At 71.9% G+C, this 113,676-nt stretch carries 101 protein-coding genes and 1 tRNA gene; 44 read left to right on the top strand and 58 right to left on the bottom strand.

Annotation, left to right across the window (positions count from 1 at the left end):
- Window positions 1-75 precede the first annotated feature (75 nt).
- Window positions 76-2,700 carry an ATP-dependent helicase HrpB gene (gene hrpB / locus ACF08N_RS29970; RefSeq protein WP_392327849.1) on the top strand — a complete coding sequence of 875 codons (2,625 nt, stop codon included), beginning with the start codon at window positions 76-78 and terminating at the stop codon, window positions 2,698-2,700.
- 205 nt (window positions 2,701-2,905) lie between these two features.
- Here hrpB and ACF08N_RS29965 read toward each other — a convergent pair whose 3' ends face one another.
- From ACF08N_RS29965 to ACF08N_RS29955, 3 genes are all read right to left on the bottom strand, one after another.
- The gene (locus ACF08N_RS29965) at window positions 2,906-3,904 is read right to left on the bottom strand and encodes a DUF3068 domain-containing protein (protein WP_392327848.1); all 999 of its coding nucleotides are present in this window, start codon (window positions 3,902-3,904) and stop codon (window positions 2,906-2,908) included.
- A 10-nt stretch (window positions 3,905-3,914) separates the two neighbouring features.
- On the bottom strand, window positions 3,915-4,052 hold the full coding sequence (locus ACF08N_RS29960; protein WP_392327847.1) for an SPW_0924 family protein: 138 nt from the start codon (window positions 4,050-4,052) through the stop codon (window positions 3,915-3,917).
- Between the two features lie 222 nt (window positions 4,053-4,274).
- Window positions 4,275-5,975 (bottom strand): lytic murein transglycosylase, encoded by a 1,701-nt coding sequence (locus tag ACF08N_RS29955; RefSeq protein ID WP_392327846.1) that lies wholly within the window; start codon window positions 5,973-5,975, stop codon window positions 4,275-4,277.
- A gap of 227 nt (window positions 5,976-6,202) precedes the next feature.
- Here ACF08N_RS29955 and ACF08N_RS29950 point away from each other — a divergent pair, with 227 nt between their 5' ends.
- Window positions 6,203-7,009, top strand: a complete 807-nt coding sequence (locus tag ACF08N_RS29950; protein ID WP_392327845.1) for a DUF4184 family protein — start codon at window positions 6,203-6,205, stop codon at window positions 7,007-7,009.
- Between the two features lie 55 nt (window positions 7,010-7,064).
- Here the strand turns inward: ACF08N_RS29950 and polA are convergent, their stop codons facing one another.
- Window positions 7,065-9,773, bottom strand: a complete 2,709-nt coding sequence (gene polA, locus ACF08N_RS29945) for a DNA polymerase I (RefSeq protein WP_392327844.1) — start codon at window positions 9,771-9,773, stop codon at window positions 7,065-7,067.
- Window positions 9,774-9,951: 178 nt separating this feature from the next.
- On the opposite strand from polA, the gene ACF08N_RS29940 reads away from it, so the two are divergent.
- The 8 genes from ACF08N_RS29940 (at window position 9,952) to ACF08N_RS29905 (ending at window position 19,812) form a co-directional block, all read left to right on the top strand.
- Entirely contained in the window at window positions 9,952-12,231 is a 2,280-nt protein-coding gene (locus tag ACF08N_RS29940) for an FdhF/YdeP family oxidoreductase (RefSeq protein WP_392327843.1), read from the top strand.
- A gap of 51 nt (window positions 12,232-12,282) precedes the next feature.
- Complete coding sequence (locus ACF08N_RS29935) at window positions 12,283-12,741, top strand: PaaI family thioesterase (RefSeq protein WP_392327842.1); 459 nt, start codon at window positions 12,283-12,285, stop codon at window positions 12,739-12,741.
- A 271-nt stretch (window positions 12,742-13,012) separates the two neighbouring features.
- Complete coding sequence (locus tag ACF08N_RS29930) at window positions 13,013-13,432, top strand: hypothetical protein (RefSeq protein WP_392327841.1); 420 nt, start codon at window positions 13,013-13,015, stop codon at window positions 13,430-13,432.
- A gap of 509 nt (window positions 13,433-13,941) precedes the next feature.
- A complete protein-coding gene (locus ACF08N_RS29925; protein WP_392327840.1) occupies window positions 13,942-15,177 on the top strand; it encodes a branched-chain amino acid ABC transporter substrate-binding protein in 1,236 nt (411 codons plus the stop codon).
- Between the two features lie 123 nt (window positions 15,178-15,300).
- Window positions 15,301-16,233, top strand: coding sequence for a branched-chain amino acid ABC transporter permease (locus tag ACF08N_RS29920; protein ID WP_392327839.1), 933 nt, complete (start codon window positions 15,301-15,303; stop codon window positions 16,231-16,233).
- Between the two features lie 5 nt (window positions 16,234-16,238).
- Window positions 16,239-17,969, top strand: a complete 1,731-nt coding sequence (locus tag ACF08N_RS29915) for a branched-chain amino acid ABC transporter permease (RefSeq protein ID WP_392327900.1) — start codon at window positions 16,239-16,241, stop codon at window positions 17,967-17,969.
- A gap of 5 nt (window positions 17,970-17,974) precedes the next feature.
- A complete protein-coding gene (locus tag ACF08N_RS29910) occupies window positions 17,975-19,099 on the top strand; it encodes an ABC transporter ATP-binding protein (RefSeq protein ID WP_392327838.1) in 1,125 nt (374 codons plus the stop codon).
- A complete protein-coding gene (locus ACF08N_RS29905) occupies window positions 19,096-19,812 on the top strand; it encodes an ABC transporter ATP-binding protein (protein ID WP_392327837.1) in 717 nt (238 codons plus the stop codon). Before ACF08N_RS29910 ends, ACF08N_RS29905 begins: the two co-directional genes overlap by 4 nt.
- Before the next feature lie 66 nt (window positions 19,813-19,878).
- Here ACF08N_RS29905 and ACF08N_RS29900 read toward each other — a convergent pair whose 3' ends face one another.
- Entirely contained in the window at window positions 19,879-20,535 is a 657-nt protein-coding gene (locus ACF08N_RS29900; RefSeq protein ID WP_392327836.1) for an ANTAR domain-containing response regulator, read from the bottom strand.
- Between the two features lie 99 nt (window positions 20,536-20,634).
- Here ACF08N_RS29900 and ACF08N_RS29895 point away from each other — a divergent pair.
- Window positions 20,635-20,707: transfer RNA gene (locus ACF08N_RS29895), tRNA-Leu, on the top strand.
- A 59-nt stretch (window positions 20,708-20,766) separates the two neighbouring features.
- Here ACF08N_RS29895 and pyk read toward each other — a convergent pair.
- Window positions 20,767-22,203: a pyruvate kinase gene (gene pyk, locus ACF08N_RS29890; protein WP_392327835.1), complete on the bottom strand. Its 1,437-nt coding sequence runs from the start codon at window positions 22,201-22,203 to the stop codon at window positions 20,767-20,769.
- A gap of 146 nt (window positions 22,204-22,349) precedes the next feature.
- Entirely contained in the window at window positions 22,350-23,051 is a 702-nt protein-coding gene (locus ACF08N_RS29885) for an SIMPL domain-containing protein (protein ID WP_392327834.1), read from the bottom strand.
- A 137-nt stretch (window positions 23,052-23,188) separates the two neighbouring features.
- Here ACF08N_RS29885 and ACF08N_RS29880 point away from each other — a divergent pair, with 137 nt between their 5' ends.
- Entirely contained in the window at window positions 23,189-25,000 is a 1,812-nt protein-coding gene (locus ACF08N_RS29880) for a bifunctional metallophosphatase/5'-nucleotidase (RefSeq protein ID WP_392327833.1), read from the top strand.
- A 28-nt stretch (window positions 25,001-25,028) separates the two neighbouring features.
- Here ACF08N_RS29880 and ACF08N_RS29875 read toward each other — a convergent pair whose 3' ends face one another.
- The 7 genes from ACF08N_RS29875 to ACF08N_RS29845 form a co-directional block, all read right to left on the bottom strand.
- Window positions 25,029-26,462 (bottom strand): lysine N(6)-hydroxylase/L-ornithine N(5)-oxygenase family protein, encoded by a 1,434-nt coding sequence (locus ACF08N_RS29875; RefSeq protein ID WP_392327832.1) that lies wholly within the window; start codon window positions 26,460-26,462, stop codon window positions 25,029-25,031.
- A complete protein-coding gene (locus tag ACF08N_RS29870) occupies window positions 26,459-27,832 on the bottom strand; it encodes a pyridoxal phosphate-dependent decarboxylase family protein (RefSeq protein ID WP_392327831.1) in 1,374 nt (457 codons plus the stop codon). Before ACF08N_RS29870 ends, ACF08N_RS29875 begins: the two co-directional genes overlap by 4 nt.
- Window positions 27,833-27,970: 138 nt before the next feature.
- Window positions 27,971-30,166: a hypothetical protein gene (locus ACF08N_RS29865; RefSeq protein ID WP_392327830.1), complete on the bottom strand. Its 2,196-nt coding sequence runs from the start codon at window positions 30,164-30,166 to the stop codon at window positions 27,971-27,973.
- Window positions 30,167-30,362: 196 nt separating this feature from the next.
- Entirely contained in the window at window positions 30,363-31,025 is a 663-nt protein-coding gene (locus tag ACF08N_RS29860) for a DUF3800 domain-containing protein (RefSeq protein ID WP_392327829.1), read from the bottom strand.
- Window positions 31,026-31,497: 472 nt separating this feature from the next.
- Entirely contained in the window at window positions 31,498-33,987 is a 2,490-nt protein-coding gene (pepN, locus tag ACF08N_RS29855) for an aminopeptidase N (protein WP_392327828.1), read from the bottom strand.
- A gap of 115 nt (window positions 33,988-34,102) precedes the next feature.
- A complete protein-coding gene (locus tag ACF08N_RS29850) occupies window positions 34,103-34,429 on the bottom strand; it encodes a chorismate mutase (RefSeq protein WP_392327827.1) in 327 nt (108 codons plus the stop codon).
- An 11-nt stretch (window positions 34,430-34,440) separates the two neighbouring features.
- On the bottom strand, window positions 34,441-35,328 hold the full coding sequence (locus ACF08N_RS29845) for a helix-turn-helix domain-containing protein (protein WP_392327826.1): 888 nt from the start codon (window positions 35,326-35,328) through the stop codon (window positions 34,441-34,443).
- A 169-nt stretch (window positions 35,329-35,497) separates the two neighbouring features.
- On the opposite strand from ACF08N_RS29845, the gene ACF08N_RS29840 reads away from it, so the two are divergent.
- Window positions 35,498-37,252: a beta-galactosidase family protein gene (locus ACF08N_RS29840; protein WP_392327899.1), complete on the top strand. Its 1,755-nt coding sequence runs from the start codon at window positions 35,498-35,500 to the stop codon at window positions 37,250-37,252.
- A 179-nt stretch (window positions 37,253-37,431) separates the two neighbouring features.
- Here the strand turns inward: ACF08N_RS29840 and ACF08N_RS29835 are convergent, their stop codons facing one another.
- A complete protein-coding gene (locus ACF08N_RS29835) occupies window positions 37,432-38,151 on the bottom strand; it encodes a S1 family peptidase (protein WP_392327898.1) in 720 nt (239 codons plus the stop codon).
- A 260-nt stretch (window positions 38,152-38,411) separates the two neighbouring features.
- Between ACF08N_RS29835 and ACF08N_RS29830 the strand changes: the two genes are divergently transcribed.
- Both ACF08N_RS29830 and ACF08N_RS29825 read left to right on the top strand, forming a co-directional pair.
- Window positions 38,412-39,332, top strand: a complete 921-nt coding sequence (locus ACF08N_RS29830) for a hypothetical protein (RefSeq protein WP_392327825.1) — start codon at window positions 38,412-38,414, stop codon at window positions 39,330-39,332.
- 23 nt (window positions 39,333-39,355) lie between these two features.
- Window positions 39,356-40,984, top strand: a complete 1,629-nt coding sequence (locus tag ACF08N_RS29825) for an ankyrin repeat domain-containing protein (RefSeq protein ID WP_392327824.1) — start codon at window positions 39,356-39,358, stop codon at window positions 40,982-40,984.
- A 36-nt stretch (window positions 40,985-41,020) separates the two neighbouring features.
- On the opposite strand, the gene ACF08N_RS29820 is transcribed toward ACF08N_RS29825, so the two are convergent.
- The 4 genes from ACF08N_RS29820 to ACF08N_RS29805 all read right to left on the bottom strand — a co-directional run bounded on the left by ACF08N_RS29820 (window position 41,021) and on the right by ACF08N_RS29805 (window position 43,655).
- On the bottom strand, window positions 41,021-41,407 hold the full coding sequence (locus ACF08N_RS29820; RefSeq protein WP_392327823.1) for a barstar family protein: 387 nt from the start codon (window positions 41,405-41,407) through the stop codon (window positions 41,021-41,023).
- A 39-nt stretch (window positions 41,408-41,446) separates the two neighbouring features.
- Complete coding sequence (locus ACF08N_RS29815; RefSeq protein ID WP_392327822.1) at window positions 41,447-41,839, bottom strand: ribonuclease domain-containing protein; 393 nt, start codon at window positions 41,837-41,839, stop codon at window positions 41,447-41,449.
- A 125-nt stretch (window positions 41,840-41,964) separates the two neighbouring features.
- Window positions 41,965-42,876 carry an SDR family oxidoreductase gene (locus ACF08N_RS29810; RefSeq protein WP_392327821.1) on the bottom strand — a complete coding sequence of 304 codons (912 nt, stop codon included), beginning with the start codon at window positions 42,874-42,876 and terminating at the stop codon, window positions 41,965-41,967.
- Entirely contained in the window at window positions 42,873-43,655 is a 783-nt protein-coding gene (locus tag ACF08N_RS29805; protein ID WP_392327820.1) for an SDR family oxidoreductase, read from the bottom strand. Before ACF08N_RS29805 ends, ACF08N_RS29810 begins: the two co-directional genes overlap by 4 nt.
- Before the next feature lie 55 nt (window positions 43,656-43,710).
- Between ACF08N_RS29805 and ACF08N_RS29800 the strand changes: the two genes are divergently transcribed.
- Genes ACF08N_RS29800 through ACF08N_RS29785 form a run of 4 tightly spaced genes read left to right on the top strand, consistent with a single transcriptional unit; the run spans window position 43,711 to window position 47,097 of the window.
- A complete protein-coding gene (locus ACF08N_RS29800; RefSeq protein ID WP_392327819.1) occupies window positions 43,711-44,493 on the top strand; it encodes an enoyl-CoA hydratase family protein in 783 nt (260 codons plus the stop codon).
- Window positions 44,490-45,338 carry a CoA transferase subunit A gene (locus ACF08N_RS29795; RefSeq protein WP_392327818.1) on the top strand — a complete coding sequence of 283 codons (849 nt, stop codon included), beginning with the start codon at window positions 44,490-44,492 and terminating at the stop codon, window positions 45,336-45,338. The genes ACF08N_RS29800 and ACF08N_RS29795 overlap by 4 nt, the downstream gene beginning before the upstream one ends.
- Entirely contained in the window at window positions 45,335-46,051 is a 717-nt protein-coding gene (locus tag ACF08N_RS29790) for a CoA-transferase subunit beta (RefSeq protein WP_392327817.1), read from the top strand. The genes ACF08N_RS29795 and ACF08N_RS29790 overlap by 4 nt, the downstream gene beginning before the upstream one ends.
- On the top strand, window positions 46,051-47,097 hold the full coding sequence (locus tag ACF08N_RS29785; protein WP_392327816.1) for an NAD(P)H-dependent flavin oxidoreductase: 1,047 nt from the start codon (window positions 46,051-46,053) through the stop codon (window positions 47,095-47,097). Before ACF08N_RS29790 ends, ACF08N_RS29785 begins: the two co-directional genes overlap by 1 nt.
- A gap of 203 nt (window positions 47,098-47,300) precedes the next feature.
- Here ACF08N_RS29785 and ACF08N_RS29780 read toward each other — a convergent pair whose 3' ends face one another.
- Together ACF08N_RS29780 and ACF08N_RS29775 are read right to left on the bottom strand one after the other, a co-directional pair.
- On the bottom strand, window positions 47,301-48,881 hold the full coding sequence (locus ACF08N_RS29780) for a DEAD/DEAH box helicase (protein ID WP_392327815.1): 1,581 nt from the start codon (window positions 48,879-48,881) through the stop codon (window positions 47,301-47,303).
- Between the two features lie 86 nt (window positions 48,882-48,967).
- Window positions 48,968-49,171 (bottom strand): cold-shock protein, encoded by a 204-nt coding sequence (locus tag ACF08N_RS29775; protein ID WP_020871138.1) that lies wholly within the window; start codon window positions 49,169-49,171, stop codon window positions 48,968-48,970.
- Between the two features lie 216 nt (window positions 49,172-49,387).
- Between ACF08N_RS29775 and ACF08N_RS29770 the strand changes: the two genes are divergently transcribed.
- Window positions 49,388-49,624, top strand: coding sequence for a hypothetical protein (locus tag ACF08N_RS29770; protein WP_392327814.1), 237 nt, complete (start codon window positions 49,388-49,390; stop codon window positions 49,622-49,624).
- A 76-nt stretch (window positions 49,625-49,700) separates the two neighbouring features.
- Here the strand turns inward: ACF08N_RS29770 and ACF08N_RS29765 are convergent, their stop codons facing one another.
- From ACF08N_RS29765 to ACF08N_RS29755, 3 genes are read right to left on the bottom strand one after another with little or no spacing between them, the layout of a single operon-like run.
- The gene (locus ACF08N_RS29765) at window positions 49,701-50,858 is read right to left on the bottom strand and encodes an acetyl-CoA C-acetyltransferase (protein WP_392327813.1); all 1,158 of its coding nucleotides are present in this window, start codon (window positions 50,856-50,858) and stop codon (window positions 49,701-49,703) included.
- A gap of 20 nt (window positions 50,859-50,878) precedes the next feature.
- The gene (locus tag ACF08N_RS29760) at window positions 50,879-51,493 is read right to left on the bottom strand and encodes a TetR/AcrR family transcriptional regulator (protein ID WP_392327812.1); all 615 of its coding nucleotides are present in this window, start codon (window positions 51,491-51,493) and stop codon (window positions 50,879-50,881) included.
- A gap of 31 nt (window positions 51,494-51,524) precedes the next feature.
- Window positions 51,525-52,340: an SDR family oxidoreductase gene (locus ACF08N_RS29755; protein ID WP_392327811.1), complete on the bottom strand. Its 816-nt coding sequence runs from the start codon at window positions 52,338-52,340 to the stop codon at window positions 51,525-51,527.
- Window positions 52,341-52,384: 44 nt separating this feature from the next.
- On the opposite strand from ACF08N_RS29755, the gene ACF08N_RS29750 reads away from it, so the two are divergent.
- Together ACF08N_RS29750 and ACF08N_RS29745 are read left to right on the top strand one after the other, a co-directional pair.
- The gene (locus ACF08N_RS29750) at window positions 52,385-53,530 is read left to right on the top strand and encodes an acyl-CoA dehydrogenase family protein (RefSeq protein ID WP_392327810.1); all 1,146 of its coding nucleotides are present in this window, start codon (window positions 52,385-52,387) and stop codon (window positions 53,528-53,530) included.
- Window positions 53,530-54,513 (top strand): acyl-CoA dehydrogenase family protein, encoded by a 984-nt coding sequence (locus ACF08N_RS29745; protein ID WP_392327809.1) that lies wholly within the window; start codon window positions 53,530-53,532, stop codon window positions 54,511-54,513. The genes ACF08N_RS29750 and ACF08N_RS29745 overlap by 1 nt, the downstream gene beginning before the upstream one ends.
- Window positions 54,514-54,521: 8 nt before the next feature.
- Here the strand turns inward: ACF08N_RS29745 and ACF08N_RS29740 are convergent, their stop codons facing one another.
- The 3 genes from ACF08N_RS29740 to ACF08N_RS29730 all read right to left on the bottom strand — a co-directional run bounded on the left by ACF08N_RS29740 (window position 54,522) and on the right by ACF08N_RS29730 (window position 56,461).
- A complete protein-coding gene (locus tag ACF08N_RS29740; protein ID WP_392327808.1) occupies window positions 54,522-54,995 on the bottom strand; it encodes a pyridoxamine 5'-phosphate oxidase family protein in 474 nt (157 codons plus the stop codon).
- A 108-nt stretch (window positions 54,996-55,103) separates the two neighbouring features.
- Complete coding sequence (locus ACF08N_RS29735) at window positions 55,104-55,721, bottom strand: HutD family protein (RefSeq protein WP_392327807.1); 618 nt, start codon at window positions 55,719-55,721, stop codon at window positions 55,104-55,106.
- Window positions 55,718-56,461 (bottom strand): vWA domain-containing protein, encoded by a 744-nt coding sequence (locus ACF08N_RS29730; RefSeq protein ID WP_392327806.1) that lies wholly within the window; start codon window positions 56,459-56,461, stop codon window positions 55,718-55,720. The genes ACF08N_RS29735 and ACF08N_RS29730 overlap by 4 nt, the downstream gene beginning before the upstream one ends.
- Window positions 56,462-56,583: 122 nt before the next feature.
- Between ACF08N_RS29730 and ACF08N_RS29725 the strand changes: the two genes are divergently transcribed.
- A complete protein-coding gene (locus ACF08N_RS29725) occupies window positions 56,584-56,961 on the top strand; it encodes an MFS transporter (protein WP_392327805.1) in 378 nt (125 codons plus the stop codon).
- A gap of 226 nt (window positions 56,962-57,187) precedes the next feature.
- Here ACF08N_RS29725 and ACF08N_RS29720 read toward each other — a convergent pair whose 3' ends face one another.
- From ACF08N_RS29720 to ACF08N_RS29710, 3 genes are all read right to left on the bottom strand, one after another.
- Window positions 57,188-58,648, bottom strand: a complete 1,461-nt coding sequence (locus ACF08N_RS29720; RefSeq protein ID WP_392327804.1) for a glutamate synthase subunit beta — start codon at window positions 58,646-58,648, stop codon at window positions 57,188-57,190.
- On the bottom strand, window positions 58,641-63,200 hold the full coding sequence (gltB, locus tag ACF08N_RS29715; protein ID WP_392327803.1) for a glutamate synthase large subunit: 4,560 nt from the start codon (window positions 63,198-63,200) through the stop codon (window positions 58,641-58,643). The genes ACF08N_RS29720 and gltB overlap by 8 nt, the downstream gene beginning before the upstream one ends.
- 418 nt (window positions 63,201-63,618) lie before the next feature.
- Complete coding sequence (locus ACF08N_RS29710; RefSeq protein WP_392327802.1) at window positions 63,619-64,347, bottom strand: VIT1/CCC1 transporter family protein; 729 nt, start codon at window positions 64,345-64,347, stop codon at window positions 63,619-63,621.
- Window positions 64,348-64,565: 218 nt separating this feature from the next.
- Here ACF08N_RS29710 and ACF08N_RS29705 point away from each other — a divergent pair, with 218 nt between their 5' ends.
- From ACF08N_RS29705 to ACF08N_RS29675, 7 genes are all read left to right on the top strand, one after another.
- The gene (locus ACF08N_RS29705) at window positions 64,566-65,621 is read left to right on the top strand and encodes an ADP-ribosylglycohydrolase family protein (RefSeq protein WP_392327801.1); all 1,056 of its coding nucleotides are present in this window, start codon (window positions 64,566-64,568) and stop codon (window positions 65,619-65,621) included.
- Between the two features lie 422 nt (window positions 65,622-66,043).
- Entirely contained in the window at window positions 66,044-67,261 is a 1,218-nt protein-coding gene (locus ACF08N_RS29700) for an ADP-ribosylglycohydrolase family protein (protein WP_392327800.1), read from the top strand.
- Between the two features lie 75 nt (window positions 67,262-67,336).
- Window positions 67,337-68,554 carry an ADP-ribosylglycohydrolase family protein gene (locus tag ACF08N_RS29695; RefSeq protein WP_392327799.1) on the top strand — a complete coding sequence of 406 codons (1,218 nt, stop codon included), beginning with the start codon at window positions 67,337-67,339 and terminating at the stop codon, window positions 68,552-68,554.
- A complete protein-coding gene (locus ACF08N_RS29690; RefSeq protein WP_392327798.1) occupies window positions 68,551-70,164 on the top strand; it encodes an ADP-ribosylglycohydrolase family protein in 1,614 nt (537 codons plus the stop codon). Before ACF08N_RS29695 ends, ACF08N_RS29690 begins: the two co-directional genes overlap by 4 nt.
- Window positions 70,161-71,048 (top strand): ribokinase, encoded by an 888-nt coding sequence (gene rbsK, locus ACF08N_RS29685; protein WP_392327797.1) that lies wholly within the window; start codon window positions 70,161-70,163, stop codon window positions 71,046-71,048. The genes ACF08N_RS29690 and rbsK overlap by 4 nt, the downstream gene beginning before the upstream one ends.
- Window positions 71,045-72,271 (top strand): CaiB/BaiF CoA transferase family protein, encoded by a 1,227-nt coding sequence (locus ACF08N_RS29680; RefSeq protein ID WP_392327796.1) that lies wholly within the window; start codon window positions 71,045-71,047, stop codon window positions 72,269-72,271. The genes rbsK and ACF08N_RS29680 overlap by 4 nt, the downstream gene beginning before the upstream one ends.
- A complete protein-coding gene (locus ACF08N_RS29675) occupies window positions 72,268-73,071 on the top strand; it encodes an HpcH/HpaI aldolase/citrate lyase family protein (protein WP_392327795.1) in 804 nt (267 codons plus the stop codon). Before ACF08N_RS29680 ends, ACF08N_RS29675 begins: the two co-directional genes overlap by 4 nt.
- Window positions 73,072-73,277: 206 nt before the next feature.
- On the opposite strand, the gene lgt is transcribed toward ACF08N_RS29675, so the two are convergent.
- The 11 genes from lgt to hisI form a co-directional block, all read right to left on the bottom strand.
- Window positions 73,278-74,276 (bottom strand): prolipoprotein diacylglyceryl transferase, encoded by a 999-nt coding sequence (gene lgt, locus ACF08N_RS29670; protein WP_392327794.1) that lies wholly within the window; start codon window positions 74,274-74,276, stop codon window positions 73,278-73,280.
- Window positions 74,277-74,402: 126 nt separating this feature from the next.
- Entirely contained in the window at window positions 74,403-75,251 is an 849-nt protein-coding gene (locus tag ACF08N_RS29665; RefSeq protein ID WP_392327793.1) for a DsbA family protein, read from the bottom strand.
- Window positions 75,252-75,314: 63 nt separating this feature from the next.
- A complete protein-coding gene (gene trpA / locus ACF08N_RS29660) occupies window positions 75,315-76,130 on the bottom strand; it encodes a tryptophan synthase subunit alpha (RefSeq protein WP_392327792.1) in 816 nt (271 codons plus the stop codon).
- On the bottom strand, window positions 76,127-77,419 hold the full coding sequence (trpB, locus tag ACF08N_RS29655; protein ID WP_392327791.1) for a tryptophan synthase subunit beta: 1,293 nt from the start codon (window positions 77,417-77,419) through the stop codon (window positions 76,127-76,129). The genes trpA and trpB overlap by 4 nt, the downstream gene beginning before the upstream one ends.
- 211 nt (window positions 77,420-77,630) lie before the next feature.
- Complete coding sequence (trpM, locus tag ACF08N_RS29650) at window positions 77,631-77,870, bottom strand: tryptophan biosynthesis modulator TrpM (RefSeq protein WP_392327790.1); 240 nt, start codon at window positions 77,868-77,870, stop codon at window positions 77,631-77,633.
- Window positions 77,871-77,877: 7 nt separating this feature from the next.
- Window positions 77,878-78,687, bottom strand: coding sequence for an indole-3-glycerol phosphate synthase TrpC (gene trpC / locus ACF08N_RS29645; protein ID WP_392327789.1), 810 nt, complete (start codon window positions 78,685-78,687; stop codon window positions 77,878-77,880).
- Between the two features lie 112 nt (window positions 78,688-78,799).
- Window positions 78,800-79,432 (bottom strand): DUF2752 domain-containing protein, encoded by a 633-nt coding sequence (locus tag ACF08N_RS29640; protein ID WP_392327788.1) that lies wholly within the window; start codon window positions 79,430-79,432, stop codon window positions 78,800-78,802.
- 86 nt (window positions 79,433-79,518) lie between these two features.
- Window positions 79,519-79,773, bottom strand: a complete 255-nt coding sequence (locus ACF08N_RS29635; RefSeq protein WP_392327787.1) for an HGxxPAAW family protein — start codon at window positions 79,771-79,773, stop codon at window positions 79,519-79,521.
- 103 nt (window positions 79,774-79,876) lie between these two features.
- The gene (locus ACF08N_RS29630) at window positions 79,877-80,515 is read right to left on the bottom strand and encodes a TIGR02234 family membrane protein (RefSeq protein WP_392327786.1); all 639 of its coding nucleotides are present in this window, start codon (window positions 80,513-80,515) and stop codon (window positions 79,877-79,879) included.
- 14 nt (window positions 80,516-80,529) lie between these two features.
- Window positions 80,530-82,026: an anthranilate synthase component I gene (locus ACF08N_RS29625; protein WP_392327785.1), complete on the bottom strand. Its 1,497-nt coding sequence runs from the start codon at window positions 82,024-82,026 to the stop codon at window positions 80,530-80,532.
- Between the two features lie 11 nt (window positions 82,027-82,037).
- Window positions 82,038-82,403, bottom strand: a complete 366-nt coding sequence (hisI, locus tag ACF08N_RS29620; RefSeq protein ID WP_392327784.1) for a phosphoribosyl-AMP cyclohydrolase — start codon at window positions 82,401-82,403, stop codon at window positions 82,038-82,040.
- A gap of 83 nt (window positions 82,404-82,486) precedes the next feature.
- Between hisI and ACF08N_RS29615 the strand changes: the two genes are divergently transcribed.
- Both ACF08N_RS29615 and ACF08N_RS29610 read left to right on the top strand, forming a co-directional pair.
- Window positions 82,487-83,119, top strand: coding sequence for a TIGR03085 family metal-binding protein (locus ACF08N_RS29615; RefSeq protein WP_392327783.1), 633 nt, complete (start codon window positions 82,487-82,489; stop codon window positions 83,117-83,119).
- 155 nt (window positions 83,120-83,274) lie between these two features.
- Complete coding sequence (locus ACF08N_RS29610; RefSeq protein ID WP_392327782.1) at window positions 83,275-83,412, top strand: hypothetical protein; 138 nt, start codon at window positions 83,275-83,277, stop codon at window positions 83,410-83,412.
- Window positions 83,413-83,634: 222 nt separating this feature from the next.
- Here ACF08N_RS29610 and hisF read toward each other — a convergent pair whose 3' ends face one another.
- The 8 genes from hisF to hisD are packed head-to-tail and all read right to left on the bottom strand — an operon-like array spanning window position 83,635 to window position 89,392.
- Window positions 83,635-84,390, bottom strand: a complete 756-nt coding sequence (gene hisF, locus ACF08N_RS29605; RefSeq protein WP_392327781.1) for an imidazole glycerol phosphate synthase subunit HisF — start codon at window positions 84,388-84,390, stop codon at window positions 83,635-83,637.
- A complete protein-coding gene (locus ACF08N_RS29600) occupies window positions 84,387-84,800 on the bottom strand; it encodes a RidA family protein (RefSeq protein ID WP_392327780.1) in 414 nt (137 codons plus the stop codon). The genes hisF and ACF08N_RS29600 overlap by 4 nt, the downstream gene beginning before the upstream one ends.
- On the bottom strand, window positions 84,797-85,531 hold the full coding sequence (priA, locus tag ACF08N_RS29595) for a bifunctional 1-(5-phosphoribosyl)-5-((5-phosphoribosylamino)methylideneamino)imidazole-4-carboxamide isomerase/phosphoribosylanthranilate isomerase PriA (protein ID WP_392327779.1): 735 nt from the start codon (window positions 85,529-85,531) through the stop codon (window positions 84,797-84,799). The genes ACF08N_RS29600 and priA overlap by 4 nt, the downstream gene beginning before the upstream one ends.
- Entirely contained in the window at window positions 85,531-86,172 is a 642-nt protein-coding gene (gene hisH, locus ACF08N_RS29590) for an imidazole glycerol phosphate synthase subunit HisH (RefSeq protein ID WP_392327778.1), read from the bottom strand. The genes priA and hisH overlap by 1 nt, the downstream gene beginning before the upstream one ends.
- A complete protein-coding gene (locus ACF08N_RS29585; RefSeq protein ID WP_392327777.1) occupies window positions 86,169-86,336 on the bottom strand; it encodes a hypothetical protein in 168 nt (55 codons plus the stop codon). The genes hisH and ACF08N_RS29585 overlap by 4 nt, the downstream gene beginning before the upstream one ends.
- Window positions 86,337-86,340: 4 nt before the next feature.
- Window positions 86,341-86,934, bottom strand: coding sequence for an imidazoleglycerol-phosphate dehydratase HisB (gene hisB / locus ACF08N_RS29580; protein WP_392327776.1), 594 nt, complete (start codon window positions 86,932-86,934; stop codon window positions 86,341-86,343).
- On the bottom strand, window positions 86,931-88,073 hold the full coding sequence (locus ACF08N_RS29575) for a histidinol-phosphate transaminase (protein ID WP_392327775.1): 1,143 nt from the start codon (window positions 88,071-88,073) through the stop codon (window positions 86,931-86,933). The genes hisB and ACF08N_RS29575 overlap by 4 nt, the downstream gene beginning before the upstream one ends.
- On the bottom strand, window positions 88,070-89,392 hold the full coding sequence (hisD, locus tag ACF08N_RS29570; RefSeq protein WP_392327774.1) for a histidinol dehydrogenase: 1,323 nt from the start codon (window positions 89,390-89,392) through the stop codon (window positions 88,070-88,072). The genes ACF08N_RS29575 and hisD overlap by 4 nt, the downstream gene beginning before the upstream one ends.
- Window positions 89,393-89,594: 202 nt before the next feature.
- On the opposite strand from hisD, the gene ACF08N_RS29565 reads away from it, so the two are divergent.
- The 4 genes from ACF08N_RS29565 to ybaK all read left to right on the top strand — a co-directional run bounded on the left by ACF08N_RS29565 (window position 89,595) and on the right by ybaK (window position 93,594).
- Window positions 89,595-91,196 (top strand): oxidoreductase, encoded by a 1,602-nt coding sequence (locus ACF08N_RS29565; RefSeq protein ID WP_392327773.1) that lies wholly within the window; start codon window positions 89,595-89,597, stop codon window positions 91,194-91,196.
- A 111-nt stretch (window positions 91,197-91,307) separates the two neighbouring features.
- Window positions 91,308-92,333, top strand: a complete 1,026-nt coding sequence (locus ACF08N_RS29560; protein WP_392327772.1) for a hypothetical protein — start codon at window positions 91,308-91,310, stop codon at window positions 92,331-92,333.
- A gap of 5 nt (window positions 92,334-92,338) precedes the next feature.
- Window positions 92,339-93,079 (top strand): LON peptidase substrate-binding domain-containing protein, encoded by a 741-nt coding sequence (locus ACF08N_RS29555; protein ID WP_392327771.1) that lies wholly within the window; start codon window positions 92,339-92,341, stop codon window positions 93,077-93,079.
- A gap of 17 nt (window positions 93,080-93,096) precedes the next feature.
- Entirely contained in the window at window positions 93,097-93,594 is a 498-nt protein-coding gene (gene ybaK, locus ACF08N_RS29550; RefSeq protein WP_392327770.1) for a Cys-tRNA(Pro) deacylase, read from the top strand.
- Between the two features lie 304 nt (window positions 93,595-93,898).
- Here the strand turns inward: ybaK and ACF08N_RS29545 are convergent, their stop codons facing one another.
- The 4 genes from ACF08N_RS29545 to ACF08N_RS29530 are packed head-to-tail and all read right to left on the bottom strand — an operon-like array spanning window position 93,899 to window position 97,695.
- The gene (locus ACF08N_RS29545) at window positions 93,899-94,567 is read right to left on the bottom strand and encodes an ABC transporter permease (protein ID WP_392327769.1); all 669 of its coding nucleotides are present in this window, start codon (window positions 94,565-94,567) and stop codon (window positions 93,899-93,901) included.
- A gap of 34 nt (window positions 94,568-94,601) precedes the next feature.
- Window positions 94,602-95,414: an ABC transporter permease gene (locus ACF08N_RS29540; protein ID WP_392327897.1), complete on the bottom strand. Its 813-nt coding sequence runs from the start codon at window positions 95,412-95,414 to the stop codon at window positions 94,602-94,604.
- A gap of 2 nt (window positions 95,415-95,416) precedes the next feature.
- Entirely contained in the window at window positions 95,417-96,391 is a 975-nt protein-coding gene (locus ACF08N_RS29535; RefSeq protein WP_392327896.1) for an ABC transporter ATP-binding protein, read from the bottom strand.
- 20 nt (window positions 96,392-96,411) lie between these two features.
- Window positions 96,412-97,695 (bottom strand): NYN domain-containing protein, encoded by a 1,284-nt coding sequence (locus ACF08N_RS29530; RefSeq protein ID WP_392327768.1) that lies wholly within the window; start codon window positions 97,693-97,695, stop codon window positions 96,412-96,414.
- 304 nt (window positions 97,696-97,999) lie between these two features.
- On the opposite strand from ACF08N_RS29530, the gene ACF08N_RS29525 reads away from it, so the two are divergent.
- Complete coding sequence (locus ACF08N_RS29525; RefSeq protein WP_392327767.1) at window positions 98,000-98,170, top strand: hypothetical protein; 171 nt, start codon at window positions 98,000-98,002, stop codon at window positions 98,168-98,170.
- 99 nt (window positions 98,171-98,269) lie between these two features.
- Here ACF08N_RS29525 and dnaE read toward each other — a convergent pair whose 3' ends face one another.
- Complete coding sequence (dnaE, locus tag ACF08N_RS29520; protein ID WP_392327766.1) at window positions 98,270-101,809, bottom strand: DNA polymerase III subunit alpha; 3,540 nt, start codon at window positions 101,807-101,809, stop codon at window positions 98,270-98,272.
- 235 nt (window positions 101,810-102,044) lie between these two features.
- Here dnaE and ACF08N_RS29515 point away from each other — a divergent pair, with 235 nt between their 5' ends.
- The 5 genes from ACF08N_RS29515 (at window position 102,045) to ACF08N_RS29495 (ending at window position 108,063) form a co-directional block, all read left to right on the top strand.
- Window positions 102,045-103,391 (top strand): DUF2252 domain-containing protein, encoded by a 1,347-nt coding sequence (locus tag ACF08N_RS29515; RefSeq protein WP_392327765.1) that lies wholly within the window; start codon window positions 102,045-102,047, stop codon window positions 103,389-103,391.
- A gap of 37 nt (window positions 103,392-103,428) precedes the next feature.
- A complete protein-coding gene (locus ACF08N_RS29510) occupies window positions 103,429-104,121 on the top strand; it encodes a hypothetical protein (protein ID WP_392327895.1) in 693 nt (230 codons plus the stop codon).
- A 68-nt stretch (window positions 104,122-104,189) separates the two neighbouring features.
- Window positions 104,190-105,005 carry a DsbA family protein gene (locus ACF08N_RS29505; protein ID WP_392327764.1) on the top strand — a complete coding sequence of 272 codons (816 nt, stop codon included), beginning with the start codon at window positions 104,190-104,192 and terminating at the stop codon, window positions 105,003-105,005.
- Between the two features lie 102 nt (window positions 105,006-105,107).
- Entirely contained in the window at window positions 105,108-106,751 is a 1,644-nt protein-coding gene (locus ACF08N_RS29500) for an alkaline phosphatase D family protein (RefSeq protein WP_392327763.1), read from the top strand.
- 295 nt (window positions 106,752-107,046) lie between these two features.
- Window positions 107,047-108,063, top strand: coding sequence for a zinc metalloprotease (locus tag ACF08N_RS29495; protein WP_392327762.1), 1,017 nt, complete (start codon window positions 107,047-107,049; stop codon window positions 108,061-108,063).
- 60 nt (window positions 108,064-108,123) lie between these two features.
- Here the strand turns inward: ACF08N_RS29495 and ACF08N_RS29490 are convergent, their stop codons facing one another.
- Window positions 108,124-108,693 carry a dienelactone hydrolase family protein gene (locus ACF08N_RS29490; RefSeq protein WP_392327761.1) on the bottom strand — a complete coding sequence of 190 codons (570 nt, stop codon included), beginning with the start codon at window positions 108,691-108,693 and terminating at the stop codon, window positions 108,124-108,126.
- Between the two features lie 44 nt (window positions 108,694-108,737).
- Between ACF08N_RS29490 and ACF08N_RS29485 the strand changes: the two genes are divergently transcribed.
- Both ACF08N_RS29485 and ACF08N_RS29480 read left to right on the top strand, forming a co-directional pair.
- Window positions 108,738-109,868 (top strand): mechanosensitive ion channel family protein, encoded by a 1,131-nt coding sequence (locus ACF08N_RS29485; protein WP_392327760.1) that lies wholly within the window; start codon window positions 108,738-108,740, stop codon window positions 109,866-109,868.
- A gap of 68 nt (window positions 109,869-109,936) precedes the next feature.
- Window positions 109,937-110,455 carry an SAM-dependent methyltransferase gene (locus tag ACF08N_RS29480; RefSeq protein ID WP_392327759.1) on the top strand — a complete coding sequence of 173 codons (519 nt, stop codon included), beginning with the start codon at window positions 109,937-109,939 and terminating at the stop codon, window positions 110,453-110,455.
- 13 nt (window positions 110,456-110,468) lie between these two features.
- Here ACF08N_RS29480 and ACF08N_RS29475 read toward each other — a convergent pair whose 3' ends face one another.
- From ACF08N_RS29475 to ACF08N_RS29465, 3 genes are all read right to left on the bottom strand, one after another.
- Window positions 110,469-112,055 carry a Na+/H+ antiporter gene (locus ACF08N_RS29475; protein WP_392327758.1) on the bottom strand — a complete coding sequence of 529 codons (1,587 nt, stop codon included), beginning with the start codon at window positions 112,053-112,055 and terminating at the stop codon, window positions 110,469-110,471.
- Between the two features lie 97 nt (window positions 112,056-112,152).
- Window positions 112,153-112,632, bottom strand: a complete 480-nt coding sequence (locus ACF08N_RS29470; protein ID WP_392327757.1) for a GNAT family N-acetyltransferase — start codon at window positions 112,630-112,632, stop codon at window positions 112,153-112,155.
- Complete coding sequence (locus tag ACF08N_RS29465; protein ID WP_392327756.1) at window positions 112,629-113,570, bottom strand: RluA family pseudouridine synthase; 942 nt, start codon at window positions 113,568-113,570, stop codon at window positions 112,629-112,631. Before ACF08N_RS29465 ends, ACF08N_RS29470 begins: the two co-directional genes overlap by 4 nt.
- Between the last annotated feature and the right edge of the window lie 106 nt (window positions 113,571-113,676).

Here is a 113,676-nt window from a genome sequence, read left to right as displayed (position 1 = left end):
GTATGAACGCACGAGTGCCGCTGCTCTGTGGACAACCCGGAACGGCAGATCGGCGGTCCGTACGAGACTGATGGCGTGATCCGAACCGAAGCAATCGACCGCCTTCCCGTCCGCCATGCCGTGCCCGACCTGCTGGCCGCGCTCGACGAGCGCGGCACGGCCGTCCTGCACGCCCCGCCTGGCACCGGCAAGACCACGCTGGTGCCGCTGGCGCTCGCCGGCTTCATAGGGGACGGCCCGCGGCGCCGGGTGCTGGTGGCCGAGCCGCGCAGGATGGCGGTGCGGGCCGCCGCGCGCCGGATGGCGTGGCTTCTGGGTCAGGAAGTGGGCGACGGCGTCGGGTTCTCTGTGCGCGGTGAGCGGAGGACCGGATCCCGGACGCGCGTCGAGGTGGTCACAACGGGCGTGCTGCTCCAGCGCTTGCAGCGCGATCCAGAGCTGACCGGTGTGGACGTGGTCCTGCTCGACGAATGCCATGAGCGGCATCTGGACGCGGACAGCGCGCTCGCCTTCCTGGTCGACGTACGGGCGACGCTGCGCCCCGAGCTGCGGCTGATCGCGGCGTCGGCGACGAGCGACGCGGAAGCGTGGTCCAAGCTGCTGACCCGGCTCGACGGCTCGGGGCCCGCGCCTGTCGTCCGCAGCGAGGGCCAGGGGTACGGGGCGGAGGTCCGTTTCGCGCCGCCACCCGCCGGTGTCCGCCCGGCGCATGGCACCTGGGTCGATCCGCAGATGCTCCGCCACGTGGCGGCGACCGTGCGCCTGGCGCTCGACCGCGACGAGGGCGACATCCTGTGCTTCCTGCCGGGCACGGGCGAGATCGCGCGTACGGCCGGGATGCTCGACGGAGTGGACGCCGAGGTCCTTCAGCTGCACGGACGGGCACCGGCGGCCGTGCAGGAGGCGGTGTTGCGCGGGGGTGACCGGCGGCGGGTGGTGCTGGCGACCTCGGTCGCCGAGTCCGGTCTGACCGTGCCCGGCGTGCGGATCGTCGTCGACTCGGGCCTGGCCCGGGAGCCGCGTGTCGACCACGCACGGGGGCTGGGCTCGCTGGCGACGGTGCCCGTGTCCGCGGCCAGTGCGACGCAGCGGACGGGCCGAGCGGGCCGGGAGGCGTTCGGCACGGTGTACCGCTGCTGGTCGGAAGCGGACGACGTCCGGCGGCCGCGCCATCCCTCCCCCGAGATCAAGATCGCCGATCTCGCGTCCTTCGCACTGCGGACGGCCTGCTGGGGAGACCCGGATGCGAGCGGTCTCGCCCTCCTGGACGCGCCGCCGGCAGGCGCCATGGCCGCGGCACGGTCCGTGCTGAGCGCCATCGGCGCCGTGTACGACAGCGGCCGGGCGACCGCGCGCGGGATACGCATGGCGCGGCTCGGGGTCCATCCACGGCTGGCGCGGGCCCTGCTCGACGGCGCACCGGAAGTGGGTGCGCGGCGCGCGGCGGAGATCGTGGCGGTGCTGAGCGAGGAGCCGCCGCGCGAGTACGGCGACGACCTCGCGGCCGCGTGGCGCACGGCGCGTCGAGGCGGCGACGCCTACGGTGCACGGTGGCGGGCCGAGGCCGACCGGCTGATGTCGTCGTTGGCGGCGGCGGACCGCCCGGAGCCGGGGAGGTCGACTCAAGACGCCGGCACCGGTGCGGGCCAAGGAACAGTCGGGCGGTCCGATGACCGCACCGGCACTCCCGGAGGCGAGTCCGGGGCGGCGGCCATGGGGCAGGACGCCTCGGCGGGGCTCGTCGCGGCGCTCGCCTTCCCGGAGCGGGTGGCCCGGGCGCGCGGAGAGCAGTCGTTTCTCATGGTCTCCGGCACCGGGGCCGAGGTCGGCGAGGGCTCGCGCCTGCGGCGGGCTCCATGGCTCGCCGTCGCGGTCGCCGACCGGCCCGCGCACGCGGCCTCCGCGCGGGTCCGGCTGGCGGCGGTCGTCGACGAGGGGGCGGCGCGCGCGGCCGCCTCTCATCTGCTGTCGGAACGGGAGGAGGTGCACTGGGAGGACGGGGACGTGGTCGCCCGGCGGGTGGAGCGCCTGGGTGCGGTGGAGCTGTCCGTACGGCCCTTGGTCGACGCCGATCCGGCTCTCGTGCGACAGGCTTTGCTGGACGGGCTGAGCCAGGAGGGGCCGGCGCTGCTGCACTGGACCCGTGAGGCGCAGGGGTTGCGGGAGCGGCTCGCGTTTCTGCACCGGGTGTTGGGTGCGCCGTGGCCGGATGTCTCGGATGCCGCGCTGCTGGAGCGGGCCGGGGACTGGCTGGAGCCCGAGTTGTCCCGGGCCGCCCGGCGGGTGGATCTGGGCCGCATCCGGGCGGGCGAGGCGTTGCAGCGTCTGCTGCCATGGGCGACGGGGGACGCGGCACGGCTGGAGGAGCTGGCGCCGGAGCGGATCGAGGTGCCGAGCGGGTCTCGGATACGGGTGGAGTACGGCGGCGAGCAGCCGGTCCTGGCCGTGAAGCTCCAGGAGGTCTTCGGTCTGCGGGAGACGCCGAAGGTCGCGGGGGTGTCCGTGCTGGTGCACCTGCTCTCCCCGGCAGGGCGGCCCGCCGCGGTCACGGCGGACCTGGCCTCGTTCTGGCGGGAGGGGTACCGCTCGGTGCGGGCGGAGCTGCGTGGTCGCTACCCGAAGCATCCGTGGCCCGAGGACCCGGGGACGGCCGAGCCCACCCGCCACACGAAGGCCCGCGCCGCGCGCTCGTCGTCTTAGGTACGGATGCCGGCCGGCGGGTGCGGGCGGGAGGACGGGCCGGTCTGCCCCCGGTGAGCTTCCGATTGCCGGGCGGCCCCGGGAACGCAGGGGCGCCACGAGCCTGGCCGCCCGTCTGACGGCGCCCCAGGGATGACGGAGCCCCGTGGCTGACGGAGCCTCACGGCTGACGGAGTCCGGGGCCGGGCGGCTGACATCGGCCGGGTCAGGTGCGGGCAGGCTCCGTGTCCGCTGTCGTCGTCACTGGAGCGGGGCCCTGTGGCCGGCGGCCCCGGCTCTCCAGAACGAGGGCCAGGATCAGCAGGCCACCGCCCAGGGTGACAAAACCCCACGGAAGGAAGGAGGTCATCAGGAGCACGAGCCGTCGCTGGGAGCTCACGAGGTCGACCGTGTGGTCGATGTAGTCCTCGCGCATCTTCACATGGCCGGCGAAGGCCGTGACCCGGTCGCGGCCGCCGAGGAGGGTGCCGCCGCGGAGTTCTTCCTTGTGGATCTCCTCTCCGTTGACGGGCGCGCCCGTGACCGGCTCCACCCAGAACATGCGCTTGGTGGTGTACCAGCGGGTGGTGCCTGTCTGCTTCTCGAGGGTGGTGGCGTCCACACCGGGGATGGGCATCTTCTTGGGGTAGGGCACCTTGGTCCACGGGATGGTCTGCTCGAAGTAGTAGACCTCGAGGTCGCGGAAGGTGCGGGTCCCCTTGTAGTGGATGGGGGCGGAGGTCCGGGCCTGGGCGTCGAAGTACGTGTAGTCGCGCTTCTCGGTGAGGAAGGGCCACTTGAATTCGATGCCCTCGCGTCGCACGGCGTCGCCGTCGACGGACTCGCCGGTGGCGTGGACGGGTTCCTGGCTGTGGGCGTCGAAGATGTAGCGCTCGGGGATCTGGGAGACCATCTTGCCGTCGGGCCCCTGGACGTAGGAGAGCGTGTCCCAGACGATCACATCGCGGCCCGCGCTGCCTTCGATCCGCTCGGACTCCTCCACGTTGCCCTTGAGAGTCTGGACGATGGTGACCTTCTCGACCTCCTTGGCCGTGAGAGTGCCGTAATCGAGGAGGGTCGCCGGCTTCGCCTCGAGCACCATCTCCTGGTACTGCCCGGCGGGGATCTTGGCGAGCCGGGGAAAGGCGTACCAGCGCAGCAGGGGCGCGAGGGCGGCGAAGAAGACGGCGAGGGCGACGAGGACGAGTCCGGCTCTGCGGCGCATGGCCGTCTCCCTACTTCTTGGGGCCGGGGACGGTGGTCAGCAGCGGCTTCGGCGAGGTCTCACCGGCGGGTGAGCCGATCGCCGTCATGGTGAGGACCAGGGCGAACGCAGCGGCCAGTCCGACGGCAGCGGCGGCGAGGGCTCGCATGCTCGGCCTCCCGGTTCTGATCTGATGCAGCGTCAGGGAGGGGGCACCGTAGCAATGCCGCCGTGAGATGAGAACAGCCGACGACACAAGAACAGGACAACAGGAGAACGGAACAACGTGAGAACGCGAGAACGGGAGAAAAGGAGGAACGCATGCGACCGCCCCTCGGCCCGGGGCGGAGGGGCGGTGCGGTGACGGTGTCCGGATCAGCCGGTGTCGGGATCAGCCGGTGGGCGTCGGGGACGGGGACGCGGACTCGGCCGGGGCCATGACTTGCAGGTCGATGTCGAGGGATCCGCCGCCGGGTGCGGTGAGACGCAGGCGGAAGGTGCCCGTGTTGGTGTCCGCGTAGATCTTCGGGAGCGTCAGCAGGCCGTTGGCGTCGGTCTTCAGGCCGGTGAGGGTGCGGATGGTGCGGCCCTGGGCGTCCTTGAAGTAGGGGCCCATGTCGTTCACACTCGGGTCCTCGCCGGACTTGATCATGGTGGCCGTCATCTCGACACCGGAGGCAGCCACGCCTCGGCAGGTGGCCTTGACCTGGATGGCGTCGGCGAACTCGCCGCCGGCCTCGGCCGTCTGCGCCTCGCTGCCGGTCCTCACGATCGTGTCCGCGACCCGCTGCGTCACGGTGGCGATGAAGTCGGCGGGCGCCAGGCTCCGTCCCTCGACAGTGGCGCGGACGGTGAAGGTGCCGGTCTTCTCGCCCGCGCGCAGGGCGGGAGCCGTGGCCGTGCCGTCTGCCCCGGTGAGCAGGACCACGCTCTCCTTGCCGTCCGGGAAGCGGGTGTCGGTGTCCCCGATGACGGTGAACCGCACGGCTTCCCGGGCCACGCCGTTGCCTGCGGAGTTCTCCACCCGGACCTTGGCGCGCTCGGTGAAGACCTGACCGGCCGTCGCCGTCATGCGCCCGGTGCCGGCGTCCTCGATGCGCGAGACGGGCGCGGGGGTGGGGGGCGGCGTCGGCGCGGGCGCGCCGCCGGGGTTCTCACCGGGCTGGGCGGGTCCGGTACCCGGCGTCGACGGCTTGGACGGGCCGGGCGTGGGCGTCGGTTTGGGGGTGGGAGTCGGGTTCGGGGTCGGAGTGGGCAGGGGCCCGGCGCTGTCGGGTCCGTCGCCCACGGGCAGCACACCGGTGCCGTCCGGGACCACGTGGGTGCCGCGCTTGTAGTACTCGAACCACGACATCACCGTGCGCAGGTACTCGCGCGAGTGGTTGTAGCCGAGGATCGCCCTGTCCAGGTCGTCCTGGACCGTCAGATCCCGGCCGCCGTGGCAGAGGTAGCGGCCGGCGGCGAGGGCGGCGTCGTAGATGTTGTTGGGGTCCTTGCGGCCGTCGCCGTTGGCGTCCTGCCCCCAGGTGGCCCAGGTGGATGGGATGAACTGCATGGGACCGACGGCCCGGTCGTGCACGGTGTCGCCGTCGTAGGCGCCGTTGTCGGTGTCGGAGATGTTCGCGAATCCGACGCCGTTCAGCACCGGGCCCAGGATCGGCGACAGCGTCGTGCCGTTCGCGTCCACCCGCCCGCCGCGCGCCTGACCCGACTCCACCTTGCCGATGGCCGCGAGCAGCTGCCACGGGAGACGGCACGCGGGATCGGTCTCGGCGAGGGTCCTCTCCGCCTGCTTGTACGCCGCGAGGACGGTCGCGGGTATGCCCGCCTCCCCGGGGCCGGTCACCGGCACATCACCCGAAGTGCCCGGATTGTCAGGGGTATTCAGTGGGGGGAGGTCCGTGTAGTACGGGGAGTTGCCGGTGACCGGCGTACCGGGCGGAGGAGTCGCATCGGTCGCTTCCTGACTTCCACCCGAGGTGGCGGGCGCGACGCCCGGCGCCTGGGAGGCGGAGAGTGCGGCCACGGCGGCCGCGGCAACGGCGGTCGTCGTGGCTCCCCTGCGCAGCCGGCGGCCGAATTGCGCTGCCATACGTCTGGTCCCTCCCCGTGGGCGGCTGGTCGCGCTCCCCTGCGCGAAGTCTCTCGTGACCCTAGTGCACCTGCGGGCCCCAGAACACCGGGCCCTGACCGGTATTCACCACTTCGCCACCTACCGGTACCGCGGATTCCGGATCCGCTGCGCACGGAGGGGGCACCGGGGAATCGCGCATACTGGGTCGCGTTGATCAACAGCGGTCTCCACAGGGGGATGACACCATGCCGTTCACCGTGAGCCACGCCGCGGCGGTGCTGCCGGGTATCCGGAGGGACGGGACGGCACGCGGACCTCTGCTCGCCTCGGCACTCGTCCTTGGTTCGTTCGCGCCCGACATGACCTATTTCGCGGCGAGTTTCGTACCGGGCGCGATGGAGTTCGGGGGCGTGACACACGGGCCCGTGGGAGTGCTCACGGTGGACGTCGCCGTCACCGCGGTGCTGCTCGCGCTCTGGCTGATGGTGCGTGATCCGCTGGTGGCACTCCTTCCGGACACCTGGCGGCCCCGGGTGCACACGGTCCTGCGGGGGCGCGACTGGCGGGACCGGCCGCCGCTGGTCGCCGCGTTCTGGTTCTACGTCTCGGCGGTGATCGGGGCGACGACGCATGTGGTGTGGGACGCGTTCACCCATGTCGACCGGTGGGGGGTGCGGTTGGTGCCCGTGCTGGGTGAGGTGGTCGCGGGGTTCCCGCTCTACACGTATACGCAGTACGGGAGTTCGGCCCTGGGGCTGGTCGCGCTGACCTGGTTCCTCGCTTCGGCGCTGCGCCGTGCGGAGCCGGCGACGCCGCAGCCCGGGCCCGGCCTGCCGCCGCTCGGCCGTAGTGAGCGCCGCGCGGCCGGGGCGGTGCTGGCGCTGTGCGTGCTCGCGGGGATCGTGCACCGCTGTGTGCGCTGGTACGCGTACTGGGGTCGCGTCGAGACTCCGCTCGACCTGATCCCGACCGTGTGCTTCGGCGCGGGGGCGGGGCTGGCGGCGGGTCTGCTGCTCTACGGGGCAGCGGCCCGGGTCCGCGCCCGCGGGTGACACCGGCGCCCCGGGGCACAAGGCCCCCGGGGCGCCGGTGTCCATGGAGAACTACTCAGTGGGCGGCGGACTCCCAGTCCGGGCCGACCCCCACCGAGACGTCCAGCGGCGCCCGCAGGGACACTGCCGAGGACATCTCCCGGCGGACGAGCGCCTCGACCTCCTCGCGCTCGCCCGGGGACACCTCCAGCACGATTTCGTCGTGGACCTGGAGCAGGAGGCGGGAGGTGAGCTTCGCCTCCGTCAGCGCGCGGTCCACGTTGAGCATGGCCACCTTGACGATGTCCGCCGCCGTGCCCTGGATCGGCGCGTTCAGCGCCATCCGCTCGGCCGCCTCCCGGCGCTGCCTGTTGTCGCTGTTCAGGTCGGGGAGATAGCGGCGGCGGCCCAGCATCGTCGCCGTGTAGCCCGTCGCCCGGGCCTCGTCGACGACGCGGCGCAGATAGTCGCGGACCCCGCCGAACCGCTCGAAGTAGGTGTCCATCAGGACGCGCGCCTCGGCCGGTTCGATGTTCAGCTGCTGGGAGAGGCCGAACGCCGAGAGCCCGTAGGCGAGTCCGTACGACATGGCCTTGATCTTGCGGCGCATCTCCGCGTCGACGGCGGACCGCTCCACCGAGAACACCTGGGAGGCGACCGTGGTGTGCAGGTCCTCGCCGGAGGTGAACGCCTCGATGAGGCCCTCGTCCTCCGACAGGTGCGCCATCACGCGCAGCTCGATCTGGCTGTAGTCGGCGGTCATCAGCGACTCGAAGCCCTCGCCCACCACGAACCCGCGGCGGATCGCGCGGCCCTCGTCCGTCCGCACCGGCACGTTCTGCAGGTTCGGGTCGGTGGACGAGAGGCGGCCCGTCGCGGCGACGGTCTGACTGAAGGTGGTGTGGATACGCCCGTCCGCCGCGATGGTCTTGATCAGGCCCTCGACCGTGGACCGCAGCCGGGCCTGCTCGCGGTGGCGCAGCATGATGACCGGCAGCTCGTGGTCGGTCTGGGCGGCGAGCCAGGCCAGCGCGTCCGCGTCCGTGGTGTAACCGGTCTTGGTCTTCTTGGTCTTCGGCAGGTTCAGCTCGCCGAAGAAGACCTCCTGGAGCTGCTTGGGCGAGCCGAGGTTGAACTCGTGGCCGACCGCGGCGTGCGCCTCCTTCACCGCCTGCTGCACGGCGCCGGCGAACTGCTGCTCCATCGCCTCCAGGTGGGCGCGGTCGGCGGCGATGCCGTGCCGCTCCATCCGTGCGAGCAGCAGGGATGTGGGCAGCTCCACGTCGTGGAGCAGGTCGGCCGCTCCGACCTCCGTCAGCCTCTCGCCGAATGCCTCACCCAGATCGAGGACCGCACGGGCCTGCGCCATCAGCGCGTCGGCCTCGGCCTGCTCGTCGGCGCCGAAGGCCAGCTGCCCGTCGGCCGCGGCGGGCGCGAGCTCACGGTGCAGGTACTCGACCGACAGGGCGTCCAGCGCGAAGGACCGGCGTCCGGGCTTGACGAGATACGCGGCGAGCGCGGTGTCCATCGTGACGCCCGCGATCTCCCAGCCGTGCTCCGGGAAGACCCGCAGGGCGTCCTTCGCGTTGTGCATGATCTTGGGGCGGGACGCGTCGGCGAGCCAGGCGGCGAACGCCTTCTCGTCCGACTCGTCCAGCTGCGTGGTGTCGATCCAGGCCGCCTTCCCGTCGGCGGCTGCAAGGGCTACCTCGCTGACATTGCCGACGCCCAGCGCCCAGCTGTGGACGGTGGCCACGCCCAGCGGCTGCGCGGCGTGCTGCTCCAGCCAGTACGCCAGCTCGCCGGAGCCCAGCACGCTGCCGTCGAGCTCGACGCCGGCGGCAGGGGCCGGGGCCTCCTCCGCCTCGGCGCCGGGGTCCACAGCGAGCAGCCGCTCGCGCAGGCTCGGATTGCGGATCTCCAGGACCTCCAGGAAACCCTTGAGCGCGGTGCGGTCGTAGGGAGCGCGCTCCAGGTCGGCGACGGACTTCGGCAGCTCCACGTCGCGCACCAGCTCGGTGAGGTGGCGGTTGAGCTTGACGGACTCCAGGTGGTCGCGCAGCGCCTGCCCGACCTTGCCCTTGACCTCGTCGGCGCGCTCGACCAGCTCGGCGAACGAGCCGAACTGGTTGATCCACTTCGTGGCCGTCTTCTCGCCGACCCCGGGGATGCCCGGCAGGTTGTCCGACGGGTCGCCGCGCAGGGCGGCGAAGTCCGGGTACTGCTGGGGGGTCAGGCCGTACTTCTCCTCGACCTTGGCCGGGGTGAAGCGGGTCAGCTCGGAGACGCCCTTGGTCGGGTACAGCACCGTGGTGTGCTCGCTGACCAGCTGGAACGAGTCCCGGTCGCCGGTGACGATCAGCACCTCGAAACCGGCGGCCTCCGCCTGCGTGGCCAGGGTGGCGATGACGTCGTCGGCCTCGAAGCCCTCGACGGCGAAGCGCACCGCGTTCATCGTGTCGAGCAGCTCGCCGATCAGCTCGACCTGCCCCTTGAACTCGTCCGGGGTCGTCGAGCGGTTCGCCTTGTACTCGGGGAAGTCCGCCGATCGCCAGGTCTTGCGGGACACGTCGAAGGCCACGGCGAAATGCGTGGGCGACTCGTCGCGCAGCGTGTTCGCCAGCATCGACGCGAAGCCGTAGATCGCGTTCGTCGTCTGGCCGCTCGCGGTCGTGAAATTCTCCGCGGGCAGCGCGAAGAACGCCCGGTACGCCAGGGAGTGCCCGTCCATGAGGAGCAGGCGCGGTCGGTTGTCTGCCGTCTTCTTCGATGCTGTCTCAGCCACGGACCCGATCCTGCCACGGACCACTGACATTCCCGACCGCCGTCCGCGGCGCCGGGCCCCTGCCCCCGGCGCCGGGCCCGTCCGGGGCGCCGGGTCACGTCGCGGCCTGGGCCGCTGTCGGTGGTACGTGAAAGGATCGGAGTCGTACCAGTGCACACGACGCTCGAAGGAGAGCGCGATGGCCAGCAAGCCGCCCGCAGGTGACCCGGTCCAGGACGCGCCCCAGGTCGCGGAGCCGCAGCATGCCGCGGCCGGCCTGCCCGCCATCGGGCACACCCTGCGCATCGCCCGGCAGCAGATGGGTGTGCGCCGCACGGCGCAGACACTGCTGCAGGTCAACCAGAAGGACGGCTTCGACTGTCCCGGCTGCGCCTGGCCCGAGGACGACAAGCGCCACGTCGCCGAGTTCTGCGAGAACGGGGCGAAGGCCGTCGCCGAGGAGGCGACGCTGCGCCGGGTGACGCCGGACTTCTTCGCCGCGCACCCGCTCGCCGACCTCGCGAACCGCAGTGGTTACTGGCTGGGCCAGCAGGGCCGTATCACCCAGCCCATGTACCTCCCGGAGGGCGCCGAGCGGTACGAGGCGGTGACCTGGGAGCGGGCGTTCGCGATCATCGCCGAGGAGCTGGGCGCGCTGTCGTCGCCGGACGAGGCGCTGTTCTACACATCGGGCCGCACGAGCAACGAGGCAGCGTTCCTGCTGCAGCTGTTCGCCCGCGAATTCGGGACGAACAATCTGCCCGACTGCTCCAACATGTGCCACGAGTCGTCCGGCTCCGCGCTGACCGAGACGATCGGCATCGGCAAGGGCAGCGTCTCGCTGGAGGACCTGCACCGGGCCGATCTGATCATCGTGGCCGGGCAGAACCCCGGGACGAACCACCCCCGGATGCTCTCGGCCCTGGAGAAGGCCAAGGGCGCGGGCGCGAGGATCATCTCCGTGAATCCGCTGCCCGAGGCGGGCCTGGAGCGGTTCAAGAACCCGCAGACCCCGCGCGGCATGGTCAAGGGCGTGTCCCTGACCGATCTGTTCCTGCAGATCCGCATCGGTGGTGACCAGGCGCTCTTCCGGCTGCTGAACAAGCTGGTCCTGGAGACGAAGCGCGCGGTCGACGAGGAGTTCGTCCGCGAACACACCCATGGGTACGAGGAGTTCGCTGCCGCCGCGCGGGCGGCGGACTGGGAGGACACCCTCGCCGCGACCGGCCTGCGGCGCGAGGAGATCGAGCGCGCACTCGCCATGGTGCTGGAGTCCGAGCGCGTCATCGTGTGCTGGGCGATGGGCCTGACCCAGCACAAGCACTCCGTGGCCACTATCCGCGAAGTGGTCAACTTCCTTCTGCTGCGGGGCAACATCGGCCGTCCGGGCGCGGGCGTGTGCCCGGTGCGCGGTCATTCGAATGTGCAGGGCGACCGCACGATGGGCATCTTCGAGCGTCCCTCGGAGGCGTTTCTGGACGCGTTGGAGAGGGAGTTCGGCTTCGCGCCGCCGCGCCACCACGGGCTGGACGTCGTCCGCTCGATCGAGGCGCTGCGCGACGGCCGGGCCAAGGTGTTCTTCGCCATGGGCGGCAACTTCGTGGGCGCGACCCCCGACACGGAGGTCACCGAGGCGGCGATGCGCCGGGCGCGCCTGACCGTGCACGTGTCGACGAAGCTGAACCGCTCCCACGCCGTCACCGGCCGGCGCGCGCTGATCCTGCCGACCCTGGGCCGCACCGACAAGGACGTCCAGGCGGGCGGCCGTCAGGTAGTCACCGTCGAGGACTCGATGGGCATGGTCCACGCCTCCCGGGGAAATCTGCCGCCCGCGAGCCCGCATCTGCTCTCCGAGCCGGCCATCGTCGCGCGGATGGCGCGCGCGGTGCTGGGGCCGGCGTCGACGACGCCCTGGGAGGAGTTCGAGAAGGACTACGGGACGATCCGCGACCGGATCGCCCGGGTGGTTCCCGGCTTCGAGGACTTCAACGAGAAGATCGCCCGGCCGGGCGGTTTCACCCTGCCCCACGCGCCGCGCGACGAGCGCCGCTTCCCGACCGCGACGGGGAAGGCGAACTTCACGGCGGCCCCCGTCGAGTACCCCGAGGTGCCCGAGGGCCGGCTGCTGCTGCAGACCCTGCGTTCGCACGACCAGTACAACACCACGATCTACGGTCTCGACGACCGTTACCGCGGCATCAAGGGCGGCCGCCGCGTGGTGCTCGTCCACCCCGAGGACGCGCGCGAGCTGGGACTGGCGGACGGTTCGTACGCCGATCTGGTCGGCGAGTGGAAGGACGGCGTCGAGCGCCGCGCGCCCGGTTTCCGGGTGGTCCACTACCCCACGGCGCGCGGCTGCGCCGCGGCCTACTACCCGGAGACGAACGTGCTGGTGCCGCTGGACTCCACGGCGGACACGAGCAACACCCCCGCCAGCAAGTCCGTGATCGTGCGTCTGGAACAATCTCCGTCCGCCTAAGCGTTTGCTCAGGCAGTCAGGGACAGCCGTACGACGATCGGAGCCGGCCCCATGGGCGAGCAGACCACCGTGAAGTTCCCGCAAGAGGTCATCGACGAGTACGCGGAGCTCGGCATCGACCTGCCCGCACTCTTCTCCGCCGGGAGCCTGGGCAACCGCATGGGCGTGCAGATCGTCGAGGCATCGGCAGACCGGGTCGTCGGCACGATGCCCGTGGAGGGCAACACCCAGCCGTACGGCCTCCTGCACGGCGGCGCCTCCGCGGTGCTGGCGGAGACGCTGGGATCGGTGGGCTCGATGCTCCACGGCGGCTCCTCCAAGATCGCGGTGGGCGTCGATCTCAACTGCACGCACCACCGCGGGGTGCGCTCGGGTCAGGTCACCGGCGTGGCCACGCCGGTGCACCGGGGGCGCTCGACGGCCACGTACGAGATCGTGATCACGGACGAGCAGGACAAGCGGGTCTGCACGGCGCGGCTGACGTGCCTGCTGCGCGACGCCCAGGGCTGAGTCGCCGACCGGCGGCCCGCCGCCCCGGGCCGCCGCCTCCGCCTCCGCCCGGCCGACGAGACCTCAGGTCTCGGCCCGCCACCCCGGCCGCCGCCTCCGCCCGGGCCCGCCCGCCAGGGGGCCCGTGGTCCCGCCCGCCCCAGGGGTCCGGCGCCTCTCCGGCCGGCCGGCAGCGCCGCCTGAGGCGCTTTGCGGGGCAAGGTCACGCTTTGCGGATGCATCGCCGTTCCGGACCGTTGTGTCACCGATGGTGACGGCCTAGCGTCTCCTCATGGCCACCAAGCCGCACAGTCAGGCCAGGTACGCCGTCGGCGCACTCCTGCTCTCCCTCACCGCGGCCGCCTGCTCGACCGCCCCCATCGCCGGTCATCCGGGGCCGTCAACTCCCGCACCGCAGACCACTTCTCCGGCCCAGATTTGCACAAGTCTCGTCTCGTACTGGGCCAAAGAGACCCTCAAGGGCAGCAAATGGTCGGGAATCGACTGGGAACAAAAAGGGCTTTCCAATGATCAGTACGCCCTCCATGAGAGCATCGTCGCCGCAGCCCGCGCCGAGGAAAAGCGCCAAGGGCGGCGGAAAGCGCTGGAACTGATCGACCACCAGGCGAAACGGGAGTGCGAGAAGCGGAACGGAGCGACCGGCAGTTCCGAGAACTGGCGCCCACCGCACGGAGTCCACTCCCCGCAATGACTGACGAGGTGTCCGGAATTCGGACAGTGGCCGATTACTCAGCGCGGCAGAGTCCGACCGATTCACCTCCCCGACATGACGCCGCAACATGATCCACATCTGCGCCTCCGTCACTCTGGGTAACGAAGATCGTGTCCGGAATTCGGTTTCGGCCTCGCGGTTGCCTGTGGCTCCTATGTCCCAGTAACCCGAGCAAACTCCTGGCAGGTGTCAGGACCAAGAACTATCCAAGCCCCTTAGCGGAACTGCAGATTCTCACCATGTGGGCATTCCGCACCCTGGCCAAAAGCCCGATCTGTCCATACTCCCCCCACACATCTTTGGCCTTGGCATAACAAGAGCGTCACATCCTGACTTCCCGACTCCCAGGCTCCCCCGCCTCCGCCTAGAGTCACGGCCAGTCACCGCGCCGAAGGGCGCGCCTTCAGCAGGCCGTGTATCTCCGCAGTACGGCCCGGCGAAGAAACGGCACCTCAGCAGAGGGGGCCGCGCCAGGGAAAGGATTAATCGTGCGACACCGTTCCTTGCTCATCCTCACCACCATGGTCACCACAGGAGCGCTCACCCTCTCCGCCTGCGGCTCGCGCGACGACAACAAGGGTGGCAGCAATGAGGGTGGCGGCAAGACCACCGTTGTCATCGGTGTCGATGCGCCGCTCACCGGCTCCCTCTCCGCGCTCGGCCAGGGCATCAAGAACTCCGTGGACCTGGCGGTCAAGACCGCCAACAAGAACAACGAGGTCCCCGGCGTCGAGTTCAAGATCGAAGCCCTCGACGACCAGGCCGTTCCCGCCTCCGGTCAGGCCAACGCCACCAAACTGGTCGGCAACAAGGACGTCCTCGGCGTCGTCGGACCGCTGAACTCCGGCGTGTCCCAGTCGATGCAGGGTGTCTTCAACACGGCCAACCTCACCCAGGTCTCCCCGGCCAACACCAACCCGGCGCTCAGCCAGGGCGACAACTGGGCCAAGGGCGAGAAGAAGCGGCCGTTCGCCACCTACTTCCGTACCGCCACGACGGACGTCATCCAGGGCAAGTTCGCCGCCCAGTACCTGTACAACGACGCCAAGAAGCGCAAGGTCTTCGTCGTCGACGACAAGCAGACCTACGGCGCCGGCCTCGCGGCGATCTTCGCCGAGGAGTTCAAGCGCCTCGGCGGCACCATCGCCGGCACCGACCACGTGACCGTGAAGGAGACCGACTTCTCCTCCACCGCCGACAAGGTCAAGGCCACCGGCGCGGACTCCGTCTACTTCGGTGGTCAGTACCCCGAGGGCGGCCTGCTCTCCGACCAGGTCAAGAAGGCCGGAGCGAAGATCCCCACCATGGGTGGCGACGGCATCTACGACCCGGCGTTCATCAAGGCCTCGGGTGTGGCCAACGACGGCGACCTCGCGACCTCCGTCGGCTACCCGGTCGAGAAGCTCCCGACCGCCAAGAAGTTCATCGAGGACTACAAGGCCGGCGGCTACAAGGACCCGTACGCGGCGTACGGCGGCTACTCCTACGACGCAGCCTGGAGCATCATCCAGGCCGTCAAGGCGGTCGTCGCGGCCAACGACGGCAAGGTGCCGGCCGACGCCCGCAAGAAGGTCACCGACGCGATGTCCAAGGTCTCCTTCGACGGTGTGACCGGCAAGGTCTCGTTCGACGAGTTCGGCGACACCACCAACAAGCAGCTCACCGTGTACGCGGTGAAGGGTGCCGACTGGACCGACGTCAAGTCCGCGACCTTCGAGGACTGATCCCGGACGGACCGCTCCGCGGTTCCATCCCCCGGACCCCACCGAACTGAACACAGCCGCGCGAGGGCGCAAACAGCGCCCTCGCGCGGACTCATATCCGACACGCTCATCGGAGGCCCTGCGGTGAACGAACTGCCGCAACAGCTGGCCAACGGCCTTGCCCTCGGCGCCCTTTATGGTCTGATCGCCATCGGGTACACCATGGTCTACGGCATCGTCCAGCTCATCAACTTCGCCCACGGCGAGATCTTCATGATCGGGGGCTTCGGCGCCCTCACCACCTATATATGGCTCCCCAGCGGAACCAGTCTCCTGGTGGCGATACCACTCATGATCATCGGCGGCGCCATTGCCTCCGTCGCCGTCGCCACGGCCGCGGAGCGCTTCGCCTACCGGCCACTGCGCTCCGCACCACGGCTCGCCCCGCTCATCACGGCGATCGGTCTGTCCATCGCCCTGCAGCAGCTCGTCTGGGGGTTCTACCCCGACGCCAAGGCGGCGAAGAGCTTCCCCGAGTTCACCGGGGACTCCTTCAAGATCTTTGACAACCTCGCCATCCAGCGCGCCGACGCCTTCGTGCTCGTCCTCGCCCCGCTGTGCATGCTCGCCCTCGGTCTCTTCGTCTCCAAGAGCCGCAGCGGCCGCGCCATGCAGGCCACCGCGCAGGACCCCGACACCGCGAAGCTGATGGGCATCAACACCGACCGCATCATCGTGATGGCGTTCGCCATCGGTGCCGCCTTCGCAGCGGTCGCCGCGGTCGCCTACGGCCTCGACAAGGGCCAGATCAACTTCGAGATGGGCTTCATCCTCGGCCTGAAGGCGTTCACCGCCGCCGTGCTCGGCGGCATCGGCAACATCTACGGCGCCATGGTGGGCGGCGTGGTGCTCGGCCTCGCCGAGGCGCTGTCGATCGCCTACATCGAGGAAATCCCCGGCATGCAGCAGCTCGGCGGTGGCGCCTGGTCCAACGTCTGGGCTTTCGTACTCCTCATCGTCGTGCTCCTCGTCAGGCCGCAGGGTCTGCTCGGTGAGCGCGTCGCGGATCGGGCGTGAGAACGATGACCACCGACACCACCAAGACGGCCGGTACCGCTCAGGAGACGTCCCGCGCCACCGCACTGCGCTGGGTGACCGCCCTCGGCGGCGCCGCCACCGTCGCCAGCACCTTCCTGGCATGGACCTGGACCGACGCGTTCCCCGGCGACCTCACCGTCACCGGCTACCCCGGCGGCCTGCAGGTCCTCACCCTCACGGCCGGCCTGCTCGTCGCTCTGTACGCGCTCGCGTCCCTCGGCATCAAGGGGCTCGGCTGGCTGGCTCCGACGGGCACCACCAAGGCCCTCAAGCTCTTCGCGCTGGGCGCCTTCGCCACCACGTGGTTCACCGTCGTCGCCATCACCGTCGAACTCGGCGGCGTCGTGAACCTGGAGCCCGGCGGCTACGTCGCCGCGGTGACCTCCGCGATACCCCTCGCCGCGGCGTTCATGCTCCCGGACGACAGCCGCAAGGCCGTCAAGCCCAAGGAGCTTCCCTCCTGGGCCGAGATCCTGATCATCGTGGCCACGTTCGCCGTCGGGCTCTTCGTGATCACCTACGGCATCGACACCGAGTACGCCGAGCTGTTCACCGGCTACCTGATCACCGTCGGCTTCGCCGTCGCGGCGCTCTTCAAGGCCGGTCTGATCGCACGGCTCTCGGCCGTCACCGCCAAGTACCGCCAGGTCACGGTGATCGCCGCCTTCGTCGCCGCCGCGGCCTTCCCCTTCACCCAGAGCACCGACCAGTACACGCTCGTCGCGGTCAACATCCTCATCTTCGCGACCGTGGCTCTCGGTCTGAACGTCGTCGTCGGCCTCGCCGGCCTGCTCGACCTCGGATACGTCGCCTTCCTCGGCGTCGGCGCCTACACCGCCGCCCTCGTCTCCGGATCGACGGCCTCCGCCTTCGACCTGCACTTCCCCTTCTGGGCCGCGGTGCTCACCGGCGCCGTCGTGTCACTGATCTTCGGTGTCGTCATCGGTGCCCCCACGCTGCGACTTCGCGGCGACTACCTCGCCATCGTCACCCTGGGCTTCGGAGAGATCTTCCGCATCGCCATGGGCAACCTCGACGGCGTATCCGGCCCGCAGATCACCAACGGCCCCAACGGCATTCCGAACATCCCCGACCTCGAGTTCTTCGGGTTCAACTTCGGGCAGCCCCACACCGTGCTCGGCATCGAGCTCGGCGCCTACGCCAACTACTACCTGCTCATGCTGCTCGCGACGATCCTCGTCGTCCTGGTCTTCAGCCGCGCCGGCAGCTCCCGCATCGGCCGCGCCTGGGTCGCGATCCGCGAGGACGAGACCGCCGCCACCGCCATGGGCATCAACGGCTTCCGCGTCAAGCTCATCGCCTTCGCCCTCGGCGCCACGCTCGCCGGCCTCGCCGGCACCGTGCAGGCACACGTCCAGCACACGGTGGTCCCCGAGATGTACCAGTTCGCCGGTCCCGTACCGCCCAACTCGGCCTTCCTCCTGGCGGCCGTCATCCTCGGCGGCATGGGCACCATCAGCGGACCGCTCCTCGGCGCCACGCTCCTCTACATGATCCCGGCCAAGCTGCAGTTCCTTCAGGACTACCAGCTCCTCGGCTTCGGTATCGCCCTCATCCTGCTGATGCGCTTCCGCCCCGAGGGACTCATCGCCAACCGGCGCGCCCAGCTCGAATACCACGAGACCGATCAACTCGACGTCCCGGACAAGGGACTCCCCGACTCCGGCGTCGGCGTCGCCAAGGCGGGGGCGTGAAGGACATGACGACCACGACCAGCACCACGACCCAGACCGTCCTCGAGGCCAGCGGCGTCACGATGCGATTCGGCGGCCTCACCGCCGTGCGCTCCGTCGACCTGACGGTCAACGCCGGGGAGATCGTCGGCCTCATCGGCCCCAACGGCGCCGGCAAGACGACGTTCTTCAACTGCCTCACCGGCCTGTACATCCCGACGGAGGGCACCGTCTCCTACAAGGGGACCGTCCTGCCGCCCAAGCCGCACCTGGTCACCAAGGCGGGCATCGCCCGTACCTTCCAGAACATCCGGCTGTTCGCCAACATGACCGTCCTGGAGAACGTCCTGGTCGGCCGGCACACCCGGACCAAGGAAGGTCTCTGGTCCGCCCTCCTGCGCGGGCCCGGCTTCAAGAAGGCGGAGGCCGCGTCCCACGCACGGGCCATGGAACTCCTGGAGTTCATCGGCCTGGAGCACAAGGCCGACCACCTCGCCCGCAACCTGCCCTACGGCGAGCAGCGCAAGCTGGAGATCGCCCGCGCACTGGCGAGCGACCCCGGCCTGCTGCTGCTCGACGAGCCCACGGCGGGCATGAACCCGCAGGAGACCCGGGCCGCCGAGGAACTCATCTTCGCCATCCGGGACATGGGCATCGCCGTGCTCGTCATCGAGCACGACATGCGCTTCATCTTCAACCTCTGCGACCGCGTCGCGTGTCTCGTCCAGGGCGAGAAGCTCGTCGAGGGCACGGCGTCGGTCGTCCAGGGCGACGAGCGTGTCGTGGCGGCGTACCTCGGTACGCCCTTCGAGGGCGAGCCGGGTGAGGCGGAGGCCGCGGAGGTGGCGGCCGCCGAGGCGGACGCGTCCGCCGAGCGCGACACGGCCGCGAAGGCCGGGACCGAGGCCCGGGCAGACGCCGACGCCGAGGCCCCGGGCGAGACGTCCGACGACCCCGAGGCCGACGCGTCCGCCGACGACGCATCCGCCCAGGCGGACGCCGACGCCGACGCCGAGAACGACCGGAACGACGACGGCGAGGAGAGCGACGACAGCGACGGGGACGACGACGCCCCCGCCGCCGAGCCGCCCGCCGACACCGCGTCGGGCGACGAAACAAGCACCACCGGCAAGGAAGGAGAGGAGAAGTGACCGCACTCCTCGAAGTCGAGGACCTCAGGGTCGCCTACGGCAAGATCGAGGCCGTCAAGGGCATCTCCTTCTCCGTCGAGGCCGGCCAGGTCGTCACCCTCATCGGCACCAACGGTGCCGGCAAGACCACGACCTTGCGCACGCTGTCCGGACTGCTCAAGCCGTCCGGAGGCAGGATCTCGTTCGACGGGAAGCCCCTCAGCGGCATTCCCGCGCACAAGATCGTGTCGCTGGGCCTGGCCCACTCCCCCGAGGGCCGGCACATCTTCCCGCGCCTCACCATCGCGGAGAACCTCCACCTCGGAGCGTTCCTGCGCAGCGACAAGGAGGGGATCGAGAGGGACATCCAGCGTGCCTACGACCTCTTCCCGATCCTCGGTGAGCGCCGCAAGCAGGCGGCGGGAACACTGTCCGGCGGTGAGCAGCAGATGCTCGCCATGGGGCGCGCGCTGATGTCGCAGCCGAAGCTGCTCATGCTCGACGAGCCCTCCATGGGACTCTCGCCGATCATGATGCAGAAGATCATGGCGACCATCTCGGAGCTGAAGGCCCAGGGCACGACGATCCTCCTCGTCGAACAGAACGCCCAGGCCGCTCTCTCCCTGGCCGACCGGGCCTACGTCATGGAGGTCGGCAAGGTCGTGCTCTCCGGCACCGGCCAGGACCTGCTCCACGACGAGTCCGTCCGCAAGGCCTACCTCGGCGAGGACTGACCCCGGCAGACGGAAAGGGCCCGCACCCCCTGGGGGGTGCGGGCCCTTTGCGCGTCGACAGCGGGGCTACTGGCCCTTCGCCGCCTTCTTCTCCTCCGCGTCCTCGATGACCGCCTCCGCGACCTGCTGCATCGACAGGCGCCGGTCCATCGACGTCTTCTGGATCCAGCGGAACGCGGCCGGCTCCGTCAGCCCGTACTGGGTCTGGAGGATGCTCTTGGCGCGGTCGACCAGCTTGCGCGTCTCCAGGCGCTGGGAGAGGTCGGCGACCTCCTTCTCCAGGGCCTTCAGCTCGGTGAAGCGGGAGACCGCCATCTCGATCGCCGGCACGACGTCGCTCTTGCTGAACGGCTTCACGAGGTACGCCATGGCACCGGCGTCGCGCGCCCGCTCGACGAGGTCGCGCTGCGAGAACGCGGTGAGCATCAGGACCGGGGCGATGGACTCCTCGGCGATCTTCTCGGCCGCGGAGATCCCGTCGAGGACCGGCATCTTCACATCGAGGATCACCAGGTCGGGGCGGTGCTCCCGGGCCAGCTCGATGGCGCGCTGGCCGTCACCGGCCTCGCCGACGACCGCGTACCCCTCTTCCTCGAGCATCTCTTTGAGGTCGAGCCGGATGAGGGCCTCGTCCTCGGCGATGACGACACGGGTCGTCAGCGGCGGTACATGCGACTGGTCGTCGTCATCGGCGATCGGCTGGGGCGACTCGGGGGCAGTCACGGGACTCCTCGTTCCAAAGCAGGGTGCTCCCCATGAGCCTACCCAGCTCCTGTATGGTTGGGGCACGAAGGGTTTGCGTAATCCTTCATTTCCAAGGGCGCCCCGGTAGCCCAGCGGTAGAGGCAATGGTCTCAAACACCATCCAGCGTCGGTTCGAATCCGACCCGGGGTACTTTCCCTGAAATTCCAAGGTCGCAACACGAGGCCCCTCTCCGGAGGGGCCTTTCCGTGTCACCGAGCCGTGCTGTCGCTCTCGCCGATGTGGTGCACCCGGACCAGGTTGGTCGATCCCGGGACGCCCGGCGGGGATCCGGCCGTGATGACGACGATGTCGCCCTTCTGGCAGCGGCCGATCTTCAGCAGTTCCTCGTCCACCTGCGCCACCATCGCGTCGGTCGACTCCACGTGCGGGCCGAGGAAAGTCTCCACGCCCCACGTGAGGTTGAGCTGCGAACGCGTGGACGGGTCCGGGGTGAAGGCGAGGAGGGGAATCGGGGAGCGGTAGCGCGAGAGGCGGCGGACCGTGTCGCCGGACTGGGTGAAGGCGACGAGGAACTTGGCGCCGAGGAAGTCGCCCATCTCGGCGGCCGCGCGGGCGACGGCGCCGCCCTGGGTGCGGGGCTTGTTGCGCTCGGTCAGGGGCGGCAGGCCCTTGGCGAGGACGTCCTCCTCGGCCGCCTCGACGATGCGGCTCATGGTCCGGACGGTCTCGACGGGGTACTTGCCGACGCTGGTCTCGCCCGAGAGCATCACGGCGTCGGTGCCGTCCATGACGGCGTTGGCGACGTCGGACGCCTCGGCGCGGGTGGGCCTGCTGTTGTCGATCATCGAGTCGAGCATCTGGGTGGCGACGATGACCGGCTTGGCGTTGCGCTTGGCCAGCTTGACGGCCCTCTTCTGGACGATGGGCACCTGTTCCAGCGGCATTTCGACGCCGAGGTCCCCGCGGGCCACCATGATGCCGTCGAAGGCGGCGACGATGTCGTCGATGTTCTCCACGGCCTGCGGCTTCTCGACCTTGGCGATGACGGGCACGCGCCGGCCCTCCTCCGCCATGACGCGGTGGACGTCGTCGATGTCGCGGCCGCTGCGGACGAAGGACAGCGCGATGATGTCCGCGCCGATGCGCAGGGCCCAGCGCAGGTCCTCGACGTCCTTCTCGGAGAGGGCGGGGACGGAGACGGCGACGCCCGGAAGGTTGAGGCCCTTGTGGTCGGAGACCATGCCGCCTTCGGCGACGACGGTGCGCACCCGGGTGCCGTCGACCTCGGTGACCTCGAGGGCGACCTTGCCGTCGTCGACGAGGATGCGCTCGCCGCGCGTGACGTCGGCGGTCAGTCCCTTGTAGGTGGTTCCGCAGATGTGGCGGTCGCCCTCCACGTCCTCGACGGTAATGGTGAATTCGTCGCCGCGTTCGAGCAGTACGGGGCCTTCACGAAAGCGTCCGAGACGAATCTTCGGGCCTTGAAGGTCGGCGAGGACGCCGACACTGCGGCCGGTTGCGTCGGAGGCCTTCCGCACATGCTCGTAACGTTGCTCGTGGTCGGTGTAGGAGCCGTGGCTGAGGTTGAAGCGGGCGACGTCCATTCCGGCTTCGACCAGGGCTTTGATCTGGTCGTACGTGTCGGTGGCGGGCCCCAGGGTACAGACGATCTTTGCTCGGCGCATGGCACGAGCCTATGGCTTACCGGCGGGTAGAGAATTGGCCGGGCATGACGACTCAACAACCTTTGCATGAAGGGTTATTGACAAGTGTTGAATTGTGCGCAGGGGTGCTCCGATGAGCGCTCGCCACTTCGTGAAAGTATGTTTGTCTAGAACTCGGGCGGGGTCATGGTGAAACGCGCGTTCACCTGTGCGCTCACCGTCTGGCGCTGCGGTTCGAGATCCAGTGCGGGTGCCATTTCGGTCTGGGCCGCGCCGAATCCTCGCGTCCGCATACCGCCGGGCGCGGCGGGCATGCCGTACGGCACGGCGTTCTCCGCACCGATGTCGGCGAGTTCCACCAAAGCCGAGAGCCGGCTGCCGAGTGCCGCGGCGTACTCGCGGGCACGCTGCACGGCGTCCCGTACGGCCTCGCGGCGGGCCTCGCCGTGGGCGGGCGAGTCGGGGCGCAGCGACCACCAGGGGCCGCTGACCTGGGTCAGCTCCAGATCGGCGAGCCGGGTGGTGAGTTCGCCGAGGGCCGTGAAGTCGGTGAGCGTGGCGGTGATGTACACGCCGCCGTGGTACGCGCGGACCTTCTCGCCGCGGCCGTGCTGGGTGAGTTCGGGGCTGATGGAGAACGCGCCGGTCGACAGCTTCTCGACGGCGTCGCCGTAGGACTTGACCAGCTCCAGCACGGCGTTGTTGCGGCGGGTGAGGTCCTCCAGGGCGGCGCGCCGGTCCTTGCCGCGGGCGCTGACCTGGACGCCGATCCTGGCGATCTCCGGGTCGAACTCGAGCCGGGCCTCGCCGCGCACGGCGACCCTCGGCGCATCGGGTGTTCCGTACGGGACTGCGGCGTCGCCGGTCATGTGGTCTCCCTCACTGTTGCGGTCCCTGTGGTCCCTGTTGTGGTCCCCTGTGGTCCCTGTTGTGGTCGAACCCTTTCGCACGGGACCGTCCTGCGCCAGAATCTACGCGCGTTGTGCACATGATCGAGGGAGACGAAATGCCGCTGAACCGTAGGACGTTCCTGGAGCGGTCGGCCGCCGCCGGGGCCGGTGTGGCGATCGCCGGCAGCGCGGCCGCGCCGGCCGCGGCCGACGAGCCGGGACAGGGACACGGCCACGGGCGTCCGCCGAAGCGGTACTCGTTCACCGTCATGGGGACGACCGACCTGCACGGCAATGTCTTCAACTGGGACTACTTCACCGACAAGGAGTTCGACGACAAGGCCCACAACGACGTGGGCCTGGCGAAGATCTCGACGCTGGTCAACCGGGTCCGCGAGGAGAAGGGGCGCCTCAACACGCTCCTGATAGACGCCGGTGACACCATCCAGGGCACCCAGCTGTCGTACTACTACGCCAAGGTCGACCCGATCACCGCCGCAAGCGGCCCGGTGCACCCGATGGCGCAGGCGATGAACGCCATCGGCTACGACGCCGCGGCGCTCGGCAACCACGAGTTCAACTACGGCATCCCGGTCCTGCGGAAGTTCGAGGAGCAGTGCGACTTCCCGCTGCTCGGGGCGAACGCGCTGGACGCGAAGACGCTGCGCCCGGCGTTCGCGCCGTACAGCATGCACCGGCTGCGCACCCCGCACGGCCGTGACGTGCGCGTCGCCGTCCTGGGCCTCACCAACCCGGGCATCGCGATCTGGGACAAGCAGAACGTCAGCGGCAAGATGGTCTTCCCCGGCCTGGAGGAGCAGGCGGCGAAGTGGGTGCCGAAGCTGCGGTCGATGGGCGCGGATGTCGTGATCGTGTCCGCGCACTCGGGATCCAGCGGCACCTCCTCGTACGGTGACCAGCTGCCGTACATCGAGAACGCGGCGGGTCTGGTCGCCGAGCAGGTGCCGGGCATCGACGCGATCCTGGTCGGCCACGCCCACACCGAGATCGCCGAGTACTTCGTCACCAACAAGGAGACCGGCCGGCAGGTCGTGCTGTCCGAGCCGCTGAAGTGGGGGCAGCGGCTCACCCTCTTCGACTTCGACCTGGTGTGGGAGAAGGGCCGCTGGACCGTCGAGAAGGTCGGGGCGCAGGTCCTGAACTCGAACACGGTCGCCGAGGACGCGAAGATCACCCGGCTGCTCGGCGACGAGCACAAGAAGGTGGTCGCGTACGTCAACCAGGTCATCGGCACGTCCACCGTCGCGATGTCGACGGCCGACGCGCCCTGGAAGGACGAGCCGATCATCGACCTGATCAACCAGGTGCAGGCCGAGACGGTGAAGGCAGCGCTGGCGGGCGGCCAGTGGGCGGCGCTGCCGGTGCTGTCGCAGGCGTCGTGCTTCTCCCGTACGGCCGCCATCCCCGCCGGTGAGGTGACGATCAGGGACGCGGCCGGGCTGTACCCGTTCGAGAACACGCTCGAGGCGCGGCTGATGACGGGTGCGCAGCTGAAGGAGTATCTGGAGTTCTCGGCGCGCTACTACGTGCAGACGCCCGCGGGCGCTCCGGTCGACACGTCGAAGCTGACGAACGCGGGCGGCACGCCCGACTACAACTACGACGCGGTCTCGGGAGTGACCTACGAGATCGACATCGCGAAGCCGGCCGGTTCGCGGATCGTGAACCTGTCCTTCGAGGGCAGGGCGATCGACCCGGCGGCCCGGTTCGTCCTGGCCGTCAACAACTACCGGGCGAGCGGCGGCGGCAACTTCCCGCACATCGCCCGGGCCCAGCAGCTGTGGGCGAACTCGGAGGAGATCAGGAACACGATCATCTCCTGGGTGCAGGCGAAGGGCACGGTCGACCCGGCGTCGTTCGCGTCGGTCGGCTGGAAGCTGACGCGGGACGGCACGCCGGTCTTCTAGCCACTGCCGGAGGAGGACCGCGAGGCGCCTAGCGTCCCTGGGCCAGGGGGGTCAGCTGCGGCTGCTGGCCGGGGATGCCGGGCGCCTCGCGGCGTTCGAGGCCGAAACTGGTGAACGCCGTGCGGCGCGGCAGGGGGTAGGGCTCCTTGCCGGTGAGCGAGTTGAGGATGGACGCGCTGCGCCACGCGGCGAGGCCGAGGTCGGGGGCGCCGACGCCGTGGGTGTGGCGTTCGGCGTTCTGCACGTAGACCGTGCCCGTCACGGAGGGGTCGAGCCGCAGCCGGTACTGCTCGTCGACGAGGGGGCGTCCGGCGCTGTCGCGGCGCATGTACGGGTCGATGCCGGCGAGCAGCCGGCCGAGCGGCCGTTCGCGGTAGCCGGTGGCGAGGACGACGGCGTCGGTGGTGAGCCGGGAGCGGGTGCCCTGCTGGGTGTGCTCCAGGTGCAGTTCGATCTTGGTGGTGGCGAGGCGGCCGGCGGTGCGGACGGTGACACCGGGCGTCAGGACGGCGTCGGGCCAGCCGCCGTGCAGGGTACGGCGGTAGAGCTCGTCGTGGATGGCGGCGATGGTGTCGGCGTCGATGCCCTTGTGGAGCTGCCACTGGCGGGGCACGAGGTCGTTCCGCACCTGCTCGGGCAGGCCGTGGAAGTAGCGCGTGTAGTCGGGCGTGAAGTGTTCCAGGCCGAGCTTGGAGTACTCCATGGGCGCGAACGCGCCGGTTCGGGCCATCCAGTGGATCTTCTCGGCCCCGGCCGGTCTGGCGCGCAGCAGGTCGAGGAACACCTCGGCCCCGGACTGACCCGAGCCGATGACGGTGACGTGCTCGGCGGCGATCAGGGCCTCGCGGTGGTCGAGGTAGTCGGCGGAATGGATGACGGGGACGCCCTGCGCGTCGGCGAGGGGCCGCAGCGGTTCGGGGACGTACGGCTCGGTGCCGATGCCGAGCGCGATGCTGCGGGTGTACGCGCGGCCGAGGGCCTCGACCTCGCCGTCGGCGTCGAGCTGCGTGAAGTCCACCTCGAAGAGGTCGCGTTCGGGGCTCCAGCGGACGGCGTCGACCTGGTGGCCGAAGTGGAGTCCCGGCAGGCTGTCGCCGACCCAGCGGCAGTACGCGTCGTACTCGGCGCGCTGGATGTGGAACCGCTCGGCGAAGTAGAACGGGAACAGCCGCTCGCGTGCGCGCAGATAGCTGAGGAACGACCAGGGGTTCGCTGGATCGGCGAGCGTGACCAGGTCTGCGAGGAACGGGACCTGGAGGGTGGCGCCCTCGATGAGCAGGCCCGGGTGCCAGTGGAAGGCCGGCCGCTGCTCGTAGAAGGCGGTGGCGAGGCCGCCGGGCATGCCGTGGGCGAGCGCGGCGAGGGAGAGGTTGAACGGGCCGATGCCGACGCCCACCAGGTCGTAGGGGCGGTCGAGGGCGGCTGCCGCCGTGGCGGCCTCGGGAGCGGGCGTGGCGGTCATCGGGGGGTTGTGCCTTCCACGAGTGCGAGCAGGGCGTGCAGATGGGCGGGGGTGACGTGCGGGTTGAGCAGGGTCGCCTTGAGCCAGACGTGGCCACCGGCGCGTGCCCGGCCGAGGACGGCGCGGCCGCCGGTCAGGAGGGTGCGGCGGATCTCGGCGGTCTGCTCGTCGGTGGCGCCGGTGGGGCGGAACAGGACGGTCGACAGGGTGGGCCGTTCGTACAGCTCCAGAGCGGGATGCTTCTCGACGAGGTCGGCGAGGTCCTGCGCGGCGGTGCAGACCCGGTCCACGAGTGCGCCGAGTCCGGTGCGCCCGAGGGCCCTGAGGGTGACGGCGATCTTGAGGACGTCTGGCCGCCGGGTGGTGCGCGGCGAGCGGCCCACGAGGTCGGGCAGGCCGGCGTCGGTGTCGTCCTCGGCGTTGAGGTACTCGGCGGTGTGCGCGAGGGGTGCGAGGCGGGCCGCGTCGGACACGGCGACGAGGCCGGCCGCGACGGGCTGCCAGCCGAGTTTGTGCAGGTCAAGGGTGACGGAGTGGGCCCGGTCGAGGCCCGTGAGGAGGCTTCGTCGCGAGCGGCTGAAGAGGAGCGGTCCGCCGTACGCGGCGTCGACGTGCAGTTCGGCCCGGTGGCGTGCGGCCACGTCGGCGATCTCCGGGAGCGGGTCGATGCGGCCGGTGTCGGTGGCGCCCGCGGTGGCGACGACGAGGACGGGGCCGGTCAGCTCCGTGAGGGCGTCGTCCAGGGCGTCGGGGTCGTGGACCGGGACGGTGACCGGGCCGGGCAGACCCAGCAGCCAGGCGGCGCGGCGCACGGAGTGGTGCGCGGAGTCGGCGCAGACGACCTGGACCGGGGCGCGGTGGCGTTCGCGGGCGAGGAGGAGGGCGAGCTGGTTGGACTCGGTGCCGCCGGTGGTGACGAGGGCGTCGGGGGCGGCGGCGTGCGGGTAGACCTCCGCGGCGAGGGCCCGGGTGACGGCGCTCTCCAGCGCGGAGGCGGCCGGGGCCTGGTCCCACGAGTCCATGGACGGGTTGAGCGCGGAGGCCGCGAGGTCGGCGGCGACGGCGAGCGCGAGGGGCGGGGTGTGGAGGTGGGCCGCGCACAGGGGGTCGGCGGGGTCGGCCGAGCCGTGGGCGACGGCGCGGACGAGGGCGCGGAGGGCCTCTTCGGCGCCGTGGCCCTGGTCGGGGAGGGCGTCTTGCATCGCGTCGCGGATGTGCGCGGCGACGGCGTCCGGGCCGCCGCGGGGCAGCGGCCCGCCGCGCGCCTCGGCGCCCTCCCGGAGGGCACGGAGGACGACGCCGACCAACGGCCGCAGGGCGTCGGCTCCGGCGGGCCCGCCGGCGAGGGGCGGTGGCGGCGGGGTGGGCATGCGGGGTCCTTCGGGCTCGTGCGGGGTCGGCACCGGCGCCCGTCGGGATCAGGGGGTGCCGCCGTGCACAACGACTATGAGCCGAAAGGGTGTTGCGGGAGGCCGGACGAGGCCGTCCGACCACGCGCCACAGGCCCCTTACTCCTCTTCTTCCTCGTCGTCCTCGTCGTCGTTCGGCTCGCTCGGCCGCCGGTTGTAGATGGCGCTCTCGAGCTGCCGGACGTCGGAGTCCAGTTCGAGCCATTCGGTATACGAGCCGAAGGGATGCAGGGTCGTCTCGGCCGCCTCGGGCGTCTCGGCGAGGGCGAGGAGCTCGGCGAGAAACTCGCGTGCCTCACCGACCGCCGCGGCGAGCGCTCTGCGCCGACCGGCGAACCGCTCACTGAGCGGAATGTCGGTCTCGTCCCCGGCCCCCGCTCCCGCTTCGTCCTCCGCCTCCTTCGCCCTGCCCGGATCGGACGCTGCGACCAGCCGCCACTGAGTGAGCTGCTGCGCGGCCACTCCCCCGCGGTCCCTGCGCACGCGGTCGGGCTGTGTGAGGTCGACATCGGGGACGGTGTACATCCGGGACGGGTCGCGGCCGAGCATCTGGGCCGCGGTGAAGGAATTGGTGCATGCCCGGCCGGGTTCGAAGGCGTCGGCGGCGAACGCCAGGAGCCACAGCCCCTCCTCGCGTTCGGCGAGGCCCGCGACGACCTGGGCCACGTCCGCCCGGAACGGTACGGTCCTGCCGACCGCCGAGCCGACGTTGCGCGTGATCAGCTTGTCGGCGATCAGGGCGGTCCCACCCGCGACGGCGAGCGTCTGACGCGCGTTGTTGTCTCCGTCCACGGCGCGCGGCACCAGGTCGGTGAAGCGATCGCTGTGGACGGGTATCCAGTCGCCTTTGACCTCCTTGGTGAGGACTCCTCCGTTTGCCCACGCGTTGCGCGCCTGCTTGAGGGAGTCCTTCTTGCCGCCGCGCCACGGCACGTCGATGATCGGGCCGAGAAGCTCGGCGTAGCCGGCATCGGTCATTCGCCGCGTGCCCTTGATGTCCTTGGCGTGACGCTTGACCTGTTCGTAGGTCTCAGGCCGGGTCAGTACGCGAACGAGGTAGACCGCGCGCCACAGGGCGGTACCGGGGAGGGTGTTGTCATGGAAGATGTCGGGCAGGTCGGCAGGGGGGCGCTGCCCGAGGGCCAACTGGACGATGTCGGCCATACGGTCCTGACCGCCGCCCGACCCGAGGTACATCCGGCGCAGCGCCCGTGAGCCGACCTCGACGTTCTGCGCCGCCGCCTCCCAGGCGCGGAACTCCACGTGGACGGACGCCAGGATGGAACGCACCGCGTCGTCGAACACCTCGCCGGCGGGCAGTCCGGCGCTGCCGTGCCGGCGGACGCCCACGGTGATCTGGGCGGGGACGACGAGGGTCTGGCCGAGCCGCACGGAGCGGTCCGCGGGCTGGCCCTCGCCGAGTCCCTTGTAGAACTCGGCGCGCAGATCGGCGAGTACGTCCTGGCGGCCGAGGGCCATGCGCTGGCTCACCGGCTTGTCCACCGCCCCGCGACGTGGGGTCTTCTCCGCGAGGAGACAGCGGGTGGCCGTCTCGGCGATCAGTTCGGCGTCGGGTTGCTCCTCGTCGGCGAGCAGGGCCCATGCGCTGGTGAGCCGGGTGATGCCGTCCCGGACGACCAGAACGTCGATCGGGTCCGTCTCGTCCCGGAACTTCAGCCGGCACGGATGCGCGATGACGGCCCGCGTGATGCGCCGGGAAAGGATCGACTGGTCGTACGGCTCCGGGTTGGCCCGTCGGGTGGCGGTGATGGTCTGCCGCAGATGGGCCTTGAGGTGGGCCAGATCCCGGTAGGTATAGGTCACGCACGCGGTGGGTTCGCCGTTGCCGTCGCTGTCTCCGTGGACCTCGGGGTCCTCGACGGGCAGTGACTCCTGCCCGGTTCTGGGCTGGAGGCCGGGGAAAAGTTCGGTCAGCCAGACGCGGGTGTGGATGGAGCGGAGGGTCGCTCCTTCCACGTGCTCCTCGATGAGCGCCGTCGCCTGGCCCTTCTGGGAGCGCAGTTGGGCGGCTGCCGAGTCCGGTGCGACGACGGCCCGCGCCACGGCGTGCCACGAGTCCTCGTCGAGCGCCGTTCCGCCGGAGGCGAGCCCGGCCTTGACGAGGGAGCCACGGTCACTGACGGACGACAGCTCCGGAAGGCTCCGTTCGAATCCGGAGACGGAGAATTGCTCGTCCCCGAAGTAGAACGTGATCGTTTCCGGACCGGCCTGGGAGCGCTGCGAGGCCACGGTGTCCTGGGCCTCGGGCTCCTGGAATCCTCCGGGAATAGTCATGCGACTCCTTCGATTGCCAGGTGAGAGTGGTGGTATTGCCGCCCTTTCGGGACTGGCTTCCGCCATAAGGGCAGGGTTAGACTGTTTCTGCGGTCCGGGCCGTACTTCGGTGCGTGCCAGGTCTGCTTTTTACGGAACCCCGGCCGAGTGCCGGGGTTTCGTGGTTTCCGGGTGGCCGTGCGGCACCGGGACCCGGTCACGCCTTACCGGCCCGGCCGGGCACAGCCGGTCTCGGGGAGAGCACGGCCTTGGGCAGATGCTGTGCGAACCAGTGCCACATGAAACGGCGCCTCTCCTGCCGCACGACGGCCTGGCAGGCGGTGTAGGCGACCAGGTCCGCGGCCTGGACTTTCGGTGCCATGTGCGCGGGCACCTCGACCGCCGGCTCCGCGATCCGCCGGGGGCGCACCACACCGTGGACGTCGGCGTAGAGGGACTCGGTGCCGTCGCCGTCGACCACGACCTCGCCGTACTCGCCGCGCTCGGCGAGCTCGTGGTCGAGCCGGCGCAGCAGGGCCTCGTAGGCAAGCACCTTCGCGGCACGCCAGTCGCCCGGCAGGGTGGTGTGCACCGCGGTGACGATGACGCCGGGGCGGCTGCCGATCAGATCGAGCGCTTCCTGTGCCATGTGGTAGCGGTCTGTCCGTGCGGGGTTGCGACCGCCGGGGCGCCCCCGGCCGTTGATGAACAGGGTCGAGTGGAGTTCGTAGTGGACGGGCACCGCGTGGCGGAGCAGCCAGCCCTCACGGAGCGAGGCCCAGTCCTGCTCGAAGGCGGCCGCCTGGTCGACGGGCACGCCCACAGCGGCGTACAGCGCGAGACCCGCTGCGGGAATACCGGAGTCGTCGACGTAATACACACGATCGACGGGGAAATACGCGTTGATGGCGGTGCAGACCCTTCACTGGAATCCGGCACGGACGGGAGACGTCATGCGGCTGCACCGCTGAGCCCGGGCCGTCCAGGGGGTCGCCCCGGATCTGCGAATTCCATGCGATACGCGCTGCGTCATTCCGGGGAACCGCTCCGCGGACTCTCGCTCGCCCGCCCACCGATTCACGGTGAGCGCCAGTTCGAGGCTCCGTACGGACCCGTCGTCGCCAGGCGACTCCGGGTTGCACGAGGAGCATCCGGGCCGCTGCCCGGACACCACGGCACACTTCGCCAAATGGCTCGTATTACTAATCGGCATAGTAGAGCCGTATCCGACGCACCGTCAATCAATGCCAACAACCGGGCTACAGAGGGCCGTTCGGTACAGAGGGCCGTTCGGTTGTGCAGCACAGGCGAGAGCGGCCGGGGGCACCATGTCCGGTGCCCCCGGCCGATGGTTACGCGCCGCGGATGCGGAGGGACCTCTTCAAGTCGTCGAGCTGGTCGACCAGTTTGCGGCGGAGTGCCGGGATCGGCGACGCGTCGCGCAGGCACGCCTCGCCCAGGGCCAGCGACTCCGCGTCCACCGCGTGGAGCGGGAAGGCGTACCTGCCCGCGGCCTCCGCGATCGCCGGGCCGCGGCGGGCGGCGAGGGCGACCGCGTCGGGGTAGTACCGGGGGACGTACTCCTTGACCAGCGCGGTCTGTTCGGGCTGCCAGAAGCCCTGGGCCGTCGCCGTGAACAGGTAGTTGGACAGGTCGTCCGCCTCGAAGAGCCGGGACCAGGCCGCCGCCTTGGCCTCCGCCGTCGGCAGGGCCGCGCGGCAGCGGGCCGCGCCCTCCTGGCCCGTCGCGCTCGGGTCGCGGTCGAGTTCCGCCGCGATCTCCTTCTCCCCCACCGCGCCGAGGACGGCGAGGCGGGTGAGGATGCGCCAGCGCAGCTCGGGGTCGAGTTCGGGGCCGCCGGGGACGCTGCCGTCGGCGAGCCACTCCTGGATGGAGGCCGGCTGGGCGGCGGCGTCGATGAAGTGGCGTACGGCGGTCAGGCGCAGGCCCGGGTCGTTGCCGTCCTCGGTGTGGCGCAGCAGGGCGCGGCAGGTGTCGGTGAGCGTGGCGAGTGCGGCGGGGCGCTGCTCCGCGGGCAGGTAGCAGTCGGCGATCTGCCCGGCGGCGAAGGCGAGGACGCCCTGCACGACGGCGAGGTCGGTCTCCCGGGGGAGGTGGGCGCGGGCCGCCTCCAGGTAGGCGGTCGGCGCCAGTTCGCCGTCGCGGACCATGTCGCGTGCCGCGTTCCACACGACGGCGCGGGTCAGGGGGTCGGGGATGCCGGAGAGGGAGCCGAGTGCGGTGGCCCAGGACTCGGTGTCGAGACGGACCTTGGCGTAAGTGGTGTCGCCGTCGTTGAGGACGACGAGCCCGGGGCGGCGGCCGGGGCGGACGTCGTGCTCGGTGAGCGGTACGTCCACGGCGAAGCGCTCCCGCAGGACGAGGCGGCCCGGTTCGATCGGGTCCGCGTCTAAGGCGCCGACGGCGATGCGGTGGGGGCGGCTGCCGTCGTGGTCGATGCCGAGCGTCCAGCCGCCGGCCGTCTCGGTGACGGTGGGGGTGAGGGTGTCGACGCCGGTGGTCCGCAGCCACGCGTCGGCCCAGGCGTGCACGTCCCGGTCGGTGGCCTGCGCGAGGGAGTCGATGAAGTCGGCGAGGGTGGCGTTGCCGAACCGGTGCCGCTTGAAGTGGATGTTGATGCCGGCGAGGAAGTCCATCTCCCCGAGCCAGGCCACGAGCTGGCGCAGCGCGGAGGCGCCTTTGGCGTAGGAGATGCCGTCGAAGTTGAGCATCGCGGAGGCGGTGTCGGGCACGGCGTCCGGGTCGGGGGCGACGGGGTGGGTGGAGGGCCGCTGGTCGGCGTCGTATCCCCAGGACTTGCGGGCGATGCCGAAGTCGACCCAGGTGTCCCGGAAGCGGGTCGCCTCGGTGAGCGTCTGGTAGCCCATGTACTCGGCGAAGGACTCGTTCAGCCAGATGTCGTCCCACCACTTCAGGGTGACGAGGTCGCCGAACCACATGTGGGCCATCTCGTGGGCGATGACCATGGCGCGGGTCTGGCGCTGGGTGTCGGTGACGGCGGAGCGGTAGACGAATTCGTCACGGAAGGTGACGAGCCCCGGGTTCTCCATGGCGCCGGCGTTGAACTCGGGCACGAATGCCTGGTCGTAGGAGTCGAACGGGTACGGCTCCTCGAACTTCTCGTGGTACCGGTCGTAGCACTGGCGGGTGATCTCGAACAGCTCGTCCGCGTCGGCGTCGAGGTGGGCGCCGAGCGAGCGGCGCACATGGAGGCCGAAGGGCAGCCCGGCGTGCTCCGTGCGGACGGAGTGCCAGGGGCCGGCGGCGACCGCGACGAGGTAGGTGGACAGCAGCGGTGTGGGGGCGCAGGTCCAGCTGCCGTGGCCGTCGTGGGCCGCGACGCTGTTGCCGAGGACGGTCCAGCCCTCGGGCGCGGTGACGGTGAGGGCGAAGACGGCCTTCAGGTCGGGCTGGTCGAAGGCGGCGAAGACGCGCTGGACGTCCTCCATGAACAGCTGGGTGTAGACGTAGGTCTCGCCGTCGGTGGGGTCGGTGAAGCGGTGCATGCCCTCGCCGGTGCGCGAGTAGCGCATGCTCGCGTCGACGCGCAGTTCGTGCTCGCCGGCGGTGAGGCCGGTCAGCGGGTAGCGGTTGCCGTCGAGCGCGGCCGGGTCGAGCGACTGTCCGTCGAGGGTGAGGGAGCGGAGCTCGGCGGGCTTGAGCTCGACGAAGGTGTCCCCGGCCGCGCGCGCGGTGAAGTGGATGACGGTCCGGGAGCCGAAGGTCTCGTCACCGGTGGTCAGGTCGAGGTCGATCGTGTACCGGTGTGCGTCGATCAGCCGGGCTCGGGTCTGCGCTTCGTCGCGCGTCAGTACGGGCATGGGGGCCATGCTGCCCGATCGCCCCGGGGCGGCACAGGGGGGTGTGTTCCGCTGTCAGCGCACACTGTGCGCCCCCTGCGCGCACCGCCGTACGTCCGCGTGCGAGGGCCCCGTCCTACTCCTTCCGCTCCGGCGGGGGCCCGCCCGCGATGGTCTCGTGGTGGCGGATCACCTCGGCGATGATGAAGTTGAGCAGCTTCTCGGCGAACGCGGGGTCCAGCTTGGCGCTCTCCGCGAGCTGGCGCAGCCGCTCGATCTGGCGGGCCTCGCGGTCGGGATCGGCGGGCGGCAGATGGTGCTCGGCCTTGAGGTGGCCGACCTGCTGGGTGCACTTGAAGCGTTCGGCGAGCATGTGCACGACCGCCGCGTCGATGTTGTCGATGCTCTCGCGCAGGCGGGTCAGTTCGGCGCGCACGTTCTCGTCGATGTCCTTCGGGGTCATGGTCATGGAGCTTACGTCCAGGTCCCCGCGATGGTCGGGGGGTGTTCAGGGTCCGGGACGCGGTTGCTCCAGCCGCCGGGCACATTGCGTCCCTGCTGCTCGCGGAAGCGGATGGGCGCGAGGCCGACCCGGCGGGTGAACAGCCGGGAGAAGTAGGCCGGGTCCTCGTAGCCGACCCGGCGGGACACGGCGGCGACCGGCAGGTCGGTGGTCGCGAGGAGTTCCTTGGCGTGGCCGAGCCGGATGCCGAGGAGGTAGTCCTTGGGGCTGCACCCGGCGCCGCGGCGTACGACGGTGCGCAGCTCGGCGGGGGTCATGCCGTGGCGGGCCGCGTGCTCGGTGACGGACAGGGGCTGGAAGGCGTCACGGGCGAGCGCGGTGAGGACGGGGTCGCCGTCGGCGTTGGTGTCGGCGCGGGCACGGCGCAGGGCGACGAGGAGTTCGTGGACGGCGGCACCGGTCTCGACCTCCAGGAGCGGGTTGCCCCGGCGGGCGGCGCGGGTGATGCGCCCGACGGCGGCGCGGGCGCCCGCGGTGTCGGCCAGCGGCACGACGGGCCGGTCGGGTTCGATGTAGCCGAGCTCGGTGTAGGTGGCGGTGGCGGGCCCGGTGAAGTCGACGAAGCTCTCGTCCCAGCCGGTGGCGGGGTCGGGCCCGTAGTGGTGCGGGACGCCGGGCGTGAGCCAGATCAGGGCGGGTGCGGTGACGCTGGTGCGCCGTCCGTCCGCGCCGCGGTACCAGCCGCTTCCGGCGCTGATCACGACGGCGACGTGGTGGTCGAGGGTGCGCGGGCCCACGGTGGGCAGCTGCCCGTGCTGGAGGCCGACGCCGAGGCAGACGAGGCCCAGCCGGTGATGGACCGGCCTTGGGGTGAAATATCGCATCCAGGTGTGGTACATGCCGCTTTCCGCTCCCTCCCCCAGGGCCCTTCCGCCGGTTCGGCCCTCCGGGGATGGAGGCCACCGGACGGGCCCTAGTCCAAGACAGGCCGATCTTTGTCCATGGACCGGCCGCACGCCAGACGGCGATGGTTCGGATATGAACGAGCGAAGGACGGACGGGGGGCCGGTGGCCGAGTTCACGGTGGGCGCGACGGACTTTCTGCTGGACGGCCGGCCGGTGCGGCTGCTGTCGGGAGCGCTGCACTACTTCCGGGTGCACGAGGAGCAGTGGGGGCACCGGCTGGCGATGCTGCGCGCGATGGGCCTCAACTGCGTCGAGACGTACGTCCCGTGGAACCTGCACGAGCCGCAGCCGGGCCGTTACGCGGACGAGGGGGCGCTCGGCCGGTTCCTGGACGCGGCGCAGGCCGCGGGCCTGTGGGCGATCGTCCGCCCGGGGCCGTACATCTGTGCCGAGTGGGAGAACGGCGGGCTGCCGCACTGGCTGACCGGGCGGCTGGGGCGCCGGGTGCGCACGTCGGACGCGGAGTACGAAGGTCATGTGGAGCGCTGGTTCACCCGGCTGCTGCCGCAGGTGGTGCGGCGCCAGCTCCCGGACGGCGGCCCCGTGGTGATGGTGCAGGTCGAGAACGAGTACGGCAGCTACGGCTCGGACGGCGACCATCTGCGGTTCCTGGTGGAGCTGCTGCGCGGCAGCGGTGTGACGGTCCCGCTGGTCACGTCGGACGGGGCGCAGGACCACATGTTGACGGGCGGCTCGGTGCCCGGCGTCCTGGCCACGGTGAACTTCGGCTCGGGGGCCGCCGAGGCGTTCGCGGCGCTGCGCCGCCATCAGCCGCGGGGGCCGCTGATGTGCATGGAGTTCTGGTGCGGCTGGTTCGATCACTGGGGCGCCGAGCATGTCGTGCGGGACGCGAAGGACGCGGCGGGGGCGCTGCGGGAGATCCTGGAGGCCGGCGCGTCGGTGAATGTGTACATGGCGCACGGCGGGACGAACTTCGCCGGCTGGGCGGGGGCGAACCGTTCGGGCCCGCTGCAGGACGAGGCGCTCCTGCCGACGGTGACGTCGTACGACTACGACGCGCCGGTCGACGAGGCGGGCCGGCCGACGGAGAAGTTCTGGCGTTTCCGCGAGGTGCTGGCCGATTACCACGACGGTCCGCTGCCGGACCCGCCGCAGCTACCCGCGGCCCTCGGCGCACCCGCGCGGGCGGTCCTGGACGCGTGGGCCTCGCCCGACGACGTGCTGGACGCGCTCGGCGGCCCGGAGTGGTCGGGCCCGGTCCCCCCGACGTTCGAGGAACTGGACGTGGACCGCGGACTGGTGCGCTACCAGGTCGACGTGCCAGGGCCCCGGCGGCCGTATCCGCTGCGGGTGACGGGCCTGCGGGACCGGGCGGTGGCGCTCGTCGACGGGGAACGGGCCGGGGTGCTGGACGGGGAGGACACCGCGCTGCCCGAGCCGGTGCCGGGCCCGGCCGCGGTCGAGCTGTGGGTGGAGTCCGAGGGCCGGGTGAACTACGGGCCGCGGACCGGCGAGCCGAAGGGGCTCACGGGCGGGGTGCTGCACGAGCGGCAGTATCTGCACGGGGTACGGGCGCGGGGTCTGCGTCTCGACGCCTTCGAGGAGGCGGGCGCGGTGGGCCGGCTGCCATGGCGGGAGGCTCTCCCGTGCGAGGGGGCGCGAGGGCTGTTCCGGGGCGTCGCCGAGGTGGCGTCACCGGGTGACGCGTGGCTCGAACTGCCCGGCTGGACACGGGGGTTCGTGTGGGTCAACGGGTTCGGGCTGGGTCGTTACCGGTCGGACGGCCCGCAGCAGGCGCTGTACGTGCCCGGCCCGGTGCTGCGCGCGGGCAGGAACGAGGTGTGGGTGCTGGAGCTGGAGGGCTGCGCGGCCGGCCGTGCGGTCCTGCTGCGCTGACGACGGCTCCGGGCACGCGCATACGGCACGGAAGCAGGAGCCCGCGGCACGACGGCAGGGAAGCGGGGCGGACCGCCGGCACGACGGCAGGCAAGCGGGGCGGACCGCCGGCAGGGCGCGGCGCGGAAGAGGGGCGGGCCCGCCGGCCCGCCCCTCCCGGTGTGCTGTGTGCGGCCCGCCTACAGGGTGGCGGCCGCGGACTTGATGGCCGAGGCGAAGGTCGAGACCTCGGTGTAGACACCGGGGTAGCCGGCCCTGGCGCAGCCGTAACCCCAGCTCACGATGCCGACCTGGATCCAGGCGCCCGCGTTGTCCCGGCGGAACATCGGGCCGCCGGAGTCACCCTGGCAGGTGTCGACACCGCCCTCGTTGTAGCCGGCGCAGATCTCCTCGCCCGGGATGAGCTCGTCGTACGCGCGGCCGCACTCGGCGTCGGAGACGAACGGGACCTGCGCCTTGAGCAGGTAGCGCTGCTGCGGGCCGCCCTCGCGGGCCGCGCCCCAGCCGGCGACGGTGAACGTGCCGCTGTTGTACGCCGTCGTCTCGGCGATCTTGAGGGTCGGCAGGTTGATCGGCTGAGCAAGCTTGATCAGTGCCCAGTCCTTGCCGGAGCCGTTGTAGCCGGGGGCCTGCAGGACCTTGGTGGAGCGGACCTTGATGGCGCTGGAGCTCTGGAGGTCCACGACGCCCGCGGTCGCGGTGATGCTGGTGTTGTTGCCGGAGCCGCTCACGCAGTGGGCGGCGGTCAGGACGATGTCTTTGGTGTAGAGCGCTCCGCCGCAGCCCATGGAGAGCCGGACCATGAAGGGGAACTCGCCCTGCGCGGCGCGGGTGCCGCCGACGACGGGCGGGGTGGCGGCCGATGCGGAGGAGGGCTGGAGGCTGATGGCGGCGAGCATGACGGCGCCGGCGGCGGCGCATCTCTTGAGCACGCTCAGAAGCTTCAACAGACTGCCTTTCGTGGGGGGTTGACGTCTGCCCTGGGTCGGAGCACATGCGGCAGCGCGGGGAATGACATGCGCCCGACAAGGCGGTGAACCGGATTATGGGCACCGGATTGCGAACCCCACAAGGAGTGCGTTCCGGCCATTCGTGGGGCCGCGGGACAGAGGTTCCGCACCGCCCCGGCCGTAGAGTTGAAGGCGGCCGACTGTCGTGCATGGGGGTACGGGACGTGGCGAACGGCAGTGAGGTGGTGCACGGCTTTCCGCACCTCGACACGGTGCGGTCGGCGGTCACCGCCCTGTACCGCCGGCTCTCACCCGAGGGCGTGCACTCCTACGCCCCGAGCGTGCTGCCGGCGGACGTGGCCTTCGGCGACGAGGACGACCTGCATCTGGGCGCCCAGCGGGTGGCGAGCGCCCTGGTACGGCATCTGCGGCTCCCCGACGCCCGCGTGATCGTGAGCTTCCGCGCGATGGAGCACGCGGCGAGCGTCGAACTGGCCGCCGGTCCCGAGTACTTCATCGAGCTGAACGACCGCTTCCGCACGCACCGGCGCGACATCGGCGCGGCCCTCGCGCACGAGATCACCCATGTGCTGCTGCACCGGCTCGGGCTCTCGTTCCCCGGCCTGCGCGCCAACGAGATCCTCACCGACACCGTGACCACCTATCTCGGGGCGGGCTGGCTGCTGCTGGACGCGTTCCGCGAGGACGGCGTCTCCAGCCAGAAGCTCGGCTACCTCACCCCGGAGGAGTTCGGCTACGTGCTCGCCGGGCGCGCCCTGGCCTTCGGCGAGGACCCTTCGCCGTGGTTCACCAGCGCACAGGGCTACAGCGCCTACACCGCCGGGCGCGCGCAGGCGCTGCGCGACGCCCGGCGCCCGCCGCTCACCACCGCGGGCCGCCTCGCCCGCCACCGTTACGCGAAGGACCGCCGCCACGCGCTGGAGAACCCGTCACGGCAGCACGCGGGAGGGGGCGCGGAAGAGGGCGCGTACCTCTTCGAGCCCGGCCCCGGCGGTCTGCGCGTCTCCTTCCCCTGCACCACCTGCCACCAGCGGATCCGGGTGCCCGTACGGGGCCGGGTGCGTGCCCGGTGCGGCCTGTGCCGGACGATTCTCGAATGCGACACTTGACCTCACCTCCGTAGGGTCGTGTCATGGACGAGAGCCACCTGGACGAGGGCCGCACGGGCGACGGCACGGCCGACGCGCAGCGGGCGGCGGACGTGCGCGCCCTCTTCGCGGCGGTGTACGACGGCGACGACGACGCGGTGGTGCGGCTGCTGCGCACGGGCGTACCGACCGAGAGCCTGGGCGAGGACGGGCAGACACCGCTGTATCTGGCGGCCGTGGAGGGCGAGCCAGGCATCGTCCGGCTGCTGCTGGCCGCGGGCGCCGATCCCGACCGGGCCTCGGGGCCCGGGAACGACGACCTGCCGCTGTGCGGGGCGGCGGTCGGCGGACACACCGACGTCGTACGCGCCCTGCTCGCCGCGGGCGCCACACCGGACCGGCGGGAATTGCTCGGCTTCACCGCGCTGGCCTGGGCGGTGGGCCAGGGCCACGCGGACACGGTGGAGGCGCTGCTCGAGCACGGCGCCGACCCCGATCTGGTCTCTCCGAACGGTGATCCGCCGCTGGTGGTGGCGGCCAGGCGCGGCTCGCCGTCGACCGTGCGGGCGCTGCTGCGGTACGGGGCGGGCGCGCGGTCCGAGGCGCTGGCGGAGGCCCGCCGATGGCTGGCACTGGACGTGGAGCAGCAGGTGCGGGAGGGACTGCTGGCTCACGAGCCGGGGGCGGAGACCGTGTCGCGGCGCGTCGCCGAGGACGGCGGGACGACGGTCGTCGTGGAGGTGCTGCGCGACGGCAGGCCCGCGGCGGGCAACGAGCAGCAGACCGGGCACGGGGCCATCGCCACCCTCCTGGAGGAGGAGCTCGGCATCCCGACCCCGTACGCGAGCCTGGCGGAACGGGCGTTGCGCGAGGGCGACCCGGACCGGGACGACTGGATCGAGTCGGTGTCGGCGTTGTGGCGGCGCGGCGACGAGGAGACCTTCCAGGCGGCGGCCGCGTGGTGCGGGAGCGACGACCCGCTGCGCCAGGCGTTCGCCGCGGACGTCCTCGGCCAGCTGGGGTTCGTGTACACCGGCCCGGACGGGACCGGCGCCGACGATGCGGGGGCGGAGGACGGAGACGGACGCGGCGGCGGGGAGGTCGGGCACGCGGGCCGGATCGTGCGGCCGTTCGCGGCGCGGGCGCTGCCTCTGCTGCGCGAGCTGTCGCGGGAGGCGCGCGACCCGGAGCTGATCCAGGCGGCGGTCACGGCACTAGGGCACCACGCGGACCCCTCGGTGCTGGACGACATCCTGCGGCACGCCGGGCACCCGGACGCGGCGGTCCGCCACCGGGTGGCGCTGGCGCTGTGCGGACTGGTTCCGGGCGACCACGCGGAGGCGGTCACGACGCTGATCGCGCTGAGCGGGGACGCGGCCCGCGAGGTCAGGGACTGGTCCACGACGGCGCTGGCGGAGCTGGACGCCGACACCCCGGAGATCCGCGAGGCGCTGGCGGCCCGGATCGACGACCCCGACGCGGACACCGCCGCGGAGGCGGCGCGCGGACTGGCGATCCGTCAGGACCCGCGGGCTCACGAGGCGCTGGTGCGGCTGCTGGCCGACGGGGATCCGGAGAGCCCGGCGCACGGCACCGCGACGGACGCGGTGCGGCACATCAGGGACGAACGGATCAGGCGGCGCCTGGAGGCGACGGTGCCGCGGCGTCCGTAGGGCGGTGGCCCGAGGACTCGCGGGAGCCATAACGGCTCACAGGAGTCTGAGCCTGCCCGGCGCGTGCTCCTCGAAGACCGCCACGATCCAGTCGAAGACGGTGGGGCCCGCTCCGGCGCGGGCGCGCGCGAGCTGGTCGAGGATCTCGGCGCGGTTGTCGGGGTGCGCGCGCCGGGCACGCAGGCCCAGCTGCCGTACCGTCTCCTCCCGTCCGAGGGCGCGCCGGGAGAGCTCGTGGTCGCGCCACTCGACGACGAAGTCGCCGTCGTCGGGGGTGCCCATGCCGCCGCCGAGGCAGTCGGCGAGGGCGTCCAGGTTGCGGCCGAAGTATCCGCCGGGGCCGTTCACGGCTTCGCCGATCACCGTCCAGAAGCTCTCCAGGTCGGTGACCTCCGCCCCGTCGATCACATAGGTGGTCGTCACGGGGCGGAGGATACCGGTGGCCGGTCGGCGTCCAGCGGTTCAGCAGTCGTGGTCGACGAGGTCGAAGGACTCGTAGTGGTCGGCGGTGTAGTAGTCCTCCTGCACTGCCTCTCCGGTGACGATCCGCCGTGCGCCGCGTGTGGGGGAACCCGGCGTGACGACGGTGTACTCGTGGTAGTAGCCGGACGACTGCGACGGCAGGATGCCCTCGCGGTTCTGGAAGACGGTGCCGTCCTGCTCGTAGGGGAACGGCCCGCCCTGCTCGATCAGGTCGAGCGTGTCGTGCGCCTGCGATGGCAGGGCGGAGTAGCAGATCTCGCCGACCGCCGCTGGGGACGCGGGGGCGGCGGTGGCGGCCTGGCCACCGAGGAGAAGGGTCGAGACGAGGGCGGCGATGCCGCCTGCGGCAGCTAGTCGTGGGGGGATTCGCATGGCACCCATTGATGCGCGTAGACCCTGCCGCGTCAACGGCAACTGGGCGGAATTTCCCGGGAGTTAACGGGCTGCGACCACCGCGCCGAACACCTTCACGGACCGGTCGCGGGTCCTGCACGGCATCACCGCGTCCCGTACACCGGCCCCGGTTCCGCCGCCCGCACGAGCAGCTCCCGTACGGCTCCGCCCGCCTCTTGAGGCGTCCATCGGGTACCCCGGTCGGCGGTCGGGCCCGGCCGCCAGCCCTCCATCACGGTGATGCGGCCCGCTTCCGCCTCGAAGACGCGACCGGTCACGCCGGCGCAGTCGGCGGAGCCGAGCCACACGACGAGCGGCGACACGTTGGCGGGCGCCATCGCGTCGAAGCCGCCGTGCTCCGGGGCCGCCATGGTGGTCGCGAAGGTCCGTTCGGTCATCCGGGTGCGGGCGGCCGGGGCGATGGCGTTGACCTGGACGCCGTACCGCGCCGTCTCGGCCGCGGCGACCAGGGTGAGGGCGACGATCCCGGCCTTGGCGGCCGCGTAGTTGCCCTGGCCGACGCTGCCGAGCAGTCCGGCGCCGGAGCTGGTGTTGACCACCCTGGCCGTCTGCGGGCGCCCGGCCTTCGTCTCGGCCCGCCAGTGCGCCGCCGCATGCCGGAGCGGCAGGAAGTGCCCCTTGAGGTGGACGCGCACGACGGCGTCCCAGTCGTCCTCGTCGAGGTTCACGAGCATCCGGTCGCGCAGGAACCCGGCGTTGTTGACCAGGGTGTCCAGCCGCCCGAAGGCGTCGACTGCGGCCGCGACCAGGGAGGCGGCGCCGGCGCTCGTCGCGATGTCGCCGGCGTGGGCGATCGCGGTGCCGCCCGCCGCTGTGATCTCGTCGGCGACCGCGCGGGCCGGATCGTCCGAGCCGCCCGCCCCGTCGAGCGAGACGCCCAGGTCGTTGACGACGACCTTGGCCCCCTCGGCGGCGAAGGCCAGCGCGTGGGCGCGGCCGAGACCGCGGCCGGCTCCGGTCACGATCACCACGCGTCCTTCGCAGATTCCCTTCATTCCGCGTCTCCTTGTCGTAGCCGGCCCACTCGTGGCCGGTTCACCGTGGCGGCGTCGAGGAAGGCGGGCCGCTCGCCGCCGCCATGGACGAGCAGGGACGCGCCGCTGATGTACGCGGCGCGCGGGGAGGCGAGGAAGACGGCCGCGTCGCCCGCGTCGGACGGCTCGGCGAGCCTGCCCAGCGGCACGGTGCGGCCGACGGCGGCGACCCCGTCCTCGTCGCCGTAGTGCAGGGCGGACCGCTCGGTGCGGACCATGCCGAGCACCAGCGTGTTCACCCGGATCCGGGGCGCCCATTCGACGGCCATGGAGCGCGCGAGGCTCTCCAGCCCGGCCTTGGCGGCGCCGTACGCGGCGGAGCCGGGCGAGGGCCGCGCTCCGCCGACGCTGCCGATCATGACGATCGAGCCGCCGGAGGCGTCGAGATGCGGGCGGGCGGCGAGGGAGGCGGTCAGGGGCGCGAGGAGGTTGAGCTCGACCACGCGCGCGTGGCGCTGCGCGTCGGCCTCTTCGAGCAGCCGGTACGGCGTGCCGCCCGCGTTGTTGACGAGTGTGTCCAGCCGTCCGTACCGGGCGGCCACCGTGTCGAGGAACTCCCCCACCGCGGCCGCGTCCCGCACGTCGAGGCGGGTGAACTCCACGCCCGGCAGGGCGACTTCGGGCGGCCGGCGGGCGCAGGCCACGACGGTGGCGCCCGCCCTCGCGAAGGCCCGGGCGATGCCCGCGCCGACGCCGCGCGTGCCGCCGGTGACGACGACGACCCTCCCGTCCAGCTCCATCGGCTGCTACCTTCCCTACCTAACAAACGTTTGGTGGAAGGTAGATGATCCGCTCATGACGGTCTCCACCGCAAGCCCACGGAAGGGCGTTCGCCGCGTCACCGTCGACTTCCCGCCCGTCAACGCCCTTCCCGTACGCGGCTGGTACGCGCTCGCCGACGCCGTGCGCGCCGCCGGCCGCGACCCGGACGTCCGCTGCGTGGTCCTCGCCGCCGAGGGCCGCGGGTTCAACGCGGGCGTGGACATCAAGGAGCTGCAGCGGGACACCGGCCACCGGGCCCTGCTGGACGTCAACCGCGGCTGCGCGGAGGCGTTCGCCGCCGTCCACGAGTGCGAGGTCCCGGTCGTCGCCGCCGTCCACGGCTTCTGCCTGGGCGGCGGCATCGGCCTCGTCGGCAACGCGGACGTGATCATCGCCTCGCGGGACGCCGTCTTCGGGCTGCCCGAGCTGGACCGCGGCGCGCTGGGCGCGGCCACCCATCTGGCCCGGCTGGTGCCTCCGCACCTGATGCGGGCCCTGTACTACACCGCGCGCACCGCGACCGCCGAGGACCTCCACGCGCACGGCTCGGTGTGGAAGGTCGTCCCCCGCGCCGAACTCGCCCGTGAGGCCCTGGAAATGGCCGAGGAGATCGCCCGGAAGGACGGCACGCTGCTGCGCCTGGCGAAGGCCGCGATCAACGGCATCGACCCCGTCGACGTACGCCGCAGCTACCGGTTCGAGCAGGGCTTCACCTACGAGGCGGAGCTGAGCGGCCTCGCCGGGCGCGTACGCGGCACGTTCGGGACCACGAACGGCGACGCGGCGCACGCGCCGGAGGCGGGCGGCGCGGCATGAGGGACAAGACCATGACCGCCGACGAGGCCGTGTCGCGCCTGCGCAGCGGGATGACCGTCGGCATCGGCGGATGGGGCTCGCGGCGCAAGCCCATGGCCCTGGTGCGTGCGCTGCTCCGCAGCCGGATCACCGATCTCACGGTGGTCTCGTACGGCGGCCCCGACGTCGGCCTCCTCGCCGCCGCCGGACGCATCCGCCGCCTGGTCACCGCCTTCGTCACGCTCGACTCCGTCCCCCTGGAACCGCACTTCCGGGCGGCGCGCGAACGCGGGGCGTTCGAGCTGACGGAGATCGACGAGGCCATGTTCATGTGGGGACTGCACGCCGCCGCCAACCGGCTGCCGTTCCTGCCGGTCCGGGCGGGGCTCGGCTCGGACGTCATGACGGTCAACCCGGGCCTGCGCACGGTCACGTCGCCGTACGAGGACGGGGAGACGTTCGTCGCCGCACCCGCCCTGCGCATGGACGCGGCGCTCGTCCACATGAACCGCTGCGACCGGCTCGGCAACGGCCAGTATCTCGGCCCCGACCCGTACTTCGACGACCTGTTCTGCGAGGCCGCCGACGCCGCGTACGTCTCCTGCGAGCAGCTCGTCGGGACCGCCGAGCTGACCGAGGGCGCCGCACACCAGACCCTGCTGCTCGCCCGGCACGCGGTCACCGGCGTCGTCGAGGCGCCGAACGGCGCGCACTTCACCTCCTGCGCACCCGATCACGGGCGGGACGAGGCGTTCCAGCGGATGTACGCGACGACCCCCTGGGCCGACTTCTCGGCACGCTTCCTTTCCGGGGACGAGGACACCTACCAGTCGGCCGTCCGGGCCTGGCACGAGGAGCGGGAATGACCGTCACCAGGGCCGAGCACTGTGTCATCGCCTGCGCCGAGGCATGGCGCGACGCGGGGGAGGTACTGGCGAGCCCGATGGGCCTGATCCCGTCCCTCGGGGCGCGGCTCGCCAGGCTCACCTTCTCCCCCGATCTGCTGCTGACCGACGGCGAGGCGATGCTCGTCGCACCGGACGGCACCGTCGAGGGCTGGCTGCCGTACCGCAGGCACCTCGCCCTGGTCACCGGTGGGAAGCGGCACGTGATGATGGGCGCGAGCCAGCTCGACCGCCACGGCAACCAGAACATCTCCTGCGTCGGCGACTGGGCCAGGCCCCGCCGCCAGCTGCTCGGGGTGCGCGGCGCACCGGTCAACACCCTGAACAATCCCACCAGTTACTGGGTGCCCCGGCACTCGGCCCGGGTCTTCGTCGAGCGGGTCGACATGGTGTGCGGGGTGGGGTACGACCGGGCGGCCGGGGCGCGGTTCCACCGCGTCGAGCGGGTCGTGACCAACCTGGGCGTCTTCGATTTCGCCACGCCCGACCGCTCGATGCGGCTCGTCTCGCTGCATCCCGGGGTGACGGCCGGCGAGGTACGGGACGCGACGGGCTTCGCCCCGGTGATCCCCGACGAGGTCCCGTACACCCGCGATCCCACCGCAGGCGAACTGCGGCTGATCCGGGAGGTCCTCGATCCGGGCCGCGCGCGCGAACGGGAGGTGCGGTCCTGATGGAGACCGCGCTCACCCGGCTGACCGGCGTGCGCCACCCCGTCGTCCAGACCGGCATGGGCTGGGTCGCGGGCCCGCGGCTGGTCACGGCGACGGCTCGGGCCGGAGCACTCGGCATCCTCGCCTCGGCGACCATGACGACGGACGAGCTGAGGGCCGCCGTCCGCGAGGTGAAGTCCCGCACGGACGCGCCGTTCGGCGTCAATCTGCGCGCGGACGCGGCGGACGCGGACGAGCGGGTGCGGATCATCGTCGACGAGGGCGTGCGGGTCGCGTCGTTCGCGCTGGCCCCCTCCCGGGACCTGATCGCCCGCCTCAAGGACGCGGGCGTGGTCGTGATGCCCTCGGTCGGGGCGCGCCGGCACGCCGAGAAGGTGGCGGCGTGGGGCGCGGACGCGGTGATCGTGCAGGGCGCGGAGGGCGGCGGGCACACCGGGGACGTCGCGACGAGTGTCCTCCTGCCGCAGGTCGTGGACGCGGTCGGCATCCCTGTGGTCGCGGCGGGCGGCTTCCACGACGGGCGCGGACTGGTCGCGGCGCTGGCGTACGGCGCGGCCGGTATCGCGATGGGCACGCGCTTCCTGCTGACGTCCGACTCGACGGTCCCGGCCGCGGTCAAGGCGCGCTACCTGGCGGCGGGCGTCGCGGACGTGACCGTGACGAGGGCGGTCGACGGCCTGCCGCACCGGATGCTGCGCACGGACCTGGTCGCCTCGCTGGAGGGCGCGGGGCGCATGACGTCACTGGCACGGGCGGTGCGCAGGGCGTCCGCGTACCGCAGGCTGTCGGGCCTGACGTGGCGCCGGATGATCGCGGACGGCCGGGCGATGCGGCGCGGCCGTGACCTGAGCTGGCCGCAGGTTCTCCTCGCGGCCAACACCCCCGTGCTGCTGCGCGCCTCGATGGTCGAGGGCCGCACGGACCTGGGCGTGATGGCGTCGGGCCAGGTGGCGGGCGTGATCGACGACCTGCCGAGCTGCGAGGAGCTGGTGTCGCGGGTGATGCGGGAGGCGTCGGAGGTGGTGGAGGGGTTGCCGCGGGGGTGAGGTGGGGGGCGCTGCCCCCGGACCCCCGCGCCTCAATCGCCGGCGGGGCTGCATTTGCAGCCCGTCCGGCGATTGAGGACGCCGCGCGGAGCGCGGTACCGGGGTCTGGGGCGAAGCCCCAGTTACGGGATGGGGGTCCCTCCCACGGCCGCCAGGCCGTAGGGGGAGGGCGGGGAGGGGAACTGCTCGCGCAGCGCCCCCCGTCACGCTCCCGCGCCGCCACCCCCGCGCCGCGTACGCCCGCGACCGCCCGCCTCGCCCTGCGCACGCGTGCGCCCGCGGGCACCCGCGTCGCCTGCCTGCGTCCGCCCGCGGCCACGGCCCCGCGTCGGGGACTCGTCGTGCGACGTCCGCGGGGCGTCCCCGCTGCGACGCGCCGACGGGCGGCGTCGGCGGGACGCCGACCCCGGCTTCGCGGACGGCGGGGTCGGCTGCGGGACCTCGATCGTGATCGCCACACCCGACGGCTCACGTGCACCGGTCAGGCGGGCCAGCTCCTCGTCGCTGGACTTGATCCGGGCGGTCCGCGGCTGTATCCCCGCATCCGCCATCAGCCGCGTCATCTCGCGGCGCTGCTCGGGCAGCACCAGCGTCACGACACTGCCGGACTCACCCGCACGGGCGGTGCGCCCGCCACGGTGCAGGTAGTCCTTGTGGTCCACGGGCGGATCCACATTGACCACCAGGTCGAGGTCGTCGACGTGGATGCCGCGCGCCGCCACGTTCGTCGCGACCAGCGCGGTGACCTGCCCGTTCTTGAACTGGTCCAGCGTGCGGTTGCGCTGCGGCTGCGAACGGCCGCCGTGCAGGGCGGCCGCCGGCACACCACTGGCCAGCAGCCGCTTGGCGAACCGGTCGGCGGTCCGCTTGGTGTCGACGAAGAGGATCACCCGTCCGTCGCGGGCCGCGATGCGTACGGCGACGGCCTTCTTGTCGGTCTCGTCGGCGACGTGCAGCACGTGGTGCTCCATCGTCGTGACCGCACCGGCGGAGGGGTCGACCGAGTGCACGACGGGGTCGCTGAGGTACATCCGCACCAGCCGGTCGATGTTCTTGTCCAGCGTCGCGGAGAACAGCATCCGCTGACCGTCCGGCTCGACCTGCTTCATCAGCGCCGTGACCTGCGGCATGAAGCCCATGTCGGCCATCTGGTCGGCCTCGTCGAGAACCGTGACGGACACCTGGTCGAGGCGGCAGTCGCCGCGTTCGACGAGGTCGATCAGCCGTCCGGGCGTCGCCACGAGCACCTCGGCGCCGCGCCGCAGCGATCCCGCCTGCTTGTTGATCGACATTCCCCCGACGACCGTGGCGAGCCGCAGCTGCACGGAGGTCGCGTACGGGGCGAGGGCATCGGTGACCTGCTGCGCGAGTTCACGCGTCGGCACCAGGACGAGCGCCAGCGGCGCCTTCGGCTCGGCCCGCCGGCCCGCGGTGCGGGCGAGCAGCGCGAGCCCGAAGGCGAGCGTCTTGCCCGAGCCGGTGCGCCCGCGGCCGAGGACGTCGCGGCCGGCCAGGGAGTTCGGCAGGGTCGCCGCCTGGATGGGGAACGGGTCGGTGACGCCCTGGGCGCCGAGGGTCTTGAGCAGGGCGGCCGGCATGTCCAGCTCACCGAACGCCTGGACGGCAGGCAACGCCGGGGTGATGGTTTCCGGCAGCGTGAATTCCTGCGGCGCGACCGGACGGCGGGCGGCCGACTTCGCGGCGCCCCTCGCGGGGGCCTTGGCACGCGAGGTGGTGCGGGTGCCTGCCGGTCGCTTTCGTACCGGACGTTCGGAGCGGTTCATCAATGCCTTTCTGGTCCCTGTGGACAGAACGAGCCGGGGCCCGCACCGTGCAGGTGCGGGCCCCGGCCGAGGTGTACGTCCAGCGATCAGGCCGGGACGATGTTCTCCGCCTGCGGGCCCTTCTGGCCCTGCGTGACGTCGAAGGTGACCTTCTGGCCTTCCTGGAGCTCGCGGAAGCCCGAGGTGGCGATGTTCGAGTAGTGGGCGAAGACGTCGGCGCCGCCGCCGTCCTGCTCGATGAAGCCGAAGCCCTTTTCCGCGTTGAACCACTTCACGGTGCCAGTTGCCATGTCATTCTCCTAAAACGGGGCAAGCCGAGAATCCACACTGCGCGAATTCCCTGTCGCTGCATTGACCCCATCCGGAGAGTGCCGGAAACAAAACGTGCGCCTGAGGAAGCATTCCCGTCAGGCGCACACAAAGTTCATGGGTACCAAAACTGCAACGCCTTCACCGTAGCACGTATCCACGGAGAAGGTCGCGTTACCTGGAGCACAATCCCGGTCATGGACATGGACACGACCAAGAACACCGCCCGTACGCTCTGGTACCGCGTCGAACCGGTCCACGCCGTCACCTACTTCGCGCCCGAGTCCCACGCCGCCTTCGAGGCGCCCGGGCCGCGGGGCGCGCTGCGGGCGGGCATCGACCTGCCGCGCGCTCCGAACTCCAGCCGTACCGCGGCTGGTCGGACGGGCAGTGGTCGGATGCGCGCCAACGCCTCGCTGGGTGCGGTCCGTTGATGCCTGACGGTACGAGCTGGTGAAGACGCTGACACCGCTCGCCCGCGCATGAGCGGGCTCCGCCCGCGTCACGGCGCTACAGCCGCTCCAGGATCGTCACGTTCGCCTGGCCCCCGCCCTCGCACATCGTCTGGAGACCGAAGCGGCCACCCACCCTCTCCAGCTCGCACAGCAGCGTCGTCATCAGCCGCACCCCCGTCGCCCCCAGCGGGTGGCCCAGCGCGATCGCCCCGCCGTTCACGTTCACCCGGGCCGGGTCCGCGCCGGTTTCGCGCAGCCAGGCCAGGACGACCGGGGCGAACGCCTCGTTGATCTCCACGAGGTCGATGTCGTCGATGGACAGGCCCGTCTTCTTCAGGGCGTGCGCCGTCGCCGGGATCGGGGCCGTGAGCATGCGGATCGGGTCCTCGCCGCGGACCGACAGGTGGTGGATGCGGGCCCGCGGCGTCAGGCCGTGCTCCGCCACCGCCCGGTCGCTCGCGAGCAGCATCGCCGCCGCCCCGTCCGACACCTGCGAGGAGCACGCCGCCGTGATCGTGCCGCCCGCCAGGACGGGCGGCAGCGCAGCCATCTTCTCCGGCGTCGTGTCCCTGCGCGGTCCTTCGTCCACGGCGACGGGGCCGTACGGGACGAGCTCCCGGTCGAAGCGGCCCTCGTCGATCGCGCGGATCGCCCGTTGGTGGGAGAGGAGGGCGTACTCCTCCATCTCCCGTCGCGTGATGCGCCACTTGGCGGCGATCGACTCGGCGCCGTGGAACTGGTTGACCGGCCGGTCCCCGTAGCGGGCGCGCCAGCCTTCGCTGCCCGCGTACGGCCCTTCGGTGAGTCCGAGCGGTTCGGCGGCCTGCCGGGACGCGTACGCGATGGGGATCATCGACATGTTCTGCGTGCCGCCGGCGACCACGAGGTCCTGTGTGCCGGAGAGTACGGCCTGCGCGGCGAAGTGGACCGCCTGCTGCGAGGAGCCGCACTGCCGGTCGACCGTGACTCCCGGCACCTCCTCGGGCAGCCCGGCGGCGAGCCACGAGGTGCGGGCGATGTCGCCGGCCTGCGGGCCGACCGTGTCCAGGCAGCCGAACACGACGTCGTCGACGGCCGCCGGGTCGATCCCCGCGCGGGCGACCAGGGCCCGCAGCACATGGGCGCCGAGGTCGGCCGGGTGGACCGCGGCGAGTCCTCCCCTGCGCCGGCCGACCGGGGTGCGTACCGCTTCGACGATGTAGACCTCGGTCATGGCTGGGGCTCCTTGTCCGGTCAGGTGCGTACGGCGATACCGTCCAGCACCATCGACAGGTACTGGCGGGCGATCTCCTCGGGGCTGTGCAGTCCTCCGGGCCGGTACCAGGACGCGGCGACCCACACCGTGTCGCGCACGAAGCGGTAGGCGAGCCGGATGTCGAGGTCGGCGCGGAAGACGCGTTCGGCGACCCCGCGCTCCAGCGTCCCGAGCCAGGCCTTCTCGAACTTGGCCTGGGACTCGGTGAGATAGGCGAAACGCGGCTGCGCGGCCAGGTGCCGGGACTCCTTCTGGTAGATGGCGACGGCCGCCCGGTGCCGGTCGATCTCGCGGAACGATTCGGTGACGAGCGCCTCGATGGTCTCCCGCGGTCCGAGCCCGGCGGCGAGGACGGCGTCATAGCCGGCCCACAGCTCGTCGAGGAACGTCGAGAGGATCTCGTCGAGCATCGATTCCTTGGAGTCGAAGTGGTAGTAGAGGCTGCCGGCGAGCATGCCGGCCTCGTCGGCGATGCGGCGGACGGTGGTCGCGTTGTAGCCGTGCGCGGCGAACACCTCGGCCGCGGTGGCGAGGAGTTCGGCGCGCCGCTCGGGCGGGGCCGGGTTCACCTGGTTCTTCTTCGTCAGAGGCACGGGTCCATTGTCGTCCCGCGCGCCCGGCCCGTTACGCATGCTGGCTGCTGACGGAGACGACCTCGCCGGTCAGGTAGGACGCGTAGCCGGACGCCAGGAAGACGATGACGTTGGCGACCTCCCAGGGCTCGGCGTAGCGACCGAACGCCTCGCGGGCGGTGAGCTCCTCCAGAAGTCCGGCGGAGGTGACCTTCGCCAGGTGGGGGTGTATGGCGAGGCTCGGGGCGACCGCGTTGACACGGACGCCGTACGCGGCGGCCTCGATCGCCGCGCACCGGGTGAGCGCCATGACGCCCGCCTTGGCGGCGGCGTAGTGGGCCACTCCGGCCTGGGCACGCCAGCCGGCGACGGAGGCGTTGTTGACGATCACGCCGCCGCCGGGGCGCTCACGCAGGCGGCGCAGGGCGGCGCGGGTGCAGCGGAAGGTGCCGTTCAGGGTGACGTCGAGGACGCGGGTCCACTGGTCGTCGGTCATGTCGGCGAGCGTGGCGGTGCCGCCGAGTCCGGCGTTGTTGACGACGACGTCGAGCCCGCCGTGCAGCCGGACGGCGGTGTCGAACAGGGCCTGGACCTGGTCCTCCCGGGTCACGTCGCAGGGCAGCGCGGCGACCGCGTCCGGGCCGAACTCCGCGGCGAGCGCGGCCTCGCACTCCTTCAGGCGGCGCGCGTGGGCGTCGGAGAGGAGGACGCGCGCGCCTTCCTCCAGGAGTCTGCGCGCGGTCGCCCCGCCGATCCCGGCCCCGGCGGCGGCCGTGATGACGGCGGTCCGCCCCGCGAGCAGGCCGTGCCCGGGTTCGTACCGCGGCGGGGAGCCGTCGCCGTGCGTCTGCGCCCTGTTGTCCGTCACATCGGCACGTTAACCTACCAAACACTTGTTAGGGAAGGAGCGTGATGGACCTCGACCTGTCCCCGGCCCATCAGGACCTGCGCGCCGAGGCCCGGGCCTGGCTCGCCGAGCACGTTCCCCGCGCGCCCCTGCCGTCGCTGGAGACCGAGGAGGGCTTCGCGGCGCACCGCGCGTGGGAGGCCCGGCTCGCGGCGGACCGCTGGTCGGCGGTCTCCTGGCCCGAGCGGTACGGCGGACGCGGCGCCGACCTCACCGGCTGGCTGCTCTTCGAGGAGGAGTACTGGGCGTCGGGCGCGCCGGGCCGGGTCTCGCAGAACGGCATCGCCCTGCTCGCCCCCACCCTCTTCGACCACGGCACCGAGGAGCAGCGTGCCCGCGTCCTGCCGCCGATGGCGCGCGGCGAGACCGTGTGGGCGCAGGCGTGGTCCGAGCCGGAGGCAGGCTCGGACCTCGCCTCGCTCCGGTCCCGGGCGGTGCGCACGGACGGCGGCTGGCTGCTGACGGGCACCAAGACGTGGTCGTCGCGGGCGGCGTTCGCGGACCGGGCCTTCGGCATCTTCCGCACGGGTCCCGCCGGCGGAAAACCCCACGAGGGCCTGACCTACCTGATGTTCGACCTGAGGGCGCCGGGGGTGGAAGTCCGGCCGATCGGGCGCCTCGACGGCAAGCCGGCCTTCGCCGAGCTGTTCCTCGACGAGGTCTTCGTCCCGGACGAGGACGTGATCGGCGAGCCCGGTCACGGGTGGCGGATCGCGATGTCGACGGCCGGCAACGAGCGCGGCCTGACCCTGCGCTCCCCCGGCCGCTTCCTCGCCGCCGCGGACCGGCTCGTACGGCAGTGGCGCGCCTCGGCCGACCCGGCGGACACGGCGCTGCGGGACCGGGTCGCCGACGCGGTCGTCGGTGCCCGCGCCTACCGGCTGTTCACCTTCGCGGCCGCCTCCCGCCTCGCCGAAGGCACGGGAACGGCGGCCGAGTCCAGCCTCAACAAGGTCTTCTGGTCGCAGTACGACATCGCCCTGCACGAGACGGCGCTCGACCTGCTCGGCGCCGACGGCGAGCTGCGCGACACCCCGTGGGCCGAGGGCCATGTCTTCTCGCTGGCCGGCCCGATCTACGCCGGTACGAACGAGATCCAGCGCGACATCATCGCCGAGCGGCTGCTCGGCCTGCCGAAGGGCCGCCGCTGATGCGCTTCCTGCCGACCGCCGAACAGCAGGCGTTCATCCGGTCGCTGGACTCCCTGCTGTCCGCGGCCGGTGCGCCGGCCGCCGCACGTGCCTGGTCGGCGGGCGACCGCGCGCCCGGCGCGGCGCTCTGGGCGCGGCTCGCCGGTGCCGGCGTGTTCGCGCTCGCGGCACCGGAGGCGTACGGCGGTGTCGGTCCGCTGCCCGTCGAACTCGCGCTGAGCTTCGTGGAGTTGGGACGTCACGCGATGCCCGGTCCGGTGGTCGAGACGGTGGCGGTCGCCGCGCTGCTGGGCCGGCTCGGGCAGCAGGGCGAGACCGAGGCCGCGAAACGGCTGCTGCCCCGGCTGGTGTCGGGCGAGGAGATCGCCACGCTGGCGGTCGCCGGGAACGGCCCGTACGCCCTGGACCCGGACGCGGCCTCCGTGCTGCTGGCCGTCGACGGCGCCTCGGTGCTGCGGGCCGCCCCCGGGCACGGCCCGCTGCGGGTCTCCGCCGACCCGGTGCGGCGGCTCGGCGTGCCCATGACGGGCGGCGAGGTGCTCGCCGACGGTCCGCGCGTCGCGCGGGCGGCCGCGTACGCGGCGGATGTGGCCATGCTGGTGACCGCCGCGCAGTCGCTCGGCACCGGGCTGGCGCTGCTGGAGCGCACGGTGGCGTACGTCCGGCAGCGTACGCAGTTCGGGGTGGCCGTCGGGTCGTTCCAGGCGGTCAAGCACCGGCTCGCGGACACCCTGACGGGGCTGGAGTTCGCGCGGCCCCTGCTCCACGGGGCCGCGCTGTCGATGCACCCGGCCGATATCGCCGCGGCCAAGGCGGCAGCGGGAGAGGCGGCGTACGCCGCGGCGCTCACCGCGCTCCACCTGCACGGCGCGATCGGGTACACGGACGAGCCGGAGCTGGCCCTGTGGCTGCGCAAGGCCCGTCCGCTGCGGGACGCGTGGGGCAGTCCGGCGGTGTGCCGGGCGCGGGTGCTGTCCGGCTGACGCGCCGGTCAGCGTCGCCGGATCGTCCTGAGCCCCGGGCCCGGGCGCCAGGTCCGGACGACCAGTTCGTCACCCTCGACGCTCGTCCGCACCACCTCGCCGAGCTCGACCCGGAAGAGGTGGAAGGGCTCGGGCGGCTCGACGTCGGCGACGAAACGCGCGACCTCCTCGGCGTCGGTCACCTCGACCGCCCGCCCGGCGACGCGCACGTCACCGCCGTCCATGGAATCGTCGGCACCCGGGTTGGTGTGCAGGGCGAAACGCGGATCGCGCCGGAGGTCCAGCGCCTTGCGGGAGTTCGGCATCATGCCGAGCCACAGCTCACCGAACCGGAAGGTGACCTCGAGGCCGGTCAGGCGGGGCGATCCGTCCTTGCGGAGGGTGGCGAGTACGTGGTGCCGGTAGCGCTCGAAGCGGTGCTGGACGGTCTCGGCGAAGGCGGGCTCTGCGGTCCGGAACGCGGACCAGGGGGCGAAGGTCATGACCTCATTGCCTCACGAAAGGCGGACATCTTCTGTCCGGCTTTCCCGGCGTGTGCCATGCCGGGCCGTAACGCTGGGGTCGGGACCGCTGTCCCTGACCCGCCGGCGCTACGGTCGGGACCGCTGCCCCCGACCCGCCGGCGCTCGGGCCGGGACGCGGATCGTGACCACCGCCGCGTCGCCGTCCGTCCGCAGGTCACCCGCGTGGCCGCCGTCCACCACCGCCGCGTCGTACCGGTCGAGCGTGACCTGCCCGGCGCCGGGGCGCCCGGCCTCCAGCACCGTCGTCCCCCGCAGGGCGACGACCACGACGACCGGGCCCTCCGCGACCACCAGGGGCAGGCGGCCCCGCACGACCGCCGTGAGGACCTCGGCGCGGTCCCGGCGGTGCATGACGTTGAAGTTGACCACCGGGCCGCCGAGGAGCCGGCCGTCGGTGGCGCGGTCGCCGGGAAAGTCCCGGGGAACGAACCGCTCGTCGACGAGCAGCCTCTGGCCACCGACGGTGAGATCCATGCCCGCGCCCTCCACCACGGTGAGGGTGCGGTCCACCTCGGGGAACGCGGAGAAGGGGCCGTCCGCCGCGACATCGGCGAGGCTGATCCGCCAGTCGAAGGAGTCCATCGGCGCGCCCTCGGGCGAGACGGCGATCTCCCTGGTCACGCCGCCGCCGTTCTTCCACGGCACCGCGGTGCGGCCCGCGGCGCGCAGCACGCGCACGGTCACCGGACGATGCCCTGGGCGCGGGCGGCGGCGAGCCACTGCGGGAACTCCCCGACCAGCCGGTCGTACAGCTCGGCGTCCGGCACCTGGCGCGGGTCGAGCCCGGCGTGGAAGAAGCCGGCGTTGTCGACGGGGCGCTTGGCGGGCACGGCGAGTTCGTCGAGCTTGCGCAGGAAGTCGAACTGGGAGCTGCGCTTGTTGCCGAAACCGATGAACTGCCAGAAGAAGGGCAGCCGTGCCGCCTTGCACAGGTAGCGCTCGGCGGCGAGCTTGTTGATCGGCCCGCCGTCGGTCTGGAAGACGACCAGAGCGGGTGCGGTGGACCCGCTGTCGATGTAGTGGTCGATGACGGCGTCCATGGCCAGGTGGTAGCTGGTCCTGCCCATGTGCCCGAGGCCCGCGACGATCTCGTCGACCCGCCCGTGGTGGTGGTCGAGGGCGATGTCGGTGACGGCGTCGACGTCCGTGGAGAAGAACACGACCGGGACGCGGCCGTCGTCGTCGAGGTTGGCGGAGAGCCCGAGGACGCGGTCGGCAAGCGCCTGGACGCTGCCGTCCTTGTAGTACTCCTTCATGGACCCCGAGTAGTCGAGGACGAGATAGACGGCGGCCCGCTGACCGTGCAGTCCGTGCTTCCGGAGACTGACACCCGCGGACTTGTAGAGGCTCACGAGCGCGGGCGCCCGCTCCTCGACCTTGCGGAGGCTGATGGCCGGGCCCGGGGTTGTGCCGGCGACGGCCATGCGGCGCTCCGTTCGTCGTGTCGTACTGGCTGTGCGGGGAGATCGAACCGAGGGTACCTGCCCGGGGTCGGTGACCCAATCCCCTTGACCTCGAGCAAGGTTGAGGGACCACGGTGGAGCGCATGTCGATTCCACGCCCTGTCTCCCGCGCCGCGCTCACCCTGCCCGTCGTCCTCTTCGGCTGTCTCGTCCTGCCGATGGCCATGACGGGCACGTCCCTCGCACTCCCGGAGATCAGCCGCGACCTCGACGCGTCGGGCGCCGCACTGCAATGGGTGGTCACCGGCTACATCCTGGCGGCGTCCTCCGTGATGCTGGTCGCCGGTTCGCTGGGCGACCTGTTCGGACGGCGGCGGATGTACGCGACCGGGGCGGCGCTCTACACGGCGGGCACGCTCACCGCCGCCACGGCCGACGACGTCCTCCTCCTCGACGTGGCGAGGACACTCGCCGGTGTGGGCGGGGCGGCGGTGATGGCCGGCGGCTCCGCCGGCGATTGAGGCGGGGCGTCCGGGGCAGAGCCCCGCAGGCGCGCCGCGCGCACAGGACCGCACGCTCCGAGGGCCTCAGCCACGCGCAAGCCCGCCGCGCCCGCGTGATGGGGCCCGGGGGCAAACGCCACCGGGCCCGGACGCACCGCGGCGCCCGCCCGTCCGGTCGGGGACAGGGGCAGGCGCCGCGATCAGTTCCGTACGCCGTTGTACGGGACGAACGGGAGGTCCCGGGTCAGACCGTCAGTGCACGGTCCGTCGGGCGGATCGGGGCGGGCAGCTCGCTCGCCCCCGTCAGGTAGCGGTCCACTCCGCGTGCCGCCGAGCGGCCCTCGGCGATGGCCCACACGATCAGCGACTGGCCGCGGCCCGCGTCGCCGGCCACGAAGACACCGTCGACGTTCGTCGCGAAGTCCGCGTCCCGCGCAACGTTGCCGCGCTCGTCGAGCTCCAGGCCGAACTGCTCGACCAGGCCGTTGGACCGGTCCGTGCCGGTGAAGCCCATCGCGAGCGTGACCAGCTGCGCGGGGATCTTCCGCTCCGTGCCCGGCTTCTGCTCCAGCTTGCCGTCGACGAACTCGACCTCGACGAGGTGGAGGAACTGGACGTTGCCGTCCTCGTCGCCCTCGAAGTGGGTGGTCGAGACGGAGTAGACCCGCTCGCCGCCCTCCTCGTGCGCCGAGGTGACCTTGTAGAGCATGGGGAACGTCGGCCACGGCTGGCCCGCCGCCCGCTCCTCGCCCGGCTTCGGCATGATCTCCAGCTGCGTGACGGACGCCGCACCCTGCCGGTGGGCCGTACCGACGCAGTCCGCGCCGGTGTCGCCGCCGCCGATCACGACGACGTGCTTGCCCTCGGCGGTGATCGGGGGCGCCACGAAGTCGCCCTCCTGCACCTTGTTGGCGAGCGGCAGGTACTCCATCGCGAAGTGGATGCCCTTGAGCTCCCGGCCCGGAACGGGCAGGTCGCGGGAGACGGTCGCGCCGGCGGCGATGACCACCGCGTCGTACCGGCGCCGCAGCTTCGCGGCGTCGATGTCGCGGCCGATCTCCACCTCGGTCCGGAACTTGGTGCCCTCCGCGCGCATCTGCTCGATGCGCCGGTTGATGTGCACCTTCTCCATCTTGAACTCGGGGATGCCGTACCGCAGCAGACCGCCGATGCGGTCGGCGCGCTCGTACACGGCGACCGTGTGGCCGGCCCGGGTCAGCTGCTGGGCGGCGGCCAGGCCCGCCGGGCCCGAGCCGATGACCGCGACGGTCTTGCCGGACAGGCGCTCCGGCGGCTGCGGCGTGACGTCACCGGAGTCCCACGCCTTGTCGATGATGGAGACCTCGACGTTCTTGATGGTGACGGCGGGCTGGTTGATGCCCAGCACGCACGCCGCCTCGCAGGGGGCGGGGCACAGGCGGCCGGTGAACTCCGGGAAGTTGTTGGTCGCGTGCAGCCGCTCCGACGCCTGAGCCCAGTCCTCGCGGTAGGCGTAGTCGTTCCACTCGGGGATGAGGTTCCCGAGCGGGCAGCCGTTGTGGCAGAACGGGATACCGCAGTCCATGCAGCGGCCGGCCTGCTTGCTGATGATCGGCAGCAGGGAGCCGGGAACGTAGACCTCGTTCCAGTCCTTGACGCGCTCCTCGACGGGACGGGTCTTGGCGACCTCGCGCCCGGTGGTCAGGAAGCCCTTGGGGTCAGCCATTGGTCGCCGCCTCCATCATCTTCTCGGTGGTCTCCTGCTCGGAGAGACCGGCGAGCTCAGCGGCGTCCTTGGCGGCGAGCACTGCCTTGTACGTGGTCGGGATGATCTTGCTGAAACGGCCCACGTTCGCGGACCAGTCGGCGAGAAGCTTCTCGGCGACGGTCGAGCCCGTCTCCTCGTGGTGGCGGCGCACGACATCGTGCAGCCACTGCTCGTCGGCCTCGGACAGGGCTTCGATCGCCTGCAGGTTGCCGGAGTTGACGTTGTCCCGGTCGAGGTCGATCACGTACGCGATTCCGCCCGACATACCGGCCGCGAAGTTGCGGCCCGTCTCGCCGAGCACGACCGCCTGGCCGCCGGTCATGTACTCGCAGCCGTGGTCGCCCACGCCCTCGGAGACGACGGTCGCACCCGAGTTGCGGACGCAGAACCGCTCACCGGTGCGGCCCCGCAGGAACAGCTCGCCGCTGGTCGCACCGTAGGCGATGGTGTTGCCGGCGATGGTCGAGTACTCGGCGAGGTGGTCGGCGCCCCGGTCCGGGCGGACGACGATCCGGCCGCCGGACAGGCCCTTGCCGACGTAGTCGTTGGCGTCGCCCTCCAGGCGCAGCGTGATGCCGCGCGGCACGAAGGCGCCGAAGGACTGGCCGGCGGAGCCCGTGAAGGTGATGTCGATGGTGTCGTCGGGCAGGCCCGCGCCGCCGAACCGCTTCGTCACCTCGTGGCCGAGCATCGTGCCGACGGTGCGGTTGATGTTGCGGATCGCGACCTGTGCGCGCACCGGCTGGGCGTCCTCGGCGTTCGCCGCGTCCAGCGCGTCGGCGGCCAGCTCGATGAGCTCGTTGTCCAGGGCCTTCTCCAGGCCGTGGTCCTGCTCGATCACCTGGTGGCGCACGGCGCCCTCGGGCAGCTCGGGCACGTGGAAGAGCGGGGCGAGGTCGAGGCCCTGCGCCTTCCAGTGGGTCACGGCGCGCGTGGTGTCGAGCAGTTCGGCGTGGCCGACGGCCTCCTCGACGCTGCGGAAGCCCAGCTCGGCGAGGATCTCGCGGACCTCCTCGGCGATGAACTGGAAGAAGTTCACGACGAACTCGGCCTTGCCGGAGAACCGCTCGCGCAGCACTGGGTTCTGCGTGGCGATGCCGACGGGGCAGGTGTCCAGGTGGCAGACGCGCATCATGACGCAGCCGGAGACGACGAGCGGCGCGGTCGCGAAACCGAACTCCTCGGCGCCGAGCAGCGCGGCGATGACCACGTCGCGGCCGGTCTTGAGCTGACCGTCGGTCTGCACCACGATGCGGTCGCGCAGGCCGTTGAGCAGCAGGGTCTGCTGGGTCTCGGCGAGGCCGAGCTCCCAGGGGCCGCCCGCGTGCTTCAGCGAGGTCAGCGGGGACGCGCCCGTACCGCCGTCGTGGCCGGAGATGAGGACCACGTCCGCGTGTGCCTTGGAGACACCCGCGGCGACCGTGCCGACGCCGACCTCGGAGACCAGCTTCACGTGGATGCGGGCCGCCGGGTTGGCGTTCTTGAGGTCGTGGATCAGCTGGGCCAGATCCTCGATGGAGTAGATGTCGTGGTGCGGCGGCGGGGAGATCAGGCCGACGCCGGGGGTGGAGTGCCGCGTCTTGGCGACCCACGGGTAGACCTTGTGGCCGGGCAGCTGGCCGCCCTCGCCGGGCTTGGCGCCCTGGGCCATCTTGATCTGGATGTCGTCCGCGTTGACGAGGTACTCGCTGGTCACACCGAAGCGGCCGGAGGCGACCTGCTTGATGGACGAGCGGCGCTCGGGGTCGTACAGACGCTCCGGGTCCTCGCCGCCCTCACCGGTGTTGGACTTGGCGCCCAGCTGGTTCATGGCGATGGCGAGGGTCTCGTGCGCCTCCTTGGAGATGGAGCCGTACGACATGGCGCCGGTGGAGAAGCGCTTGACGATCTCGGAGGCGGGCTCGACCTCGTCGATGGAGATCGGCTCGCGGTCGGAGTTGAAGCCGAACAGGCCGCGCAGCGTCATCAGCCGCTCGGACTGCTCGTTCACGCGGTCCGTGTACTTCTTGAAGATGTCGTACCGCTTGTTGCGCGTGGCGTGCTGGAGGCGGAAGACCGTCTCCGGGTCGAACAGGTGCGGCTCGCCCTCGCGGCGCCACTGGTACTCGCCGCCGATCTCCAGCGCGCGGTGCGCGGAGGGGACGCCGGAGGCCGGGTACGCCTTGGCGTGGCGGGCGGCGACCTCCTTGGCTACGACGTCGAGACCGGCTCCGCCGATCTTGGTCGCGGTGCCGTTGAAGTACTTCTCGACGAACGCCTCGTCCAGGCCGACGGCCTCGAAGACCTGAGCGCCGCGGTAGGAGGCGACCGTGGAGATGCCCATCTTGGACATGACCTTGAGGACGCCCTTGCCCAGCGCGTAGATCAGGTTGCGGATGGCCTTCTCGGGCTCCAGGCCCTCGATGAAGGTGCCGGCGCGGACCAGGTCCTCGACGGACTCCATGGCCAGGTACGGGTTGACCGCAGCGGCGCCGTAGCCGATGAGCAGCGCGACGTGGTGCACCTCACGGACGTCACCGGCCTCGACCAGCAGGCCCACCTGGGTGCGCTGCTTGGTGCGGATGAGGTGGTGGTGCACGGCGGAGGTGAGCAGCAGCGACGGGATCGGCGCGTGCTCGGCGTCCGAGTGCCGGTCGGACAGCACGATCAGGCGCGCGCCGTTCTCGATGGCGGCGTCGGCCTCGGCGCAGATCTCCTCGATCCGGGCGGCCAGCGCGTCACCGCCGCCGGAGACCCGGTAGAGGCCGGCGAGCGTGGCGGCCGTCATGCCGGGCATGTCGCCGTCGGCATTGATGTGGATGAGCTTGGCCAGCTCGTCGTTGTCGATCACCGGGAACTGCAGGGTGACGCTGCGGCAGGACGCGGCGGTCGGCTCCAGCAGGTTGCCCTGGGGGCCCAGCGAGGAGTGCAGCGAGGTGACGAGCTCCTCGCGGATGGCGTCCAGCGGCGGGTTGGTGACCTGCGCGAACAGCTGGGTGAAGTAGTCGAAGAGCAGCCGCGGGCGCTCGGACAGGGCCGCGATCGGCGAGTCGGTGCCCATCGACCCGAGCGGCTCGCCACCGGTGCGGGCCATCGGCGCCAGGATGACGCGCAGCTCCTCCTCGGTGTAGCCGAAGGTCTGCTGGCGGCGGGTGACCGAGGCGTGGGTGTGGACGATGTGCTCGCGCTCGGGGAGGTCCTCGAGCTCGATCTCGCCGGTCTCCAGCCACTCCGCGTACGGAGCCTCGGCGGCGAGGGCGGACTTGATCTCGTCGTCCTCGATGATGCGGTGCTCGGCGGTGTCGACGAGGAACATCTTGCCGGGCTGGAGGCGGCCCTTGCGGACGACCTTGCCGGGGTCGATGTCCAGGACGCCCACCTCGGACGACAGGACCACGAGTCCGTCGTCGGTGACCCAGTAGCGGCCGGGTCGCAGACCGTTGCGGTCCAGTACGGCGCCCACCTGCGTGCCGTCGGTGAAGGTGACGCAGGCCGGGCCGTCCCAGGGCTCCATCATCGTGGAGTGGTACTGGTAGAAGGCGCGCCGGGCCGGGTCCATGGAGTCGTGGTTCTCCCACGCCTCGGGGACCATCATCAGCACGGAGTGCGGCAGCGAGCGCCCGCCGAGGTGGAGCAGCTCCAGGACCTCGTCGAACGAGGCGGAGTCGGAGGCGTCGGGGGTGCAGACCGGGAAGATCCGGTCCAGGGCGCCCTCGCCGAACAGTCCGGTCGCGAGCTGGGACTCACGGGCACGCATCCAGTTGCGGTTGCCCTTGACCGTGTTGATCTCGCCGTTGTGCGCGACGAAGCGGTACGGGTGGGCCAGCGGCCAGCTCGGGAAGGTGTTCGTGGAGAACCGGGAGTGGACGAGCGCGACGGCGGTGGCGCAGCGCCGGTCGGACAGGTCCGGGAAGAAGGGCTCCAGCTGGCCGGTGGTCAGCATGCCCTTGTAGACGATCGTGCGGGCGGAGAGGGAGGGGAAGTACACCCCCGCCTCGCGCTCGGAGCGCTTGCGCAGCACGAAGGCCTTGCGGTCCAGCGCGATGCCGCTGTTCCTGCCGTCGGCCACGAAGAGCTGACGGAAGACGGGCATGGTGGCGCGCGCGCCGTTGCCGAGGAGGTCAGGCGTGACGGGGACCTCGCGCCAGCCGAGGACGTTCAGGCCCTCTTCGGCGGCGATCGCCTCGATCCGCTCGACGGCCTGTGCGGAGCCGTCGGCGGGAAGGAAGGCGATGCCGACGGCGTAGGAGCCGGCCTCGGGGAGGTCGAATCCGGCGGCCTCGCGCAGGAAGGCGTCCGGCACCTGCAGCAGGATGCCGGCGCCGTCGCCGGAGTCCGGCTCGGATCCGGTGGCGCCGCGGTGCTCGAGGTTCCGCAGTACGGTCAGCGCCTGCTCGACCAGCTCATGGCTGGCTACACCGGTGAGGGTGGCCACGAACCCGACACCGCAGGCGTCGTGTTCGTTACGGGGGTCGTACATCCCCTGGGGGGCGGGGCGACCGTCCATGGGCGACCAGGCGTCGGAACGCATCGGCTCTCCCGTCGTCGTCGTGGCATGTGCAGTGCCGAGGGACGACGTTGGCCCTCCGCGAAATTTCGTGCAGGTTACATGATGGAGTGCTTCTCGGAAAGCGGATAGCTCATTCCAGCATGCGGACACCGCGCCAAGCGGTGAAGGGTGGGTCACAGCCGAACGAACCGGACGGATCGGGATTCGGAGGACCATCGCAGGAGCGGGCTTCATTGCCCGCAGCGCCTACGGCTCATGCCCCGCGATTACCGTGTCGAAACCGTGGGGTAACGGCTACTTATGTTGTGCCTTGCATAGTGTCTCATCCCGACCCCGATCCGAGGAGAGGACGTACGTCACAGGGTCCGTGACGGAGGCCGAAAATGCCACCGCACCGGCCCCTTGATTCGGACCGGTGCGGATGCTCCGCCGTTCGGCGTCAGACAGCGCTGCCGATGAGCATGCCCAGCCCGTACGTGACGGCCGCGGCGGCCCCGCCCAGCGAGAGCTGGCGCAGTCCGCTGAACCACCAGCCGCGGGCCGTGACCCGGGCGACCAGCGCACCGCAGGCGAAGAGCCCGGCCAGGGCGACCAGCACCGCCGGCCACAGCGCGCTCGCGCCGAGCAGGTACGGCAGGACCGGCAGCAGCGCGCCGAGCGCGAACGAACCGAAGGACGAGACGGCGGCCACGGTCGGTGAGGGCAGGTCGTCCGGATCGATGCCCAGCTCCTCACGGGCGTGGATCTCCAGCGCCTGCTCGGGGTCCCGGGAGAGTTGCATCGCCACCTCGCGGGCGAGCTGGGGCTCGACACCCCGGGCCACGTAGAGCGCGGCGAGCTCCTCCATCTCGTCGACCGGGTGCTTGCGCAACTCCCGCCGCTCGACGTCCAGTTCGGCCTGGACCAGCTCCCGCTGCGAGGCGACGGAGGTGTACTCGCCCGCGGCCATCGAGAACGCGCCCGCAGCGAGACCGGCCAGTCCGGTGATGACGACGGTCTGCTGCGAGACCGCTCCGCCCGCGACACCCGTCATCAGGGCGAGGTTGGACACGAGCCCGTCCATCGCGCCGAACACCGCCGGGCGCAGCCAGCCGCCGTTCACGTCGCGGTGCGTGTGGTTGTCGCGGTGCGCCTCGTGAAGTGCGGCCTCGGTTTCGATGATGGACACAGCTCTCCCCTCTCCGGCAGCGGACCAGCGGGCCCGCTCCCCCTCAACACGCCCGAACATACGCACCATGTAAGGGGCGCGCCAGCAAGGCAGGCCGTACTTACCTGGGTCGGGACGGTGCGCCAAGCCGGGTGACAGAAACGTTTCTTGGACTGTTTCGCGGGCGGGGGGTGGCACATATCCGGGAACAGGCTCGCGCGCGCGAAAGGGCCCCTTCCATGGAGTTGCTGACCGATTCGTATACAGCCTCCCCGGCGGCCACGGACGGGACGGCCGCCCCCGCCGCCTGTCCCCCCGCCGCGGACCTGCCCGACCGGGCACGGGGTGCGCTGCTCGGCCTCGCGGTCGGCGACGCGCTCGGCGCGCCCGCCGAGAACCTGCGGCCCTCCGAGATCCGCCGCCGCTGGGGCCGGATCGAGGGCTTCGTCAGCGACGACCCCGCGGGCACGGACGACACCGAGTACGCGATCTTCTCGGGCCTGCTGCTCGCCCGGCACGGCTCGGAGCTGACCGTCGCGCACGTCGAGTCGGCGTGGCACGAGTGGATCGCGGACCTGGACGAGGGCCCCTTCCGCGGGGCGGGCTTCAGCGAGCGCGGCACGCTGGAGAACCTCCGCCGCGGCCTCGCCGCCCCGATCTCGGCCCAGCACCGGCACGCGTGGAGCGACGGCCTGGCGATGCGGGCGGCACCGTTCGGCGTCTTCGCGGCCGGGCAGCCCGAGGAGGCGGCCCGGCTGGTCACCATCGACGGCAGCGTCAGCCATGACGGCGAGGGCATCTACGGCGGCCGGGCGGTCGCGGCCGGGGTCGCGGCGGCGATGGGCGGCGCGGGGCCCGCGGGGGTGATCGGCGCCGCGCTGTCGGTCGTCCCCATGGACTCGTGGACGGCCCGCTCGATGCGGCGCGCGGTGGTGGCGGCGGGCCGCGCGTACCCGGACGTCCTGTCCATGGAACGGGCGATCCGCTCCACGGTCGTGATCGGCGGCTACCCGTGGACGGACCTGGCCCCCGAGGCCGTGGGCCTGGCCTTCGGCGCCTTCGCTGCGGCGCGCGGGGACTTCCGCGGCTCGGTGCTCACGGCGGTGAACATGGGACGCGACGCCGACACGACGGCGGCGGTGGCGGGAGCGCTCGCGGGAGCGGTGTCCGGGGCGGGCGCGATCCCGGACGCATGGGCGTCGGCGATCGGCCCGGTCCGCGGCACCTGCCTCCCGTCGATGCGCGGCCACCACGTCCTGGACGTGGCGACGCTCCTGACCCCGACCCCCCGATGACACCCCCGGACCCCACACCACGCGACACCCACGAGCCCCCCACCGGCCCTCTGGGCGCGGGGCCGCCCGCGGGGGCGCCGTCGGCGACGCCGGGGGAGCCCGGCGGCCCTCCAGGCGCGGGGTCACCACCGGCGCGCGACCTCGCGGCGACGCGCGAGCCCCCGGGAGCGGCGGAACCCACCCCCGGATGCGCGCCGTCGGCGACGCATGCGGCGCGCGGCGCGGGACCGCCCGCGGGCGCGCCGTCGGCCCCTCGTGCGGCTTTCGGCGCGGACGCGCCGCAACCGGCGCCGGCGGCGCACGCGGAGCGCAACCCCGGAGCAGCCGACGCGCGGGAACAGCACACCCCCGCACCCGAGAGCACCCCCAGCGCGTCGCATGCGACGCGCGAACGCGAAGACCCCGTTGTGGGAAAGGGCGGGGTGGGGGAACACCACGTCGCCCCCGGCACCCCCGCCCGCCCGGCCCCGCGCCGCGCCGGGGCAACCGCGCTCGTGACGCGCATCTCGCCGGGGTCCGGGGGCCTGGCCGCGGTTGCGGGGAGGGGCGCGCGGCCCATCGAAGGGCTGCTCCTCGGGCTCGCCGCCGGCGACGCCGCCGGCTGGCCCGCAGCCCGGCACCGCGCCGGCCGCATGCCCGAGTGGACCCGCCGGCTCACCCGCGAGCTCGACACCTTCGCCGAGCACAACGCCACGACCACCCTCCCGGTCCCCATCGCCCTCAACCAACCCCCCGAGCCCCTGCGGCTCGGCCCCTCCGACGACGCCGAGTGGGCCGCGTTCGCCGCCGGGACCGTGCTCACCGCCTGCGGGGGCCACTTCCGGGGACTCGCCCCCGCCCGCCGCGTGCGTGCCGCCGTGGACCTGGCGTGGAACACCCTCGCCGGCCAGGTCGCCGCCGCCGCCGACCGCGCCCCCGAGGTCGAGTCCGCCGTGCTGCCCCTGCGCGCCCGGATCTCCGTGCGCGCCGGACTGGGCAATCTCGCGACCGGACTGCGCCCGCCCGCCACCGGTCACGACAACCCGCACTACTTCGACGACGCGGCCTGCGTACGGGCCGCCGTCCTCGCCGTGGTGCACCGCGGCGACCCGGCCGCGGCCGCCGAACTCGCCGAGTTCGACGCCCGCTACACGCAGGACGGCGACGGCGTGCACGGCGCCCGCGCCATGGCCGCGGCCGTCGCCGCGGCGCTCGGCGGCGCGTGCGTCGACGACACCGTCGAGGCCGCACTCGCCCAGCTCCCGGAGTCCACCGAGATCGGCCGCAACGCCCGCCACGCGGTCGGACTCGCCCGCGAGGCCGGCGGGGCGTTCGAGCTCGTCCCCCTGTTGGAGCATCAGATCGTGGACCACGTCTACAGCTACGGCATCGCCGCGGCCGAGACCGTCCCCGTGGCGCTCGCCGTCACCACCGCCGCCCGCGGCCGGGTCGCCGAGGCCGTGCCCGCCGCGGCCTGCCTCTCCCGGGTGGCCGACTCCGCACCGGCGCTGGCGGGTGCGCTCACCGGTGTGCTCGGCGGCGGCGCGTGCGTACCTGACTCGTGGCGCGACGCCTGCCGCATCCTGGCGGGCTGTGCCCTGCCCCATCTCGCCGGCACGGACCTCGTCGAACTCGCCGGCCTGCTCGAGGACGCGCTGTAGGGCAGCCGAGGGGTCACGGCCGAATCCGGGCGCGCGGTGCGCCGTCAACCGCCACACCGGAGGGACAATTCGGACATGACGACGACAGCGACGGCGAACACGGCGTCCGCGACGAGCGCGGCCCCGGCAGAGCGGACGACTTCCCCGCACCCCTCACTCGACGACCGGTTCACGGGCAGCCTCGTCGGCGCCGCCGTCGGCGACGCGCTCGGCGGCCCCGTCGAGGGCTACTCCCCCGAGCAGATCGTCGAGCGCCACGGCGGCCGCGTCGACGGCATCGTCGGCCCCTGGAACGGCGACGAGTGGCGCACCGCACGCCCCCTCGCCCCGTACCACAAGGGCAACGGCCACATCACCGACGACACGTTGATGACCCACGCCCTGGTCCGCGTCTACGCCACCGTCCGCGACCATCTCGACGCCTACGCCGTCGCCGACCATCTCGTCCCGGACCTGATCTCCAACACCCGCTGGATCCCCGAACTCGAGGCCGAGACGCTCCCCCTGCACCGGGTCTTCCTCGCCGAGAAGTGGATCGTCCACCGCCTGCACTACGGGCACAACGACCCGCGCGAGGCAGGAGTCGGCAACATCGTCAACTGCGGCGCCGCGATGTATATGGCACCCGTCGGCCTCGTCAACGCGGCCGACCCGACGGCCGCTTACCACGAGGCCCTCGACATCGCGGGCGCGCACCAGTCCTCGTACGGCCGCGAGGCGGCGGGCGTCTTCGCGGCGGCGGTCGCCGCGGCCTGCCTGCCGGAGGCGACCCCCGCCACCGTCGTCGACGCGGCGCTCGGCCTCGCCAAGGACGGCACCCAGGCCGCGATCGAGGCCGTCGCCGAAACCGCTGCCGGCTACTCGGACTTCGAGTCGGCGCTCGGTCCGCTGCGGGCCGCGGTGGCACCGTTCGACACGGTCGGCCCCGACTACCGTGCCCCCTCGCTGGGCGCGCGGAGGCCGTCCCGTCTGCACGCGATCGAGGAGCTGCCGATCGCCCTCGGCATGCTGCTGGTCTGCGACGGCGATTTCCGCCGTACGGTCCTGTCCTGCGTCAACTACGGCCGTGACTGCGACTCCATCGCGACGATGGCCGGCGCGATCGCGGGCGCGCTGCACGGCGAGGCGGCGGTGCCGCGGGAGTGGGCGGAGCGGGTCGCCGAGGCGAGCCGCGTCGACCTGCACGCGCCTGCCGTGGAGCTGACGGCCGTGGCCCGGGAGATCCACCTGCGGGACCTGGCCCGCCGCCGCGCCCATGAGGCGGCGTTCGCCGAGCTGACGGACGCGCGATGACGGGCCCCCTGCGGGTGACCTGGGTGCAGCCCGAGGACCTTGTCGGGCACGAGCTGAAGCAGGCGGAACAGGACGGCCGCGAGGCGACGGCCGTCCGCGACCGCTGGCTGGCCGCCGGCGGCATGCTCGCCCCTCCCCGCGCCGGCGCCTCCCCGGATCCGCCGCGCCCGGAGCTGCGGGCGCTCGCCGAGGCGCTGCTCGACGAACTGGCCGCCCTCCCCTCTCCCTTGGCGGACGACGAACCGACGGACTGGCCGTCGATCGTCGCGGCCTGCCCCCAGTGGCCGTCGCCCCCGCCCCGCTGCCCGGACCGTCGCCAGGTCCCGGACCCGGCCGCAAACGACCGCCCCGGGCCAGGGGCCCAGGGCAGCGCGCACCCCGCCCCGAGCGCCGTGCGGTCGACGCCCGCCGGCTCACCCGGCCGCCCGGGCGCCCCGCAGCCCGTGGCGCCGCGGCCCCCGGAGCGCGGGCCGGGTCTCCCCGTCCACGGCACGCGGCTCGCGGGCGCCGGGCCCCGGGGCCGCACACCCGGCGCGGCCCGGCCCTCCGACGAGTCCCTGCTGCACGCCCTGCACGCCGCATGGGTCGGGCGCGCCGTCGGATGCCTGCTGGGCAAACCCGTGGAGAAGCTGCCCCTCCACGCCATCCGCGCCATCGGCCGCGCCACCGGGAACTGGCCCCTCACCACCTGGTTCACCGCCAAGGGCCTGCCCGCCGACCTCGCCGCCGCCCACCCGTGGAACCGCCGCAGCGCCGCCACCTCGCTCGCCGAGAACATCGACGGCATGCCCGAGGACGACGACCTGAACTACCCCCTTCTCGCGCTTCTCCTCCTCCAGCGCCACGGCCGCGCCTTCACCACCGCACAGGTCGGCGCGCTGTGGCTGGACGACCTTCCGGCCGGGCGGACCTTCACCGCCGAACGCGTCGCCTACCGCAACCTCCTCTCCGGCATCGAGCCTCCGCTCACCGCCACCTGCCGCAACCCCTTCCGCGAGTGGATCGGCGCCGCGATCCGGGCCGACCTGCACGGCTGGACCAACCCCGGCGACCCCGCCGCCGCGGCCGAGCAGACCTACCGCGACGCCGTGCTCACCCACACCGCGAACGGCGTGTACAGCGCGATGTTCACCGCCGCCGCCATCGCCGCGGCAGCCGGCGACACCGCCGATGTGCACGAGGCGATCGCCGCCGGCCTGGCCGTCGTCCCACCCCGCTCCCGTCTCTCGCACGCCGTACGGTTCGGCGTCGAAGCCGCCCGGTCGGAGGCCGACTTCGACCGTGTCGTGGACCTCGTCCACGCGGCCTACGGCTCGTACCACTGGGTGCACGCCCTGCCCAACGCCGCTCTGCTCGCCGCCGCCCTCACCCATGCCGACGGCGACTTCACCGGCTCCGTCTGCCGTGCCGTCTCCGGCGGGCTCGACACCGACTCCAACGGGGCGACGGCCGGCTCCCTCACCGGGCTGCTCGCGGGTCACCCAAGCCGGCTGCCCGACCGCTGGACCGCCCCGCTGAAGAACCGGCTGTCCACGTCCGTCGCCGGATTCGACGGCACCGGCTTCGACAGCCTCGCCCGTCTCACGCTGAAGGAGGCACTCCGCCCATGACCGGCATCGTGGTGCTCGGCAGCACCAACATGGACCTCGTCGCCTATGTCGCGCGGGCCCCGAAGCGCGGAGAGACCGTCACAGGACGGGAGTTCCGTACGATCCCCGGCGGCAAGGGAGCCAACCAGGCGGTGGCCGCCTCCCGCGCGGGCGGTGACGTCACCATGATCGGCGCCGTGGGCTCCGACGAGTTCGGCGCGATGCTCCGTCACACCCTCGACGCGTCCGGCGTCGACACCGACCTGCTGCGCACCGCCGAAGGCCCCTCCGGCACCGCGCACATCGTCGTCGACGACGAGGGCGGGAACTCCATCGTCGTCATCCCCGGCGCCAACGGCACCGTGACCGGACTCACCCCCGGCGACGAATCCCTCATCGCAACCGCCGGCATCCTCCTCCTGCAGCTCGAACTTCCGCTCAGCGCCGTACTCGACGGCGCCGAGGCCGCTCACCGGCATGCCGTACGCACCGTGCTCACCCCCTCTCCCGCGCAGCCGCTGCCGCGCGAACTCCTCGCCGCCACCGATCTGCTGGTCCCCAACGAACACGAGGCGGCCACGCTCGCCGGGGTCGCCGACCCGCACCTGGCCGCCGAGGCCCTGCTGCGGCAGGTCCCCGAGGTCGTCATCACCCTCGGCCCCGCAGGCTGCCTGTACGCCGCCCGCGACGCCGAACCCGTCACCGTGCCCGCACCACAGGTCGCCGCCGTGGACACCACCGCGGCGGGCGACACCTTCGTCGGCACCCTCGCCGTCGCGCTCGGGGAAGGAAAACCGGTCCCCGAGGCCCTGGCGTGGGCCTCCACCGCCGCCGCCCTGTCCGTCCAACGCCCAGGAGCGTCCACCTCCATGCCCTACCGCCCCGAGATCGACGCCGCCTCATGACCCCGTCTCCCGCACCGGACACCCCGCCCGGGAACCCGCCCGCCCCGCTGACCGGACTCCGCGTCCTCGACCTCGCCACCCTCTTCGCCGGTCCCATGTGCGCCACCCTGCTCGGCGACTTCGGCGCCGAGGTCATCAAGGTCGAGCACCCCACCCGCCCAGATCCGTCCCGTGGCCACGGGCCCGCCAAGGACGGCATCGGGCTGTGGTGGAAGGTCCTCGGCCGCAACAAGCGCAACGTCACCCTCGACCTGTCCACCCCCGGCGGCCGGGCCACGCTGCTGCGCCTCGCGAGCACCGCCGACGTGGTCGTCGAGAACTTCCGCCCGGGCACCCTGGAGAAGTGGGGCCTCGGCTGGGAGGAGCTGAGCACCGCCAATCCCCGTCTCGTCCTGGCCCGGATCACGGGCTTCGGCCAGTTCGGCCCGTACTCCCACCGGCCCGGCTTCGGGACGCTCGCGGAGGCGATGAGCGGATTCGCCGCCGCCACGGGCGAGCCCGAGGGCCCGCCCACCCTGCCGCCCTTCGGCCTCGCCGACTCCGTCGCCGCGCTCGCCACCGCCTACGCCGTCATGACCGCGCTCGCCGCCCGCACCTCCACCGGCCGTGGCCAGGTCGTCGACATGGCGATCATCGAACCGATCCTCGCCGTGCTCGGGCCGCAGCTGCTCTGGTACGACCAGCTCGGCTACGTCCAGCCGCGCACCGGCAACCGGTCACGCAACAACGCCCCCCGCAACATCTACCGCACGGCCGACGGCAGTTGGCTCGCCGTCTCCACCTCCGCCCAGTCTGTCGCCGAACGGGTCATGCACCTGGTCGGCCGTCCCGAGCTGATCGACGAGCCCTGGTTCACCACCGGAAGCGGCCGCGCCGAGCACGCCGATCTGCTCGACGCCGCGGTCGGCGGATGGATCGCCCGGCACACCCGCGCCGACGCCGTGGCCGCGTTCGAGAAGGCCGAGGCGGCAATCGCCCCGGTCTACGACATCCGCGACATCGTCGCCGATCCCCAGTACCAGGCGCTCGGGACGATCGCCGAGGTCCCCGACCCCGAACTCGGCCCGCTCCGTATGCAGAACGTGCTCTTCCGGCTCTCCGAGACCCCCGGCGCCATCCGCTGGGCCGGCCGGCCGCACGGCGCCGACACCGAGGAGGTCCTCGCCGAACTGGGCCTCACCCCGGCCGACATCACCGCACTCCGCACCGAAGGAGCGCTATGACCTTCCCCCTGACCTGGCTCTATGCCCCCGGTGACCGCCCCGACGTCGTCCACAAGGCCATCGCCTCCGGCGCCGACGTCGTCATCGTCGACCTCGAGGACGCGGTGGCCCAGGCCCGCAAGGAATACGCCCTCGCCGCCACGGCCGAACTGCTCTCGTCGCACCTGCCCCTGCCGGTCCATGTCCGCATCAACTCCCCCCTGGACATCGAGACCCTCGCAGGACTGCCCGGTCTGACAGCGCTGCGTGTTCCCAAGGTCGCATACGCCACTGACATCCAGCAGATCGCGGCCGCCGCACCTGGCGTCCCCCTGTACGCGCTGCTGGAGTCGGCGCTCGCCGTCGAGCACGCGTACGCCATCGCCACGGCCCACGACGCGGTCCGCGGCATCGCGCTCGGCGAGTCGGATCTCCGCGCCGACCTCGGCGTACGCGGCGACACCGGCCTGGACTGGCCGCGCACCCGCGCCGTGATCGCGGCCCGGGCGGCCGGCCTCGCGCCGCCCACGCAGTCCGTGTTCCCGGACATCCTCGACCTCGACGCGCTGCACGCCTCGTGCACCCACGGCCGTTCGATCGGCTTCCTGGGCCGCGCGGCCATCCATCCCCGCCAGCTGCCGGTCATCGAACGCGCGTACCGGCCGACCCCGGAGGAGATCGACGCAGCCGAGGAGATCGTGAAGGCCGCCGCGTCGCACGAGGGCGCGATGGCCCTGCCGGACGGGCGGTTCGTCGACGCGGCGGTCGTGGCGGCGGCGCAGCGCACGCTCGACATCGCGGCACGGGACTGGGAGCCCTGACGGCCCGCGGCGGCCCGCCCGGCGCGCGGGCCGGGCCGGTCCCTCGTGCCACCGCGCTGTGCGGGCCCGCGGGGTCAACCGGGTCCCCACTCCGCGGCGCACGCGCGAGTCGCAGCCCCGGAGTCCGCGGCCGCGGCCGCGGAGTCGGATACGCGAAGACCGCCGGAGGCGTTGCCTCCGGCGGTCTTTTCGTCGCGGGTCCGGCGTCAGCCCTTGCCGGCCGGTCTGGCGTCCGTGGGCGCGTCCCCGTCGGCGTCGACGGTCCCCTCGGCGTCGGTGGTCGCGTCGCCCGCCGGCCCGGCGTCCGCGGCCGCGACGCCGTCGCCGTCGGTGCCCTCCGAACTCTCGGCGCGCTCGGCGTTCGCGTCCCCGGCCTTCTTGGTCAGGTCCACCGCCGCGGGCTCCACGATCTCCTCACGGCCCGGGCGCAGCCGGGACGAGATCACCATGTAGATCACGGCCAGCAGGAAGACCACGATCGAGGTCCACACGTTCAGCCGCAGGCCCAGCACGTGGTGCGCCTCGTCGACCCGCATGTACTCGATCCAGCCGCGGCCCACGCAGTAGGAGGCGACGTAGAGCGCGAACGCCCGGCCGTGGCCCAGCTTGAAGCGGCGGTCGGCCCAGATCACGAGCAGCGCGACGCCGATGCACCACAGGGACTCGTAGAGGAAGGTCGGGTGGTAGAGGCCCGCCTCGCGGTTCGGCCCCTCGGTGATCTTCAGGGCCCAGGGCAGGTCGGTGGGCTTGCCGTACAGCTCCTGGTTGAACCAGTTGCCCCAGCGGCCGATGGCCTGGGCGAAGGCGATCGCGGGTGCGAGGGCGTCGGCCCACGCCGGGAGCGGGATGCCCCGGCGGCGGCAGCCGATCCAGGCGCCGACCGCGCCCAGCGCGATCGCGCCCCAGATACCGAGGCCGCCCTCCCAGATCTTGAAGGCGTCGACCCAGTTCTCACCCTCGCTGAAGTACAGCTGGTAGTCGGTGATCACGTGGTAGAGCCGGCCGCCGACGAGGCCGAAGGGCACGGCCCAGACAGCGATGTCGGCGACGGTGCCGGCCTTGCCGCCCCGGGCGACCCAGCGCTTGTTGCCGAACCAGACGGCTACGAAGACGCCGATGATGATGCAGAAGGCATAGCCGCGCAGCGGAAGCGGTCCGAGATGCACCACTCCGGTCGACGGGCTGGGAATGTAGGCGATGTCCATGGCAGCACCGACGCTACCGTGCCGGGTGGGACGTACGGCAACCCACCCGGCAACGTCTGGGTAACGAGCGCCCACCCGCGGTCGTACGGACAGGCCACGGGCGCGCCACCGCGGTGACGGGCGCGGTCAGGAGGCCGGCGCGCCCGGGGACGCGCCGGTGTCCGCCGTGGGCTGCTGCGTGCCGGGCTTCTTGCCCTTGTTCGCCTCCTCGACCCACTTCTTGAAGTTGGCCACGGAGATCTGCTCCTTGCCCTTCGTCGGGAAGATCGATTCGCCGTTGAGCTGCACCGTCGGTGTGCCGCGGAAGCCGCCCTTCTGGAAGGCCTCGTTGGACTTCACGACCCAGCTGTCGTGCTTGCCGTCCTCCACGCAGCTGCGGAAGGCGGGCGTGTCCAGGCCCGGGACCTTGCCTGCGAGCTCGATGAGCCGGTCGTTCTTCGCGTAGGCGTCGTCCGGCTCCGGCGGCTGGTTGACGAACAGCACGTCGTGGTACGCGGGGAACTTTCCGGCGTCCTGGGCGCAGGCCGCGGCGTTCGCCGCGCGCAGGGAGCCGCTGCCGCCCATGTTGCCGTCGATGAGGGTGGCGAGGTGGTACTCGACCTTGATCTTGCCCGCCCGCACCATCTCGTGGATCGTGTCCCGCAGGGCGTTCTCGAACTGGGCGCAGGCCGGGCAGCGGAAGTCCTCCCACACCGTGAGGGTGGAGGGCGCGTCGCTCGCGCCGACCGGGATCGCGAGCTGCTCCTCGCCCTGCGCACCGCTCGGCGCGGAGAGCGGACCGGCCTCCGACGAGCCGTCCTCGTCCTTGCCGCTGTTCGCCGCGATCAGGCCGACGACGGCGGCCAGGCCGAGGACTCCGACCACGGCCGAGGCCACGATCAGGGTCCGCCTGCGCTTCTCGCGCGCCCGGTCCCGTGCCCGTTCCTGCTGGAGCCGCTCGCGTGCGGTCCGCTGACGTTCTTGGTTCTCGCTCACAAACCGCAAACGAACCGGGGAGGCGTGGGCACGCCTCCCCGGTCCCACATCCACCCGTACGAGCTACGCGGTGCCGCGCACCCCCCGGGCGAGATCGCCCGCCAGTTCCCGTACGGCGTCGACGGCCGCGGTGTCGTCCGGCGCGTCCAGCATCCGCTTGACGAAGGCGGAGCCGACGATCACGCCGTCGGCGAAGGAGGCGACCTCGGCGGCCTGCTGCGGGTTGGACACACCGAGTCCGACGCAGACGGGCAGGTCGGTGGTGGCGCGAGTGCGGGCCACCAGGTCCTGGGCCTGGGCGCCAACCGACTCACGGGTGCCCGTGACGCCCATCAGGGAGGCCGCGTAGACGAAGCCGGAACCCGCCGCCGTGATCTTGGCGAGGCGCTCGTCCTTGCTGCTCGGAGCGACGACGAACACGGTGGCGAGACCGTGCTTCTCGGCGTGCTCCCTCCACAGGCCCGCCTCCTCGAACGGGAGGTCGGGCAGGATGCACCCGGCTCCGCCCGCTTCGGCGAGCTCGGCGGTGAACCGCTCCACGCCGTAGCGGTCGATCGGGTTCCAGTACGTCATCACCAGCACCGGCTTGCCCGTCGCCGCATGGGCCTCGCGGACCGTGCGCATCACGTCGGCGATACGGACACCGCCGCGCAGGGCGATGTCGTCGGCGGTCTGGATGACCGGCCCGTCGAGGACCGGGTCGCTGTGCGGCAGACCGACCTCGACGACGTCGGCGCCGCCGTCGAAGGCTGCCTTGACGGCCTCGATGCCGAGCTCGACGGTCGGGAAACCGGCGGGCAGGTAGGCGATGAGCGCGGCCCGGTTCTCGTTCCTCGCCGCCGCGAGCGTGTCGCTCAGAAGCTGGATGGTGCCGCTCACTTCACGTCCCCCTGGATCTCGGCGGCGCCGTTGTCGGCGGAGGCGTCGGCCTCGACCTGGGCGTCGGTGTCGTACAGCCCGAAGTAGCGGGCGGCGGTGTCCATGTCCTTGTCGCCGCGGCCGGACAGGTTGACCACGATCAGTCCGTCCCTGCCGAGCTCGCGGCCGACCTCCAGCGCACCGGCCAGCGCGTGCGCCGACTCGATGGCGGGGATGATGCCCTCGGTACGGGACAGCAACCGCAGCGCCTGCATGGCGGCGTCGTCCGTGACCGCGCGGTACTCGCCGCGGCCTGTGTCCTTGAGGTACGAGTGCTCGGGGCCGATGCCCGGGTAGTCGAGGCCGGCCGAGATCGAGTACGGCTCGGTGATCTGGCCCTCGTCGTCCTGGAGGACGTAGGAACGGGAGCCGTGCAGGATGCCCGGTTCGCCGGCGGTGAGGGTGGCCGCGTGCTCCCCGGTCTCGATGCCGTGCCCGGCCGGCTCGCAGCCGATCAGGCGGACGTCCGTGTCCGGGATGAAGGCGTGGAAGAGGCCGATGGCGTTCGACCCGCCGCCGACGCAGGCCACGGCGGCGTCGGGGAGGCGGCCGGCGCGCTCCAGGATCTGGCGCCGGGTCTCGACACCGATGACCCGGTGGAAGTCGCGCACCATCGCGGGGAAGGGGTGCGGGCCCGCGACCGTGCCGAAGAGGTAGTGGGTGTGGTCGACGTTGGCGACCCAGTCGCGGAACGCCTCGTTGATGGCGTCCTTGAGGGTGCGGCTGCCGGACTTCACGGCGACGACCTCGGCACCGAGCATCCGCATGCGGGCGACGTTGAGCGCCTGCCTCCGGGTGTCGATCTCGCCCATGTAGATGGTGCACTCGAGGCCGAACAGGGCGCAGGCGGTGGCCGTGGCCACTCCGTGCTGACCGGCTCCGGTCTCGGCGATGACGCGGGTCTTGCCCATGCGCCGGGTGAGCAGTGCCTGGCCCAGCACGTTGTTGATCTTGTGCGAGCCGGTGTGGTTGAGGTCCTCGCGCTTGAGGAAGACGCGCGCGCCGCCGGCGTGCTCGGCGAAGCGGGGCACCTCGGTGAGGGCGCTGGGACGACCGGTGTAGTTGACCATGAGTTCGCCGAGCTCGGCGGCGAAGGCGGGGTCGGACTTGGCCTTCTCGTACTCGACCGCGACCTCGTCGACGGCGGCGACGAGGGCCTCGGGGATGAACTTCCCGCCGAAGTCGCCGAAGTAGCCGGCGGGGCTGGGGACGCGACCCTCGGGGTCGGGGATGAAGTAGTCGCTGGACATGGCGACGCTGCTCCTTGTGTCGGGGCGGGGCCCCGGATGTGGGTGTGTCAGGGCGTCGGATGCGCGGCGCGGGGTCCTCTCCCCGCCCGTTCCCGTGACCGGGGCTCCCCCGGACCCTCTCAGGAGGAGCGTGAGGACACCGCGCGCAGCGCGGTACGGGGCCCCGGCCGAAGCCCGGCTGGGTTTCAGGGCTGGGTGGGAGAGAGCGGGTCTAGAGGCCCGCGCGCGCCGTGGCGCGCCATCGCATCCCGTTGACCTGGCCCGGCTCGTCGCCGATGACGTACCGCACCCGCCGGCCGTGCACCCGCCTCGCCGGCGCACGGCAGCCGCGCGGCCGGCAGCCGCGGGCCAGGCGCGCGTACGGGCCGCACGCCGGTGTCACCGCCGCCGCGGGCACGCCAAGGGCACCCGGGCGCGAGCCCGGGGTCGGTCGGCGGCGGACGGCGGTCATCTCGGGGTCAGTCCCGCCCGTGCCGCAGCGCGGGATGGGCACCCGCCGCCACCAGGTCGGCAACCGCCGACTTGGGGTCGCGGCCGGTGACCAGGGACTCGCCGACGAGCACGGCGTCCGCGCCCGCGTTGGCGTAGGCGATCAGGTCGTGCGGACCGCGCACGCCCGACTCGGCGACCTTGACGATGTGCGCCGGGATCTCGGGAGCGACCCGCTCGAACGTGGAGCGGTCGACCTTGAGCGTCTTCAGGTCGCGGGCGTTGACGCCGATGATCTTGGCGCCGGCGTCCACGGCACGCTCGACCTCGTCCTCGTCGTGCACCTCGACCAGCGGGGTGAGGCCGATGGACTCGGCGCGCTCGATCAGCGAGACGAGCGCCTCCTGCTCCAGCGCGGCGACGATCAGCAGCGCCAGGTCGGCGCCGTACGCGCGCGCCTCCCACAGCTGGTACGCGGTGACGATGAAGTCCTTGCGCAGCACCGGGATGTCGACCTTGGCCCGTACGGCCTCCAGGTCGGCGAGCGATCCGCCGAAGCGGCGCTGCTCGGTGAGCACGGAAATGACGGCCGCGCCGCCTGCCTCGTAGTCCGCGGCGAGCCCCGCCGGGTCGGCGATCGCGGCGAGCGCGCCCTTGGAGGGGCTGGAGCGCTTGACCTCGCAGATCACCTTGACGCCCTCACCGCGCAGGGCGGCCACGCCGTCCTTGGCCGCGGAAGCCTTGGCGGCGCGCTCCTTGAGCTCGTCGAGGCTGACACGCGCCTGCCGCTCGGCCATGTCGGCGCGCACACCTTCGATGATCTCGTCGAGCACACTCACGCGAGCGGCCCCCTTCCGGGACGGTGATGGTTAAGGATCAGCCAACTCGATGGTATCCGCAGCAGGGCCCGAGGTCCTCATCCGGTCGGCCGCTGTCCCACTACCTGGGACTTCATGGAGCGAGCGCGGATCCGAACGGCAGGTTCCGCACCACGCTGAAGATCAGCAGGGCGCCGCCCATGACCCACCACCAGCCGGGGGCGAGACCGACCCGCATCGGCCTGCCCCGAACGGCGCGAACCAGCCACACGGCCCAGACGGCGGCGAAGACGGCGTAGCCGACGACGGCGGCGGCGTTGGCGCCGAGGGCGGTGGCCAGATCGCCGTGGACGAAGGCGTGGGCGCTGCGGAGGCCGCCGCAGCCTGGGCAGTAGATGCCGGTGAAGCGGAGGAGGGGGCAGACGGGGTAGTGACCGGGCTCGTTGGGGTCGACGGCGCCGACGTAGGCGAAGGCGGCGACGACGCCGCTGAGCACGGCGAGGGGCACGGCCACGCGCCGCGCCGTCCCGCGCGGGGCGGGCCGCCCGCTCACGGGCACCGCGCCCGGCCCCCACTGCGCCGCAGCGGACCCGGCCCAGTCGCCGGACACCGTCGCGCGCCCGTGCGTGGCCGATGCGGCCGGACCGGGCGGCGTACCCGGCGCAGCAGCGGCCGCCCGCGGCGGCGTGGCGGGCTCCTGGGCAGCCGCCCCCGGCGTGGACGCGGGGGCGGGAGTCCGGGGCGAAGGGTGGTGCGGCGCGGTCATTTTGTGATTGTCACCGTTCCAGCAGAACGGCGCAGCCCGGTCGTCGTACCGTGCTGCGCCGCTTCGTGTGTCGGATCGTCACCGCGTCACGCGGTCGCCCGCTCCTGCTCGGCCGCGCGAGCCCTGGCCTGGACGACGTCCTCCGGCTCCTTCGGCGTGCCGAGGCCGGCCATCTTCATGGCGCCGCCGGCGATCGCGCCGAGTGCGATGAGGCCCGAACCGGCCCAGAAGCCGACCGGGTTGTCCGCCACCATGAAGACACCTGCGACGCAGAAGCCGATGAAGGAGAGGGTGACACCGGTCCAGGCGGCCGGGGTGTGTCCGTGGCTGCTGCCCGCCATGAGTTGCTCCTCGTGTGTGATGCGCTGTCGTGAGCTGGTGCTCGTGCTGAGCCGGACGCTCGCTGTCATTGTCCCGTACGACAACACGCGCGGTGAGCTGGGGTCACCCTTCGCGCGTCGGGTCCTCGCCGCGGTCCAGCGCCTTCCAGAGGTCCTCGGGCCGGTCGGGGTCCACGACGGGCGCCTTGCGGGGACGCGGGGTCCCGTCGCGCTCGTAGCGGCCGGACATGGCGGGCCACTGCCTGCCGTACCGCAGCGCCAGCACCCCGGCGAGCAGGATCAACAGGCCGCCGGCCGCGGTCGCGTAGGGCCAGGCGGTGTGCGTGAGCGCGTCGACCGTCGCGGCGGCGTCGCCCGTGGTGCGCGCCGCCTTCTCGTCGAGCGCGTCGCTGTCGGACGCGCCCAGCAGCGCGGCCAGCGCCGCGCCCGCACCGCTGAGTGCGAGGAGTCCGGAGACGACGACGCGGCCCGCGCTGCGGACGGCGAAGACGGCGACGAGCGCGGCGAGTCCGACGATCGCGAGGGCGGTGGGCACGCCCGTGACGTCCCCGCCGTCGGCTTCGAGCGAAACGGTTCCGCCGCCGACCGACGCGTGGCCCTCGGCCCAGACCTGCCCGGCGGCGAGCAGGACGACGGTCGCGCCGGCGGCGCCGAGGAGCAGGGCCGCGGCGAGGCTGCGACGGCTGTCGCTCGGGGCGGCCGCCGCGGCGGCGCGGGGCTGGGGTACGGGTACGGCACTCACGCGTCCACTATCCCTTACCGTCCCGCCGCGCCGTTCAGCCGGTTGGCGGTGTGGACGGCGCGCAGCACGGCCGCCGCCTTGTTGCGGCACTCGGTGTCCTCGGCGACCGGGTCGGAGTCGGCGACGACACCCGCTCCGGCCTGGACGTACGCCGTGCCGTCGCGCAGCAGCGCGGTCCTGATGGCGATGGCGGTGTCGGAGTCGCCCGCGAAGTCGAGGTAGCCGACGGCGCCGCCGTACAGCCCGCGCCGCGAGGGCTCCAGCTCGTCGATGATCTGCATCGCGCGGGGCTTGGGCGCCCCGGACAGGGTGCCCGCGGGGAAGCACGCGGTGAGGACGTCGAAGGCGGTACGGCCTTCGGCGACCTTGCCGGTCACGGTGGAGACGATGTGCATGACGTGGGAGTACCGCTCGATCGACATGAAGTCGACGACCTCGACGCTGCCGGGTTCGCAGACGCGGCCCAGGTCGTTGCGGCCGAGGTCGACGAGCATCAGGTGCTCGGCGCGTTCCTTGGGGTCGGCGAGCAGTTCCTCGGCGAGGTCGTGGTCCTCCTGCGGAGTGGCACCGCGCGGGCGGGTGCCGGCGATCGGGTGGACCATGGCGTGCCCGTCCTCGACCTTGACCAGCGCCTCGGGGCTGGAGCCGACGACGTCGAACCCCTCGAAGCGGAAGAGGTACATGTACGGGGAGGGGTTGGTGGCCCGCAGGACCCGGTAGACGTCCAGCGCGCTCGCCGCGCACGGGGTCTCGAACCGCTGGGAGGGGACAACCTGGAACGCCTCACCGGCCCGGATGCGCTCCTTGATGTCCTCGACGGCGTCCTGGTAGTCCCGCCCGCCCCACAGCGCGGAGAACTCGGGCAGTTCGGAGGGCGGCAGCGCGGCGGGCTCGGAGGCGAGCGGCCGGGCGAGGTCGGCCTCCATGGCGTCGAGGCGCGCGACGGCTCCGGCATACGCCTCGTCGACCCCGGTGTCGAGGCAGTTGTGGTTGATCGCGTTGGCGATCAGCAGGACGGTGCCGTCCCAGTGGTCGAGCACGGCGAGGTCCGAGGTGAGGAGCATCGTCAGCTCGGGCAGCCGCAGGTCGTCGCGTTCGCCGGGGCCGATCTTCTCGAGCCTGCGCACGATGTCGTAGCCGAGGTAGCCGACCATGCCGCCGGTGAAGGGGGGCATGCCCGACGCGAGGTCGCGCGGGGTGTGGAGCGTCTGCACGGTCTCGCGCAGGGCGGCGAGCGGGTCGCCGCCGGTGGGGACGCCGACGGGCGGGACGCCGAGCCAGTGCGCCTCGCCGTCGCGGACGGTGAGCGTCGCGTCGGAGCGTACGCCGATGAACGAGTAGCGCGACCAGGAGCGGCCGTTCTCCGCGGACTCCAGGAGGAACGTGCCGGGGCGCTCGGCGGCGAGCTTGCGGTAGAGCCCGACGGGTGTGTCGCCGTCCGCGAGCAGGCGGCGGCTGACGGGAATGACACGGCGGTCGGCGGCCAGCTTCCGGAAGGTCTCGAGATCCATGGCGGCAGACCCTACTTGCCGAGCGGCAGGACGTCGGCGTCGAAGCAGGTCCGGGCGCCGGTGTGGCACGCGGCGCCGACCTGGTCGACCTTGACGAGCACGGTGTCGGCGTCGCAGTCCAGGGCGACGGACTTCACGTGCTGGACATGGCCGGAGGTGTCGCCCTTGACCCAGTACTCCTGGCGGCTGCGGGACCAGTAGGTGCAGCGGCCGGTGGTCAGGGTGCGGTGCAGTGCCTCGTCGTCCATCCAGCCGAGCATCAGCACCTCACCGGTGTCGTACTGCTGGGCGATGGCGGGGAGGAGGCCGTCGGCGCTGCGCTTGAGGCGGGCGGCGATGGCGGGGTCGAGGCCACTGGCGGGGACACTGCTGGTCATGCGCCCATTGTGCCGTGCCGCGGGGTGGCCCGGACGGTGCGTCCACTGGGCGGACCCGGCGCGGCGGCCGTACGCTGGCGAGCATGTCGACCCATGCGAAGCGTGAACGACTTCTGCTCGCCGACCTGTTGGAGGCGGCGGGGCCGGAGGCCGCGACCCTGTGCCACGGCTGGACGACCCGGGAACTCGCGGCCCACGTGGTGATGCGCGAGCGCCGGCCTGACGCCGCGGGCGGGATCCTGATCAAGGCGCTCAAGGACCGTGCGGATCGGATCCGGGCGGAATTCGCGGCGAAGCCGTACGACGAGCTGGTCCAGCTGATCCGTACGGGTCCGCCGCGGATGTCTCCGTACGCGATCAAGCAGGTCGACGAGGCGGCGAACACGATCGAGTTCTTCGTCCACGCCGAGGACGTGCGCAGGGCGCAGCCGGACTGGACGCCGCGCGATCTCGACAAGGTCTTCGAGAACGTGCTGTGGTCGCGGCTGGAGAAGGGCGCGCGGCTGCTGGGGCGCAGGGCGCCGGTGGGTCTGGTGCTGCGCAGACCGGACGGGCAGACGGCGGTGGCACATCGCGGGACGCCGGTGGTGACGGTGACCGGGGAGCCCGGCGAGCTGACGCTGTTCGCCTTCGGACGTCAGGAAGCCGCGCGGGTGGACCTGGAGGGCGACACGGACGCGATCGCACGGGTGCGCAGGGCCGAGCTCGGCGTATAGGGCTGTTTGGCGGACCCACGAGGCGAGCCCGCGTTCCAGCGGGGTGCGGAAGCTGGGTGACGCGGACGTCGCCGAGCCGGTCCGCCAGCAGGCGGGCCTCCCGCTCGACGGCGGCGCGGGCCTCGCCGCCGGCGTCGGTGAGCAGCCGGTGGTGGATGCGTCCGGCGCAGTTCGACGTCGGCCGCGTCGGTGATGCGCATCCGGACAGCCCCTGGGGGGACGGTGGCGGGATCGGTGGCGTGCAGGGCGACCAGGGCCTCGGTGGCGTCCTCGGCGCGCGCCGCCCGGGCTGAGGAGGTGGCGGATGCCGAGGCGGGCCCGCCGTTCGGCAGCCGTGATCGTCCGGGTGGTCCCGGGCACCGCGCATCATCCCCTCGGGACCGTCGGTCTCGGCGCGGACCCACGGTACGTCTCGGGGCGGGACGGTGTGGGCGTTCGACGCATCCGCCGGCGCAGGGGGCAGGACATGCCGAAGGGGTCCCGGGACGTGTTCCCGGGACCCCTTCGCCGCAGGGTCAGCGGACCGGGTGGCCCGCCGCCCGCAGTGTGTCCTTGACCTGCCCGATCCGCAGATCGCCGAAGTGGAACACGGAGGCGGCGAGCACCGCGTCCGCGCCCGCCTCGACGGCCGGCGGGAAGTCGGCCAGCTTGCCGGCGCCGCCGGACGCGATCACCGGGATCGTCACGTGCTTCCGCACGGCCGCGATCATCTCGGTGTCGTAGCCGTCCTTGGTGCCGTCGGCGTCCATCGAGTTGAGCAGGATCTCGCCGGCGCCCAGCTCGGCGGCCCGGTGCGCCCACTCGACGGCGTCGATGCCGGTGCCCTTGCGGCCGCCGTGGGTGGTGACCTCGAACGACCCCGAAGCGGTGCGCCGTGCGTCGACGGACAGCACCAGCACCTGGCGGCCGAACCGCTCGGCGATCTCGCGGATCAGGTCGGGGCGGGCGATGGCCGCGGTGTTGACGCCGACCTTGTCGGCGCCCGCCCGCAGCAGCTTGTCGACGTCCTCGGCGCTGCGCACCCCGCCGCCGACGGTGAGCGGGATGAAGACCTGCTCGGCGGTGCGGCGCACCACGTCGTAGGTGGTCTCCCGGTTTCCGGACGAGGCGGTGATGTCGAGGAAGGTGAGCTCGTCGGCGCCTTCGGCGTCGTACAGCTTGGCCATCTCGACGGGGTCGCCCGCGTCGCGCAGGTTCTGGAAGTTGACGCCCTTGACGACCCGGCCGGCGTCGACGTCCAGGCAGGGGATCACACGGACCGCGAGAGTCATGCGGCACCTCCTTCGGTTCCGGTGGCCCGGTACGCCTCGACCTCGACCTCGACGACGAGCGAGGGGTCGATGAAGCCGGAGACGATGAGCATCGACGCGGCCGGACGGACCGCGCCGAACAACTCCTTGTGTGCGCGGCCCACTTCGTCCACGTCCCGGGCATGGGTGATGTACATACGGGTCCGCACCACGTCCTCGACGCCGAGGCCGAGTTGCTTCAGTGCGTCGATCGCCACTCCGAAGGCGGTCGTCGTCTGCTCGAACGGTCCGCCCGCGGAGATCTCGCCGCCGACGATCGACGTGCAGCCGGAGACGAGGACGAGGCCGTTCGGCAGCTGGACGGCGCGGGAGTAGCCGAAGGACTCCTCCCACGGACCGCCCGAGCCGACCCGGCGTACGTCGTCCGTCATACGGACACCGCCGCGAGGGCCTCTTCCAGCGTGAACGCCTTGGCGTACAGCGCCTTGCCGACGATCGCGCCCTCGACGCCCTCGGGCACCAGGGCGGCCAGCGCGCGCAGGTCGTCGAGGGAGGAGACGCCGCCGGAGGCGACGACGGGCTTGTCGGTGGCGGCGCAGACGTTCTTCAGCAGCTCCAGGTTGGGCCCCTGGAGCGTGCCGTCCTTGGCGATGTCGGTGACGACGTACCGGGCGCAGCCCTCGGAGTCGAGGCGGGCCAGGGTCTCGTACAGGTCGCCGCCGTCGCGGGTCCAGCCGCGGCCGCGCAGGGTGGTGCCCCGCACGTCGAGGCCGACGGCGATCCGGTCGCCGTACTGGGCGATGACCTTGGCGACCCACTCGGGGGTCTCCAGCGCGGCGGTGCCCAGGTTGACGCGGCGGCAGCCGGTGGCGAGCGCGGCCTCGAGGGAGGCGTCGTCGCGGATGCCGCCGGACAGCTCGACCTTGAGGCCGTGATCCGCCATGCTCCCTGCGACCTCGGCGATCAGGTCGCGGTTGTCGCCTGTGCCGAAGGCGGCGTCCAGGTCGACGAGGTGCAGCCACTCGGCGCCCGCGCGCTGCCAGGCGAGGGCGGCCTCCAGCGGCGAGCCGTAGGAGGTCTCCGTACCGGACTCGCCATGGACGAGTCGGACGGCCTGGCCGTCACGGACGTCGACTGCGGGGAGGAGTTCAAGCTTCGGCATCAGAGCGTCTCGATCCAATTGGTCAGCAGCTGGGCGCCGGCGTCGCCGGACTTCTCGGGGTGGAACTGGGTGGCCCACAGCGCGCCGTTCTCGACGGCGGCGACGAAGGGCTCGCCGTGCGTGGCCCAGGTGACCTTGGGCGCGCGCATGGCGGCGTTGGTGGCCTCGAAGTTCCACTCGTGCACCGCGTAGGAGTGCACGAAGTAGAACCGCGCGTCGTCGTCGAGCCCGGCGAAGAGCTCGCTGTCGGCGGGCGCGTCGACGGTGTTCCAGCCCATGTGGGGCACGATCGGGGCCTTCAGCGGCCCGACGGTACCGGGCCACTCGTCGAGGCCGTCGGTCTCCACACCGTGCTCGATGCCGCGCGCGAACAGGATCTGCATGCCGACGCAGATGCCCATGACGGGCCGGCCGCCGGAGAGCCTGCGGTCGACGATCCAGTGGCCGCGGGCCCCGGTCAGGCCCTCCATGCAGGCCGCGAAGGCGCCGACGCCGGGGACGAGGAGTCCGTCGGCGTTCATGGCCTTGTCGTAGTCGCGGGTGATCTCGACGTCCGCGCCGACGCGCGCGAGGGCGCGCTCGGCCGAACGGACGTTGCCGAAGCCGTAGTCGAAGACGACGACCTTCTTCTGTGCGCTCATTGCCAGATCCCCTGAATCCGCAGGATGCCGGCGACCAGGCACATCGCGGAGGCCGCGGCCAGCAGCACGATGGGCCCCTTGGGCATCTTCTGTTTGGAGAAGGAGTACACACCGCCGGCGAGGAACAGCCCGACGACGATGAGGATGGTGGACAGGCCGGTCATCGTGTTAGAGCGCGCCCTTCGTGGAGGGGAGGATGCCGGCGGCGCGCGGGTCGCGCTCCGAGGCGTAGCGCAGGGCGCGGGCAAGGGCCTTGAACTGGCACTCGACGATGTGGTGCGCGTTGCGCCCGTACGGGACGTGGACGTGCAGGGCGATCTGCGCCTGGGCGACGAAGGACTCCAGGATGTGCCGGGTCATCGTCGTGTCGTAGCTGCCGATCATCGGCGCCATGTTCTCGGGCTCGGTGTGCACCAGGTACGGGCGGCCCGAGAGGTCGACGGTGACCTGCGCGAGGGACTCGTCCAGCGGCACGGTGCAGTTGCCGAAGCGGTAGATGCCGACCTTGTCGCCGAGGGCCTGCTTGAAGGCGGCGCCGAGTGCGAGGGCGGTGTCCTCGATGGTGTGGTGGGTGTCGATGTGCAGGTCGCCGTCGGTCTTGACGGTCAGGTCGAACAGACCGTGCCGGCCGAGCTGGTCCAGCATGTGGTCGAAGAAGCCGACGCCGGTGGCGACGTCGACCTTGCCGGTGCCGTCGAGGTCGATCTCGACGACGACGGAGGTCTCCTTGGTGGTGCGCTCGACCCGTCCAGTGCGGCTCATGAGCTCTGCTCCTTCTTCAGTGCGCGAACCGCATCGAGGAACGCGTCGTTCTCTTGGGGCGTGCCGGCGGTGACCCGCAGCCAGCCCGGTACGCCGTTGTCACGGACCAGGACGCCCCGGTCGAGGATCTTCTGCCACACCGCGTGGGCGCCGCCCTCGCCGTCGAACCGCCCGAACTGCACGAAGTTGGCGTCGGAGTCGGTGACCTCGTAGCCGATGGCGCGCAGCTCGTCGACCAGCCGGTCCCGCTCGGTCTTCAGCTGTTCGACGTACCCGAGCAGCGTATCGGTGTGCTCCAGGGCGGCCAGCGCGGTGGCCTGGGTGACGGCGGACAGGTGGTACGGCAGGCGCACCAGCTGGACGGCGTCGACCACCGCGGGGTGGGCGGCGAGGTAGCCGAGACGCAGCCCGGCCGCGCCGAACGCCTTCGACATCGTGCGCGAGATCACCAGGTTCGGCCGGCCCTCGATCAGCGGCAGCAGCGAGGGGTGGTGGCTGAACTCCACGTACGCCTCGTCCACCACCACGAGGGACGGCTTGGCCGCCTGCGCCGCCTCGTACAGCGCGAGGACGGTGTCGGCGTCGACCGCGGAACCGGTGGGGTTGTTGGGCGTGGTGACGAAGACGACGTCGGGGCGGTGCTCGGCGATGGCGGCCTGCGCCGCGCCGACGTCGATGGTGAAGTCGTCGTTGCGCGGGCCGGAGATCCAGCCGGTGCCGGTGCCGCGGGAGATCAGGCCGTGCATGGAGTACGACGGCTCGAAGCCGATGGCGGTCCTGCCCGGTCCGGCGAAGGTCTGCAGCAGCTGCTGGATGACCTCGTTGGAGCCGTTGGCGGCCCAGACGTTGGCGAGGCCGACCTCGTGTCCGGTGGTGCGGGTGAGATAGGCGGCGAGCTCGGTGCGCAGCTCGACCGCGTCGCGGTCGGGGTAGCGATTGAGCCCGCGGGCGGCGTCGCGGACCCGCTCGGCGATGCGCTCGACGAGCGGCTCGGGCAGCGGGTACGGGTTCTCGTTGGTGTTCAGCCGGACGGGGACGTCGAGCTGGGGCGCCCCGTAGGGGGACTTGCCGCGCAGCTCGTCCCGGATCGGCAGTTCGTCCCAAGGGGACGAGGGGGTGTTTCCGATGTTCTCGCTCACTGTCCCGGCACCTTCCAGCCGAACCGGGCCTTCATCGCCGCCCCGTGCGCGGGGAGGTCCTCCGCATCGGCCAGCGTCACCACGTGGTGGGTGACCTCGGCGAGCGCGTCGCGCGTGTAGTCCACGATGTGGATGCCGCGCAGGAAGGACTGCACGGACAGGCCCGAGGAGTGGCAGGCGCAGCCGCCGGTCGGCAGGACGTGGTTGGAGCCGGCGGCGTAGTCGCCGAGGGAGACGGGCGCCCACGGGCCGACGAAGATCGCGCCGGCGTTGCGGACGCGGGCCGCGACGTCGGAGGCGTCCGCAGTCTGGATCTCCAGGTGCTCGGCGCCGTACGCGTCGACGACCTTGAGGCCGTCGTCCAGCCCGCTGACCAGGACGATCGCGGACTGACGGCCGGCGAGGGCCGGCTTGATCCGGTCCTCGACGTGCTTGGTGGCCGCGACCTGCGGCCCCAGCTCGCGCTCGACCGCGGCGGCGAGCTCCTCGGAGTCGGTGACGAGCACGGCCGCGGCCAGCGGGTCGTGCTCGGCCTGGCTGATCAGGTCGGCGGCGACGTGCACCGGGTCGGCCGTCGCATCGGCGAGGATCGCGATCTCGGTGGGGCCGGCCTCGGCGTCGATGCCGATGCGGCCGGTGAAGTACCGCTTGGCCGCGGCGACCCAGATGTTGCCGGGGCCGGTGACCATGTTGGCCGCGGGGCAGGACTCGGTGCCGTACGCGAACATCGCGACGGCGGTGGCGCCGCCGACCGCGTACACCTCGTCGACGCCGAGCAGCGCGCACGCCGCGAGGATCGTGGGGTGGGGAAGGCCGCCGAACTCCTTCTGCGCGGGGGACGCCAGCGCGATGGACGGGACGCCGGCCTCCTGCGCGGGCACCACGTTCATGATCACGGAGGAGGGGTAGACGGACCGGCCGCCGGGGGCGTAGAGCCCGACGCGGTCGACGGGGACCCACTTCTCGGTGACGGTGCCGCCGGGGACGACCTGCGTGGTGTGGTCCTTGCGGCGCTGGGCGCGGTGGACGATCCTGGCGCGCCGGATCGACTCCTCCAGGGCGGCCCTGACCTCGGAGTCGAGCTCCGCCAGCGCCCGGGTCAGGGCGGCGGCGGGCACCCGCACCTGGTCGAGGATCACTCCGTCGAAGGTCTCCGCGTACTCGATCAGCGCCGCGTCGCCACGATGATGCACGGCCTCGCAGATCGGCCGCACTTTCTCCAGTGCGGCTTCCACGTCGAACTCGGCACGGGGCAGCAGGTCGCGCAGAGCGCCACCCTCCGGGAGGGCGTCGCCGCGCAGATCGATTCGAGAGATCACGAGACCAATTCTCTCAGACTGGATCCGGCGGTTGTCTTCCGTATCAGTGGCTGATACGGAAGCGCCCGTCACCCGCCTCCCATGCCTCCCGGAGGCCAAAAACAGCCACCCCCGTCATCTCCGGCCGACCATCACCACTAGCGTTCAGGCCGTCACTCAGCGGGAAGAACAGCTGTACGAGCCAACGAGCGGAGGAGCGGCAGTGACCGAGCCGCTTGACGACGGGCCCCCGGAGGGACTGAGCCCGACCGAGCAGCACATGTGGAACGCCTTCAGAAACGGAAGCACGTACGACCTCAGCGACACCGATCCCCTGCTGAACGATCCGTTCTCCCCCCGCCCCTGGGGCCCCGAGCGCAGCGTCCGCGCGTCCACCGTGGCGCGTCTGCTGCTGAACGGGCCGTCCGCGCGGCCGGGCCGGGTCGCCGCGCTCAAGCTCCGCGGCGTCCAGATCACCGGCACGCTCAAGCTCGCCGGCGGCAGCATCGGCCCCTACGTGGAGCTCCACGGCTGCCGTTTCGAGAACGAGCTGCTGATGCCGGAGGCGCACTTCACGACCGTGCGCCTGGTCAGCTGCGCGATCCCGCGCGTCGAGGCCGCGCGGCTGCGCACGGAGGGCGATCTCCACATGCCGCGGTGCCGGGTGGAGCACGGCATCCGGCTCACCGACGCGCAGATCGGCACGGACCTGCTGATCAACCAGATCCATGTCCGTCCGGACCGCCGCGGGCGCGCGATCACCGCGGACGGCATGTCGGTCGCCCAGGACTTACAGGCCGAACTGATCGAGACCTACGGGGAGTTCAGCCTGCGCGGCGCGAAGATCGGGGTCTCGCTCAGTCTGCGGGGCAGCCGGCTGCGGGCCGCCGCGGAGCGGCGCGCGCTGAACGCACCGCAGTTGAGCGTGGAGCGCACGCTGTACATGACGGGCGCCTGGGTGAGCGTCGCCACCGGCAACCAGGGCGCCACTCCCCCGTTCGGGATCAACGCCGCGGGGACGCCGGCGCGCGGGTCGCGGCTCCAGCCCTTCGAGTGCTACGGCGGGGTGCGTCTGGACGACGGGCGGTTCGGTGACGCGGTCGACCTGAACCGCGCGCGGTTCGTGCTGAGTCCCCACGAGGAGCTGTCCCTGCGCCGGATCACGACACCGGAGCTGCGGTTCAACGCGGAGCGCCCCGAGGAGGGCCGGGTCGTGCTGAACGGCGCCAAGGTGGTGACGCTGATCGACCTCGCGGCGAGCTGGCCGGGGCCGGGCGGTCTGGCGATGGGCGGCTTCGTCTACGAGAACCTCGTCCCGTACGAGGACTTCCCGTTGTCGCGCCGGCTGGAGTGGGTGGCCTCGGCGACGCCGGAGTACTCCCCGGAGCCGTACGAACGGCTCGCGACGGTGCTGCGCAACAGCGGCGAGGACGCGGACGCCCGCGAAGTGCTGCTGGCAAAGCAGCGCCGGCGACGGGAGACGCTGCCGCTGGCCGCGAAGCTGTGGGGCTATATCCAGGACTGGACCGTGGCGTACGGCTACCGGCCCGGGCGGGCGGCGCTGTGGATGGCGGTGCTGTGGGCGGCGGGAGCGATCGCTTTCGCGCAGGTGGCCCCGGAGCCGATCAAAAAAGAGGAACACCCCGAATGGAATCCGGCTCTGTATGCGCTGGATCTGCTCATTCCGGTGATCAATCTCGGCCAGGACGGCTATTGGAGACTTGACTCGCACTGGCAATGGGCTTCGGCGGCACTGGTGCTTCTCGGGTGGATTCTGGCGACCACGGTGGCGGCGGGAGCCTCCCGTCTGCTGCGCCGCGGATGAGGCGTGAAGGAGCGTTTCTTTACGCTGTCTTGACCTGCTCCCGAGCAACCTTTCCGCCGCTACCAAAGATTCACAGGTGGCCTCTGGCGCGGCGTTCACCTGCGGTTTTCAATGGTCCGCACCATGTCATTCCTTCGCGCCCTGACCCGTACCGCGCGCATGATCCGTCATACGCCCCGGTTGTCCGACGGCCTCGTGCCCGACAACGCGGTACTGCTCGACGCCCCCGACGAGCGGCTCGGTCCCGCGCTCGTCGCGGCCGCCGAGGGCGAGTACGAGGGAGCCGCGAAACTGCTGGCGACCACACGGGAATCAGCCGAATGGGAGAACCGCGACCGGTACGTGTCGCGGCTCGCGGCCTTCGCCCGCAACCGGGACGAATGGCTCGGCAGCTGGCTGGGCGCCTCGCCCCGCGACGCCGACGCCCTACTCGTGAAGGCGCAGCTCGCGGTCGCGCGGGCGTGGGAGTCACCGGCCCGCGCCGAGCGGCTGCGCGAGGTCGGCCCGCTGATCGACGCGGCGGCGGACGCCGAGCCGAGCGACCCGGTGCCGTGGCGCATCGCCCTGGACCACGCCCGCGGGACGCACGCGACGCACACGGCGTTCGAGTCCCTGTGGGAGCGGGCCATCCGCCGGTCGTCGCACCACTACGGCTGCCATGTGGCGGCGCTGAAGTACCTGTCCGCCCAGTGGTACGGCTCACACCGCGAGTGCTTCGACTTCGCGGAGAAGGCGGCGGCCGACGCGCTGCCCGGTTCCCTGGTCCAGGCGCTGCCGGTCCGGGCGGCGTTCGCCCAGCTGCTGGCCGGCGAGCCGACGACGTCGGTGCAGGACGACCGGATCGACACGGCGGCGGATCTGGCGATCTCGCTGTCCGGTGACTACGCGGCAGGGGATCCCTGGCCCGCCGAGGTACGCAATCTGCTCGCGTACGTCCTGGTGTCGCGGGGGCGGTGGACGGACGCGCTGGCGCAGTTCCGGCTCATCGGCCCGTACGCCACGTCCTTCCCCTGGACGTCGGTGACGGACGATCCGCTGGGGCAGTTCCTGCGGGCGCGGGACGGGGTGCGGATCGAGGTCGCGTCCACGATGCCGCTGCGCGGGCGCGGCGGCCGATCGCGCGCCCATTACTCTTGACCGCTGTGACGACCGCTCGCCTGCCCCTCTTCCCGCTGAACTCGGTGCTGTTCCCTGGGCTCGTGCTTCCCCTGAACGTCTTCGAGGAGCGTTATCGCGCCATGATGCGCGAACTGCTGAAGACGGACGAGGAGGAGCCGAGGCGCTTCGCCGTCGTCGCGATCCGGGACGGGCGGGAGGTCGCGCCGACCGCGCCCGGCATGCCGGACCCGACCGCGGTCGTCGAGCGCGGGCCCGCGGCCGGTTTCGGGCCCGACCCGATCCAGTCGTTCCACCGGGTGGGCTGCATCGCGGACGCGGCGACGATCCGGGAGCGGACCGACGGCAGCTTCGAGGTCCTGGCAACCGGCACGACCCGGGTGAAGCTGCTGTCGGTGGACGCGAGCGGCCCGTTCCTGACCGCGGAGCTGGAGGAGCTCCCGGAGGAGCCGGGCGACGGCGCGGGCGCTCTCGCGGAGGGCGTGCTGCGGGCCTTCCGCAGCTACCAGCAGCGGCTGGCGGGTGCGCGCGAACGGACGCTGTCGACCGGCGCGGAGCTGCCGGACGAGCCCTCGGTGGTGTCGTACCTGGTCGCCGCGGCGGCGGTGCTGGACACCCCCGCGAAGCAGCGGCTGCTGCAGGCCCCCGACACGGCGACGCGGCTGCGCGAGGAGCTGAAGCTGCTGCGGACGGAGACGGCGGTGCTGCGCCATCTCCCGTCGCTGCCGATGGTGGACCTCACCCGGCAGCCGACGAGCCCCAACTGACGGGAGGGACCACCCAGGTGGCGAAGAAGCAGAAGAAGCAGTCGGGAGGCACGCCGGCGACGGTGGCCCTGACGGCCGCGGGCACGCCCTTCACGCTCCACGCGTACGACCACGACCCGGCGTCGCCGTCGTACGGCGAGGAGGCGGCGGAGGCGCTCGGCGTCTCGCCCGACCGCGTCTTCAAGACCCTCGTCGCGGACGTGGACGGCACTCTGACGGTGGCGGTGGTCCCGGTCGCGGGCCAGCTCGACCTGAAGGCACTCGCGGCGGCGGTGGGCGGCAAGCGCGCGACGATGGCGGACCCGGCGGCGGCGGAACGCACGACGGGCTACGTGCGCGGCGGCATCTCGCCGCTGGGCCAGCGCAAGCGCCTCCCGACGGTGCTGGACGCGTCGGCGTCGTCCCACGAGACGATCTGCATCTCGGCGGGCCGCCGCGGCCTGGAGGTGGAACTCTCCCCGGCGTCCCTGGCCACCCTGACCTCGGCCACCCTGGCCCCCATCGGCCGGGCGTAGCGGCCGGGGCCCTCGCGCCGGGCGCGCCTTGCGGCCGGGAGCCGTGGCGTCGGCGCTGCGCGGGGCAGTTCCCCGGCCCGCCTCTTCCCCGAACCGGGGGCTCCGCCCCCGGACCCCCGCGCCTCAATCTCCCCCTACGGCCTGACGGCCGTGGGTGGGGGTACCTCCCACGCCGCCAGGCGTAGGGGGAGTGCCCCCAGCGGGGCTGCATTGCAGCCCGTCCGGTGACTGAGGAAACCGCGGGAAGCGCGGTACGGGGTCCGGGGCTGAGCCCCAGTTCAGGGAAGGGGCGGGGTGAGGGAGGTCACTGCTGCCAGGGGCCGTGCGGCTCCCACTCCGGCTCCGGGTCCCGCGGCCCGAACAGCGCGGTCAGCCCCAGGTGAACCGCCATCGCCGCCAACGGCCACGCCAGCAGCGCGTTCTTCGCGCCCAGTTCCAGATACGCGTCGAACGTCACCCCCTCGCCCACCTGGCGCGCATGCTCCACCACGTCCCGCGTCGGGCCGAACCAGACGCCCACGCCCCAGCCGAGCAGCGACGCCAGCAGTCCGCCGAGCGCGAGGGCCAGCACCAGGACGATGCCGCCGCGGCGGCGGAACAGGAAGACGGCCGCCGCGCTCAGCGCGCCCAGCCCGGCGGCCAGCAGCACAAACGTTCCGTCCGCGCCGATGGCCTCCTCCCCCTCGGTGTCCTTGAGGAAGACCCCGGTCTCGTTGGAGACCAGCGGCACGCGCGGCGCCAGCCACAGCCACAGCAGCCCGAGCGCGATACCGAGCACCGTCACGGCCACCAGCACCACGACGCCGTCCCTGAGGTCCTTGATCAGCTCGTCCCGCTGCGCGCCGTCCTTCCGGTACGGCCCGTCGCCCGTCCAGGTCGCACCCGCGGGGACAGGGCCGGAGGGCGGCGACTGCCAGGGGTTGTCGCCGGAGGGCTGGTTCGGCCGGTGGGGAGGAGTCAGCGGTGCGGTCACACCGCCATCGTGCCAGGCCCGCCCGAGTGACGCCTCACCGGACTGCCGCCCGCCGGTACGCCCACGTCGCCACCGCCAGGGACACCACGCCGACGACCGCGCAGACGGCCAGGTCGATGCCGACGGCCACCCAGTCGGGTCGCGCGTCGAAGGTACGGGCGAGGGCCTCGACCCCGTACGTGGAGGGCAGCAGGTCGCGCGCGTACGAGATCGGTCCCGGCAGCCGGTCCGCAGGGAGCACCCCGAGCAGCAGCGCCGCCGACATGCCCAGCTGACCGAGCAGCGTGGCCAGCTCCTGGCGCGGCGCGAGCAGCCCGAGGGCCGCGCCCAGCCCGGCCAGTGCCGCGCCGGACAAGGGGATCACCGCGGCGAGCACCCACAGGTGCGTCAGCGGCAGCTGGAAGAGCACGCTGCCCGCGACCGCCGTCACCACGGTGCCGGGCACGGTGAAGGAGGCGTACGCCCCCGCTGCCCCGAGCACCACGGCCGCGGGCGGCACCGGCAGCGTGGCGTAGTGGTCGAGGCCGCCACCGGCGCGCAGCTGCCCGAAGTACTGCGCGAGCAGGTTCAGGGCGACGAAGGCGACGACGAGCACGCTCGCGCCCGCGACGACCGCGCGGGCCTCCGTGCCGCCGTCGACGACCCCGCGCATCAGGACCATGATCCCGACGGACTGGAAGGTCGCCACGAACAGCAGCGGGATCCGGGCGACCCTCGCCCGGGACAGCTGCGCGCGGTACACGGCGGCGAGCGCCGGCAGCAGTCGCGCCCGTGGCGCGAGCGGTGCGGCCTCCTCGGTGACGGGGACGGCCCCGCGCACCGTCCTCGCCGCTGCGGCGGAGATGATGCTCACGCCTTGACCAGCCCCTTCGTCGCGTTCCCGCCGAGTGCCAAGTACACGTCCTCCAGACTCGGGGTGGCCAGCGTGAAGTCGTCGAGCGCCGCGAACGCCGCGCCGCCCGTCACCGCGGCGACCGCGGCCCGCGCCTCCTCCGGCGCGAGCCGCAGCACCCACCGGCGGCCGGACTCCTGCGCGACACCGCTGAGCGCGGCGACCTCGGGCACGTCGAGCGGCGCCCGGTCGCGCCACACCAGTTCGACGCGGACCTCGCCCGCGACCCTCTCCTTCAGGCCGGAGGGCGTGTCGCAGGCGATGACGCGTCCGCGGTCGAGGACGGCGACGCGGTCGAGGACGGTTTCGGCCTCGATGACGTTGTGGGTGACGAGGAGCACGGTCGCGCCGCGCTCGGCGCGGCGGCGGTCGACCGCCGCCCACACGGCGCGCCGGGCGACGGGGTCCATGCCGGTCGTCGGCTCGTCCAACACGAGGACCGGCCGCTCGCCGACGAGGGTCGCGGCGAAGCAGGCGAGCCGCCGCTGGCCGCCGGACAGCTTCTTGAGGGGGCGCGTGGCGAGGGCGGTGAGTCCGAGCTCGTCCAGGACGGCGTCCCGTTCGTCGCGGGCCTGCCGTACGGTCAGCCCGCGCAGCCGCCCGGTGGTCTCGGCGGCGAGGGCGACGGTCAGTTCGTCGAGGGCAGTGGACTCCTGGCCGAGGTAGCCGACGAGCCGGGCCGCCCGCTCGGGGTGGCGCACCAGGTCGTGGCCGAGGAGTTCGACGCTGCCGGAGTCGGGGCGCATGAGCCCGGTGAGCTGGCGCACGAGGGTGGACTTGCCGGCGCCGTTGGGTCCGAGCAGGCCGAAGATCTCGCCGCGCCGGACTTCGAGGCTGATCCCGTCGGTGGCCCGCACCTCGGGTGTCCCGGGCGTGCCCCTCCTGCCGCGCGCGGCGGGGTACGTCTTGACCAGATCCCGCACCACGCACACCGTACTCACGAGGTACGAGACTACGGGGTCCGGCCGCCCCGAATGCCCTCGGGCCCCGACTGCTCCCCCGTCGGAGCGTGCTCGGCGGCCGTCCTCACGTCGATCTCGCGCCAGAATCCGGCCCGGATCGCATAGCGGTCGTGCTCGTCGATCTGGTCGTCCTTGTGGGCGAGAAGTCCGAAACGGGCCGCGTAACGCAGCAGTTCGCCGTCGATACGGTGCGGAATCCGCGGATACATGCTGGACAGATTCTGCACGTGGCCCGCCTCCGGCAGCCGTGCCATCCAGCGACGCGCGAAGACCTGGCCCACTTCGAAGGGGTCCCCGCCGACGGTGGTGATGTCCTCCTCGCGGTCGGCCCAGCGCTGTTCGGCGCTGGTGAGCTGGGCGAGGGTGGGCAGGGACGCGCTCTCCGGCGGTTCGCCGAGGGCTCCCTGGCCGGACCGGTCGATCCAGCCCTTGTCGGAGGACCAGCGCAGGGTCGCGTTCGTGGGGGCGGGCGCGGGGTGCTGGCCGGGGGCGCGCAGTGCGGCGAGGTCCTTGGGCGTGGGCACGCCCTTGGCGGGGGCCGGGGCCGGGGCGGTGTCGGTGCCGGAGTCGGCGGGCGCGGCCGGGGTGCCGTTGCGCGCGGCTGCCTCGGCCGCGCGCTCGGCGGAGGCGGCGAGCGCCGACTCGGGCAGCGGCGCGGACAGGATGGCGGCGATCTCGGGGCGGGGCGCGGGCGGTGGGGCGCAGATGCCGCCGAGGTCCTTGGCCCGTACGGCGCGGGTGATCCAGACCCGGTCGAGCACGCGGCGTTCGTCGGCCTCGGCGACCAGGTCCTCGGACTGGTTGTAGTCGCCGTCGGCGGCCTGGACGGCCCACAGGTGGACGGCGACGCCGTGTTCCTTCGCGGACATCAGGCCGGGCAGCAGGTCGCCGTCGCCGGTGACGAGCACCACGTCGGAGCAGGCGCGGTTCCTGGCCAGTTCGGTGAGTTCGGCGTGCATGGCCGCGTCGACGCCCTTCTGGGCCCAGCGGCCGTCGCTGCGGGTCAGGGCGCCCAGCCGGACGGTGACGCGCGGCATCACGCGCAGCCTGCGGTGCTCGGGCTGGGGGACGCGGTCCGGGGCGCCGTCGAACCAGTAGATGCGCAGGAGCGGGCGTTCGGTGTCGGCCTCGGCCAGGTCGCGCAGGCCCTGGATGAGGGCGGAATGGTCGACGGTGATCCGCGAGCGCGCCGGTTCTCCCGCGAGAAGGCTCGCGGCGGCGCCCAGCAGATATCCGGCGTCCACCAGGACGACGCAGCGGTCCACGCGTTCCACCCTCTTTCGGGGACTCTTTCGGCGACGTTCCCGGGAGCCCTTCCGCGATCACCGGATTTCCGGTGGTCATGGGGAACTCGGAGGTCGGGAAAGGTCCGGATCGGGGATTGTTCCGGGTTTCCTTCGAGTCTGCCCGACTGCCGCAGCGTTGACGGCCGGAACTCGATCATCGGCGTGGCGGATCGATCGAGTCCTGGCCTCCGACGGGCGATTACGGTCCGCAATGATCCAAAATGCGCGGGTTATTCGGCTATGTGAATCTGACAGCGGCCCTGGCCCCTAAACCCCACAGGAGGCATCCACCATGGCCAAGAACAAGAACCGGGAACGCAGTCAGAAGTCCTCGCCGGCGGAGCGCGGCCGCCAGGAGGCCACCAAGACGTCCATAGAGGCGCAGGCCGAGCAGCGCGCGGCGCACGTGACGCCGTCCGATGTGGCCCACAAGGGCCGGCAGAAGCGCTTCGGCCACAACTGACAGACGTGATCAGCAGAAGGGGCGCGCCCGTGACGACGGGCGCGCCCCTTCTGCACGCGCTTCGCAGCGCCCCGCGCGCCCTTCAGGGCGCCCGGCGGCTCAGCCGGCCAGGCAGGACGGGCCGAGCAGCACCTTCAGGTCCCCGAACAGGGCCGGATCGGGCTGGACCCGGTGCCGGTCGAGCCGGAGCACCGTGGTCTTGCGCGGGCCCTGGAGCTTGATGCGCACCTCGGTGTTGCCCTTGTGGTGGCTGAGGATCTCGCCGAGGCGGCTGACCATGGGCGGGGTGACCTTGACGGTCGCGATGGTCACCACGACCGGCGCGTTGGTCCCGGCCGACGACAGGTCGGGGACCATCAGCTCCATGGCGACGAGCCGCGGCACGTCCTCGCGCTTGTCGAGCCGCCCCTTGACGAAGACGACGGTGTCCTCGACGAGCTGGGTGGACACGAGCTGGTACGTCGCCGGGAAGAACATGCACTCGATGGAGCCGGCGAGGTCCTCGACGGTGGCGATCGCCCAGGCGTTGCCCTGCTTGGTCATCTTGCGCTGCAGGCCGGAGATGATGCCGCCGATGGTGACGACCGCGCCGTCCGCGTGCTCGCCGCCCGTCAGCTGGGAGATGGCCGCGTCCGTCTTGTCGGACAGGACGTGCTCGATGCCGAACAGCGGGTGGTCGGAGACGTACAGGCCGAGCATCTCGCGTTCCTGCGCGAGGAGGTAGGACTTCTCCCACTCGACGTCGGAGAACTCGACGTCGAGGCCGAAGCCGGGCTCGCTGCTCTCCTCCTCGCCCATGCCGCCGAAGAGGTCGAACTGCCCCTCGGCCTCCTTGCGCTTGACCGCGACCACGTTGTCGATCATCGGCTCGTGGTGGGCGACCAGGCCCTTGCGGGTGTGGCCCATCGTGTCGAAGGCGCCGGCCTTGATGAGCGACTCGATGGTGCGCTTGTTGCAGACGACGGCCTCGACCTTGTCGAGGAAGTCGGGGAAGGAGCTGTACTTCCCCTTGGCCTTGCGGGTCTTGATGATCGACTCCACCACGTTGGCGCCGACGTTGCGCACGGCGGTGAGGCCGAACAGGATCACGTCGTCGCCCTGGGCGGCGAAGTTCGACATGGACTCGTTGACGTTGGGCGGGAGGACCTTGATGCCCATGCGCCGGCACTCGTTCAGGTAGACGGCCGACTTGTCCTTGTCGTCCTTGACCGAGGTGAGCAGCGCCGCCATGTACTCGGCGGGGTGGTTGGCCTTGAGGTACGCCGTCCAGTAGGAGACGAGTCCGTACGCGGCGGAGTGGGCCTTGTTGAAGGCGTATCCGGCGAAGGGGACCAGCACGTCCCACAGGGCCTGGATGGCCTCGTCGCTGAAGCCCTTCTGGCGCGCGCCCTCCTGGAAGAGGACGAAGTTCTTCGCCAGTTCGTCGGGCTTCTTCTTGCCCATGACGCGGCGGAGGATGTCGGCCTCGCCGAGCGAGTACCCGGCGATGATCTGGGCGGCCTTCTGGACCTGCTCCTGGTAGACGATCAGGCCGTAGGTGACGTCCAGGACCTCCTTGAGCGGCTCCTCCAGCTCCTTGTGGATCGGCGTGATCTCCTGCTGGCCGTTCTTCCGCAGGGCGTAGTTCGTGTGCGAGTTCATGCCCATCGGGCCCGGGCGGTAGAGCGCGGACACGGCGGAGATGTCTTCGAAGTTGTCCGGCTTCATCAGCCGCAGCAGGGACCGCATGGGGCCGCCGTCGAACTGGAAGACGCCGAGGGTCTCGCCGCGCTGGAGCAGTTCGAAGGTCTTCGGGTCGTCGAGCGGCAGGGAGAGCAGCTCGAGGTCGATGCCCTTGTTGGACTTCACCATCTTGACGGCGTCGTCCATGATCGTCAGGTTGCGCAGGCCGAGGAAGTCCATCTTCAGCAGGCCGAGCGACTCGCAGCTCGGGTAGTCCCACTGCGTGATGGTGACGCCGTCGGTGTGCCTGACCCACACGGGGACGTGTTCGGTGATGGTCTCGCTCGACATGATCACGCCGGCGGCGTGCACGCCCATCTGCCGGACCAGGCCCTCGACGCCCTTGGCGGTGTCGATGACCTTCTTCACGTCCGGCTCGTTCTCGTACATCCCGCGGATCTCGCCGGCCTCGCTGTAGCGGGGGTGCGAGGGGTCGGTGATGCCGTTGAGGTCGATGCCCTTGCCGAGGACGTCGGCGGGCATGGCCTTGGTGAGCCGGTCGCCCATCGCGTACGGGTAGCCCAGCACGCGGGCGGAGTCCTTGATCGCGTTCTTCGCCTTGATCTTGCCGTACGTGCCGATCATGGCGACCTTGTCGGCGCCGTACTTCTCGGTCACGTACCTGATCACCTCGACGCGCCTGCGCTCGTCGAAGTCGATGTCGACATCGGGCATGGAGACGCGCTCGGGGTTGAGGAAGCGCTCGAAGATCAGGCCGTGCGGGATGGGGTCGAGGTCGGTGATGCCCATGGCGTACGCGACGATCGAACCGGCCGCGGAGCCTCGGCCCGGGCCCACCGCGATGCCCTGGTTCTTGGCCCACATGATGAAGTCGGCGACGACGAGGAAGTACCCGGGGAACCCCATCTGGATGATGACGTCCATCTCGTACTCGGCCTGCTTCTGGCGGTCCTCCGGGATGCCGCCGGGGAAGCGGCGGTGCATGCCGCGCTGGACTTCCTCCTTGAACCACGTGACCTCGGTGTGGCCCTCGGGGATGTCGAACTTCGGCATGAGGTCGCGCTTCTCGAACATGCCGGCGGTGTCGACCTGCTCGGCCACCAGGAGGGTGTTGCGGCAGCCCTCCTGCCAGGCGTCCGAGGAGTCGATCGCGTACATCTCGTCGGTCGACTTCAGGTAGTAGCCGGTGCCGTCGAACTTGAAGCGGTCGGGATCGGAGAGGTTCTTGCCGGTCTGGATGCACAGCAGCGCGTCATGGGCGCCGGCCTCGTGGGCGTACGTGTAGTGCGAGTCGTTGGTGACCAGCGGCGGGATGCCGAGCTTCTTGCCGATCTCCAGCAGTCCGTCGCGGACCCGGCGCTCGATCTCGATGCCGTGGTCCATCAGCTCCAGGAAGTACCGGTCCTTGCCGAAGATGTCCTGGTACTCGGAGGCGGACTTCAGCGCCTCGTCGAACTGGCCGAGGCGCAGCCGGGTCTGGAGCTCTCCGGAGGGGCAGCCGGTGGAGGCGATCAGCCCCTCGGACCACTGGGAGATGGTCTCCTTGTCCATCCGCGGCCACTTCTGCAGCCAGCCCTCGGCGTAGGCGTCGGAGGAGAGGCGGAAGAGGTTGTGCAGGCCCGTCGCGTTCGCCGCCCAGATCGTCTTGTGGGTGTAGCCACCGGAACCGGAGACGTCGTCCCGCTTCTGGTGCGGCTGGCCCCAGAGGATCTTGCGCTTGTTCCGCCGGGACTCGGGGGCGACATAGGCCTCGATACCGATGATCGGGGTGACCCCGGCCTTCTTCGCGGTGTGGAAGAAGTCGTACGCGCCGTGGAGGTTGCCGTGGTCGGACATGGCGATATGGGTCATGCCCATCTCGTTGCACGCGTCGAACATGTCCTTGAGCCGCGCGGCACCGTCCAGCAGCGAGTACTGGGTGTGGACGTGAAGGTGCGTGAAGGGCGGCTTGGTCACGGCGGAGGGCCTCCGGGCTGCTGTCTTCCGGGGGGCGAGCCCCCGGGCCCCCACTCTGGGGGACAGCGTGGAAGTCTACGTCGCGGGACTGACACCCGGTGGGAAACGCGGGGCGGAGCCCCTCGACGAGACAGGGCCGCAGGGTGAGCGGCGGGCGGGCACTCCTGCGCGCCGTCGCACGTTGGACCCGGCGGAAACGCCACCCCCTTCGCCATGCACCAGGAGGCACCCCGCGATGCCGGTCCCGCAGCCCACCGCCGAGCAGCGCGGCGAGGAGATCCTCGCCGTTTTCGACACCGCTTTCGGCGAGCTCCTGGCCGCCGACCCGGCGGCCTTCCGGGTCAAGTTCCGCAAGATGGCGGCCTCCGCCTTCGCGTTCTACCGGGGCACGGCGTGCCTGTTCTACAGCGACCTGGAGCAGGAGCGACACGGCGGTCCGTTCCTGGACGAGCGCACCGGCCGGGTGTGGATCCACGGCGACCTCCACGCGGAGAACTTCGGCACCTACATGGACGCCAACGGCCGCCTGATCTTCAACGTCAACGACTTCGACGAGGCCTATGTCGGCCCCTTCACCTGGGACGTCAAGCGCCTGGCCGCCTCGCTCGCCCTGATCGGCTACACCAAGGCGCTCAGCGACGAGCAGATCACCGATCTCGTGCGGATCTGCGCCGCCGCCTACCGCGAGCGCATCCACGCGCTGGCGACCGGCGCGAAGTACGACGAGGTGCCGCCCTTCACTCTCGACACCGCCGAAGGGCCCCTGCTCGGCGCGCTGCGCATGGCGCGCTCGCTCACCCGGTTCTCGCTGCTGGACTCGATGACGGAGATCCGCGACTTCGAGCGCCGGTTCGCCTCGGGCGGCGGCTCGATCGAGCTGGACGCGGCCACGCGGTACAAGGTGCTCGCCGCCTTCGACGGCTATCTGGAGACGCTGCCGGAGTCGAGCCTGACCCGCCCGGACTCCTACCGGGTCAAGGACGTGGTGGGCCGGCGCGGCATCGGTATCGGCTCGGCGGGCCTTCCCTCGTACAACATCCTCCTGGAGGGCACCAGCGACGCCCTGGAGAACGATGTCGTGATCTACATGAAGCAGGCGCAGACCCCGGCCGTCTCCCGGCACATCACCGACCCGGCCATCCGCGACTACTTCCAGCACGAGGGCCACCGCACGGTGATCTCGCAGCGCGCGCTGCAGGACCACGCCGACCCGTGGCTGGGCTGGACGGAGATCGAAGAGGGAGGACGCCGGACGGGCCAGCTGGTCGCCGAGGTCTCTCCGTACGCGGTGGACCTGGACTGGTCGGACATCGACGACCCGGCCGAGATCGCCGCCGTCGTCGCCGACCTCGGCCGGGCGACGGCGACGATGCACGCGGCGGCGGACGACGAGAGCGGGCACTCGCTGGTGCCGTTCTCCACCGAGCGCGCCATCGACGCGGCGATCGCGGCGGACGAGGACGGCTTCGGCGACCTGCTGGTCGACTTCGCCCACGGCTACGGCGCCCGGGCACGGGCGGACCACCAGATCTTCGTGGACCTGTTCCGCAACGGCAGGATCCCTGGCCTGCGGGTTCTTTAGGGATCCCTTACAGGAAGGCGTGGCACACTCACCGGCGATGGACGTCTCGGGTATGCGGCTCAGGGCGCTGCGGGCGGCGGTCTTCACGGCACTGGTCGTGACGCTGTCCGCCGCTTCGCATGTCCTGCTCTCGCGGGCCCCGTTGCCGCTGACCACCGTCGCGGTGCTCACCGCCGCCGTCTTCGCCGTCGCCTACGCGCTGTCGGGCGAGGAGCGCGGCTTCGGGCGGATCGCCGGCCTGCTGATCCCGCTGGAGCTGGCCGCCGACACGGTCTTCACCATGGGCCAGCACGCGTGCTACGGAGCCGCCGGCGGACCGGTCACCGGGTCGCTGCGCTCGGTCGGCCTGGACGTGCTGTGCGGCGGCAGCGTCGGCGCGCGACTGCCGGGCGTCACGGCGGGCGCGGAGACCGGCAACCTCGGCGCCCTGCTGGACTCGCCGGATCCCGCCGTGCCCTGGCTGCTGCTCGCCGCGCATGTCTCGGTGGGGCTGCTCGCCGCGGCCTGGCTGCGACGGGGCGAGGCGGCTCTTGCCTCCCTGCTGCGCTCGGTGGGGACGTTCGCCTTCCGCCCGCTGCTGCTCGCGGTCGCCGCGCTGTGCGGCACCGAGGGTGCTCCGCGCACGACGGGCCGCCGGGAGCACCGCGAGCCCCGCTTCTCCCGTGCGCGTCTGCTGGTGCACTCCGTGGGACGGAGGGGACCCCCGCGTCCGGTCGCGCTCTGCGCGTGAAACCGCGCTCTCAGCGCGCCCGGCCGGAAGTCCCCCTCTGTACCCCTGTCCCCATGGAGTGAATGATCATGAGCAAGCGCAACAACCAGGCCAGCAAGGCGGCGGCCCGTGAGCGGCTGCGTCTGGAGCGCGAGCGCCAGGCCAAGAAGGACAAGCTGCGCCGTCAGCTGATCGTCGCCGGAACCGGCGTGCTGGTCCTGGCGATCGCCGGCGGTGTCGGCTTCGGCATCATGCAGGCCAACAAGCCGTCCCACTGGGAGGCGGTCGCCGACCAGAGCAGCGTCACCGCGCCGAAGAACACCGAGGGCAAGGACGGCACGACCGTCGTCATCGGCAAGCCGGACGCGAAGAAGACGCTGGAGCTGTACGAGGACTCCCGCTGCCCGGTCTGCGCGGTGTTCGAGCAGGCCGTGGGCCCGACGGTCGAGAAGGACGTCGAGGCCGGAAAGTACAAGATCAAGTACGTCGGCGCCACGTTCATCGACAACGCCGACAACGGCGAGGGCTCCAAGAACGCGCTGAGCGCGCTGGGCGCCGCGCTGAACGTGAGCCCCGACGCCTTCATGGCCTACAAGTCGGCGCTCTACTCGGCGAAGTTCCACCCCGAGGAGAGCGACGACAAGTTCGCCAAGGACGCGTACCTGCTCGAGATCGCCGACTCGGTGCCCGCCCTGAAGAACAACAGCGAGTTCGAGAAGAACGTCGAGGACGGGACCTTCGACGCCTGGGCGATGAAGATGTCGAAGGCGTTCGACGCGAGCGGGGTGGGCGGCACGCCGACCCTGATGATGGACGGCAAGAAGATCACCGCCGAGGGCAGCGACACCGCGCCCATGACGGTGGAGCAGTTCACCACGGCGATCGACAAGGCACTCAAGGGCTGAACACACCTGCGGCGGGGCCGCGGTTGACCGTTTCCGAACGGGCGGGCGAACTTTCCGTATTCGTCCGCCCGTTCGGCTTACCGATCAGTAGTCTGATCGGCCGTGACCAGTCGAATCTCTTCAACTCCCAGTCGCCGCACGGTCGTCAAGGCCGCTGCCGCCACCGCTGTCGCCGCACCCGTTCTCGCGGCCGGAACTCCCGCCACCGCGGCGGACCAGACCCCCTCCTTCCTCCACGGCGTCGCGTCGGGCGACCCGCTCCCCGACGGCGTCCTGCTGTGGACGCGGGTCACGCCGAGCGCGGACGCCGTGCCCGGCTCCGGCAGGGGCGCGGACACCCAGGTGGACTGGGAGGTCGCGGAGGACAGGGACTTCGGGCGGGTCGTCGCCCGCGGCAGCGCCACGTCCCGCGCCGGGTCGGACCACACCGTCAAGGCGGACGTCCGGGGTCTGCGGCCGGCGACCACGTACTGGTTCCGGTTCACGGCCGGTTCCGCGGTCTCGCCGGCCGGCCGCACCCGGACCGCTCCGGCCGCCGGCGCCGCCGCGGCCGGTGTGCGCTTCGGCGTGGTCTCCTGCGCCAACTGGGAGGCCGGCTGGTTCTCCGCGTACCGCCATCTCGCCGCCCGCGCGGACCTCGACGCGGTCCTGCATCTCGGCGACTACATCTACGAGTACGCCACGGGCGGCTACCCGGCCGAGGAGAACGTCGTACGGCCGCACGAGCCGAGACACGAGATCACCGGCCTCGCCGACTACCGCCTGAGGCACGCCACCTACAAGACGGACACCGATCTGCAGGCGCTGCACGCCGCGCACCCGGTGATCGCGATATGGGACGACCACGAGTTCGCCAACGACACCTGGTCGGGCGGTGCGGAGAACCACACGCCGGGCACCGAGGGCGCGTGGGCGGCGCGTGTGGCGGCGGCCAAGCAGGCCTACTTCGAATGGATGCCGGTGCGCGCGTCCACCGAGGGCACCGTGTACCGCAGGTTGCGCTTCGGCAGGCTGGCCGATCTGCACCTGCTGGACCTGCGCTCGTTCCGGTCACAGCAGTCCGGCATAGGCAATGGCGATGTCGACGACCCGGACCGCACGCTCACCGGCCGGGCGCAGCTGGACTGGCTGAAGGCGGGCCTCGCGTCGTCCGACGCCTCATGGCAGCTGGTCGGCACCTCGGTGATGATCTCGCCGGTCGCCTTCGGCTCGCTGCCCGCGCATCTGCTGGGTCCGCTCGCCGAGTTGCTGGGGCTGCCGCAGGAGGGTCTGGCGGTCAACGTCGATCAGTGGGACGGGTACACGGACGACCGCAAGGAGCTGCTGGCCCATCTGACGCAGCGCGGGATCGAGAACACCGTGTTCCTCACCGGCGACATCCATATGGCCTGGGCCAACGACGTGCCGGTGAAGGCCGCCACGTATCCGCTGTCCGCGTCCGCCGCGACCGAGTTCGTGGTGACGTCGGTGACGTCCGACAACCTCGACGACATCCTCCATGTCGCGCCGGGCACGGTCTCCCTGGTCGCGCAGGGCGCGATCCGCGCCGCCAACCGCCATGTGAAGTGGGTGGACATGGACGCGCACGGCTACGGGGTCCTGGACGTGACCGCCGAGCGGACGCAGATGGACTACTACACCATCTCGGACCGGACGAACCGGGACGCAACGTCCGCCTGGTCGCGCTCCTACCGCACCGTGAGCGGAACGCAGAAGGTCGAGCGCGTGAACCAGCCGGTGCGCTAGCGGAAACGAGGGGCGTTTTTCAGCCACTCCCCGAACTGTTAACGGGAGATCACATCGCTACGACGGGTGGCGTGTTTCGCACCATGAATGCGGACACACCACCCGTCGTCGTCCTCTGCTTCGTTACGTGCAGATCTCAAGTGCCGGACAGGGCCGAAACTTTTCTCCACGATGTCCGTAATCGCCCCATGATTGATTGGGCTTGATCGATCCTCATCAACATCTGACATGCACCCGTAATCTCCCCGCGGTGGCCAAGATCGGCCCCCTCTTTAACCCCCCGCGAGGAGACGTCATGCGTGCTCTTGCCCGTATATCCCCCCGTCTGCGCCACCGCGCAGTCGGTACGGCGATCATGGCCGGAACCCTGGCCATTGCGCCGCTCTCCGCCCCCGGCAGCGTCGCCGCCACCCAGGCTGTGGTGTCTGCGGACTCCGCGGCCGCCTCCGCCGAGGAGTGCGTGGAGGACACGCACGAGCACGCGAGCGCCGCGGCCCGCGAGACGCGCCCCGGCGCCGGGCACGTCAACGAGCCCAACGAGATCACCGCGACCAAGGCGAAGGCCATGGACGCGGACCTGAAGAAGAGACTGGAGGCGGCGCGCACCAACGCCCGCGGCCTGTCCACCACCGCCGCGGTGAGCATCCCGGTCTACTTCCACGTCATCCACGACGGCGACAAGGGCAAGCTCACGAGCGCCCAGATCAGCAGCCAGATGGCCGTCCTCAACTCCGCCTTCGCCGGCCAGGGCACCGGAAACGTCGACTCCGGCTTCCAGTTCACGCTGGCCGGCACCGACTACTCCAACAACCCGTCCTGGTACAACCTGGCCTCCGGCTCCACCGCCGAGAAGGAGATGAAGTCCACGCTCCGCCAGGGCGGCGCCGGCGCGCTCAACTTCTACACCGCCAACCTCAGCGGCGGCCTGCTCGGCTGGGCGACCTTCCCGTCCTCGTACAACTCCAACCCGTCGATGGACGGTGTGGTCGTGCTCGACGCCTCGCTGCCCGGCGGCACCGCCGCCAACTACGACGAGGGCGACACCGCCACCCACGAGGTCGGCCACTGGATGGGCCTCTACCACACCTTCCAGGGCGGCTGCAACGGCAACGGCGACTACGTGACGGACACCCCCGCCGAGAAGAGCCCCGCGTACCAGTGCCCGACCGGCCGTGACACCTGCGCCAGCAAGACCGGCGTGGACCCCATCCACAACTTCATGGACTACACGTACGACGCGTGCATGTACCAGTTCACCTCGGGCCAGGTGCAGCGCATGAAGGACCACTGGACGGCGTACCGCGCCGGCTGACTCGTCGCGCACGGGCACGGTGCGGCGCACTCGCCGCACCGTGTCCGACGGTGAGTCACCTCAGAGGGTGTCGAGGAAGCCCAGGGCGGTCCGCCAGGTCTGCTCTGCGGCTTCCTCGTCGTAGTCGGGCAGATCGGGGTCCGTGTACAGGTGCCCCGCGCCCGCGTAGCGGTGGATCTCCACGTCCGCGCCCGCCCGCTGCATCCCCAGGTACCAGGTGTTCAGCCAGTCGTCCGGCTCGAAGGGGTCGGGGTCCGCGACATGCAGCTGGACGGGCAGGCCGTCCGCCGACGCCCCCTCCGCGATGTCCGAGGTGCCGTGCAGCAGCAACAGGCCGCGCGCCTTCTCGTCGCCCAGCGCGAGGTTCTGCGCGATCGCGCCGCCGAACGAGAAGCCGGCGTAGACCAGCCCCTGCTCGGAATGGGGCGCGGCAGCGCGGATCGCCCGCCGCAGCAGCTCGTCCGTGCCGATCCTCTCCCGCAGCTCCATGCCCTCCTCGACGCTCCCGGCGGTTTGCCCGTCGAACAGGTCGGGCACGCGAACCTCGTGCCCGGCGGCACGCAGCCGGTCGGCAGCCGCGTGCACCGCCGCGCGCAGACCGAAGGTCGAATGGAAAAGGATGATGTTCATCCGGCCATCCTCCCAGCCGCCTTCGCCTCACGGAGTCAGGAGACATGGAGAACCTACTGCGCCCGTTCACCGTCGTCGGCGGATCAGTGCTGCTGACGCTGCTCGTCGGCTGGGCCGTCGACCGGCTGCTGCGCCGCGTGGACGACCGCCACCCGGAGACACCGCTGTGGGACCTGCTGCGCCGCTGCCGCCTGCCGTTGCAGGTCGTGCTCCTCGGAGCGCTGCTGCGCGCCACGTACGGCGAGATCCACCAGCCGCTGGTGCGGGAGCGCAGTGCGGGCATCGGGCATGTCCTGTCCCTGGTGCTGATCGGCGCGAGCGCGTGGCTGGTGACCCGTATCGTCTCGGCCGCGGTGGAGTCGACGTACGCGCGTTACGCGTCGTCCACGCGGGACCCGGCGCGCGTCCGCCGGGTGCGCACACAGGTCACGCTGATCATGCGCATCGTCACCGCGGTCGTGGCCGTCGTGGCGTTCGCCGCGATGCTGCTGACCTTCCCCGGCATGGAGAAGGTCGGCGCCTCGATGCTGGCGTCCGCGGGCATCATCGGCATCGTCGCGGGCGTGGCCGCGCAGTCGACGCTCGGCAACCTCTTCGCCGGATTCCAGATCGCCTTCGGAGACATGGTGCGCATCGGCGACACCGTGGTGGTCGACGGCGAATGGGGTGTGGTCGAGGAGGTGACGCTCACCTTCCTGGCGGTGCGGACCTGGGACGAGCGGCGGATCACGATGCCCGTGTCGTACTTCACCAGCAAGCCGTTCGAGAACTGGTCCCGCGGCGGCGCACAGATGACCGGCACCATCTTCTTCCACCTGGACCACTCGGCGCCGGTGGCGCTGATGCGGGAGAAGCTGGGGGAGATCCTGGAGGACTGCCCGGCCTGGGACCGCCGCGACTGGAGCCTCGCCGTCACGGACACCACCCCCAGCACGATCGAGGTGCGGGCGGTGGTCACGGCGAAGGACGCCGACGACATATGGACCGCGCGGTGCACGGTACGCGAGCAGATGGTGGCCTGGCTGTGCGAGAAGCACCCGTACGCGCTGCCGCGCATCGCGACGTCGGCCGCCTCGCTGCCGCCGTCGGGCCAGTGGCCCGCGCCCTCGTCCGCACCGGTGCCCGGCCCCGTCCCCGCCCAGGAGGACAACGCGCCGCGCACGGGCCGCGGCTGACGCCACCCCTCTCGGGCCGCCGGGCGCGGCGGCTGTCCCCGGGGCCGGGCCGTCCCTACCCTGGGCGCGTGACCTCTGTGCCGCAGCGCCTCACCTGGGCCGTCGAACAGCTGGACGTACAGCCCGGCGACCGGGTACTGGAGATCGGCTGCGGCCCCGGCGTCGCGCTCGGGCTCGTCGCGACGCGGCTGACCACCGGCACCGTCACCGCGATCGACCGCTCGGCGCACGCCGTCGACGCGGCCCGCCGGCGCAACCGCGCGCACATCACGGACGGCCGCGCCGAGGTGCGGCAGCTCGCGCTCACCGAACTGCCGTCCGACAGCGACCGCTTCGACAAGATCTTCGCCGTGAACGTCAACGTCTTCTGGACGTCCGCGGCCGACCGCGAGGTGGCCCTGCTGCGCGGCCTGCTGGCCCCGGGCGGAACGCTGTCGCTGTTCTACGAGCCCCCGGAGCCCACCAGGGCGCGTGAGCTGGAGGGCATTCTGCTGCCCAAGCTCACCTGGCCGGGTGCGACCACGGTGATCTCCAACGGGCGGACGGAACGCTCCGCCCTGCTCGGCGTCCAGGTCACCGTGGTCTGACGCGGCGGCGGGTTCAGCGCAGGCTGTGCACGTCCAGGTGCCGCAGCACCCGGTCCACGATCTCCGGGTCGGCCCCCGGCTCGTTGCGCGCCGACAGCACCTCGTGGCGCGCGGCCGACATCATCTCCCGCTGGATGCGCCGCACCGTCGCGATCCGCTCGGCCCGCCTGGAGAACCATTCCCGCCGCTCGTCGTCAACGATGTCCGGACTGATCCGGGCGCCCATGTCGAGGGCGCCGCGGTGGAGGCGCTCGCTGACCTCCTCCGGCAGGTCCTCGTCGGCCTCGATCTCCTTGAGCCGTGCCTTCGCGGCCTTCGCCGCCCGGACGGCGAGGCGGCGCTCCAGCTCACGCTCGGCGCCGGTGTCCGCGCGGACCCCGAGCCGCCGTACCAGCCACGGCAGGGTCAGGCCCTGGCAGACCAGGGTCGCCATGATGACCGCGAACGCGACGAAGATGATCACGTCGCGCAGGGGGAATCCGGTGCCGTCGTCCGTCTCCAGCGGAATGGCGAGGGCCAGCGCGACCGATGCCACGCCCCGCATCCCCGACCACCACAGGACGACGGTCTCCTGCCAGCTGGTCGGGACGTCCTCGTCGTAGTCGCGCAGGTGGTGCATGCGTTTGGCGAGCCAGGCGGCCGGCAGCAGCCACAGCAGCCGTACGCCGACGACCACCGCTACGACGGCGGCGCTCCAGCCGAGCAGCTGTACCAGCCGCCCGTCGGCGGTGCCGAAGACGTTGTGGAGTTCGAGCCCGATGAGCCCGAAGGCGACGCCGGTGACGAGGGTGTCGACGATCCCCCAGAACGTGCTCCCGGCCAGCCGCCCCATCACGTCGTCCGCGTCCGCCGTGTGCTCGGCGAGGAACAGCGCGGTGGTCAGGACGGCGAGGACACCCGAGCCCATGAGCTCCTCGGCCAGCACGTAGCTCGCGAACGGCACCATCAGCGAGAGCCCGACCTGCAGCGTCGGGTCACCGAGCAGCCCCATCAGCTTGTTGGAGAGCCAGCCGAGCGCGAGGCCCACCGCCACGGCGACGACGGCCGACAGCACCAGTTCCCCCGCGGCGATCCCCCAGGAGAACTCACCGCTCACGGCCGCCGCGATCGCCACGTGGTAGAGCACGATGGCCGTGACGTCGTTGAACAGCCCCTCCCCCTCCATGATCGACACCAGCCTGCGCGGCAGCCCCAGCGAGCCCGCGACCGCGGTGGCCGCCACCGGGTCGGGAGGCGCGACCAGCGCGCCGAGCGCGACCGCCGCGGCGATCGGCAGACCGGGGACGACGGCATGGGCGACGGCGGCGACCGCCGCGGTCGTGACGAACACGAGCGCGACGGCGAGCAGCAGGATGGGCCGGGCGTTGGCGGTGAACTGCCGCCAGGAGGTGCGCTGCACGGCCGCGTACAGCAACGGCGGCAGCAGCAGCGGAAGGATGAACTCGGGCGGCACGTCGACGTTCGGCACGAAGGGCAGCAGCGCCAGCACGATCCCGGCGAGCGTCATCAGGACCGGCGCGGGCAGCCCGAGCCGCTGTCCCAGCGGTACGGTCACCACGGCGCCGAACAACAGGGCGAACAGCAGCGCCAATTGGTCCACGATGCGTCCTCCGCCGGCCGGAAACCTTGAGGATCAAGATCTCAACCCTGCCACGGGAACCGGCCGAACCGCGTGAACGCCTCCGCCGCCGGTGCACTCAGGAAGACAGGGCGCGCCGCATGGACCGGTGCGGTATCCCGGCGTCCAGGAACTCGGCGCCGTACGCCTCGTATCCGAGCCGCTCGTAGAAGCCCAGCGCATGGGTCTGCGCGTGCAGGTCGACCGCCGCGAGGCCCCGCTCGCGCGCCGCGTCCTCGATGGCGCGCACCAGTGCCACGCCCACACCGAGCCCGCGTGCGGCCGCGGTCACCGCGAGCCGCCCCAGCGAGCCGACGGTGAGATCTCCGCCGGTCCGGTCCGCGGCGGCCGCGCCGTGCAGCAGCCGCCCGGTGCCCAGCGGCACACCGTCCGCGCGCACCGCGAGGACATGCACGGTGGCGGCGTCCTCGGCGTCGTGGGCGTCGTACTCGATGTCCTCGGGCACCCGCTGCTCCGCGACGAAGACCTCCTTGCGGACCGCGAAACACGCCTCACGGTCCTGCGGCCCGACCGCGACCCGCACGGTGTACGCGCTCACGCGCTCTCCGCGGCGATCTTGTCCAGGGCCTGCTGGAGGTCGTCCGGATACTTGCTCTCGAACTCGATCCACTGCCCGTCCGACGGGTGCTCGAAGCCGAGCCGCACCGCGTGCAGCCACTGCCGGGTCAGGCCGAGGCGCTTGGCCATCGTGGGGTCGGCGCCGTACGTCAGGTCGCCGACGCAGGGGTGGCGGTGCGCCGCCATGTGCACCCGGATCTGGTGCGTGCGGCCGGTCTCCAGCTTGATGTCCAGCAGCGACGCGGCCCGGAACGCCTCGATCAGGTCGTAGTGCGTCACCGACGGCTTTCCTTCGGCCGTGACCGCCCACTTGTAGTCCAGGCTGGGGTGCCGGCCGATCGGCGCGTCGATGGTGCCGCTCAGCGGGTCGGGGTGGCCCTGCACGAGAGCGTGGTAGCGCTTGTCCACCGTACGGTCCCGGAACTGCTGCTTGAGCAGCGTGTACGCCCGCTCGGACTTGGCGACCACCATCAGCCCGGACGTGCCGACGTCGAGCCGGTGCACGATGCCCTGTCGCTCGGCGGCGCCCGAGGTGGAGATGCGGTAGCCCGCCGCGGCGAGCCCGCCGATCACGGTGGTCCCGGTCCAGCCCGGGCTCGGGTGCGCGGCCACGCCGACCGGCTTCGCGATCACGACGATGTCGTCGTCGTCGTGCACGATCTCCATGCCCTCGACGGGCTCGGCCACGATCTGCACCGGCGCGGGCGCCTGGGGCATCTCGACCTCGAGCCAGGCGCCGCCGCGCACCCGCTCGGACTTTCCGACCACCGAGCCGTCGACCTGCACCTTCCCGGCAGCGGCGAGCTCGGCCGCCTTGGTACGGGAGAACCCGAACATACGGGAGATGGCGGCGTCGACGCGCTCGCCCTCCAGGCCGTCGGGTACGGGCAGGGTGCGGATCTCGGGAAGCGTACTCACCCGTCGAGTATGCCTAATGGGACGCGAAGGCTGGTACGCGAGCCCCGATCATGGTCGCGGGTTGGCACCAGTTTTCGGGGCGCGGAGCAAGCCTTTGAGTATGCCC

The organism is Streptomyces sp. NPDC015127 (assembly GCF_043080095.1).
In the GTDB taxonomy this organism is placed as follows: Bacteria; Actinomycetota; Actinomycetes; order Streptomycetales; family Streptomycetaceae; genus Streptomyces.
Note: the sequence above shows the minus strand (reverse complement) of the source record. Positions and strands in the feature narration are given on the sequence as shown.

What these genes read in the sequence shown, in the direction of transcription:
- ACF08N_RS29965 (WP_392327848.1), bottom strand. Translation starts at nt 3,904, where the DNA reads ATGCGCCGCAGAGCCGGACTCGTCCTCGTCGCCCTCGCCGTCTTCTTC.
- ACF08N_RS29960 (WP_392327847.1), bottom strand. Translation starts at nt 4,052, where the DNA reads ATGCGAGCCCTCGCCGCCGCTGCCGTCGGACTGGCCGCTGCGTTCGCC.
- ACF08N_RS29955 (WP_392327846.1), bottom strand. Translation starts at nt 5,975, where the DNA reads ATGGCAGCGCAATTCGGCCGCCGGCTGCGCAGGGGAGCCACGACGACC.
- ACF08N_RS29950 (WP_392327845.1), top strand. Translation starts at nt 6,203, where the DNA reads ATGCCGTTCACCGTGAGCCACGCCGCGGCGGTGCTGCCGGGTATCCGG.
- ACF08N_RS29940 (WP_392327843.1), top strand. Translation starts at nt 9,952, where the DNA reads ATGGCCAGCAAGCCGCCCGCAGGTGACCCGGTCCAGGACGCGCCCCAG.
- ACF08N_RS29935 (WP_392327842.1), top strand. Translation starts at nt 12,283, where the DNA reads ATGGGCGAGCAGACCACCGTGAAGTTCCCGCAAGAGGTCATCGACGAG.
- ACF08N_RS29930 (WP_392327841.1), top strand. Translation starts at nt 13,013, where the DNA reads ATGGCCACCAAGCCGCACAGTCAGGCCAGGTACGCCGTCGGCGCACTC.
- ACF08N_RS29915 (WP_392327900.1), top strand. Translation starts at nt 16,239, where the DNA reads ATGACCACCGACACCACCAAGACGGCCGGTACCGCTCAGGAGACGTCC.
- ACF08N_RS29910 (WP_392327838.1), top strand. Translation starts at nt 17,975, where the DNA reads ATGACGACCACGACCAGCACCACGACCCAGACCGTCCTCGAGGCCAGC.
- pyk (WP_392327835.1), bottom strand. Translation starts at nt 22,203, where the DNA reads ATGCGCCGAGCAAAGATCGTCTGTACCCTGGGGCCCGCCACCGACACG.
- ACF08N_RS29885 (WP_392327834.1), bottom strand. Translation starts at nt 23,051, where the DNA reads ATGACCGGCGACGCCGCAGTCCCGTACGGAACACCCGATGCGCCGAGG.
- ACF08N_RS29880 (WP_392327833.1), top strand. Translation starts at nt 23,189, where the DNA reads ATGCCGCTGAACCGTAGGACGTTCCTGGAGCGGTCGGCCGCCGCCGGG.
- ACF08N_RS29875 (WP_392327832.1), bottom strand. Translation starts at nt 26,462, where the DNA reads ATGACCGCCACGCCCGCTCCCGAGGCCGCCACGGCGGCAGCCGCCCTC.
- ACF08N_RS29870 (WP_392327831.1), bottom strand. Translation starts at nt 27,832, where the DNA reads ATGCCCACCCCGCCGCCACCGCCCCTCGCCGGCGGGCCCGCCGGAGCC.
- ACF08N_RS29865 (WP_392327830.1), bottom strand. Translation starts at nt 30,166, where the DNA reads ATGACTATTCCCGGAGGATTCCAGGAGCCCGAGGCCCAGGACACCGTG.
- pepN (WP_392327828.1), bottom strand. Translation starts at nt 33,987, where the DNA reads ATGCCCGTACTGACGCGCGACGAAGCGCAGACCCGAGCCCGGCTGATC.
- ACF08N_RS29850 (WP_392327827.1), bottom strand. Translation starts at nt 34,429, where the DNA reads ATGACCCCGAAGGACATCGACGAGAACGTGCGCGCCGAACTGACCCGC.
- ACF08N_RS29845 (WP_392327826.1), bottom strand. Translation starts at nt 35,328, where the DNA reads ATGTACCACACCTGGATGCGATATTTCACCCCAAGGCCGGTCCATCAC.
- ACF08N_RS29835 (WP_392327898.1), bottom strand. Translation starts at nt 38,151, where the DNA reads ATGCTCGCCGCCATCAGCCTCCAGCCCTCCTCCGCATCGGCCGCCACC.
- ACF08N_RS29830 (WP_392327825.1), top strand. Translation starts at nt 38,412, where the DNA reads ATGGGGGTACGGGACGTGGCGAACGGCAGTGAGGTGGTGCACGGCTTT.
- ACF08N_RS29825 (WP_392327824.1), top strand. Translation starts at nt 39,356, where the DNA reads ATGGACGAGAGCCACCTGGACGAGGGCCGCACGGGCGACGGCACGGCC.
- ACF08N_RS29815 (WP_392327822.1), bottom strand. Translation starts at nt 41,839, where the DNA reads ATGCGAATCCCCCCACGACTAGCTGCCGCAGGCGGCATCGCCGCCCTC.
- ACF08N_RS29810 (WP_392327821.1), bottom strand. Translation starts at nt 42,876, where the DNA reads ATGAAGGGAATCTGCGAAGGACGCGTGGTGATCGTGACCGGAGCCGGC.
- ACF08N_RS29805 (WP_392327820.1), bottom strand. Translation starts at nt 43,655, where the DNA reads ATGGAGCTGGACGGGAGGGTCGTCGTCGTCACCGGCGGCACGCGCGGC.
- ACF08N_RS29800 (WP_392327819.1), top strand. Translation starts at nt 43,711, where the DNA reads ATGACGGTCTCCACCGCAAGCCCACGGAAGGGCGTTCGCCGCGTCACC.
- ACF08N_RS29795 (WP_392327818.1), top strand. Translation starts at nt 44,490, where the DNA reads ATGAGGGACAAGACCATGACCGCCGACGAGGCCGTGTCGCGCCTGCGC.
- ACF08N_RS29790 (WP_392327817.1), top strand. Translation starts at nt 45,335, where the DNA reads ATGACCGTCACCAGGGCCGAGCACTGTGTCATCGCCTGCGCCGAGGCA.
- ACF08N_RS29785 (WP_392327816.1), top strand. Translation starts at nt 46,051, where the DNA reads ATGGAGACCGCGCTCACCCGGCTGACCGGCGTGCGCCACCCCGTCGTC.
- ACF08N_RS29780 (WP_392327815.1), bottom strand. Translation starts at nt 48,881, where the DNA reads ATGAACCGCTCCGAACGTCCGGTACGAAAGCGACCGGCAGGCACCCGC.
- ACF08N_RS29775 (WP_020871138.1), bottom strand. Translation starts at nt 49,171, where the DNA reads ATGGCAACTGGCACCGTGAAGTGGTTCAACGCGGAAAAGGGCTTCGGC.
- ACF08N_RS29770 (WP_392327814.1), top strand. Translation starts at nt 49,388, where the DNA reads ATGGACATGGACACGACCAAGAACACCGCCCGTACGCTCTGGTACCGC.
- ACF08N_RS29765 (WP_392327813.1), bottom strand. Translation starts at nt 50,858, where the DNA reads ATGACCGAGGTCTACATCGTCGAAGCGGTACGCACCCCGGTCGGCCGG.
- ACF08N_RS29750 (WP_392327810.1), top strand. Translation starts at nt 52,385, where the DNA reads ATGGACCTCGACCTGTCCCCGGCCCATCAGGACCTGCGCGCCGAGGCC.
- ACF08N_RS29745 (WP_392327809.1), top strand. Translation starts at nt 53,530, where the DNA reads ATGCGCTTCCTGCCGACCGCCGAACAGCAGGCGTTCATCCGGTCGCTG.
- ACF08N_RS29740 (WP_392327808.1), bottom strand. Translation starts at nt 54,995, where the DNA reads ATGACCTTCGCCCCCTGGTCCGCGTTCCGGACCGCAGAGCCCGCCTTC.
- ACF08N_RS29730 (WP_392327806.1), bottom strand. Translation starts at nt 56,461, where the DNA reads ATGGCCGTCGCCGGCACAACCCCGGGCCCGGCCATCAGCCTCCGCAAG.
- ACF08N_RS29725 (WP_392327805.1), top strand. Translation starts at nt 56,584, where the DNA reads ATGTCGATTCCACGCCCTGTCTCCCGCGCCGCGCTCACCCTGCCCGTC.
- ACF08N_RS29720 (WP_392327804.1), bottom strand. Translation starts at nt 58,648, where the DNA reads ATGGCTGACCCCAAGGGCTTCCTGACCACCGGGCGCGAGGTCGCCAAG.
- gltB (WP_392327803.1), bottom strand. Translation starts at nt 63,200, where the DNA reads ATGCGTTCCGACGCCTGGTCGCCCATGGACGGTCGCCCCGCCCCCCAG.
- ACF08N_RS29705 (WP_392327801.1), top strand. Translation starts at nt 64,566, where the DNA reads ATGGAGTTGCTGACCGATTCGTATACAGCCTCCCCGGCGGCCACGGAC.
- ACF08N_RS29695 (WP_392327799.1), top strand. Translation starts at nt 67,337, where the DNA reads ATGACGACGACAGCGACGGCGAACACGGCGTCCGCGACGAGCGCGGCC.
- ACF08N_RS29690 (WP_392327798.1), top strand. Translation starts at nt 68,551, where the DNA reads ATGACGGGCCCCCTGCGGGTGACCTGGGTGCAGCCCGAGGACCTTGTC.
- rbsK (WP_392327797.1), top strand. Translation starts at nt 70,161, where the DNA reads ATGACCGGCATCGTGGTGCTCGGCAGCACCAACATGGACCTCGTCGCC.
- ACF08N_RS29680 (WP_392327796.1), top strand. Translation starts at nt 71,045, where the DNA reads ATGACCCCGTCTCCCGCACCGGACACCCCGCCCGGGAACCCGCCCGCC.
- ACF08N_RS29675 (WP_392327795.1), top strand. Translation starts at nt 72,268, where the DNA reads ATGACCTTCCCCCTGACCTGGCTCTATGCCCCCGGTGACCGCCCCGAC.
- lgt (WP_392327794.1), bottom strand. Translation starts at nt 74,276, where the DNA reads ATGGACATCGCCTACATTCCCAGCCCGTCGACCGGAGTGGTGCATCTC.
- trpB (WP_392327791.1), bottom strand. Translation starts at nt 77,419, where the DNA reads ATGTCCAGCGACTACTTCATCCCCGACCCCGAGGGTCGCGTCCCCAGC.
- trpM (WP_392327790.1), bottom strand. Translation starts at nt 77,870, where the DNA reads ATGACCGCCGTCCGCCGCCGACCGACCCCGGGCTCGCGCCCGGGTGCC.
- ACF08N_RS29640 (WP_392327788.1), bottom strand. Translation starts at nt 79,432, where the DNA reads ATGACCGCGCCGCACCACCCTTCGCCCCGGACTCCCGCCCCCGCGTCC.
- ACF08N_RS29635 (WP_392327787.1), bottom strand. Translation starts at nt 79,773, where the DNA reads ATGGCGGGCAGCAGCCACGGACACACCCCGGCCGCCTGGACCGGTGTC.
- ACF08N_RS29625 (WP_392327785.1), bottom strand. Translation starts at nt 82,026, where the DNA reads ATGGATCTCGAGACCTTCCGGAAGCTGGCCGCCGACCGCCGTGTCATT.
- hisI (WP_392327784.1), bottom strand. Translation starts at nt 82,403, where the DNA reads ATGACCAGCAGTGTCCCCGCCAGTGGCCTCGACCCCGCCATCGCCGCC.
- ACF08N_RS29615 (WP_392327783.1), top strand. Translation starts at nt 82,487, where the DNA reads ATGTCGACCCATGCGAAGCGTGAACGACTTCTGCTCGCCGACCTGTTG.
- ACF08N_RS29610 (WP_392327782.1), top strand. Translation starts at nt 83,275, where the DNA reads ATGCGTCCGGCGCAGTTCGACGTCGGCCGCGTCGGTGATGCGCATCCG.
- hisF (WP_392327781.1), bottom strand. Translation starts at nt 84,390, where the DNA reads ATGACTCTCGCGGTCCGTGTGATCCCCTGCCTGGACGTCGACGCCGGC.
- ACF08N_RS29600 (WP_392327780.1), bottom strand. Translation starts at nt 84,800, where the DNA reads ATGACGGACGACGTACGCCGGGTCGGCTCGGGCGGTCCGTGGGAGGAG.
- priA (WP_392327779.1), bottom strand. Translation starts at nt 85,531, where the DNA reads ATGCCGAAGCTTGAACTCCTCCCCGCAGTCGACGTCCGTGACGGCCAG.
- hisH (WP_392327778.1), bottom strand. Translation starts at nt 86,172, where the DNA reads ATGAGCGCACAGAAGAAGGTCGTCGTCTTCGACTACGGCTTCGGCAAC.
- ACF08N_RS29585 (WP_392327777.1), bottom strand. Translation starts at nt 86,336, where the DNA reads ATGACCGGCCTGTCCACCATCCTCATCGTCGTCGGGCTGTTCCTCGCC.
- hisB (WP_392327776.1), bottom strand. Translation starts at nt 86,934, where the DNA reads ATGAGCCGCACTGGACGGGTCGAGCGCACCACCAAGGAGACCTCCGTC.
- ACF08N_RS29560 (WP_392327772.1), top strand. Translation starts at nt 91,308, where the DNA reads ATGGTCCGCACCATGTCATTCCTTCGCGCCCTGACCCGTACCGCGCGC.
- ACF08N_RS29525 (WP_392327767.1), top strand. Translation starts at nt 98,000, where the DNA reads ATGGCCAAGAACAAGAACCGGGAACGCAGTCAGAAGTCCTCGCCGGCG.
- ACF08N_RS29515 (WP_392327765.1), top strand. Translation starts at nt 102,045, where the DNA reads ATGCCGGTCCCGCAGCCCACCGCCGAGCAGCGCGGCGAGGAGATCCTC.
- ACF08N_RS29510 (WP_392327895.1), top strand. Translation starts at nt 103,429, where the DNA reads ATGGACGTCTCGGGTATGCGGCTCAGGGCGCTGCGGGCGGCGGTCTTC.
- ACF08N_RS29505 (WP_392327764.1), top strand. Translation starts at nt 104,190, where the DNA reads ATGAGCAAGCGCAACAACCAGGCCAGCAAGGCGGCGGCCCGTGAGCGG.
- ACF08N_RS29495 (WP_392327762.1), top strand. Translation starts at nt 107,047, where the DNA reads ATGCGTGCTCTTGCCCGTATATCCCCCCGTCTGCGCCACCGCGCAGTC.
- ACF08N_RS29490 (WP_392327761.1), bottom strand. Translation starts at nt 108,693, where the DNA reads ATGAACATCATCCTTTTCCATTCGACCTTCGGTCTGCGCGCGGCGGTG.
- ACF08N_RS29485 (WP_392327760.1), top strand. Translation starts at nt 108,738, where the DNA reads ATGGAGAACCTACTGCGCCCGTTCACCGTCGTCGGCGGATCAGTGCTG.